The sequence below is a fragment of the Pseudoalteromonas luteoviolacea H33-S genome (assembly GCF_001625695.1).
Taxonomy (GTDB): domain Bacteria; phylum Pseudomonadota; class Gammaproteobacteria; order Enterobacterales; family Alteromonadaceae; genus Pseudoalteromonas; species Pseudoalteromonas luteoviolacea_B.
Window position 1 is genome coordinate 1 of the sequence record NZ_AUXY01000069.1, and the last position, 115,343, is coordinate 115,343.

At 42.8% G+C, this 115,343-nt stretch carries 113 protein-coding genes and 6 tRNA genes (1 of these 119 running past the window's edge); 89 read left to right on the top strand and 30 right to left on the bottom strand.

The genetic code is table 11. The annotated features are described in order from the left end of the window. The 7 genes from N477_RS09925 to purF form a co-directional block, all read left to right on the top strand. Window positions 1-1,496 (top strand): FimV/HubP family polar landmark protein (locus N477_RS09925; RefSeq protein ID WP_331245843.1); only part of this gene is annotated, 1,496 nt, incomplete at its 5' end. Between the two features lie 107 nt (window positions 1,497-1,603). Further along, window positions 1,604-2,404, top strand: a complete 801-nt coding sequence (gene truA / locus N477_RS09930) for a tRNA pseudouridine(38-40) synthase TruA (protein ID WP_063360423.1) — start codon at window positions 1,604-1,606, stop codon at window positions 2,402-2,404. A gap of 219 nt (window positions 2,405-2,623) precedes the next feature. Beyond that, the gene (gene accD / locus N477_RS09935) at window positions 2,624-3,499 is read left to right on the top strand and encodes an acetyl-CoA carboxylase, carboxyltransferase subunit beta (RefSeq protein WP_046357907.1); all 876 of its coding nucleotides are present in this window, start codon (window positions 2,624-2,626) and stop codon (window positions 3,497-3,499) included. A gap of 22 nt (window positions 3,500-3,521) precedes the next feature. Continuing rightward, window positions 3,522-4,784, top strand: coding sequence for a bifunctional tetrahydrofolate synthase/dihydrofolate synthase (gene folC, locus N477_RS09940; RefSeq protein WP_063360422.1), 1,263 nt, complete (start codon window positions 3,522-3,524; stop codon window positions 4,782-4,784). Between the two features lie 10 nt (window positions 4,785-4,794). Further along, window positions 4,795-5,520 (top strand): SPOR domain-containing protein, encoded by a 726-nt coding sequence (locus N477_RS09945; protein WP_063360421.1) that lies wholly within the window; start codon window positions 4,795-4,797, stop codon window positions 5,518-5,520. Between the two features lie 61 nt (window positions 5,521-5,581). Continuing rightward, window positions 5,582-6,076 (top strand): CvpA family protein, encoded by a 495-nt coding sequence (locus N477_RS09950; protein ID WP_039608475.1) that lies wholly within the window; start codon window positions 5,582-5,584, stop codon window positions 6,074-6,076. Window positions 6,077-6,094: 18 nt separating this feature from the next. Beyond that, window positions 6,095-7,621: an amidophosphoribosyltransferase gene (purF, locus tag N477_RS09955; protein ID WP_039608476.1), complete on the top strand. Its 1,527-nt coding sequence runs from the start codon at window positions 6,095-6,097 to the stop codon at window positions 7,619-7,621. Window positions 7,622-7,733: 112 nt separating this feature from the next. On the opposite strand, the gene N477_RS09960 is transcribed toward purF, so the two are convergent. Further along, on the bottom strand, window positions 7,734-8,333 hold the full coding sequence (locus N477_RS09960) for a Yip1 family protein (protein ID WP_063360420.1): 600 nt from the start codon (window positions 8,331-8,333) through the stop codon (window positions 7,734-7,736). A gap of 209 nt (window positions 8,334-8,542) precedes the next feature. Here N477_RS09960 and miaE point away from each other — a divergent pair, with 209 nt between their 5' ends. Continuing rightward, a complete protein-coding gene (miaE, locus tag N477_RS09965; protein WP_063360430.1) occupies window positions 8,543-9,331 on the top strand; it encodes a tRNA isopentenyl-2-thiomethyl-A-37 hydroxylase MiaE in 789 nt (262 codons plus the stop codon). Between the two features lie 8 nt (window positions 9,332-9,339). On the opposite strand, the gene N477_RS09970 is transcribed toward miaE, so the two are convergent. From N477_RS09970 to N477_RS10005, 8 genes are all read right to left on the bottom strand, one after another. Further along, window positions 9,340-10,674, bottom strand: coding sequence for an O-antigen ligase family protein (locus N477_RS09970; RefSeq protein ID WP_063360419.1), 1,335 nt, complete (start codon window positions 10,672-10,674; stop codon window positions 9,340-9,342). A 3-nt stretch (window positions 10,675-10,677) separates the two neighbouring features. Then, window positions 10,678-12,078, bottom strand: coding sequence for a GumC family protein (locus tag N477_RS09975; protein ID WP_063360418.1), 1,401 nt, complete (start codon window positions 12,076-12,078; stop codon window positions 10,678-10,680). A 10-nt stretch (window positions 12,079-12,088) separates the two neighbouring features. Continuing rightward, window positions 12,089-13,360, bottom strand: coding sequence for a polysaccharide biosynthesis/export family protein (locus N477_RS09980; protein WP_063360417.1), 1,272 nt, complete (start codon window positions 13,358-13,360; stop codon window positions 12,089-12,091). Window positions 13,361-13,566: 206 nt separating this feature from the next. Beyond that, window positions 13,567-14,574 (bottom strand): glycosyltransferase family 2 protein, encoded by a 1,008-nt coding sequence (locus tag N477_RS09985; protein WP_063360416.1) that lies wholly within the window; start codon window positions 14,572-14,574, stop codon window positions 13,567-13,569. A 10-nt stretch (window positions 14,575-14,584) separates the two neighbouring features. Further along, the gene (locus N477_RS09990; protein ID WP_063360415.1) at window positions 14,585-15,826 is read right to left on the bottom strand and encodes an oligosaccharide flippase family protein; all 1,242 of its coding nucleotides are present in this window, start codon (window positions 15,824-15,826) and stop codon (window positions 14,585-14,587) included. Between the two features lie 175 nt (window positions 15,827-16,001). Then, window positions 16,002-17,450 (bottom strand): sigma-54-dependent transcriptional regulator, encoded by a 1,449-nt coding sequence (locus tag N477_RS09995; protein ID WP_063360414.1) that lies wholly within the window; start codon window positions 17,448-17,450, stop codon window positions 16,002-16,004. Between the two features lie 258 nt (window positions 17,451-17,708). Beyond that, the gene (locus N477_RS10000; RefSeq protein ID WP_063360413.1) at window positions 17,709-18,317 is read right to left on the bottom strand and encodes a hypothetical protein; all 609 of its coding nucleotides are present in this window, start codon (window positions 18,315-18,317) and stop codon (window positions 17,709-17,711) included. A gap of 13 nt (window positions 18,318-18,330) precedes the next feature. Next, window positions 18,331-19,959, bottom strand: a complete 1,629-nt coding sequence (locus N477_RS10005) for an LruC domain-containing protein (RefSeq protein ID WP_063360412.1) — start codon at window positions 19,957-19,959, stop codon at window positions 18,331-18,333. Window positions 19,960-20,197: 238 nt separating this feature from the next. On the opposite strand from N477_RS10005, the gene N477_RS10010 reads away from it, so the two are divergent. The 5 genes from N477_RS10010 (at window position 20,198) to N477_RS10030 (ending at window position 25,337) form a co-directional block, all read left to right on the top strand. Continuing rightward, window positions 20,198-20,941 carry a putative nucleotide-diphospho-sugar transferase gene (locus N477_RS10010; RefSeq protein ID WP_063360411.1) on the top strand — a complete coding sequence of 248 codons (744 nt, stop codon included), beginning with the start codon at window positions 20,198-20,200 and terminating at the stop codon, window positions 20,939-20,941. 202 nt (window positions 20,942-21,143) lie between these two features. After that, window positions 21,144-22,400 (top strand): WecB/TagA/CpsF family glycosyltransferase, encoded by a 1,257-nt coding sequence (locus tag N477_RS10015; protein WP_063360410.1) that lies wholly within the window; start codon window positions 21,144-21,146, stop codon window positions 22,398-22,400. Window positions 22,401-22,402: 2 nt separating this feature from the next. Next, window positions 22,403-23,092: a sugar transferase gene (locus N477_RS10020; protein ID WP_063360409.1), complete on the top strand. Its 690-nt coding sequence runs from the start codon at window positions 22,403-22,405 to the stop codon at window positions 23,090-23,092. Window positions 23,093-23,317: 225 nt separating this feature from the next. Then, complete coding sequence (locus tag N477_RS10025) at window positions 23,318-24,457, top strand: polysaccharide pyruvyl transferase family protein (RefSeq protein WP_063360408.1); 1,140 nt, start codon at window positions 23,318-23,320, stop codon at window positions 24,455-24,457. Next, the gene (locus tag N477_RS10030; RefSeq protein WP_063360407.1) at window positions 24,414-25,337 is read left to right on the top strand and encodes a glycosyltransferase family 2 protein; all 924 of its coding nucleotides are present in this window, start codon (window positions 24,414-24,416) and stop codon (window positions 25,335-25,337) included. Before N477_RS10025 ends, N477_RS10030 begins: the two co-directional genes overlap by 44 nt. Before the next feature lie 47 nt (window positions 25,338-25,384). On the opposite strand, the gene N477_RS10035 is transcribed toward N477_RS10030, so the two are convergent. Continuing rightward, a complete protein-coding gene (locus N477_RS10035) occupies window positions 25,385-26,104 on the bottom strand; it encodes a UDP-2,3-diacylglucosamine diphosphatase (RefSeq protein WP_063360429.1) in 720 nt (239 codons plus the stop codon). 53 nt (window positions 26,105-26,157) lie between these two features. Next, window positions 26,158-26,652: a peptidylprolyl isomerase gene (locus tag N477_RS10040; protein ID WP_063360406.1), complete on the bottom strand. Its 495-nt coding sequence runs from the start codon at window positions 26,650-26,652 to the stop codon at window positions 26,158-26,160. A gap of 207 nt (window positions 26,653-26,859) precedes the next feature. Between N477_RS10040 and cysS the strand changes: the two genes are divergently transcribed. The 4 genes from cysS (at window position 26,860) to N477_RS10060 (ending at window position 29,996) form a co-directional block, all read left to right on the top strand. After that, entirely contained in the window at window positions 26,860-28,239 is a 1,380-nt protein-coding gene (cysS, locus tag N477_RS10045) for a cysteine--tRNA ligase (protein ID WP_063360405.1), read from the top strand. Between the two features lie 364 nt (window positions 28,240-28,603). Beyond that, the gene (locus tag N477_RS10050; protein ID WP_063360404.1) at window positions 28,604-29,062 is read left to right on the top strand and encodes a RidA family protein; all 459 of its coding nucleotides are present in this window, start codon (window positions 28,604-28,606) and stop codon (window positions 29,060-29,062) included. A gap of 120 nt (window positions 29,063-29,182) precedes the next feature. Continuing rightward, window positions 29,183-29,464, top strand: coding sequence for a hypothetical protein (locus N477_RS10055; RefSeq protein ID WP_063360403.1), 282 nt, complete (start codon window positions 29,183-29,185; stop codon window positions 29,462-29,464). Between the two features lie 118 nt (window positions 29,465-29,582). Continuing rightward, on the top strand, window positions 29,583-29,996 hold the full coding sequence (locus N477_RS10060) for a hypothetical protein (protein ID WP_063360402.1): 414 nt from the start codon (window positions 29,583-29,585) through the stop codon (window positions 29,994-29,996). A gap of 19 nt (window positions 29,997-30,015) precedes the next feature. Here the strand turns inward: N477_RS10060 and folD are convergent, their stop codons facing one another. Next, on the bottom strand, window positions 30,016-30,870 hold the full coding sequence (gene folD / locus N477_RS10065; RefSeq protein ID WP_063360401.1) for a bifunctional methylenetetrahydrofolate dehydrogenase/methenyltetrahydrofolate cyclohydrolase FolD: 855 nt from the start codon (window positions 30,868-30,870) through the stop codon (window positions 30,016-30,018). A 391-nt stretch (window positions 30,871-31,261) separates the two neighbouring features. On the opposite strand from folD, the gene N477_RS10070 reads away from it, so the two are divergent. The 11 genes from N477_RS10070 to N477_RS10120 all read left to right on the top strand — a co-directional run bounded on the left by N477_RS10070 (window position 31,262) and on the right by N477_RS10120 (window position 40,709). Beyond that, window positions 31,262-31,338: transfer RNA gene (locus tag N477_RS10070), tRNA-Pro, on the top strand. 49 nt (window positions 31,339-31,387) lie between these two features. Continuing rightward, window positions 31,388-31,464, top strand: a tRNA-Arg gene (locus N477_RS10075). Between the two features lie 28 nt (window positions 31,465-31,492). Then, a tRNA-His gene (locus tag N477_RS10080) sits at window positions 31,493-31,568 on the top strand. A gap of 21 nt (window positions 31,569-31,589) precedes the next feature. Beyond that, a tRNA-Pro gene (locus N477_RS10085) sits at window positions 31,590-31,666 on the top strand. Between the two features lie 23 nt (window positions 31,667-31,689). Beyond that, window positions 31,690-31,766: transfer RNA gene (locus tag N477_RS10090), tRNA-Pro, on the top strand. A gap of 275 nt (window positions 31,767-32,041) precedes the next feature. After that, window positions 32,042-33,349 (top strand): trigger factor, encoded by a 1,308-nt coding sequence (gene tig / locus N477_RS10095; RefSeq protein ID WP_063360400.1) that lies wholly within the window; start codon window positions 32,042-32,044, stop codon window positions 33,347-33,349. 189 nt (window positions 33,350-33,538) lie between these two features. Further along, window positions 33,539-34,147 carry an ATP-dependent Clp endopeptidase proteolytic subunit ClpP gene (gene clpP, locus N477_RS10100; protein WP_063360399.1) on the top strand — a complete coding sequence of 203 codons (609 nt, stop codon included), beginning with the start codon at window positions 33,539-33,541 and terminating at the stop codon, window positions 34,145-34,147. Window positions 34,148-34,378: 231 nt separating this feature from the next. Next, window positions 34,379-35,662, top strand: coding sequence for an ATP-dependent protease ATP-binding subunit ClpX (gene clpX, locus N477_RS10105; protein WP_063360398.1), 1,284 nt, complete (start codon window positions 34,379-34,381; stop codon window positions 35,660-35,662). 122 nt (window positions 35,663-35,784) lie between these two features. Continuing rightward, window positions 35,785-38,154 (top strand): endopeptidase La, encoded by a 2,370-nt coding sequence (gene lon / locus N477_RS10110; RefSeq protein ID WP_063360397.1) that lies wholly within the window; start codon window positions 35,785-35,787, stop codon window positions 38,152-38,154. Between the two features lie 209 nt (window positions 38,155-38,363). After that, the gene (hupB, locus tag N477_RS10115) at window positions 38,364-38,636 is read left to right on the top strand and encodes a nucleoid-associated protein HU-beta (protein ID WP_039608493.1); all 273 of its coding nucleotides are present in this window, start codon (window positions 38,364-38,366) and stop codon (window positions 38,634-38,636) included. 159 nt (window positions 38,637-38,795) lie between these two features. Next, window positions 38,796-40,709, top strand: coding sequence for a SurA N-terminal domain-containing protein (locus N477_RS10120; RefSeq protein WP_063360396.1), 1,914 nt, complete (start codon window positions 38,796-38,798; stop codon window positions 40,707-40,709). Window positions 40,710-40,779: 70 nt separating this feature from the next. Here N477_RS10120 and N477_RS10125 read toward each other — a convergent pair whose 3' ends face one another. From N477_RS10125 to pspF, 6 genes are all read right to left on the bottom strand, one after another. Continuing rightward, window positions 40,780-41,541, bottom strand: a complete 762-nt coding sequence (locus N477_RS10125) for an ATP-binding cassette domain-containing protein (RefSeq protein WP_063360395.1) — start codon at window positions 41,539-41,541, stop codon at window positions 40,780-40,782. Further along, entirely contained in the window at window positions 41,526-42,533 is a 1,008-nt protein-coding gene (locus tag N477_RS10130; RefSeq protein WP_063360394.1) for an oligopeptide/dipeptide ABC transporter ATP-binding protein, read from the bottom strand. The genes N477_RS10125 and N477_RS10130 overlap by 16 nt, the downstream gene beginning before the upstream one ends. After that, window positions 42,533-43,426: an ABC transporter permease subunit gene (locus tag N477_RS10135; RefSeq protein ID WP_063360393.1), complete on the bottom strand. Its 894-nt coding sequence runs from the start codon at window positions 43,424-43,426 to the stop codon at window positions 42,533-42,535. Before N477_RS10135 ends, N477_RS10130 begins: the two co-directional genes overlap by 1 nt. Beyond that, the gene (locus N477_RS10140) at window positions 43,413-44,447 is read right to left on the bottom strand and encodes an ABC transporter permease (protein ID WP_063360392.1); all 1,035 of its coding nucleotides are present in this window, start codon (window positions 44,445-44,447) and stop codon (window positions 43,413-43,415) included. The genes N477_RS10135 and N477_RS10140 overlap by 14 nt, the downstream gene beginning before the upstream one ends. After that, window positions 44,444-46,024, bottom strand: coding sequence for an ABC transporter substrate-binding protein (locus N477_RS10145; RefSeq protein WP_063360428.1), 1,581 nt, complete (start codon window positions 46,022-46,024; stop codon window positions 44,444-44,446). The genes N477_RS10140 and N477_RS10145 overlap by 4 nt, the downstream gene beginning before the upstream one ends. Window positions 46,025-46,101: 77 nt before the next feature. Further along, complete coding sequence (pspF, locus tag N477_RS10150; RefSeq protein WP_063360391.1) at window positions 46,102-47,187, bottom strand: phage shock protein operon transcriptional activator; 1,086 nt, start codon at window positions 47,185-47,187, stop codon at window positions 46,102-46,104. 183 nt (window positions 47,188-47,370) lie between these two features. Between pspF and pspA the strand changes: the two genes are divergently transcribed. The 8 genes from pspA (at window position 47,371) to N477_RS10190 (ending at window position 53,931) form a co-directional block, all read left to right on the top strand. After that, window positions 47,371-48,030: a phage shock protein PspA gene (gene pspA / locus N477_RS10155; protein WP_063360390.1), complete on the top strand. Its 660-nt coding sequence runs from the start codon at window positions 47,371-47,373 to the stop codon at window positions 48,028-48,030. Between the two features lie 75 nt (window positions 48,031-48,105). Continuing rightward, the gene (gene pspB / locus N477_RS10160; protein WP_063360389.1) at window positions 48,106-48,339 is read left to right on the top strand and encodes an envelope stress response membrane protein PspB; all 234 of its coding nucleotides are present in this window, start codon (window positions 48,106-48,108) and stop codon (window positions 48,337-48,339) included. Then, window positions 48,336-48,737 (top strand): envelope stress response membrane protein PspC, encoded by a 402-nt coding sequence (gene pspC, locus N477_RS10165; RefSeq protein ID WP_063360388.1) that lies wholly within the window; start codon window positions 48,336-48,338, stop codon window positions 48,735-48,737. Before pspB ends, pspC begins: the two co-directional genes overlap by 4 nt. Window positions 48,738-48,790: 53 nt before the next feature. Beyond that, window positions 48,791-50,197 (top strand): YcjX family protein, encoded by a 1,407-nt coding sequence (locus tag N477_RS10170; protein WP_063360387.1) that lies wholly within the window; start codon window positions 48,791-48,793, stop codon window positions 50,195-50,197. Further along, window positions 50,194-51,210 carry a TIGR01620 family protein gene (locus N477_RS10175; RefSeq protein WP_063360386.1) on the top strand — a complete coding sequence of 339 codons (1,017 nt, stop codon included), beginning with the start codon at window positions 50,194-50,196 and terminating at the stop codon, window positions 51,208-51,210. Before N477_RS10170 ends, N477_RS10175 begins: the two co-directional genes overlap by 4 nt. 176 nt (window positions 51,211-51,386) lie before the next feature. Continuing rightward, window positions 51,387-52,565 carry a trans-sulfuration enzyme family protein gene (locus tag N477_RS10180; RefSeq protein WP_063360385.1) on the top strand — a complete coding sequence of 393 codons (1,179 nt, stop codon included), beginning with the start codon at window positions 51,387-51,389 and terminating at the stop codon, window positions 52,563-52,565. 213 nt (window positions 52,566-52,778) lie between these two features. Next, a complete protein-coding gene (gene phhA, locus N477_RS10185; protein WP_063360384.1) occupies window positions 52,779-53,576 on the top strand; it encodes a phenylalanine 4-monooxygenase in 798 nt (265 codons plus the stop codon). A gap of 10 nt (window positions 53,577-53,586) precedes the next feature. Beyond that, window positions 53,587-53,931 (top strand): 4a-hydroxytetrahydrobiopterin dehydratase, encoded by a 345-nt coding sequence (locus tag N477_RS10190; RefSeq protein WP_063360383.1) that lies wholly within the window; start codon window positions 53,587-53,589, stop codon window positions 53,929-53,931. An 85-nt stretch (window positions 53,932-54,016) separates the two neighbouring features. Here N477_RS10190 and barA read toward each other — a convergent pair whose 3' ends face one another. Then, window positions 54,017-56,785 carry a two-component sensor histidine kinase BarA gene (barA, locus tag N477_RS10195; RefSeq protein WP_063360382.1) on the bottom strand — a complete coding sequence of 923 codons (2,769 nt, stop codon included), beginning with the start codon at window positions 56,783-56,785 and terminating at the stop codon, window positions 54,017-54,019. Window positions 56,786-56,867: 82 nt separating this feature from the next. Here barA and rlmD point away from each other — a divergent pair, with 82 nt between their 5' ends. The 5 genes from rlmD to eno all read left to right on the top strand — a co-directional run bounded on the left by rlmD (window position 56,868) and on the right by eno (window position 64,321). Beyond that, complete coding sequence (gene rlmD / locus N477_RS10200; RefSeq protein ID WP_063360381.1) at window positions 56,868-58,181, top strand: 23S rRNA (uracil(1939)-C(5))-methyltransferase RlmD; 1,314 nt, start codon at window positions 56,868-56,870, stop codon at window positions 58,179-58,181. A 6-nt stretch (window positions 58,182-58,187) separates the two neighbouring features. Then, window positions 58,188-60,344, top strand: coding sequence for a GTP diphosphokinase (gene relA, locus N477_RS10205; protein WP_063360380.1), 2,157 nt, complete (start codon window positions 58,188-58,190; stop codon window positions 60,342-60,344). A 9-nt stretch (window positions 60,345-60,353) separates the two neighbouring features. Next, window positions 60,354-61,133 (top strand): nucleoside triphosphate pyrophosphohydrolase, encoded by a 780-nt coding sequence (gene mazG, locus N477_RS10210; RefSeq protein ID WP_063360379.1) that lies wholly within the window; start codon window positions 60,354-60,356, stop codon window positions 61,131-61,133. A 114-nt stretch (window positions 61,134-61,247) separates the two neighbouring features. Then, window positions 61,248-62,882 (top strand): CTP synthase, encoded by a 1,635-nt coding sequence (locus tag N477_RS10215; protein ID WP_063360378.1) that lies wholly within the window; start codon window positions 61,248-61,250, stop codon window positions 62,880-62,882. Between the two features lie 146 nt (window positions 62,883-63,028). Then, window positions 63,029-64,321, top strand: a complete 1,293-nt coding sequence (gene eno / locus N477_RS10220; RefSeq protein ID WP_039608512.1) for a phosphopyruvate hydratase — start codon at window positions 63,029-63,031, stop codon at window positions 64,319-64,321. Window positions 64,322-64,391: 70 nt separating this feature from the next. Here eno and mutH read toward each other — a convergent pair whose 3' ends face one another. Next, window positions 64,392-65,066 (bottom strand): DNA mismatch repair endonuclease MutH, encoded by a 675-nt coding sequence (mutH, locus tag N477_RS10225; protein WP_063360377.1) that lies wholly within the window; start codon window positions 65,064-65,066, stop codon window positions 64,392-64,394. Between the two features lie 426 nt (window positions 65,067-65,492). Here mutH and rppH point away from each other — a divergent pair, with 426 nt between their 5' ends. The 7 genes from rppH to N477_RS10260 all read left to right on the top strand — a co-directional run bounded on the left by rppH (window position 65,493) and on the right by N477_RS10260 (window position 75,722). Further along, window positions 65,493-66,011 carry an RNA pyrophosphohydrolase gene (gene rppH, locus N477_RS10230; protein ID WP_063360376.1) on the top strand — a complete coding sequence of 173 codons (519 nt, stop codon included), beginning with the start codon at window positions 65,493-65,495 and terminating at the stop codon, window positions 66,009-66,011. Between the two features lie 13 nt (window positions 66,012-66,024). Beyond that, window positions 66,025-68,310, top strand: a complete 2,286-nt coding sequence (gene ptsP / locus N477_RS10235; protein WP_063360375.1) for a phosphoenolpyruvate--protein phosphotransferase — start codon at window positions 66,025-66,027, stop codon at window positions 68,308-68,310. A 471-nt stretch (window positions 68,311-68,781) separates the two neighbouring features. Then, complete coding sequence (gene lgt / locus N477_RS10240) at window positions 68,782-69,576, top strand: prolipoprotein diacylglyceryl transferase (RefSeq protein WP_063360374.1); 795 nt, start codon at window positions 68,782-68,784, stop codon at window positions 69,574-69,576. A gap of 96 nt (window positions 69,577-69,672) precedes the next feature. After that, window positions 69,673-70,101, top strand: coding sequence for a hypothetical protein (locus tag N477_RS10245; RefSeq protein ID WP_063360373.1), 429 nt, complete (start codon window positions 69,673-69,675; stop codon window positions 70,099-70,101). A gap of 127 nt (window positions 70,102-70,228) precedes the next feature. Beyond that, window positions 70,229-70,729 (top strand): DUF411 domain-containing protein, encoded by a 501-nt coding sequence (locus tag N477_RS10250; protein ID WP_419555239.1) that lies wholly within the window; start codon window positions 70,229-70,231, stop codon window positions 70,727-70,729. Window positions 70,730-70,823: 94 nt separating this feature from the next. After that, window positions 70,824-72,548, top strand: a complete 1,725-nt coding sequence (locus N477_RS10255; RefSeq protein WP_063360427.1) for an efflux RND transporter periplasmic adaptor subunit — start codon at window positions 70,824-70,826, stop codon at window positions 72,546-72,548. Window positions 72,549-72,560: 12 nt separating this feature from the next. After that, the gene (locus N477_RS10260; protein WP_063360371.1) at window positions 72,561-75,722 is read left to right on the top strand and encodes an efflux RND transporter permease subunit; all 3,162 of its coding nucleotides are present in this window, start codon (window positions 72,561-72,563) and stop codon (window positions 75,720-75,722) included. Between the two features lie 83 nt (window positions 75,723-75,805). On the opposite strand, the gene N477_RS26005 is transcribed toward N477_RS10260, so the two are convergent. Beyond that, window positions 75,806-75,949, bottom strand: a complete 144-nt coding sequence (locus N477_RS26005; RefSeq protein ID WP_155731859.1) for a hypothetical protein — start codon at window positions 75,947-75,949, stop codon at window positions 75,806-75,808. A gap of 237 nt (window positions 75,950-76,186) precedes the next feature. Here N477_RS26005 and N477_RS10265 point away from each other — a divergent pair, with 237 nt between their 5' ends. The 10 genes from N477_RS10265 to N477_RS10310 all read left to right on the top strand — a co-directional run bounded on the left by N477_RS10265 (window position 76,187) and on the right by N477_RS10310 (window position 85,167). After that, window positions 76,187-77,038, top strand: a complete 852-nt coding sequence (locus N477_RS10265) for a thymidylate synthase (protein WP_063360370.1) — start codon at window positions 76,187-76,189, stop codon at window positions 77,036-77,038. 297 nt (window positions 77,039-77,335) lie between these two features. Next, window positions 77,336-77,902: a hypothetical protein gene (locus tag N477_RS10270; RefSeq protein WP_155731860.1), complete on the top strand. Its 567-nt coding sequence runs from the start codon at window positions 77,336-77,338 to the stop codon at window positions 77,900-77,902. 146 nt (window positions 77,903-78,048) lie between these two features. Further along, window positions 78,049-78,645: a DUF4402 domain-containing protein gene (locus N477_RS10275; protein WP_063360368.1), complete on the top strand. Its 597-nt coding sequence runs from the start codon at window positions 78,049-78,051 to the stop codon at window positions 78,643-78,645. Window positions 78,646-78,721: 76 nt separating this feature from the next. Continuing rightward, window positions 78,722-79,147, top strand: coding sequence for a DUF4402 domain-containing protein (locus N477_RS10280; protein ID WP_063360367.1), 426 nt, complete (start codon window positions 78,722-78,724; stop codon window positions 79,145-79,147). A gap of 9 nt (window positions 79,148-79,156) precedes the next feature. Then, window positions 79,157-79,966, top strand: a complete 810-nt coding sequence (locus N477_RS10285; RefSeq protein ID WP_081216329.1) for a molecular chaperone — start codon at window positions 79,157-79,159, stop codon at window positions 79,964-79,966. Window positions 79,967-79,970: 4 nt separating this feature from the next. Further along, on the top strand, window positions 79,971-82,883 hold the full coding sequence (locus N477_RS10290; protein ID WP_063360366.1) for a SpaA isopeptide-forming pilin-related protein: 2,913 nt from the start codon (window positions 79,971-79,973) through the stop codon (window positions 82,881-82,883). A 128-nt stretch (window positions 82,884-83,011) separates the two neighbouring features. After that, window positions 83,012-83,602: a FlgO family outer membrane protein gene (locus N477_RS10295; RefSeq protein ID WP_063360365.1), complete on the top strand. Its 591-nt coding sequence runs from the start codon at window positions 83,012-83,014 to the stop codon at window positions 83,600-83,602. 11 nt (window positions 83,603-83,613) lie between these two features. Then, window positions 83,614-84,270, top strand: a complete 657-nt coding sequence (locus N477_RS10300) for a FlgO family outer membrane protein (protein WP_063360364.1) — start codon at window positions 83,614-83,616, stop codon at window positions 84,268-84,270. A gap of 5 nt (window positions 84,271-84,275) precedes the next feature. Continuing rightward, window positions 84,276-84,917: a FlgO family outer membrane protein gene (locus tag N477_RS10305; protein ID WP_063360363.1), complete on the top strand. Its 642-nt coding sequence runs from the start codon at window positions 84,276-84,278 to the stop codon at window positions 84,915-84,917. Between the two features lie 175 nt (window positions 84,918-85,092). Next, window positions 85,093-85,167: transfer RNA gene (locus tag N477_RS10310), tRNA-Arg, on the top strand. A 32-nt stretch (window positions 85,168-85,199) separates the two neighbouring features. On the opposite strand, the gene N477_RS10315 is transcribed toward N477_RS10310, so the two are convergent. Beyond that, window positions 85,200-86,390, bottom strand: a complete 1,191-nt coding sequence (locus N477_RS10315) for a flagellar assembly protein T N-terminal domain-containing protein (protein ID WP_063360362.1) — start codon at window positions 86,388-86,390, stop codon at window positions 85,200-85,202. 131 nt (window positions 86,391-86,521) lie between these two features. Here N477_RS10315 and N477_RS10320 point away from each other — a divergent pair, with 131 nt between their 5' ends. Beyond that, window positions 86,522-86,992, top strand: a complete 471-nt coding sequence (locus N477_RS10320; RefSeq protein ID WP_063360361.1) for an LPP20 family lipoprotein — start codon at window positions 86,522-86,524, stop codon at window positions 86,990-86,992. Window positions 86,993-87,045: 53 nt separating this feature from the next. Here the strand turns inward: N477_RS10320 and flgN are convergent, their stop codons facing one another. From flgN to flgA, 3 genes are all read right to left on the bottom strand, one after another. After that, window positions 87,046-87,474, bottom strand: coding sequence for a flagellar export chaperone FlgN (flgN, locus tag N477_RS10325; RefSeq protein ID WP_063360360.1), 429 nt, complete (start codon window positions 87,472-87,474; stop codon window positions 87,046-87,048). Further along, complete coding sequence (flgM, locus tag N477_RS10330; protein WP_063360359.1) at window positions 87,467-87,790, bottom strand: flagellar biosynthesis anti-sigma factor FlgM; 324 nt, start codon at window positions 87,788-87,790, stop codon at window positions 87,467-87,469. Before flgM ends, flgN begins: the two co-directional genes overlap by 8 nt. Window positions 87,791-87,861: 71 nt before the next feature. Continuing rightward, window positions 87,862-88,569: a flagellar basal body P-ring formation chaperone FlgA gene (flgA, locus tag N477_RS10335; protein WP_063360358.1), complete on the bottom strand. Its 708-nt coding sequence runs from the start codon at window positions 88,567-88,569 to the stop codon at window positions 87,862-87,864. A gap of 140 nt (window positions 88,570-88,709) precedes the next feature. Between flgA and N477_RS10340 the strand changes: the two genes are divergently transcribed. Both N477_RS10340 and N477_RS10345 read left to right on the top strand, forming a co-directional pair. Then, on the top strand, window positions 88,710-89,642 hold the full coding sequence (locus tag N477_RS10340) for a chemotaxis protein CheV (RefSeq protein ID WP_039608536.1): 933 nt from the start codon (window positions 88,710-88,712) through the stop codon (window positions 89,640-89,642). A gap of 16 nt (window positions 89,643-89,658) precedes the next feature. Further along, the gene (locus tag N477_RS10345; RefSeq protein WP_063360357.1) at window positions 89,659-90,492 is read left to right on the top strand and encodes a CheR family methyltransferase; all 834 of its coding nucleotides are present in this window, start codon (window positions 89,659-89,661) and stop codon (window positions 90,490-90,492) included. A 29-nt stretch (window positions 90,493-90,521) separates the two neighbouring features. Here the strand turns inward: N477_RS10345 and N477_RS10350 are convergent, their stop codons facing one another. From N477_RS10350 to ettA, 5 genes are all read right to left on the bottom strand, one after another. Then, window positions 90,522-91,691, bottom strand: coding sequence for a glutathionylspermidine synthase family protein (locus N477_RS10350; RefSeq protein ID WP_063360356.1), 1,170 nt, complete (start codon window positions 91,689-91,691; stop codon window positions 90,522-90,524). 28 nt (window positions 91,692-91,719) lie between these two features. Continuing rightward, window positions 91,720-92,313 (bottom strand): DUF1190 domain-containing protein, encoded by a 594-nt coding sequence (locus N477_RS10355; protein ID WP_063360355.1) that lies wholly within the window; start codon window positions 92,311-92,313, stop codon window positions 91,720-91,722. A gap of 9 nt (window positions 92,314-92,322) precedes the next feature. Continuing rightward, window positions 92,323-92,727 carry a DUF350 domain-containing protein gene (locus tag N477_RS10360; RefSeq protein ID WP_063360354.1) on the bottom strand — a complete coding sequence of 135 codons (405 nt, stop codon included), beginning with the start codon at window positions 92,725-92,727 and terminating at the stop codon, window positions 92,323-92,325. 23 nt (window positions 92,728-92,750) lie between these two features. Beyond that, window positions 92,751-93,113, bottom strand: coding sequence for a PilZ domain-containing protein (locus N477_RS10365; protein ID WP_063360353.1), 363 nt, complete (start codon window positions 93,111-93,113; stop codon window positions 92,751-92,753). Window positions 93,114-93,224: 111 nt separating this feature from the next. Beyond that, the gene (gene ettA / locus N477_RS10370) at window positions 93,225-94,889 is read right to left on the bottom strand and encodes an energy-dependent translational throttle protein EttA (RefSeq protein ID WP_063360352.1); all 1,665 of its coding nucleotides are present in this window, start codon (window positions 94,887-94,889) and stop codon (window positions 93,225-93,227) included. Window positions 94,890-95,473: 584 nt separating this feature from the next. Between ettA and N477_RS10375 the strand changes: the two genes are divergently transcribed. The 28 genes from N477_RS10375 to N477_RS10510 all read left to right on the top strand — a co-directional run. Beyond that, window positions 95,474-95,749 carry a helix-turn-helix domain-containing protein gene (locus tag N477_RS10375; RefSeq protein WP_063360351.1) on the top strand — a complete coding sequence of 92 codons (276 nt, stop codon included), beginning with the start codon at window positions 95,474-95,476 and terminating at the stop codon, window positions 95,747-95,749. After that, complete coding sequence (locus N477_RS10380; RefSeq protein ID WP_063360350.1) at window positions 95,724-96,083, top strand: hypothetical protein; 360 nt, start codon at window positions 95,724-95,726, stop codon at window positions 96,081-96,083. Before N477_RS10375 ends, N477_RS10380 begins: the two co-directional genes overlap by 26 nt. Before the next feature lie 15 nt (window positions 96,084-96,098). Next, window positions 96,099-96,518, top strand: a complete 420-nt coding sequence (locus tag N477_RS10385) for a glycoside hydrolase family protein (RefSeq protein WP_063360349.1) — start codon at window positions 96,099-96,101, stop codon at window positions 96,516-96,518. Continuing rightward, window positions 96,515-96,913: a 3TM-type holin gene (locus N477_RS10390; protein WP_063360348.1), complete on the top strand. Its 399-nt coding sequence runs from the start codon at window positions 96,515-96,517 to the stop codon at window positions 96,911-96,913. Before N477_RS10385 ends, N477_RS10390 begins: the two co-directional genes overlap by 4 nt. Further along, complete coding sequence (locus tag N477_RS10395; protein ID WP_155731861.1) at window positions 96,910-97,158, top strand: hypothetical protein; 249 nt, start codon at window positions 96,910-96,912, stop codon at window positions 97,156-97,158. The genes N477_RS10390 and N477_RS10395 overlap by 4 nt, the downstream gene beginning before the upstream one ends. Window positions 97,159-97,277: 119 nt before the next feature. Next, window positions 97,278-98,114, top strand: coding sequence for a baseplate assembly protein (locus N477_RS10400; protein ID WP_063360347.1), 837 nt, complete (start codon window positions 97,278-97,280; stop codon window positions 98,112-98,114). Window positions 98,115-98,116: 2 nt separating this feature from the next. Next, window positions 98,117-99,127: a phage tail protein I gene (locus N477_RS10405; RefSeq protein ID WP_063360346.1), complete on the top strand. Its 1,011-nt coding sequence runs from the start codon at window positions 98,117-98,119 to the stop codon at window positions 99,125-99,127. 25 nt (window positions 99,128-99,152) lie between these two features. Next, a complete protein-coding gene (locus N477_RS10410) occupies window positions 99,153-99,707 on the top strand; it encodes a phage tail protein (protein ID WP_063360345.1) in 555 nt (184 codons plus the stop codon). Window positions 99,708-99,716: 9 nt separating this feature from the next. Continuing rightward, window positions 99,717-99,986, top strand: a complete 270-nt coding sequence (locus N477_RS10415) for a hypothetical protein (protein ID WP_063360344.1) — start codon at window positions 99,717-99,719, stop codon at window positions 99,984-99,986. 61 nt (window positions 99,987-100,047) lie between these two features. Beyond that, window positions 100,048-100,824: a hypothetical protein gene (locus N477_RS10420; RefSeq protein ID WP_063360343.1), complete on the top strand. Its 777-nt coding sequence runs from the start codon at window positions 100,048-100,050 to the stop codon at window positions 100,822-100,824. Window positions 100,825-100,836: 12 nt separating this feature from the next. After that, window positions 100,837-101,298, top strand: a complete 462-nt coding sequence (locus tag N477_RS10425) for a hypothetical protein (RefSeq protein WP_063360342.1) — start codon at window positions 100,837-100,839, stop codon at window positions 101,296-101,298. 107 nt (window positions 101,299-101,405) lie between these two features. Then, the gene (locus N477_RS10430; protein ID WP_063360341.1) at window positions 101,406-102,020 is read left to right on the top strand and encodes a hypothetical protein; all 615 of its coding nucleotides are present in this window, start codon (window positions 101,406-101,408) and stop codon (window positions 102,018-102,020) included. An 8-nt stretch (window positions 102,021-102,028) separates the two neighbouring features. Continuing rightward, window positions 102,029-102,400 (top strand): hypothetical protein, encoded by a 372-nt coding sequence (locus N477_RS10435; RefSeq protein WP_155731862.1) that lies wholly within the window; start codon window positions 102,029-102,031, stop codon window positions 102,398-102,400. Window positions 102,401-102,493: 93 nt separating this feature from the next. Then, complete coding sequence (locus N477_RS10440; RefSeq protein ID WP_063360340.1) at window positions 102,494-103,393, top strand: hypothetical protein; 900 nt, start codon at window positions 102,494-102,496, stop codon at window positions 103,391-103,393. Window positions 103,394-103,405: 12 nt separating this feature from the next. Beyond that, on the top strand, window positions 103,406-103,708 hold the full coding sequence (locus tag N477_RS10445; protein WP_063360339.1) for a hypothetical protein: 303 nt from the start codon (window positions 103,406-103,408) through the stop codon (window positions 103,706-103,708). 86 nt (window positions 103,709-103,794) lie between these two features. Beyond that, window positions 103,795-104,826 (top strand): baseplate assembly protein, encoded by a 1,032-nt coding sequence (locus tag N477_RS10450; protein WP_063360338.1) that lies wholly within the window; start codon window positions 103,795-103,797, stop codon window positions 104,824-104,826. Beyond that, the gene (locus tag N477_RS10455; RefSeq protein ID WP_063360337.1) at window positions 104,819-105,796 is read left to right on the top strand and encodes a phage tail protein I; all 978 of its coding nucleotides are present in this window, start codon (window positions 104,819-104,821) and stop codon (window positions 105,794-105,796) included. The genes N477_RS10450 and N477_RS10455 overlap by 8 nt, the downstream gene beginning before the upstream one ends. 14 nt (window positions 105,797-105,810) lie before the next feature. Continuing rightward, window positions 105,811-106,365: a phage tail protein gene (locus tag N477_RS10460; protein ID WP_063360336.1), complete on the top strand. Its 555-nt coding sequence runs from the start codon at window positions 105,811-105,813 to the stop codon at window positions 106,363-106,365. 4 nt (window positions 106,366-106,369) lie between these two features. Continuing rightward, window positions 106,370-107,284, top strand: a complete 915-nt coding sequence (locus tag N477_RS10465; RefSeq protein ID WP_063360335.1) for a hypothetical protein — start codon at window positions 106,370-106,372, stop codon at window positions 107,282-107,284. Between the two features lie 62 nt (window positions 107,285-107,346). Then, window positions 107,347-108,135, top strand: a complete 789-nt coding sequence (locus N477_RS10470; RefSeq protein WP_063360334.1) for a hypothetical protein — start codon at window positions 107,347-107,349, stop codon at window positions 108,133-108,135. A 7-nt stretch (window positions 108,136-108,142) separates the two neighbouring features. Then, on the top strand, window positions 108,143-108,496 hold the full coding sequence (locus N477_RS10475; RefSeq protein WP_063360333.1) for a hypothetical protein: 354 nt from the start codon (window positions 108,143-108,145) through the stop codon (window positions 108,494-108,496). A gap of 32 nt (window positions 108,497-108,528) precedes the next feature. Beyond that, complete coding sequence (locus tag N477_RS10480; protein WP_063360332.1) at window positions 108,529-109,368, top strand: baseplate assembly protein; 840 nt, start codon at window positions 108,529-108,531, stop codon at window positions 109,366-109,368. Further along, entirely contained in the window at window positions 109,353-110,210 is an 858-nt protein-coding gene (locus N477_RS10485) for a phage tail protein (protein WP_063360331.1), read from the top strand. The genes N477_RS10480 and N477_RS10485 overlap by 16 nt, the downstream gene beginning before the upstream one ends. A gap of 157 nt (window positions 110,211-110,367) precedes the next feature. Beyond that, window positions 110,368-110,847, top strand: coding sequence for a hypothetical protein (locus tag N477_RS10490; RefSeq protein WP_081216325.1), 480 nt, complete (start codon window positions 110,368-110,370; stop codon window positions 110,845-110,847). Window positions 110,848-110,855: 8 nt separating this feature from the next. Beyond that, the gene (locus tag N477_RS10495) at window positions 110,856-112,838 is read left to right on the top strand and encodes a DUF4815 domain-containing protein (RefSeq protein ID WP_063360329.1); all 1,983 of its coding nucleotides are present in this window, start codon (window positions 110,856-110,858) and stop codon (window positions 112,836-112,838) included. Next, complete coding sequence (locus N477_RS10500) at window positions 112,838-114,028, top strand: hypothetical protein (RefSeq protein ID WP_039608564.1); 1,191 nt, start codon at window positions 112,838-112,840, stop codon at window positions 114,026-114,028. The genes N477_RS10495 and N477_RS10500 overlap by 1 nt, the downstream gene beginning before the upstream one ends. Window positions 114,029-114,036: 8 nt before the next feature. Beyond that, on the top strand, window positions 114,037-114,255 hold the full coding sequence (locus N477_RS10505) for a hypothetical protein (RefSeq protein WP_063360328.1): 219 nt from the start codon (window positions 114,037-114,039) through the stop codon (window positions 114,253-114,255). A 9-nt stretch (window positions 114,256-114,264) separates the two neighbouring features. Next, on the top strand, window positions 114,265-115,343 hold the 5' portion of the coding sequence (locus tag N477_RS10510; RefSeq protein ID WP_063360327.1) for a hypothetical protein. Its footprint extends 403 nt past the window's final position; only the first 1,079 of its 1,482 coding nucleotides appear in the window; the start codon lies at window positions 114,265-114,267; its stop codon lies off the right edge, out of view.

Sequence of the window (115,343 nt, forward strand, 5' to 3'; positions counted from 1 at the left end):
TAGAAGCAGAGCCTGAACTAGAAGCAGAGCCTGAACTAGAAGCAGAGCCTGAACTAGAAGCAGAACCTGAGCTGGACCTAGAAGCCGGATCAGATCTACAAAGCTTGATGTCTGATATAGATGGTATTGAGCCTCAGAATGTTGATGACATGCTAGAGGAGCTTGAAGCTGAAGCCGAATTAGCGTCTTTAGATGAAGCATTATTGGCAGAAGATGGAGAGATAGACTTAGGGGACGATCCGTTAGGTGATGAAGTTGATTTGCTAGCAGATGAGCCTTTACCTGAGCCGGATTTAGTGACACCCAGTGCTCAACTAGAAAGTTACCCAGAACTTGAACTTGAAGAAATTGAAGAGCAAGAAATCTCTCTGGCTGAGGAGTCATTCACGGAAGAAATGAGTGAAACGGAGCGCCAGCTTGCACAGAGCCTTGAAAGCCAACGTGATTTAAATGCAGATATTGAAGGCGACCTTGAAGCGCCCTTTGAAGATGACTTAGACGATTTATTTGGTGATTTAGATGATGAGACTCAAGTAAGCGAATCGTCTAATTTAGAAACAGACACCTTATCTGAATTATCCAATGCGCAAGACTTAGCACTTGACGATGCACTAGAAGACGAGCTGGACGACCTAGGTATTGATTTAGATACCCCATTTGATGAAGATGCCGCGCTGGCTGCGATGGATGAAGAGGTACCTAGCGAACCTACCCAAAGCGTTCCTGAGCAAATCCAAGCGCCACAAGATCTCGAAATTGATTTAGACACACCTTTTGACGAATCTGCTGCGTTAGCGTCACTGGAAGCTGAAGCGCCATTAACAGATGAACCTGAGGAGCTTAGTAGCGCTGAACTTGATCAAGATACGGGGATATCTGACTCTGAACTGGATCTAGATGTAAGCGCAGATCCAGATGCATTTTTAGCGGAACTTGATGAGGCGGCTGAAGCGGATAGCGAAGTTGAGCCGCCTGTTGATATTGATGAAAATGCCATTGAAGATGCCTTTATGGCCGATCTTGAAGGCACTGACTTTAATGCCTTACTGGATGAGTTTGCTGAACCTGAAGCGCTTGATAGGGAGCAAGAACCAGAACTTGAGGTCGACTTCGATGCATTACTAAGTGAGGACTTAGATGATAAGTTCGAAATTGAGGAGGATACGCAGCAAGTTGAACTTTCCTCAATGCCTGAAGATTTTCTAGAGATTGATGACTTACTCGCAGAAAGTGATGATGCCGTGACGAATGAAGAGCCGTATCAAGAGCCAAATATGGATGTGGGGTTAGATGATTTTGATGAGCTACTTGCAGGCGATAATCCAACGGATGTGGATTTAGAAGAAGGCGGGTTCTCGGCGAAATTAGACTTAGCGAGAGCATATCTTGAAATAGAAGATTTTGACTCGGCAGTGTCCGCGTTAGACGATGTGATGGAGAATGGCCCTGAGTCTGTTCAAGAAGAAGCTAGGTTACTTAAAGAGCAGATAAAATAACAATGATGACATGATAAAGGGGGGCGATATCGCCCCCCTTTGCTTTTATTCCCAGCGCCAATAGCATAAAATGCCCGGCTATAATTTAGTGAAGAGTTTGCAAGTGTATGCGTGTAGTACTAGGTATCGAGTATAACGGTGGCAATTATTCAGGCTGGCAACGTCAAAGTCATGTGAGTAGTGTCCAAGAAGAAATTGAAACAGCGCTTTCGCGGATCTGTAATCATCCTGTTGAAATCGTATGTGCAGGTCGCACAGATGCAGGAGTGCATGCGACGGGGCAGTTAGTTCATTTTGATACTGATGCTGATCGTGAAATGAGTGCATTTACACTTGGTATGAACTCTCAATTACCTGACGATATTGCTGTGCGTTTTGCACAGCAAGTTGATGATGAATTCCATGCACGCTTTAGTGCAACAGCAAGGCGATATCGCTATGTGATTTATAACCATACATATCGTCCGGGCATATTAAGAAATGGCGTGACGCATTTCCATCACCTTTTAGATGAAAAAAGAATGCAGGCGGCCTGTCACCATATGCTAGGTGAGCAAGACTTTACCTCTTTCAGAGCGGTACACTGCCAATCGAATACGCCGTTTAGAAATATTCACCACCTACAGGTTGATAGATTTGGTGATTATGTTGTTATTGATGTCAAAGCCAATGCATTTTTACACCATATGGTGAGAAATATCACGGGGTGTTTACTAGACATAGGTATTGGTGAGCAATCGCCTGATTGGATGGCAGAACTGTTGGCTTTAAAAGACAGAACACAGGCGAGTGCAACGGCTAAACCAAATGGCTTGTACTTAGTGGATGTTGATTACCCTGAAAAATGGGGTATTCCTAAAATGTCAGTGGGTCCACTGTTTTTGCCGGAAGTTGAGATTAAAAAATAATTATTACTTAGGCGTGGATGAAACTGCATAAGTTATTTAATTATAAGCGATAACATTCCTTATACTGTGCATTAAAATCTCAGTTCCTCACGCGTCTATTACTTGTTAAGACTACTAAGACCAGTTTTTTATACCGCTGTTGCCTTAAACATGTTTTAATTGGGAAAATCTGTCTGTGTGCACAGACTAATATACAGAATAAAGACAAGAGAGTTGCCAATGAGTTGGTTAGAAAAAATCTTGCCTAAAGCTGCTAAATCGGCAGGTAAGAAAGAGGTTCCGGAAGGAGTATGGGCAAAATGTACAGCCTGTGATTCCATCTTATACAAAGCTGAGTTAGAGAAGTCGCTTTATGTATGTCCTAAGTGTGACAATCATATGCGTATTTCAGCGCGTGAGCGCTTAGAGCGTTTCCTAGATGACGGTGAGCTTGTGGAATTAGGCACTGAGTTTGAGCCACAAGATGTATTGAAGTTTAAAGACTCCAAAAAGTACTCTGACCGTATTACTGCTGCACAAAAAGTCAGTGGTGAAAAAGATGCGCTGATCGCGATGAAAGGTCGCTTGAAAGGCATGCCAGTTGCGGCAGTTGCATTTGAATTCTCATTCATGGGTGGTTCAATGGCGTCTGTTGTAGGTGCGCGATTTGTTGCTGCTGTGAATGAGTGTCTTGAGCACAATATGCCGCTAATCTGTTTCTCGGCATCAGGCGGTGCACGAATGCAAGAAGCTTTATTTTCATTAATGCAAATGGCTAAAACCAGTGCTGCACTTGCAAAAATGAGTGAGCAAGGTTTACCGTTTATCTCTGTATTAACGAACCCAACCATGGGTGGTGTATCAGCGTCATTAGCAATGCTTGGTGATATCAACGTGGGTGAGCCAAAAGCACTGATTGGTTTTGCTGGTCCTCGTGTAATCGAGCAAACAGTACGTGAAACCTTACCTGAAGGTTTCCAGCGCAGTGAGTTCTTATTAGAGCACGGTGCGATTGATGTGATTATTGACCGCCGTGAAATGCGTGACTCTCTAGCACGTATGATTTCTAAGTTTATGGACTTGCCTTCTACAGAACAAGAGCATAGAGTAGCGTAAATTTTTCGAAATTGAGCTAGCTATGTCACACATCAAACCTAGCCAATCATCGAGCTTAGATGATTGGCTTTGTTATTTAGAGCAACTGCACCCTGCAAATATCGAAATGGGGTTAGAGCGTGTTGCCCAAGTCGCAAACAATATCCACTTACTTGATACCCCCAGTAAAATCATATTGATCGGTGGCACTAACGGTAAAGGCACAACAGCTCGCTGTATGGAAGCGATGTTACTTTCACAAGGCTATTCAGTTGGTACCTACGCTTCCCCGCATCTTATCCGCTACAACGAGCGCGTGCGTATTAATGGCCAAGAATTGGCAGACCAAGATCATGTGGATGCGTTTTATCAATTGGAGCAAGGCCGTGGCGAAACGCAGTTGACCTATTTTGAATATGGGACGCTCGGCGCGCTGGCTCTATTCAAACGCTATGAAGTGAATTATGTGCTGCTTGAAGTGGGGTTAGGTGGTAGGTACGATGCAACAAACATTGTCACACCTTACGCTAGTATTATTACTACAATCGATCTCGACCATAAAGAGTATCTAGGTGATACACGTGAGCTTGTAGGGTATGACAAAGCGGGTATTTTTAGAACAAACACCCCTGCGATCGTGGGCGATCTGAATATCCCTCATACGGTCACGGATTACGGTGATGAAATTAACGCAGATATGATTTTATCAAAGCGTGATTTTGTCTTCACACCACTTGATAATGGTTTGTGCTGGCAGTATCAAGAGTATGATATGACGCTCACACAGCCTAGCATTCCTGCACAGAATGTAGCAACCGCGTTGACGGCGTTAGCACGACTAGACCTGCTACCTGAGCAGGAAAAAATACCTGAGTTATTAGATAACTTACAGGTAGAAGGGCGCTTTCAAAAGCTCAGTGACTCTCCTTTAGTGTACACAGATGTTGCCCATAACCCAGAATCAGCACGTTATTTACGTACAAAGTTGCTCGACTTAAAAAATCAGGGCTTTAAAATTAATGTCTTAGTCGCTATGCTTGCTGATAAAGACAAAGCTGCGGTCATTAATGAGTTGAGTGATGTTGTAGAACATTGGACATGTGCTTCCCTTAGTGGACCAAGAGCGGAAAGTGCCGACAATATGCGTGCAGTGTTAGGGCAGGTGCAGCAACATGATGTTGCAGCATATGAGTCTGTGCACCTAGCACTTGATGCATTGTTACCTGCACAAGAAGCCAACTCAGCACTTATTATTTTTGGCTCGTTCTTTACGGTTGCAGATGCCATACAGTATTGGAAAAAATAGAGAGTAAGACGTGAACTCAGGATTTGTAAATCGCCTCGTAGGTACCAGCATCATAGTGATTGCTGCCATCGTATTTATTCCAAATATTTTGGATGGCGAAAAAGTGCACTATAAAGAGGGGTTCCAACAAATTCCTGAGCGACCAGAGTTTTCATCTATTGATCTTCAAGAGACGGTAGAGGCGCGCGCAGAATTAGCTGTGCAGCCAAAACCTGAAGTGGTAGAGGATATTCAAGCAGATGATATCCCTGCTGATATAAACCTAGATGATACATCGGTCGTCTCAAATGATGCAGAGGCGAGTACACCAGCAGAAACGCAGGCTATGTCATCTGAAGCAGAGGCACAGAAAGTCGCTGACGTACCAGTAGAGCAAGCTGAGTCTCAACTTAAGCAACCTATAGAAGAACAAGTGGCAGAGCCAAAGAAAGTTGCGACTGTTGAGGTAAAAGCGCCTGAGCTTGAGCGCCCTGAGGATTCTAACTTTTCAAAAATGGCGTATGTAATTCAACTGGGTAGCTTTTCTCACAAAGCCAATGTTGATGCGTTAACCGCAAAACTTAAGCTCAATGGCTTTAAAACCTTTACTCGTCCCGTTAAAACACCCAACGGTACTTTAACGAAAGTATTTGTTGGACCAGATTTAAATAAGCAAAAACTTGAAGCTAAGTTACCAGAATTAAAGAAGTTAACTAAACTTAATGGCCGCCTTACGCAATTTAAGGTTGCAAAATGATCTGGCAATTCTAGGACGTGTCTTATAAAATGCGCCCAAAATTAACGACTTGTTGGTTATTATGATTTGGGTTGATTACGCCATATTTACAGTTGTCGGTATTTCTACCTTTTTTGGCCTGATACGCGGCTTTGTAAAAGAAGCTATGTCCCTTGTAGTTTGGGTTGGCGCATTCTTTATATCCAGTCTATTTTATCAATACCTATCCACTTTCCTTACCTTTGTTTCAGAACCCCTATTAAGAAACGCAGCAGCAATAGCCATACTATTTGTCGCAACGCTGGTATTAGGTGGATTAGTTAATTTTATATTGGGTGAACTTGTACAGCGTACAGGATTATCTGGCACAGACCGTGTTGTTGGCATCTTATTTGGTGCTATGCGCGGTGTATTAGTGGTCAGCGCCCTGTTGTTCTTTCTCGATGCTTTCACCAAAGCCCCAGATACAGATTGGTGGAAGGCGTCGGTAGTAATCCCTGAATTTGGATTTGTTATTGAGTGGTTTTTCTCTTATTTGGAGAACAATTCGAGCTTTTTAAATTCAGCAAACCGTTAATCGGCGAGGAATTTTTTAATGTGTGGTATCGTTGGGATAGTCGGAACATCTCCTGTTAATCAGGCTTTGTATGACGGCTTAACTGTTTTGCAACACCGCGGTCAAGATGCAGCGGGCATCATTACCATTGACAACAATACGTTTAGCCTTCGCAAGGCAAACGGCTTGGTAAAAGACGTGTTTCACACACGTCACATGAAACGACTACAGGGCAACATTGGTATTGGCCATGTGCGTTACCCTACAGCGGGCTCTTCAAGCTCTGCTGAAGCGCAGCCTTTTTATGTAAACTCTCCATTTGGTATCTCATTAGCGCATAATGGAAATTTGACCAATGCTGCGGAGTTAAAAGAGCGTCTGTTTACCAAGGCTAGACGTCATGTAAACACAACATCAGACTCTGAGATCCTGCTAAACATCCTAGCTTATGAGCTAGGTTGCAGTGACAAAATGAAGCTGGATGCAGATGACATGTTTACCGCAATTGCCGCAGTGAATGCGCAGTGTTCAGGTGGTTATGCAAGTATCGCAATGATCATTGGTCACGGCATGTTAGCGTTCCGTGACCCGCATGGTATTCGCCCATTAGTATTTGGTAAACGTGACACAGACAATGGTACTGAGTACATGTTTGCTTCTGAAAGCGTAGCATTGGCGACAGATGGCTTTGACTTCGTGCGTGATGTTGCCCCAGGTGAAGCGATTTACGTGACTGAAGATGGCCAGTTCTTCTCAAAAATGTGCGCAGATAAAACTATGTTAGCGCCATGTATTTTTGAGTTTGTTTATTTTGCTCGTCCAGACTCAACCATCGACAACATGTCTGTTTATGCATCACGCGTAAATATGGGTACCAAGCTAGGTGAAAAAATACAACGTGAGTGGGCGGATAAAGACATTGATGTGGTTATTCCAATCCCTGAGACCTCATGTGATATCGCCCTTGAAATTGCTTCTGTACTCAACCTGCCATATCGTCAAGGCTTTGTGAAAAATCGCTATATTGGCCGTACTTTCATCATGCCAGGGCAAGAGCAGCGCAAGAAGTCAGTACGTCGCAAGCTTAATGCCATCGACAGAGAGTTTGTCGGCAAAAATGTGTTATTAGTGGATGATTCAATCGTACGTGGTACGACCTCGGCGCAAATCGTTGAAATGGCAAGAGAAGCAGGTGCTAAAAATGTTTACTTTGCATCAGCTGCCCCTGAAGTACGCTTCCCGAACGTATACGGCATCGATATGCCATCGGCTGCTGAGCTGATCGCGCATGGTCGTGAGCTTGAGGACATCAATGCGAGCATCGGATCTGACGGTCTGATTTATCAGTCACTTGAAGATTTAATTGCAGCAGTTCGCATTGAAAACCCTGAGATCAGCCAGTTTGAAACATCGGTATTTGACGGTCAGTACATCACAGGTGATGTTGATCAGGACTACCTAAACCGTATCGATGCACTGAGAAATGACTCAGCGAAATCAACGCGTGAGCAAGCGATGTCAGCGAGCTTAGAGCTACATAATCAAGAAACAGGCGAAGGCGAATAAGCAACGCATGAACTTGAATATGTAAAAAAGGGCGATGGTGAATACCATCGCCCTTTTAGTTTGATTTCGTTTTTAGGATAAAAGCAAAGGCAGCGCGAATCACCACGCTACCCTAAGTAAATGTAGGGCTAATTATGCCATTCGTCCATAAAATAGCCGTTGCAGCAAGAATGATCACCAATAAAATAAGTCCACAGGTGACCATTGAACTGGCGTAGATAAAGCCTCTCTCTTCGGGAATATGCATGAGAATAGGCACACCCGTGTAGAGTAGGTAGACAGAATAGGCGACAGAGGCGATGCCAACACTGACCACAAACCAAAGCTCTGGATAAATGGCGGCAATGGCTGACATAAAGAGTGGCGTTGAAGTGTAAGCTGCCAGCTCAAGGGTTTGCGTAAAAGTTGGTGCGGCGCCAAAGGTGACTGCCATCCAATGCGCTAAATAGGCAAGTGCAAATACGCCAATGATCAGTGCAAAGTACATAGCAATTGCGATGAGCAGGGCACTTTCATGAGTAAGGTACACAGCATCACCCGCGCCAATTTTCCAACCTAAATGAACAGAAGAAATGTATCCCATAATACTTGGGATCAGGGCTATTACTATCATATGGGATAGGCTAAAGCTGGCATTTTCATGATGGTTGTCAATCGTCTGCCACTCCTCAATTGGGTGAGCATAGAGCCCCCATAAGTGGTTTAAAATCATACAAAGCCTCTCTTGTTTTTTGGGTGTTTTTTACACAACCTCAATTAACATATGAAATATTGGTTAAATTTTGTCAAGCAACTCGGGTTAAACGACGGGTGTACTTGATCCTAAATAATCAAGCCATGTTATTTCCGCTACGCCAAGATAGAGTGGCATGGTGAGTGTGTGATAGAATTGCGCCATTAGTTCGAAATATTTTGATGATGATGCTAGATAAATACGCAGATTTGCTTGCACCGATATACGAGTTCTTGGGTACGTGTACACCCGACAGTTGGATTGAAGAGGCTAAAAAGCCTGAAAATTTGCAACGACTTCTTGTTGACCACATGCATTGTGAATTAAAAGCGGCGCAAAGCGCAGCATTTTTAATTCGTAAATATGCCGTGGATAATGAGTCAGCAAAAACGTTATTGGGCTGGGTAAAGCCTTATGAGGATTTTGTATATCGTAAAATAGGTGATGGCACGTTTGCAGCGAGCAAAAACGAGTTAATTGGCAGCTTAACTGCAAAGCCAGAATATGCCTACAACCAAGATATATTAGACAAAATGGTGCGTCTTATTAAAGAAGAGCTGCATCACTTTGAACAAGTGCTTGAGATCATTCAGCAAAGAGGTCTATGTGTACAAAGCCTAAACGCATCTCGCTATGCTGCGGGTATGATCAAGCATGTGCGCACGTTTGAGCCTGCTGCGTTAATTGATAAGCTCATTATTGGTGCATTTATCGAAGCGAGATCGTGTGAGCGCTTTGCTAAACTTGCGCCGTTTTTAGATGATGAACTGGCGCGCTTTTATGTATCACTGCTGCGCTCTGAAGCACGTCACTACCAGGATTATATTGAGCTTGCTGAGCAAGTCGCACAGGCAACAGATCCGAAACGCTTTGATGTGGCTGCGCGCATAGCCGAGTTTAAAGCCATTGAAAATGCGTTAATTGATACACCAGATGAAGACTTTAAATTCCACAGTGGTGTGCCTGTAGCGGCATAAAAACTTAATTAACGCCCCGCGCGTCTGCTTGGAAAGTGCTCTATTTGCCTGTGTTTTCTAGTTGATGCGCGATATGCCTTCTCGCCTTTGAATACGATGCCAAACCATAGCAATGCCGGCCAGTACAAAAACGACAAAATCTCCAAGTTTTCAAAAAAGCTATAACAGATAAATACCGTCATTAAACACAAGGCAGTTTGAGCTGTTTTAGAGTCTTGTGATTTCCATAAAAAGTAAATAAAGGTAAGTGCCATGGGCACAGCAAGGGCGATGGCGCCAACTATACCTTTTACAAAAAGTAGTCCATACCAGCTATGGTGAGAGCCAATTGGCATACGCTCAACGAGTTTTGGCCCGCGCTCAACAATACCGTGACCCCAAATAGGCGCTTCTGCTTCCCAGCGCTGTACGGCTATATTGGCTAATGCTTGTCGTACTCGCGTTGAGCCTGGCCGTTGTTGTTTGACGGCTTCGTAAGAGTCCATTACCCATTGATACACAGGCTCACCGAGTAACAGTATTACGGGCACTAAAAAGCCGAGTAAAAATAAAAACCATGGCTCTTTGAATTTATCACTGAACATCACCATAGGAAAAAGCATAATAAAAATGGCAATGCCGGCACGAGATTGAGAGAGCAACAGCATGGCCCAGCACCCAGCGATGGCCCAGCGGCGAATGCGGGCGTTTTGCTCTTGCAGGCAAAATACCAGATAGATACACGCCATAAACCCGGCTGCGGGAGCCCATGGTGTGAAGAAGCGCCATCTACCAGCACCGGTTTCTGGGTTTATGCCGTAAAAACTCACCATGAAAAAGCTTTCCCCGGGCCCGCCGATGACTTTTAACGGCGAGAGGAAAATATCGCCGGGTAAGCGGCCTAAATAAAAAATAAAAGAAACCACAGCAAAGATCAGGGTTTGAATACCGATGATGCACACAGCACGGATCAAGACTTCTTTACGAATTTGAATTAAATTCCCTATCAATGGAAATAGCGCTAAAAGTGCCCACCCTTTCATCCAACCAATGGACGATTTTATGGTTTTTCCTATGCCTAATGACCAATTGAAGTGTGCAATAATGAGCGCCACTAGCATCACCATCATGGCGATGATCCATAACCAAACCATAGGGTTAACGCGGCTATGCTTTTTATCGACTTCAACGTAGAGGCGGGTGATCACCATGGCAAATAAGATCCAGCCAATCACTGAGCCGAGAACGTATAGTGTGCCTGTTAAAAAGGAAGGGTAGGTCAGCACTAAGCCAGCCCAGACGACGAATTCTTCTGAGCTGACAAATTCTTTCTTCTCTCCTGGCAATGCTGACAGTAGTAGCATCCATTATCCTTTTGCTTTTGGCTTCTCAACAACAAGTGCAACGATCTCTCTGCGCTTATTAACCATTAATATAGCAAGTGATGTGAAGATCATCGCAAAAAGTGCTGCAGCAATGGCCAAGGCTTTTTTAGGACTGACTGCTTTGAAAGCCATTGAAGGTGGCGTCATAAGTTGTACAATCGGATAGGAAGCGAAGACATCGGCTTTACTTGCTTCTAAGCGCGCTGCTGCTGAGGTGAATACCGCTTCTGCTAGGTCAAACTCTCGTTGAAGGCGTTCAAGCTCTGCAGCCTCACGTGCATATATTTTAATTTTTTCGTTTAACAAAGTTTGGGCTTGGTCTAGCTGAACTAATTTTGCTTCTTTGCCTTTTTTAACAGCGTAAGCGTTAATAAGATCTGCAAAAAGTTGCGCACGTTTTGGGTTGTTTTTTAAATCTAGTGAAGTGAATATGTGCGCTGCGTTTGGACCCACCAAACCTTGCGAGCGGTTGCGAAGCGACTGTTTTGAGTATTCAAAGCGAGCAAATTCTGCTTTGACTTTCGGGTGACCTTCACCCCAACGTGAACGATATTCGCTTAACTGAGATGCACTAGAAGTGAGCTCTGAAAGATAGCCACGAAACTCACTGTCAGACTGAAGTACAAATGCTTGACCTGCCATAGCAGGTGACACACCTAAGTCTACGCTCAACTGGCTGACATAGTCTTCGCCTTGGCCGATCTCAGCTTGGATCATCACCATTTTTTCTCTAATTGAAGACAAAGTAGCTGTTTCTCTTTGCAATTGCTCAGCAGACACAATGAGTGAGCGCTGTTGAAAATCAATAATATTATTACGCGTTAGGTTTAGACGCTCACGATATTGGTCTAAAACAGCTTTGATGCTTTCATCGCGGCGTTTAACCTCATCTGCACGCAAATGGTCAAGCTGTGCTTGTAGTGCGTCGTAGATAGCCCATGCTTTGTTTTGAGCAATTTGTGGTGAGCCGCCGGTTGTTTCTACATTCAAAATAGAGGTTTGCTCGGTTAAGCGTACTTTTGGATTGCCAAACTCGCGACCTGTTAGATTCATTGTTTTAGCTGCGCTATCTAGCAGGTTACGACTCATGATCATCTCTTTGTAGTTAACGCGCGGGTTATATCCTTTACCGAATGGCGCACTGGTCGACGAGACAACTTGACCTACTTCGTCGATATTAACTTGGCTGTTTGCACCTGTACCCGGTAGCACAATGTCAAAATCACTTTTGAATGTGGGGGCTTTTTGCAAATAGGCAATCACCAATAATGTAATGACAACATAGCTAATCGCACATGCAGCTAAGTATGGTCTGCGCAGCCAACGATAAATCGTTGCTCTAAAGCGGCTGTATGGCGTTGTGACTTGAAGTGCTGTACCCATGATACACCTCCTAAAACACCTTGAATGGTGCGACTAAGTCTAAAACTGTTTGCGCCACGTCTCTTAAATTTGTGATATCGGAGTCGTAACAGGCGATGGCGTCATTTGGCATTACGTATGGATTGATTTTATCTCTATAAGGCATACGTATAAGTTGCTCGATTGAACGCTCTATAACTTGTGTTTGTTTCGTAATTGGGTGGGTGCTGACTAACACCACGCGACGAGGCGCGTTAGTATATGACTTGCCACCCACACAGTTGGCAGAGACTGCGGCTTGTAATAAACGCGTACCATAAGGTAAATTGTTTGAAAAGCGACCGATTGCGGCGTTTGAATTGCTCTCTGCAGAATCTATCAAGTTAGACATAAACACTCGAAAGCCCTTTGGCGTGATCTGAGAGGGTCTAACCAAGTGAGGTTGAAAACACCCAGTGCTTGGCACGATGACTTGGTCGCCAGCGATTAGCGCATAATCGGTTACCGGCTCGCCTGTTAAAATTCCTGTGAGGTCTACTTCTACCTGCCAACCTGAACGAATTAAAATCACTTGGTCGAGCTTTGCATCAGGGCGAATACCAGATGCGGTTCTGACCGCTTCAGACAATAAACGCTTTTTACTTTGGTCACCAGAAGCTGCAAGACGCTCTTGCTGTACTTGCGACGGGATCGTTGCATTAATTGTCACACGACCTGGCTCAAACACAGCGCCAGATACAGGCACTTCTATGGAAGCTAAGTTCAGTACTTTGATATTTACATCAAGCGTATGCGCTTTGAATATATTCGCTCTGATCAATGCCAGTTCAATGCGCTCACTTAAATGTTTGGTGGTCAAACCCGCTGCAAAGATAGGTTCAATCACAGGCATTTCCAATAGGCCAGAGCTATCTAGTATATAGCGGCCATTGAAACCTTCACCAAACTCCATATTAATGTCGATCAAGTCGCCCGGGCTCAGTGGTAAAGAATTTGCATCTCTTCCACCAAGTACTGGTACTGGCGCTTGGTTGTTTGGGTGCGTAACAATTGCTTTGTCAACGCGATACTGTTTTGAAATGGCAAATTCGTTCGCGCCAGAGCAATCTAAACCAGCTGCGAATACTGTGCCGGGCTCTGCTGGATTAATCACTGTGCCTTGTGCATCAGGGTGGCCATAAAAACGGTCGTCGTTGTCTTCTAACTCTACTGTTCCGTCAATATGTGCACAGCCAGCAGTCAGCGCGATATTGCACACAAGTGCTAATATACTGAGCTTTGTTGTGATGCTGGTGACTGTCATAGTCTATTCCTTAATGAAAGATACTGTCTTAAATAAAGCATTAATTAGGCCAGTTGTCTAAATCATTAAAAAACATAGGGTTACATTGTTATTTTGCGGTTCTTATATTGGCTTTTTGCAATTTGCATTGAGTGGTGTTTGCAAAATAGAAAAACCAGCCTTTGCTGGTTTTTTTATTTAGGGGTATTTGATGTGATAAGTAATCATTAATGCGACTTTTGAATGTATGAAACACCGCGCATCGCCGCGTTCTCTATGGTGTTATAAATGCAAGCAGGTAATGTACTCAAATACGTACAAGCCCATGTTGCTAGGGTGCGTTTTGGCTCTTCTTTCAAAATACGCCAGTTAGTTTTAAGTGCTTGGTGCATCAACTTAATTGCCTGAGAGCTATTTCTTGACTGAATCGCACGGCGGCATAAATAACGTAGCTGATAAGCTTTTGCCAGTGAGGCATATTGATTGAAGAAGGCTTCATGGCCGATACGGTTTTGGTCAACTGCATACTGCCAGCTGGTAAATTGCTTATGCAAGTTAGATGATAAGCCTGATGCGTTGACGCGATAATAAGTCAGTGGCTGCGCAATCCCTTCAAATTCAAAATCAGTATCTAGTGCCATTCTTAACCACATTTCGATGTCTTCAGATTGGCGCAGTTCTTCATCAAAGTATTGTGTCCATGCACGCATACCATCTTGAAATGCCACTGCATCAAATACCGTTTTTCTGATAACTGGCGCAGATCCATTACCAACCGGGTTGCGGCAAAAAATTTGTTTTGTGGTGATGTCTTTTAAAGCAGGAAATTGGCCAATGCCAAGAGGCGCACCGTCTTCATCTACAAACAGAGATGGACAGTAGCTCACCCCGACTTTTGGGTTGCTGTCTAAGTGTGCAACATGCAACTCTAATTTTTTTGCTGACCAGAAATCGTCGGCGTCCAGTAGGGCAATGTATTTACCTTTCGCTGCTCGAATTCCAGTGTTTCTAGCTCCCGATAGGCCGCGATTAAGTTGTTGAATGACTTGAATACGTGAGTCATCAAATTGTGCGACTTTAGCCAGAGTATCGTCACTACAGCCATCATCAACACATAAAATTTCAAAGTCTTGATAAGTTTGCTTCAATACCGAACCGATGCTTTGCTCAATATATTTACCTACATTGTACATAGGAATAACGACGCTAACTGTTGGGTTGATTAAAGTAGTCATAGCAAGCTCCTTAGGCGGCTTTGATGGCGCTGAATTTGACAAGAAGTACATTGATGGCAGGAAATACTAGCCACAATATGCTGCTCAAAAGTAAAACTAGGGCAAATGTGTCTGGCTGCTGTGGTGCGACAGCCAATACACCGATGATGGATACGATAAGGCAGAATGCACATTGTTGTGTTTCTAACTTAAATAGGCCTTTACTGCGTAGCATGGCACTGTAGGTGTCTGACCATACTGTTGTGATTGCAATAAGGCACAATAAACTGGTTGTTGTAAAACTTGCCTGCCAATCTGCTGAGAAAAGAAACGGTACATAGACTGGCACCAAAATAGATTGGCATACAAAAATGGCAGATACCGCAGCAGTAACCAACATGATTTTTTGATTTAAATTGCCCGTTTGCGCATTTTTTTGTTGCTGGCAAACATATGGGTATAGTGCGGTGATATAAGCTTGGCTGATTGACATGGCAAGGCCAATGCCCGCACTTTTAGCAAAGCTATAAAGGCCAAACAGTTCGGGTGAGAGTAATCTTGCACCAATGAAGATGTCCATGTTCATACGCAGTGAGCGCAGACCTTCAGCAGCAGCGAGTTGCGTAGAAGAACCAAGTAAATAAAAAAAGGTATCGCGCTTGAAGCCTATTTTATGGGGCAGAGTGTCAACCAGTGAAAAAGCACCAAGCCATAGCAGCGCAAATGCCCATTTTGCGTAAACAATCGATAACAAGCCCGCATCAAAATATAGCGCAACGGCAATGGTGATGTTCTCTAAGATGATGCAACAACTGCTGATCATGCTAAACAGTGCCATACGGTTGTCGCGTTGTACTAAAAACGCACGGGTGCTGACTATTGGAAATACTAAATAAGTAAATGCCATTAACGCCACTAAGGTGGTGATGTCATGTTCCGGAAAAAGCCATTGGGTTGCATAAGCTGCAAACAGTTGCACGATGAAAAGCGTAATGCACAGTAACCACTGTATGCATAAACCATTTGATAGATAATCAGGTAATTCATTTTCTTTGGCGCGAATGATTTGCGCGCCGGTGCCAGAGCGTAACAGTAAACGAATGACCTCATGAATGCTCAGAGCCAACATGGCTGCGCCATACTCTACTGGGACCAAAAATGCTGCCATTGCCATGATGCTCAGTAAGCGTGTAGCTTTAGCTACGACTTCTGCGCCCACCAGCCAAGAGGTGTTACGCAGTAGGAGCTTCAGTGAATGTTTGTTTGATTGCATCCGGTTTACTCGGTTTTAAGTGATACCTGTATCAATCAATAATTAAGCCAACTCTGATTTTATTTTTAACTTTATGTTATATCTATTTATTTTGTAATTTTACGCTTTATCAAATGACGCTGTACTCGCAATTTGCAATGCAGATATTTTTTAATTTGCAAAGTGCCTATTACTGCTAAGGCTCCCATTTTTGTATTTTGCGATACAAGGTAGATGGGCTAACTTCTAATAATCCCGCGGCTTTGACTACATTGTCTTCACAGACCAATAAAGCTTGCTCAATGGCGAAGCGCTCAACCTCTGACAGTGGCACAATATTGCTGGCATCGGGCGTTGCTGTGCTCACTGATGGTGTTGCACCATTGGTAGGCATGGCATTGGCGGGTGATTTGTCTTTAGGTTTGAAAAGCTCTTCACTGGGTTTTAAATGTAATTGTTGCATAAGTGTCTCTTCACTTACCATGGGCCCGTCGGACATCACCACGGCACTGTGAATGAGGTTTTCTAGCTGCCTGACGTTACCTGGCCAGGCATAATTCAAAATGAGCTGTTCTGCGCGCTTTGAAAAGCCGACAAAAAGCTTATTTTCCATTTCGCTAAATTTGTTGAGATAGAAGAGTGCAATTTGCAAAGGGTCTTCATCACGATCAGACAAGGCTGGCATATCTATCGCGATGACATTCAGTCGATAAAATAGGTCTTCACGCAGTAGTTGCTGCTCAATGGCTTCAAGTGGGTTGCGGTTAGTCGCACAGACAAAACGCACGTCGACTTTTTCGACCTTGCCGCTACCGACGCGTTGAAAAGTGCCCGTTTGAATGAAGCGAAGAATTTTAGCTTGAAGTGCCATATCCATTTCGCCAATTTCATCCAAAAATAGCGTGCCGCCATCTGCAAGCGTCGCAGCGCCATCGCGGTTATTGGTCGCGCCAGAGAACGCGCCTTTAATATGGCCAAAGATTTCGGACTCCATCAATTCAGATGGGATCGCGGCACAGTTAATACAGACAAGCTCATTGTTGTGACGAGGACTTAGGTTGTGAATGGCCTCGGCGGCCAGTTCTTTACCCGTTCCACTGGGACCGGTGATAAACACATTAGCACGGCTCGGTGCAGCCTTGTCGATGCATTTATACACAACTTGCATTGCTAAAGAGCTGCCAATAAAGCGTTGGAACTGAGATCTATGTTCTCTTTTATAGCGTTTTAGGCTGGCGCGCAGCATGTTGCGCTCAGCAATGAGCATTTTAGTCTGTAGTGCCTGCTCAATGGTTATCCTGAGATTATCGTTATCCCATGGTTTTTGCATATAGCCCCAAACTTTCCCTTGGTTTATCGCGTCAATGAGCGCAGCTTGCTCGGTAAAAGCAGTGAGCATAATGCGAATGGTGTCTGGGTATTGTTCAGCGATAATGGCGAGTAGTTCATTGCCAGTCATCTCAGGCATATTTTTATCAGTGACGACCACATCGATGGATTCATTCGCCAAAATTTCAAGTGCGGCAGGTCCGCCTTCAGCGGTATGAATATGATATTGATCGGAGCGTAATGCTCGGCTGAGTGAGCGCAAAATATGTGGCTCGTCATCAACTAGCAAAATATTAAGTCCTGTTATTTTATCCATTCAAGCGCTCCTTTATTAATTTTTGTTCTCTATTAAGATATAGCAGTGTAACTCTCAGAGTTCCAAAGACTTTTGTCAGAAAGTAGCGGATATTTAATATTTATCACGATGCGATAAATATAACCGCAACAAGCATAGACAAAGATTCTGACTAACGTATAAAGATCCGACAATTTTGTTGTGACAGGGTAAGGGGGGTGTGAAGAGGTGGAATAAAGTGCGCTCCACATAAGCAGAGCACACTTTGGCTTGGAGAGCTTACTTAAATGTGTGGACTATTGTCTCGTCAGAATCGAGCGGAAACAGCACTTGGTTTGTCTCTAACATACTATCTACGCGTACCAGCATCGTTTTAGCTGTCTGTGGTAACGTAAGGGTGTGCTGTAGCTGTCCAGATGGATTAAATCTTAAAGTGGCAACAAGCGCTTTATTGCCCATCAACTCATCTTCAACAGAGGGAACCTCAACATCAAACGAATAAATTTTGATGGTTCTTCCTGCTAGAGATTCACCAAACACGTTTTCGCCACTGAACTCCATTGTGACTTCATCGTTGGTTCTAAATTTAAAATCAGGCATAACATAAAGGTCTGTCGAGTCTGTCGCTGTAGACTCTTTAAGCTCAGTCTGTGGCATGAAGTCTTCCATTGTCGCTGCCGGTTCTTGCACTGGTGTTTGTGCTGGCTCTGTTTGTTGAGGTTCATTCACTGCAGTGCTTGTATTTGCTGTTGCAGCAGGTTGCGTACTGGATTGTGTCGCAGTGGGTGCTGGCGAGCTCGATTCAGAGCCGCCGCCTCCACAGCCTGTCATCAGAGTAGCAAGCAGGGTGATGCTGAACATTGCGGTTAAGTTAGTTACTGTTTTCATGGTACGCTCCTAATTACTCTGATTCTGGCATGTAGTAGTGGGTGTCTCTGTCACTGGTTTTGTACCAATCCTGTGCTTGTGCACCGCTTGATTCAACCCAGGTCTCGTAGTTAGGGTATGCCCATAGCACATCAATATATTCACGAGGGTAGTTAAACTCTTCACTCACTGTCAGTGCCCAAGGCAAGTTATCAGCCGTTCTGAAATAACGGTTTAGGCTTGGATCTGATGAGTCATCCACCTTACCAAAGCGCGTTTGGTCGAATAAGTCTGTTGGCGGATAGTCAGCCATGTGAACTTCAATGGTGCGATCCGCTGTTCTGAAGATAAAGAAGTCTAAGTCCGCGATGCTGAGTGAAGGTTGAGATGCTTCAAATGTCACATCGAGTGTAAACGGTATTGGCTCGAAATAACTGCATTCTTTCACTGTGTTAAAGTGCGTACACTTGCCTGATTCACCGGTTTGAGTAAATAGCTGTGTATTGCTCCAAAGTTGTAACACGGCATTTGTTTGATACTCTTCAACATTCTTTTCAAACACCTGACCGTCAATGGTGACAGTGGCCTTTTCAATCAGAGCTGGTGCTGAGTCTAATATGCGAAGTGCATAGCCATTTTCATGTGCCGCACCACGTGCAGTGATCCAGCCGTGTAAAATAAATCCGCTGACTTCGTTATTGGCGTTAAATGTCGTCTGAATACGTTGTTTTACGACTAAATCATTTAGATCATAGTCGCCGCGCTGTGGCCAATTATCTTCATAAGCGAGTGTAGAAACCCCTGTTTGTGACGGGAAATACTGACTGTGCGAACGTGTAAAATCATTTGGAAATTCATCTTGCTCATCAGGTATACCATCAGCATCGCTGTCGTTGGCCTCAGGCATGACAACAAGATTGCTCGATTGAATTGCGGTGCCGGGGCTACTTTGCACACTAAAAACAGCATCGTTAAAATCGTTGTCACCCCAGGTACGTGGTAAGTCTTCGAAACCAATAACCACTTCTTGTTCTTGCTCATCGTATAAAAGCACGCAGTGCTGTCTTAATTCTTCAGTCGGTTCAGGGTTAAGTGATGAAATTGAGTAGTAGTAAGGGATTTGCCAGTTTTTAACCCCTGTGTAATACCAAAAACCATTTGCAGCGACGAAAAATCCGATACTGGTGCCCGCAGGGTGTGTGCCGATGCTGACACGGTGACCGTTGGTCAAATGTGGGTAGCTTAAGTTAGGAAAGACGATGGTCTCTTGTATTTGATCTGCTGAAGTGGGCGGATTTTCTGGGTCAAAAGTGAAATAGCCAAACGAATTTTTATATCCAGCGCCTTCGTGAATAAAAGTGATAAATACTTCGGCTTCTTCAACTAAGTGTATTGTAGAGCCGCTGTCACCCGTTATGAAAGCTTCATTTACTTTTGCTTCGGGTAATGCGTTGCTAATACGTTGAAAAAAATCACGATTGTATTCGTCGCGCGCATAAATCATGCTGTCGGGCTTACCTGTATTTTGGTTATATCCACCTGGCCAAGCTTGCCCAGATTGGAATTGCCATACGTAGTTGCCATCGACTTGTTGTACTGCAACTGCGCTTGATGCCATAGTGCAAAGTGCAGCAGAAACGCACATCTTTGTGAAATAGCTCATAACGTGTAGACCTTGTTTTCGATTAAGTTGATATGACATGAGCAGCAACTGTGCCAGAAAATAAAGTTGTTAAATTACAGTTGCTTGTGTGTTTTTTGGGAGTTTTTAAGGGAGCGGTTTTTGCAAATTAATACGCATATTTTTTAAATTTCTTAAAATGAAAAAATATTTCTTGTGCAAACTTATGTTGAGTTTGCTTTATTTAAAAAAGACACAAAGTCAGATTAAGGAGCGGTAAATGACAAATAATAAAAATGGCACACTGGTATTTAGCGTGGCTTTAAATGGTTACCAATGGCGTTATAGCCACTGTATAAAAAGTCAAAAGCGATATGCAAAAAAAATGGGGTATGACTACGTAGTTATTACTCGGCCTCTATTTACCTCGTTAGGGGTAGAGTGCTGCTGGCTTAAACTGTTACTTTTAAAAGCTGCGTTACAGGCGGGCTATATTAATGTGTTGTTTGTTGATGCTGATGCATTCATACAAGATGACTGCCCACAGATTGAATCGCTACTTGTTGCTGATAAGTTCATTTATATGGCCCACGGTTTTAGTGGCGAAATCAATTCAGGCGTGATGTTAGTGCACAATACTTCAGCTGCAATCGCGTGGTTTGAGCAAGTGCTTGACGCTATTGAAACCCCTGTGGCGGAGTCGAAGGGGATTGGCTGGGGGGAAAATGGACATGTTGCGCATTTTGCTAAAAGCACCGATGGATTTCAGTTAATTTCGGATAAATGGAACAACACGCACTCTAAAGACATGGCGGATTATATTCGTCACTTTAATTATGGCCCTTTGAAAAATAGCTTTTTTGATAAAATGGTCCATAAAATCATTTTTAAAGTGAGTAAGCTATTGCTTAAGTGCGACCTTAATGATGCCCAGCAACAAGGTAAAAAGCTCACCGTTGTTAACAGTAAACTGCCAGCGCTATTTAACAGAGTTCGTCGTATTTATCCGCAATTTAGTAAGTAGTAGGGAAGTATAATAAATCGTAGCTCCCATATTTTTTAAATTAAAAAACACTTTTCGTTGTGCTTTGCAAATTAAGAAACTCTATTCACTCTAAAATTGAAAATTTGAATTAAATTAAGTTAATTCAAAGTTTTAAATTTTTTATTTCATTTGGCACAGTCCTCGCAACTACCTCTACAACAAAGATTACGGAGGTGGTGACATGGCTGCTCAAACTAACAAACATAAGATTGCATCTACAGAAAAAACCAGTGCAACACGCAATGTAATCAGATTTACGTTTGCAATCGTTTTGATGGTCGCTTTGCTTCCTTTATACATCTTAAACGTTCTACTTAGCATGCTAGTTATAAAGGCTCCAATCAAAAGTGAAAACTGGATTGATGTCGGCGGTGACGTGGTTGAGCTATATAGCTGGCAAACAGGCCTATTCAAGTCAAGTGCTAACGTAATTAACGTTGCATTGGGTCAAGTTCACTTTGTGGGCACACCCATTATTCGCGGCACAACGTCAATCCCAAATGTAAAGCGGTTCAAATCACCGTGTGAAAAAGCGGGTTTGTATGATTGCTTACAGCTACATCGGGCTACAGGTTTAGTTGCAAGTGATGAGCTATCACTGCTCGAAGCACAAGCGAAGCAAAACTGTATTCAAGACGCGATGATGGTGTTTAAGTTAGTTGTGTGTAAGGCGCTGTATAAAAAGGGTGGCAGTACACAAGATGACAGCCAAATGTTTGGTATACCGTTCGCGAATACCAAAATGCACGATGCAATCAATTGGGTATGTCACAGTGAGCAAGTACAAACAAACTGCCGCGTCGGTTACTTCCTGAATGTGAACTCAATTAACTTGGCTGCGAGCAACAAAGCGTTACACAGTACGCTGTGTGGTAGCGATAAGAACTTTGCTGACGGTTCTGGCATGCGCATAGCGGCACAGCATTCAGGTATCGATTTAGCAGACAATGTTAACGGTACTGACATGTTACCACTGCTGTGTGAGCAGGCTGTACAAACCGAACAATCATTCTTTTTGCTAGGGGCAAAAGAAGGCGTCGCGAAACAAGCAGGCGAAGCTCTACAAGCTAAATACACAGGCTTAGACATTCGTGGCACGCATCACGGTTATTTCAACAGCGATGACGACATCATCGAGCAAATTAATCAAAGCGGAGCGACCATTTTGCTGGTGGCTCTAGGGTCACCTCGCCAGGAACTATGGCTTGCTAAAAACAAACATCGTTTAAATTGCCAGTGTGCATTGGCAGTAGGTGGTTTATTTGACTTCTTTTCTGGGGCAATTCCAAGAGCACCGCTCTGGATGCGTGAAATGGGCTTAGAGTGGGTATGGCGTTTAATGCAAGAGCCAAAAACCAAGTTCAATCGCTATGTTATTGGCAACCCAGTGTTCTTATTCCGAGTTTTCATTTTAAAACAATCTATCAGAGGGCTTTAATCATGGATATCACAACTAAAATTGCGACAAACGTGACAGCTGCATCAACTCAAACAGCAAAGAAAGTAACAAAACACCATATTGACGGTGTCCACCATGGCATTCCAGTGTGGTTCCAAAGAGCGGTTGCAGCGCTAGGCTTATTAGCTATTAGCCCTCTATTATTACTATTAATGTTAGCGATTAAGCTAGAAAGCAAAGGGCCAGTGGTATTTCGTCAAACTAGAGTAGGTAAATTTGGTCGTCGTTTCACTATGTACAAGTTCCGTTCAATGTATATGCAGGACGACCCGCGCTTCCAAGCGCCTGACCAGAAAGACAGTTCTAGAGAGGGCGTATGTCAGAAGTATATCCATGACCCTCGCATCACTTGTATTGGTCGTTTCATTCGTAAATATTCGATTGATGAGTTACCGCAGTTATTGAATGTTGTAAGAGGTGACATGATGTTAATCGGTCCAAGACCAGCACTAGAGATGGAAGTTGCACAATACAAACCAGCACAGCTATCACGTTTAAATTCAGAACAGGGTTTAACAGGTCTTTGGCAAGTAACAGGCCGTGCTGATACGACATTTGAGCAGCAAGTGCAATTGGACGAGCAGTATATTATTGAGCAGAGCATCATGAGCGACGTTAAGATTTTACTAAAAACCGTACCATGTGTAGTAGGTGCAAAAGGTGCATATTAAAATTCAATCTCTTCACTTTATCCAGCCAGTAACTTATTTACTGGCTTTTTTATTTTAAAAATCCCCGCATTTTGCATTTTCGTTCTGCAAATTCTCATAGTGAAAATACCCACCATTTATTTTGATGTTAGTTTAAGTTATTGATAATAAAAAATTTAAAGTTAAATTTTATTTTGGCACAGCCCCTGCAATATCTAGGTATAGACACAGAGTTGAGGACTACACATGCAAAGCAAACACGACATATATGTTGTTGGTTACTACGGCATGCGCAACAGCGGAGACGATGCGCTGATGTTAGCAAGTATAGAAGGTGCAAAAAGCACATTCGGTAGTAACAACATCGCTGTTAATGCCAGCAATCAATATGGCTTAGTGAGACAGCTAGAGGTACAAGGTCAAGCGCCGATGTTGTTTAGAGGCCACCAAAGAGTAACGCATTACAAACGTGCGTTTAATGCAAAGAAAATTGTTTTTGGTGGGGGCTCGGTATTGCACTCCAGCAGAGATATTGCACAAAAGTGCCATATGGTCACTCTGTGTGGCAAGCAGTCTAGCTATGCCGTTGGTGTTGGGATTGAGGATTTCAAAACAACAGCAGACGAAAAGCAGTGTGCGAAGTTTTTAAACAAATGTCACTTCACTGGTGTAAGAGATGCGAAAAGCTTTGAAATTGCGAAAGCGATTGCACCGAATGCCAATATAGCGCAGACATTTGATTTGGCACCTTCGCTGTTACATTACTTCGGCAATTCAATTCAAGCAATTGAGCGCAGAGGTGTCGCATTTAATTTCTGTCAGCAAGCGATTAACGCTTTTGGTGAAGCAGATCAGTTAAGTGAACGTGCCAGAATCAGAAAAGCGGTGAAGTTGATGACCGCTATTTGGGAAATGACACGTGAAGATATTTACCTTGTAGACTTTAACGATCACAGCACATTAGGTGATAACAATGTGCATGAGCAAATTCTTCGCAAAATGCCAAGTTATGTACCAGTTAAACGTATTCGTTACACGGTGAATCCACTGCGCTTATTACAAAGCATGGCGATGTTCAAAGCAGTGATTGGCATGAGATTACATGCAGCAGTTTATGCCTACATGGTGAATACGCCGTTTATTAATTTGCAGTATCACAGCAAGTGTAAGCAATGGTCAAAGCAAATTGGTATGGCAGACATGTATCAATTTGATGCCAATGACTATGACCCACTAGAGGTCATTAATATTACAAACCAGGTTGTATCGGGTCACTGTGTAGCACCAACACTACTAGTAGAGCAAGCGGTCGCATTATCAATGAATAATTGGAGCAATGAATATGAACAGCATCAAATTCTCAGTTGTCATCCCTCTGTACAATAAGCGCGATTGCATTGAGCGTGCAATTAACAGTGTGGTTGCTCAAAGCTATGAAGCAGATGAAATCATTATCATTGATGATGGTTCTACAGATGACAGTGCAGATATCGTCAGTACTTTAAATATCAGTAACGTAAAATTAGTGAAGCAGGCAAACCAAGGTGTATCCGAAGCGCGTAATGCAGGTGCTAATATTGCCAAGAATGAATTTATTGCTTTTTTAGATGCCGATGATACATGGTCGCCATTTTTCTTGAATAGCATTGCAGATTTAATCAATCAATACCCAAACATGGGCTTATATGCAACGCGTTACCAGAAAGTATACGGTGATAATGATTATAAAGACGCAAAAATTGCGTTGACTCAATGGGATGCTAACGGCTACGAAATGGATAACTATTTTGCGGTCGCAGCCAGTGGTGACCTACCATTTACCATGTCGAGTATCGTTGTAAGAAAGTCGACATTTGATGAGTTAGGTGGCTTCCCGCGCGGTGAGTGGATGGGAGAAGATCAGAGCTTTTATGTTAACTTTGCTTTATACTCGCGTATTGCCTACTCTCCGTTAATTGAAAGTTTTTACTTTCAAGGCACTCAAAATAGCGCGTGTGACAAGGCACCGCCAAAAGAGTTATGTCCATTTGCAGAGCGTTTGCTGGATGATGTGAAAGCAGGGCGTATCTCACCCAAGTTAGAGCAGATGGTATTAAAGTATGTTGGCGCACATATTTGCGACTTGGCTAAACGCCATATTAAACATGGCTCTTATGATTATGCAGCACAGTTACTGTCAAACCCAGTATCTCGCACTAAACCGGTTCATTGGAGTTTTTACAAGCTGGTATCTACGCCAATGTCTATTTTCTCTAAAGCAGCATAGACTATGACAATATGTTTAATATTGAGCGAGTAAAGTACTTAGGTACTTTATTCGCTAAAAGCGTGTTGCTCTAAAGATTGAGTCTGTTCTGTCACAAGTAAATATGAGCTTTGACTATACCAATCTCCTAACACTGTTCTAGTGAACTTATCTTTATGTACTTTTGGCCTGTGTGTATGGCCGTGGATCATGTGTTGTACATTGTATTTTTCAAACATCTCAGCGACAGCGTCGTCTGTCACATCCAAAATACTGGGCGCTTTACCTTGTTGATTAAGCTTGCTTTTTGCTCTGGCATTTTTGGCCACTCTGCGTCTGTACCAAAGCGGCATTGCGAGCATTAATTTTGGCCACCACCAGCCGCGACTCTTTTTTCGAAACTTTTGATATTCGACATCTTGAGTACACATTTCATCACCGTGCAAAATCAGCGTAGGCGTGCCGTATAAGTCGATTACTGCTTGCTCAGGTAATAAAGTCATGCCACATAATTTGGCATACTGTTCGCCAATTAAAAAATCACGGTTGCCGTGAATAAAGTACACATTTGTACCTGTTAGGCTAATAGATTTGAGTCGTTTAGCGACTTCAATTGCAAGTGGGTCGCCTTCATCATCGCCAATCCACACTTCAAAAAAGTCACCCAATATGTATAACGCATCCACGCTGTTATCAATATACGCATCTAAGAAGTTATAAAAGGCGTTAGTAATGTCTGGTCTGTGTTCGGTTAAATGAAGGTCAGAAATAAAATAGGTCTTGCGCATGATGTCTCTTGTTATAAATAAGAGCGCCTGAGCGCTCATATTTTTAGTCAGTGTTATTCAGTGATGGTTGCACTTTCGATGATTACATCGTCCAGTGGCACATCCTGATGGAAACCTGATGAACCTGTTGCAACACCTTTGATCTTGTTCACAACATCCATGCCTTCAACAACTTCAGCAAATACGCAATAACCCCAACCTTGAGACGTTTCGCTTGAGAAGTTTAAGAAGTCATTGTCATTTACGTTAATGAAAAACTGAGCTGTTGCAGAGTGAGGATCTGGCGTACGTGCCATTGCAAGAGTACCAACCTTATTAGCAAGACCATTGTTTGCTTCATTTTGGATAGGCGCGTCAACTTCTTTCTGATTCATACCAGGCTCAAAACCACCGCCTTGGATCATGAAGCCATCAATCACACGGTGAAAGATAGTGCCAGTGTAAAAGCCGCTTTCAACATATTTTTTGAAGTTTGCAACTGTAGCAGGTGCTTCTTTTTCAAATAGTGCGATTTTGATTTCGCCGAAGTTTGTTTGTAAAACAACCATAATGGGTCCTTGAATTACAATGATAAGATTAAAACGCTATTTTATAGTACATCTGCTGAACTACAAAGTGTTGAAATAACTTTGACAGTTTTGCTGTTTAAATTTTGTTACCTAGATAGGGTAAAATTCGCCTTTTTACAGTGGTGACGAGCTTTTTCAAGTGATATGATGCAAAGGTTTCAAACTCGAATTTAGGAAAATCACTACATGTTGCAGATATACGACACACTGACACGTCAAAAGTCACAATTTAAACCGCTTGTTGAAGGCAAAGTCGGCATGTATGTGTGTGGTATTACAATCTATGATTTCTGTCATGTAGGTCATGCACGCACATATGTATCTTTCGATGTCATCAACCGCTATTTTCGCTATTTAGGTTACGACGTCACGTATGTTCGTAATATCACGGATGTAGACGATAAAATTATCAAGCGTGCTGCAGAGAATAAAGAAGAGATCAACGATCTGACTGTGCGTATGACCAAAGCTATGCACAATGATTTTGAAGCATTAAATATCTTACCTGCTGACATTGAGCCAACAGTAACGGGTCATATGGATGAAATCATCGAGATGATCGAGCGTTTAATTGCTAAAAAGCACGCTTATGTTGGAAAAAGCGGCGATGTATTGTTTGATGTTTCAACGTTCAAAGATTACGGTCAGCTATCTCAGCAAGACCTAGATATGCTTCAAGCCGGTGCGCGTGTTGAAGTGGCTGAAGGCAAAGATGATCCACTTGATTTTGTACTTTGGAAAAAAGCCAAGCCGGGCGAGCCTTCTTGGACATCTCCTTGGGGCGAAGGTCGACCTGGTTGGCATATTGAATGTAGTGCAATGAGCTCTAAGCACTTAGGCGATTTATTTGATATTCATGGTGGCGGTTCAGATTTGCAGTTCCCACACCATGAAAATGAAATTGCGCAGTCTTGCTGCGCAAACAATGGCTGTTACGTAAATACTTGGATCCATACTGGCATGGTGCAGGTTAACAAAGAAAAAATGTCTAAATCCTTAGGCAACTTCTTTACTGTACGTGAAGTATTAAAAGCCTATGACCGCGAGACGGTACGTTATTTCTTAATTAATGGTCACTATCGTAGCCAGTTAAACTATTCACAAGAAAACTTAGACCAAGCTCGTTCATCTTTAGAGCGTATCTACACGGCTCTACGCGGTGTAGAGCTGGTGGAAGTTGAGCTAAAGGGCAATGCTTACGCAGAACGTTTTGAAGCTGCAATGAATGATGACTTCAATACGCCAGAAGCTTTACCTGTTATTTTTGAGCTGGCCAAAGAAGTAAACTTATTGAAAGATACTGACGTGAGAGCCGCAGGTGAGCACGCATATATCTTGGTTAAATTGGCTGAAGTATTGGGTATCGCTCAACAGGCGCCGGAGAGTTTCTTACAAGGTGATCAAGATAAAGATGAAGTGGCGAAAATTGAAGCCTTGATCGAGCAGCGCAACACTGCACGTGCCAATAAAGATTGGGCTGCTGCTGATGAGGCGAGAGATGCTTTAACTGCGCTGGGTGTCGTACTTGAAGACAGTGCTGGAAAAACGACTTGGCGTAAAGCATAAGCACATCTTAATGAATTACTTGAAAAGGAGCACTGCTGAGTGCTCCTTTTTTGTTTGTAGCAATACGTATGGCCAAGGTGGTTGGCGTTGTATGTTCCGTGATGCTCTATCCTGTTTTAGTACGATAACTAGCTGTATTATTTCGGTGTTTGAGCATGAGCGCGCGCGATGTTCTAGTGACTTAAGTTCTTATCTTTATATTGATATTTATAACGTATTCCTTTGTTAAGCCCCTCTTCGTTCTTAAGCGATTCTAATTTTCTATCGGAGTGAGTTAATCGCTGTATTTGCTCAGAAATATTTGCTTGGTTTTTTTATGAACAGTGGTATTTTTGAGGTATTGTGTTTTAGACGGAAGAGTGTGATGAAGGAAAAAATAATTGCTTTAACTTTTTTGGCCGCAGCTGGCTACGGCATCGCTAAACCTAACAAGCAGGTTGAGCACTTAAACTCTTACGCTGTTTTACCAGCAGGCCATAATTTGCCATTTTCCGAAGCTGTTCGGGTAAATGATATGGTGTACTTATCTGGTCAAATTGGTATTCAACCCGGGACAACGCAGCTGGTGAAAGGTGGTATTACCGGTGAAAGTAAGCAAACCATGGAAAACATTCAAGCAAGCTTAGAAGCTCATGGTTTATCGATGCAAAATATTGTGAAGTGTACGATTATGCTTGCTGATATTAGTGAGTGGCCTAAATTCAATACGGTATATACAAAGTACTTTTCCAAACCTTATCCAGCGCGAAGTGCTTTCGCAACCAGTGGGTTAGCATTAGATGCTCGAGTAGAAGTCGAGTGTATGGCGGCAATACCAAGATAATAACGGTAAGTTATAACATGTTCGGCTTGTTCCTCATTTAGTTTATCTGTTTAACGCTTTGTTAATCTTAGAGTGCATGTTATTTTTGCGCTCCAAGCAATAAATAAGGAGTTGAAGATAATGAAATTTGCTTTTGGTATTGGTTTATTTGCACTGCTTTTAACTGGATGTAAGGTTAATGAAGGTGAGTCTTTTGATAAAGATGCAGCCCCAGAAGAGCGCACAGAATACCAAGGTGTTGATGGGGTTGTGCAGTCGCAAAAAGATAAAGTTTATCTCATGAATAAAGAGTTAACAGAAAAGTGTAAAAATGCCAAAGTTGATCATGCTGTTGCTATTACAAATAACGATATAAAGGCACAAGAAGCACAGCTAGAAATTATTAAGTCTACGTGTAGATAAGTTAGATTTTAGGCGCTAAATGTGACAGGCCAAGTTGTTTACTACCCTCAACTTGGCGCGTTGCTTGCTTTGAATTTGTAGTAGAGGAGTATATTTGCCACAATTTAAGGAGAAGACAATGTTATTACATAAAAGCGCCTCAATTACTCCCACCGAATTCGCGCAAGCAAAAGGGCCCAAATCAAAAGAGCGCGAGCCTCAAGAGTTTGCTAAAGAAATGAGCAGCCACAGTACAGGCTCGGAATTATCTCAATCATTAAGACAAAAAGATCTTTCAGTCTCTCGATTAAATGACAGCTTCTTAGCAAAAGCTCGTCAATCAATGATGTTTAATCGCATCGGGGTGAATGAAGATAAGATCAAAGAAATAGAGTCAAAAATGCAAGAGTTGATGGCAAGGCTTGAGTCCGGTGAAATTGATCAAAAAGAATTTGAAAAGCAAATGTCCGCTTTGCAAGAGATGCTAGCGAAAGAGTATAGACGTGGTGGGGGTGAAGAAGATGAAGAAGGAGTGAAAGTGGAGCACCCTTAAGTGCGAGTGCCCCAATACATTAGCTGTGATAGTTTTCGCACGCTTCCAATGTATTTTCAATCAGGCTCGCCACAGTCATTGGACCGACACCGCCTGGTACAGGTGTAATAAAGCTGGCTTTTTGCTCTGCAACATCGTATTGCACGTCACCAACAAGTTTTCCTGATTCTAAGCGGTTAATACCTACATCAATAACAATTGCACCTTCTTTTACCCACTCACCAGGAATGAACTCAGGTTTACCTACCGCAACAACGAGTAGATCGGCGCGGCGAACATGTGACTCAAGATCTTGTGTAAACTTATGACAAACTGTTGTAGTACAGCCTGCAAGCAGTAGCTCTAAAGACATAGGTCTACCAACAATATTTGAGGCACCAACAACAACGGCATGCATGCCTTTGTAACGAACACCGGTTGAGTCTAGTAAAGTTATAATGCCTTTTGGCGTACAAGGTCTCAGTGCAGGCATTCTTTGTGCAAGTCTTCCCACATTATATGGATGAAAGCCATCGACATCTTTATGCGGATGAATACGTTCAAGGATTTTTTCTGCATCAAGTCCTTCAGGTAAAGGAAGTTGCACTAAAATACCATCAACTTCAGGGTCTGCATTAAGATTATCTACTAAATCAAGTAACTGTGTTTCACTTGCGTCACTTGGCAAGTCGTATGATTTAGAAACAAAGCCGACTTCTTCACATGCCTTGCGCTTTGAGCCAACATATACTTGGCTAGCAGGGTCTTGTCCGACAAGTACTACTGCTAATCCTGGGGCTCTGAGTCCTTGTGATACGCGCTGTTCAACACGTGTTGCGACTGTGCTGCGAACCTGTTTCGCAATTGCTTTGCCATCAATGATGTTTGCCGTCATGGGTGACCTTTATATATAGGGGTTATTAACTTGAACGATTATAGAGCCTAAATGGGGTTACTCTAGTAATAATATGCACAGTGGCTGCTGTAGTTAGCAACGATAACGTGGCTTTTATTTGGCTGGCCTACTGTATTGTCTATATTTTCGCAAACTTGAGCTAATTAGCCAAGCAAGATTGCGTGAATATATGCGTGCATTAATATAAGTCATGGTCAGTGTTGAGTGTTTTTTGTCTTTTTTAGCTGCTTTTTAGTCCTTTTGTGTCAAAAATAGGCAGTTGAACGAATTTATAAAAAAAATGTTTGACCTCAACAACTCAAAACCCTATTATGCACCCCGTTGCCAACGAGGGGTGTTAAACAAAACACTTTAAGTTAAGTAACAAAATCGGCGATTAGCGCAGCTTGGTAGCGCACTTGGTTTGGGTCCAAGGGGTCGCAGGTTCAAATCCTGCATCGCCGACCACTTTCTCCTTGAGAGAGTGGGTGGATAGCACACAAGTGTTGTTTGTGTTGCGCCCGTAGCTCAGCTGGATAGAGCAACGGCCTTCTAAGCCGTGGGTCGAAGGTTCGAATCCTTCCGGGTGCGCCATTTAAACAAAATCCACAAGTATGTAGTGGCGGCTGTAGCTCAGTTGGTAGAGCCCTGGATTGTGATTCCGGTTGTCGTGGGTTCGAGCCCCATCAGTCGCCCCATCTACTACTCATAAAATACATCGGCGATTAGCGCAGCTTGGTAGCGCACTTGGTTTGGGTCCAAGGGGTCGCAGGTTCAAATCCTGCATCGCCGACCACTTTTCTGAAAAAAATATATTATCGGCGATTAGCGCAGCTTGGTAGCGCACTTGGTTTGGGTCCAAGGGGTCGCAGGTTCAAATCCTGCATCGCCGACCATCTCCCCTTCTAATTTATCTTATTTTTTTACCTAACTTATCCACTGTTCGTTTTCCTATTATTTATTTGTTCTGATTGCTCGACTCTCCCGTTTTATAGGTTATAATGCCGCGTCTAATGTTTAACATAGTGCCCTGATGGGGCAGGCAGCAAGATCGATATGTAATTGGTTTTCAGTAAATGCAGCATATGCATTACTTCCGATTGCACGTTAATATCGACTTTGTTTGTGAAGGAAGGCGCGTTGCCGCCAAAAATGAAAATTGAGGTATATCATGCAAGTTTCTGTTGAGACGACTCAAGGCCTTGAGCGCCGTCTGACTATCACCGTTCCTGCAGAGAACGTTGAGACTGAAGTAAAAAAACGCTTACAACAACTGTCTAAAACACAGCGTATTGACGGTTTCCGTCCTGGTAAAGTACCAGTTTCTGTGATCAACAAGCGCTACGGTGCGGCAGTACGTCAAGAAGTTGCTGGCGACCTTATGCAGCGTAACTACATTGAAGCAATCGTTTCTGAAAAAATTAACCCAGCAGGTGCACCGAGCTTTGCTCCAAAATCACTTGAAGCTGGTAAAGATCTAGAGTTTGAAGCAACTTTTGAAGTTTACCCAGAAGTAGAAATTAAAGACCTAGATAAAGTAGCTGTTGAAAAGCCAGTTGTTGAAGTAACTGAAGATGATCTAGCTAACATGCTTGAGACACTTCGTAAGCAGCACGCAACTTGGACTGAAGTAGATGCAGCAGCAGGCGAAAATGATCGCGTAACTGTTGACTTCCTAGGTACTGTTGACGGTGAAGAGTTTGAAGGCGGTAAAGCTGAAGACTTCCCTCTAGAACTTGGTCAAGGTCGTATGATCCCAGGTTTTGAAGATGGCATCGTAGGTAAAAAAGCAGGCGAAGAAGTAGTTGCTGATGTAACTTTCCCTGAAGAATACCACGCTGAAAACCTAAAAGGTAAGCCTGCTCAATTCACTATCACTGTGAAGAAAGTTGAAGCTCAAGAGCTGCCAGAGCTTAGCGATGAGTTCGCAACTAAGTTTGGTGTTGCTGAAGGTGGCGTTGACGCACTTAAAGAAGAAGTTAAGAAGAACATGACTCGTGAACTTGACCAAGCTGTTAAAGCTAAGGTTAAAGAGCAAGCGATCAAAGGTCTTCTAGACACAAACGAAGTTGAAGTGCCAAAAGCACTTATCGATCAAGAAATCGATGCACTTCGTCAGCAAGCTGCACAGCGTTTTGGCGGCGACGCTAAAAACATGCCTGAGCTTCCAGCTGAGCTTTTCCACGAGCAAGCTGTAACACGTGTTAAGACTGGTCTTCTTCTTGGTGAAGTGATCAAGGCAAATGACATCAAAGTTGATGATGCAAAAGTTGAGTCTCTAATTGAAACTGTTGCTTCTGCATACGAAGATCCTTCAGAAGTAGTTAACTACTACAAAGAAAATGATCAATTAATGCAGCAAATGCGTAATGTTGCAATGGAAGAGCAAGCTGTTGAAGCTGTACTTTCAAGCGCAACGGTTACTGATGTTGAAAAATCTTTCGACGACATCATGAACCCACAGCAAGCTGCAGAGTAAGTTTCTTACCTCGTCTTTGAGGAAAGCATTGACTTACAGCTAAGCTAACGCTTAAATGGCTCGTAATGCTCTGTTAAATGCAGCGCTGCGAGCCTTTTTCGTTATTAGCGATAATAATTTAAGGCCCGTTCAAGTAGTGATGCTTGAATATCGCGGCAAGCCTGCCTCGCATATAAAGGAACCAATAATATGAATGACGGTATGATAGATCCTCTAAACGCCTTAGTGCCTATGGTTGTTGAACAAACAGCGAAAGGTGAACGCTCCTACGATATTTACTCGCGCCTGTTAAAAGAAAGAATTATTTTCTTAACTGGTCAAGTTGAAGACCATATGGCCAATTTAATTGTGGCGCAGATGCTGTTTTTAGAATCAGAAAGTCCTGATAAAGATATTTTCTTATACATTAACTCACCAGGTGGTTCTGTAACCGCGGGTATGTCAATTTACGACACGATGAACTTCATCAAACCAGACGTGAGTACTGTCTGTGTAGGACAAGCTGCCAGTATGGGCGCATTTTTGCTGTCTGGCGGTGCAAAAGGCAAACGATACTGCCTACCAAACTCGCGTGTGATGATCCACCAACCGCTAGGTGGCTTCCAAGGTCAGGCATCTGACTTTGAAATTCATGCCAAAGAAATTCTAACAATTAAAGAAAAATTAAATAGGTTAATGGCTGAGCACACAGGGCAACCATACGAGGTGCTTGCCAATGATACCGACCGTGATAACTTTATGAATGCCCAAGAAGCAGTCGATTACGGTTTGGTTGATGCGGTTCATACGAGCCGATAAAAATTAAAAGCTAAAGAAAGGTGAATAATTACACCTTGAAATAATGAAACTTGGATCTATATCTTAAGGATGTCCAAGAGACTTACTTTAGGTGTAATTTCGCTGCTTTTGACCGAACAGCGACACTTTGCTTCAGCTTAGTTATGCCAACGGAAAGTTTATTTGGTATAGTTAAAGCATGTATTGTGTTATCAAATCAGAGATAACTCACCAAATTTAAGAGGTAGTTGAATGTCAGACACTCCTACAGACGGCGACAAGAATAGCAAACTCTTGTACTGCTCATTTTGTGGTAAGAGTCAGCACGAAGTACGTAAATTAATAGCTGGTCCATCAGTATATATTTGCGATGAATGCGTCGAACTGTGTAACGACATCATTAGAGAAGAGATCAAGGATATCGCGCCGCAGCATGATGCGTCTGATAAACTGCCGGTGCCTAAAGAGATCCGTAATCACTTAGATGACTATGTTATCGGTCAAGAACATGCAAAGAAAGTATTGTCTGTTGCAGTTTATAACCATTATAAACGTTTAAAGAATCAAGGTATCAAAGCCGATGTAGAGCTTGGTAAAAGTAATATCTTGTTAATCGGCCCAACTGGTAGTGGTAAAACATTACTTGCGGAAACACTCGCTAGATTGCTTGATGTGCCGTTTACTATGGCTGATGCAACGACGTTAACTGAAGCTGGTTATGTAGGCGAAGATGTTGAAAACATCATTCAGAAGCTCTTGCAAAAGTGTGATTACGACGTCGAAAAAGCACAACGCGGTATCGTTTATATAGATGAAATTGATAAAATTTCACGTAAGTCTGATAACCCATCTATTACCAGAGATGTTTCAGGTGAAGGTGTTCAGCAAGCGTTACTTAAGCTGATTGAAGGTACTGTGGCATCAGTGCCACCGCAAGGTGGTCGTAAGCACCCACAGCAAGAATTTTTGCAAGTAGATACATCTAAAATCTTATTTATCTGTGGCGGTGCATTTGCGGGTCTTGATAAAGTTATTGAGCAGCGCAGCCATACTAACACTGGTATTGGTTTTGGTGCAGAAGTGAAAAGCTCTGACAGTGAGCGTACACTAAGCGAAACATTTAAAGACGTTGAACCTGAGGATTTAGTGAAATATGGCTTAATTCCTGAGTTTATAGGACGTCTACCAGTTGTTGCTACTTTAACTGAACTTGACGAAGACGCGTTGATACAGATTTTAAATGAGCCGAAGAATGCGTTGACAAAACAATACGGTGCCTTATTTAAAATGGAAGGCGTTGAACTAGAGTTCCGTGAAGATGCCTTAAAAGCCATTGCACATAAAGCAATGGAACGTAAAACAGGTGCTCGTGGACTACGCTCAATTGTAGAAGCTGTGCTTTTAGAAACCATGTACGAGCTACCGTCAGTTGAAGATGTTAGCAAGGTTGTTATTGACGAAACCGTTATTAAAGGGGAGTCAGATCCCATTTTAATTTACGAAAATAGTAGTCAAGATAAAGCTGCATCTGAATGATATGTCAGTAAGTTAGAAAAGGAGCCTAGTGCTCCTTTTTTTGTCCAAGAGTTGAACTTTATAGAGGGCATCCCCATATACCTCTGTAATCTTAAAAATAAATGAAGTGCAAAGAGAACATAATGACGCTTGAGAGAACGGATCGAGTCGAAATTCCAGTGTTAGCACTGCGTGATGTAGTGGTTTACCCTCATATGGTGATCCCGCTATTCGTTGGCAGAGAGAAATCTATTAGATGTCTTGAAGCTGCAATGGAAAATGACAAGCAAATTTTTTTAGTGGCTCAAAAAGAAGCCTCCATCGATGATCCAAGTACAGACGATATTTATGATGTTGGTACCGTTGCTACAGTTTTACAACTACTGAAGCTGCCAGATGGCACTGTAAAGGTGCTTGTTGAAGGCACGCAAAGAGCAAGAATCGATGAGTTTTTAGTGACTGATGAATATTTCTTAGCGAATGCGCAGTTTATCGCATCTGAGAATATTGCTGAGCAAGAACAAGACATTTTTATTCGCAGTGCAGTGAGTCAGTTTGAAGGGTATGTAAAACTCAATAAAAAAATCCCACCTGAAGTACTGACCTCTGTATCTGGTATAGATGAAACGGCACGCTTGGCTGATACGATGGCTGCGCATATGCCGATAAAAGTACCTGAAAAACAAAAAGTGCTTGAGCTATACAATGTCACTGAACGTCTTGAATACTTAATGGCGTTGATGGAAGGTGAAATAGATTTACTTCAAGTTGAGAAGAAAATTCGCTCCCGTGTGAAAAAGCAAATGGAAAAGTCACAGCGTGAGTACTATCTCAACGAGCAGATGAAAGCCATTCAAAAAGAGCTTGGCGAACTAGATGATGTACCTGATGAGTTTGAGACACTCAAAAAGCGCATCAGCGAAGCTCAGATGCCAAAAGAAGCAGAAGAAAAAGCCACTTCAGAGTTAAATAAACTCAAGATGATGTCGCCAATGTCGGCTGAAGCCACAGTGGTCCGCTCTTATATTGATACGCTCATCAATGTGCCTTGGAAAAAGCGCTCTAAAGTGAAAAAAGACTTAGCGAATGCACAAAAGATTTTAGACTCGGATCATTATGGTTTAGACAAAGTCAAAGAGCGCATCATTGAGTATTTGGCTGTGCAGCAACGTACCAATAAACTTAAAGGTCCTATTTTGTGTTTAGTTGGCCCTCCAGGTGTTGGTAAAACGAGCCTTGGTCAGTCTATTGCGCGCTCTACTGGTCGTAAGTATGTGCGTATGGCCTTGGGTGGCGTACGCGATGAAGCTGAAATTCGCGGTCACCGTCGTACTTACATTGGCTCTATGCCGGGTAAATTGATCCAGAGCATGAGTAAGGTGGGCGTTAAAAATCCATTATTCTTACTCGATGAAATCGACAAAATGTCTTCGGATATGCGTGGCGATCCAGCTTCTGCTTTATTAGAAGTATTAGACCCTGAACAAAACAGTAGTTTTGCCGATCATTACCTTGAAGTTGAATACGACTTATCTGACGTGATGTTCGTTGCAACATCCAATAGCTTTAACATCCCAGGTCCACTATTAGACCGTATGGAAGTTATTCGCCTGTCTGGTTATACCGAAGATGAAAAGCTGAATATTTCTAAGCAGCACTTAATTCCTAAGCAAATTAAGCGCAATGGCTTAAAAGCGGGTGAAATTGAAATAGAAGACAGCGCTATTATTAATACCATTCGATACTACACACGAGAAGCAGGTGTACGTAATCTAGAGCGTGAAATGTCTAAGTTGTGTCGTAAAGCGGTGAAAACCATTCTGTTAGACAAAGACCAAAAACAGGTTGTGATCAACGCAGATAATTTGGAAAGCTTCCTTGGTGTGCAGCGTTTTGATTACGGTAAGGCAGAAGATGGCGATCGTGTTGGTCAAGTGACTGGCTTAGCATGGACAGAAGTGGGCGGTGACCTACTGACAATTGAAAGTGCGGCTGTGCCTGGTAAAGGCAAGTTATCTTACACGGGATCACTCGGTGATGTGATGCAAGAGTCTATCCAGGCAGCAATGACCGTAGTGAGAAACCGTGCAGATAAGCTACGCATTAACGATGATTTCTACGAAAAGCGTGATATCCATGTACACGTGCCTGAGGGCGCGACACCTAAAGACGGTCCTAGTGCAGGTATTGCGATGGTTACAGGTTTAGTTTCAAGTCTAACTGGCAACCCAGTAAGAAGTGATGTAGCCATGACGGGTGAGATCACTTTACGCGGTGAAGTATTGCCAATTGGTGGTTTGAAAGAAAAACTATTGGCTGCGCATCGTGGTGGTATTAAGACTGTGGTCATTCCTAAAAAGAATGAACGCGACCTAAAAGAAATCCCTGATAATGTTTTAGAAGGGCTCGAAATCCACCCAGTTACTTGGATTGAAGACGTTTTATCAATTGCACTTGCTCAACCAGTGGACAGTTTTTCTGTTGAAACGCAAAAAACTGCTGTGAAAGCTTAAAAAAGTCGATAAAAAGGGTTTTCAAATCCCGTTGGTGTGCTAAGTTAAGCACTGGATTTAGGCCTAGGGCACGGGAAGCCCCGTAGTTTCTAGGCTGTAATACATTTAAGCAATAGAGAATCGAAAGATTTCTCGTAGTTAACAACAAAAGTGATGTTAGTTTTAAAACACCATCGCTCTTGATAATAACAATGTAAGAGGATGATATTGTGAATAAATCTCAATTAATCGATCAAATCGCAGCTGATGCTGATATTTCTAAGGCCGCTGCTGGTCGTGCACTGGATTCATTCATTGAGTCAGTAACCGCTGCGCTAAAAGAAGGCGACTCAGTTGCTCTTGTAGGCTTTGGTACTTTTTCTGTTCGTGAACGCGCTGCACGCACAGGCCGCAACCCTCAAACGGGTGCTGCAATTGATATTGCTGCTGCTAACATCCCTGCTTTTAAAGCTGGTAAAGCTCTAAAAGACGCGGTTAACTAAGATAGAGCTTATATTTTACACTTACACTATTGTTAAGTAGATGTAATTGGACGCATAAGCTTCAGAATAAAAAGCGTATCTGGTAAGATACGCTTTTTTTACATGAGCTAACTGATGCAAAGTACCTTGGTGCTTTGACTTAGATAAGAGATAGAACAAATGCTTGAAAAGATTAGAGAGGGCTCTCAGGGCCTTGCTGCCAAGATCGTTCTTGGTGCAGTTATCTTGTCTTTTGCGCTGGCAGGGATCGGTGGTTACCTAGGTCAAACCACAGAGCAACCAGTTGCAGAAGTCAATGGTGTTAAAATTTCGCAATTAGACTTTGCGAGAGCGTTCGAAAATGAGCGTGGTAGATTAGAGCAACAGTTTGGAGAATACTTCGAACAAATCGCTTCTGATCCAACTTATATGGCGCAGATCCGCCAAGGCGTGGTTGATCGCTTAGTACAGCAAGAATTACAAAATCAGCTTGCAATTGAACTCGGGCTTCGTGTTAGTGATGCACAAATCAAGCAAGCGATATTCGATATGCCTTATTTCCAGATTGGTGGTCAATTTAGTAACGACCGTTACTTACAGCTGATCAGACAGATGAATTTCCAACCAGATGATTTCCGTGAGTACCTTCGTGAAGAAATGACGCGTGATCAGCTCGTTTCAGCGATTGCCGGATCTGACTTTGCCCTTGATAGCGAAGTAAAGCAAACCTTGGTTCTGCAGCAGCAGACAAGAGACGTAGATTATATCGTCTTAGACAAAGAGAAACTTAAGTCACAAGTTACTGTAACAGAGTCAGAGATCAAAGATTACTACGACTTAAACCAAGATCAGTTCATGTCACCTGAACAGGTTGCGCTAAATTATATCGAGTTAAAAGCATCAGATATGGAGCTGGTTGACCCAGTGACAGATGAGCAAGTGCGAGCTTACTACGATGAAAACCAAGCTCAGTATTTAGAAGAGGAAAGACGTCGTGTTTCTCATATTCTAGTTGAAGGCATCGAAGATGCAGAGGCTGCAAAAGCAAAAGCGCAAGATTTATACTCGCAGCTACAGAGCGGTGCTGATTTTGCAGAACTTGCTCAAGCGCACTCAGATGACGTAGCCAGTGGTGAATTAGGTGGTGACTTAGATTGGATCGAACGCGACATGATGGACCCTGAGTTTGAAGCTGCTGCATTTGCACTGGCAAATGTCGGTGATTACTCAGACGTTGTTGAGTCTGAATTCGGTTTTCATATTATCCAACTAACAGATCTTCAAGCACAAGAAGTAACGGCATTTGAAGAAATGGCTGCAGAGCTTCGTGCTGAACTTGAGCAAAATGCAAAAATAGATGCATTCTATGGCAAGCAAGAGGAAGTTCGTGAGTTGGCATTTGAAGTGGCAGATACGCTTGATGATGCAGCGGTAGCAGCAAATCTTGAAGTTAAAACTACAGAGTTGGTTGCACGTAATTTACTACCAGCACCTCTGAATCAGCCAGCTGTGTCTCGTGTTATTTTTACCCCAGAGCTGCTTGAAGACGGTGTAAATTCAGAAGTCATAGAAGTTGCACCTGAGCACGTTGTTGTTGTTCGCGTGGTTGAACATAAGCCAGCTGCTGTTAAGTCACTTGAAGAAGTAACAGAGCAAATTACAGCGCGTTTAGAAAATGAGAAAGCATCTGAGCTAGCGAAAGACAAAGCACATACCTTGTTTGCACAGTTAGAAGAAGGTCAATCACTTTCTGATATTGCTGCGGCAGAGTCGCTTGAAGTGAAGTCAGAAGCAGCCCTTGCGCGTCAAACTTATGCTGTTTCCCCAGCGCTTGTGAGTAAAGCGTTTAAAATGCCTCACCCAGCTGAAGGCGCTTCATCCAAAGCAATGGTTGAGCTGAATAACGGTGATGCTGCATTACTAGTTGTTAAAGCGGTTAATCTTGCAGAAGTGACTGATGAGCTTGAGCCTCAGCAAAAGCAAAGCGTGACGCGTGCGCAGGTGAATAAAAACTATCTTGCGTTACTAAACGCGTTAGAAGGTACTGCTGAAATTGTAAAGCCAAGTTCTTTTGAAGTAACAGAAGAAAACTAAGGTTTTACTTTATGATATAAAAAACCACCTTTTGGTGGTTTTTTTATATCTATTGTGAAGCGTGTTTTATTTATACCGCAAGTAGCTTTTTCATCACCTTAGACTGTGGGCGGTGAAAGATGGTATCACAACAGCCATACTCCACGACCTCACCATTATTAAGCACGAGTAACTTATCACTCATATGTTTAACCAAGCTTAGGTGGTGCGTAATTAGTACATAGGTCAGATCCGTCTCTTCTTGTAGTTTTAATAGTAGGTTTACGATTTGTGCTCTGACAGAAGGGTCTAGTGATGATAATGCTTCATCTAATACAACCACTTTTGGGTCTAAAATGAGGGCTCTGGCAAGCGCCACACGTTGTAGCTGACCACCGCTAAACATATGTGGGTAGTATTCATAGTGCTCTGAAAGTAGCCCTACACGCGATAAAGTGAGTTCAATCTTTTTGTCTCGTTGCGTCTGGGTGAGCTTGGTATTAAAACGCAAGCAATCATCCAGCATTTCACCAATAGTGAGACCTGGGTTGAGAGAACGAGTCGGGTCTTGGAAAATAAGTCGGATATGGTGGCATTCTCGTTTTGATGCGCCATCGTCTACTATCATGTCCCCGTTTAATAGGATTTGCCCAGAGTCAGCTTCTTCAGCGCCCGCCAATACCTTAGCAAGGGTACTTTTACCTGAGCCTGTTTCACCAATGACAGCCAATGTTTGTCCAGGCAATACCGCAAATGAAATATTCTTTAAGACTTTTACTTTATCTCGTTTAAATATACCTGAACGCGTTTTAAACGTTTTGCTAAGTGCTTGTACTTTTAGCACGGGTTGCATTTTTTCTTCTCTCTATTGAGTGGAAAGTGACATGCATATGAATGCCCATGTGATTTCACCAATACGGGCGTTGCCACACACTCTCTTTGTGCTTGCGGACAACGAGGTCCTAACCTGCAGCCTATAGGTAGATGTTGCAGAGGAGGAATTGTGCCTTTTAGCGCATAAAAGGGGGCTTTATGACCTAGTCCATGGGCATAGTCAGGGAGTGATTTTACCAGCGCCTGTGTATATGGATGATAGGGATCGGTAAATACCTTTTTTGTCGGCCCAGCTTCCACCATTTGCCCACAGTACAGAACATGAATAGCATGAGACCATTGTGTGATTTCTTCCAATTCGTGGGAGATCATTAATATAGACATGTTTTTAAGCTGGTTTAGACTTTTTAGCAGTCTAAATACTTGTGCGCGCGTGGTACTTTCAAGTGCAGTAGTTGGTTCATCTGCGATGAGCAATTGAGGGTTTCTAGCAATGGCCATGGCTATCATGACTTTTTGACAAACACCTTCTGATAATTCATGAGGGTAACTACTCGATATTCTTTCATCATCCCGAATACCAACTTTGTGTAATAAAGCTTTAACTTTAACTTTGCGCTCTTTTTTACGACCAAAAAAACCTGCTTTGAAACACTCGTCGGGTAGCGACTCGGCGACCTGTTCAAAGATTTTAGCTGTCGGATCTAGACTTCTTCTCGGCTCTTGATAAATCATTGCCATATCACGGCCAACAATTTTGCGTCGCTTTTCAGGGCTTAAGCGCATTAAATCAACGCCACGCCAGTGCATTCGATCAGCAGTGATCCGCCAACGTTCGTTGAGGACACCGACAATGGCTTTAGCAATTAAGCTTTTCCCTGAACCCGACTCTCCAACAAGTGCATGCACCTCACCTTCTTTGAGGCTCAGGTTCACCTTATCTACAGCACGAATAACCCCACCTTCAGTAGGCAGCTCTATAGTGAGGTTTTTAATATCAAGTAGTTGCATTAGGTTGCCTTTCTTGCTTTGAGTGCTTTTCTTAGCCCATCACCTACAAGATTAGTGGCTAATACTGATAAAAACAATAGCGCACCGGGCAGGCCAACAGTCCATGGCGCGAGGTAAATAAGCCCTAAATTTTCAGCCAGCATGGCGCCCCATTCAGTTGTTGGCGGTTGGGCACCGAGTTTCAAAAAGCCCAATGCTGCGATATCCAAAATTGCAGTTGATAATGCCAAAGTGAAAATCACCACGATATGTTCGTAAATATTTGGAAATACACCACGAAATAAAATTTGTCCTCGACTGGCACCATCGAGTCTATATGCGCCAATATAATCTTTGTTGAGCTCTTCAACGACGAGATTTCTGATGGAGTGAATATGTTGTGGCAGTAGTGCTAAAATAATCGCCCATACTGTATTGAGTAAGCCTGGTCCCAAGATTGCGATGATGATGATCGCGAGTAGGAGTGACGGAATGGCAAGCGTAATATCAAGTAAGTGGTTTAAGATACTTGACTTAAATCCCTTATTTATCCCTGCTAGTGTGCCCAAAATCACACCGAAAATTGTCGTAACGAGCGCCGCGACAATGGATAATCCAAACGTGTAGGTTGCGCCATTCATTAGTCTCGAGAGTACATCTCGGCCAAGATCATCTGTGCCTAAAATAAAGTGCACGTCCCCATCATCGTGCCATGACGGTGGCAGTAGCAGTGCGTCACCATGTTGCTGATCGATACCGTAAGGTGCTAGTAAAGGAGCTGTCATTGCCAATAACGTTAAGCCTATAAACATCCATAGCCCAACGAGCGCAAGGTGATTCGCTTTAAAATTTCGCCATAGCCTTGATAGTGGCGAGCGGTTTGACTCTTCACTGTATAAGCTAAACTTTGGCATGGGATTGGTTCCTAGATACAGGGTCGAGTAAGGAATGAGTTAAATCAGCGAGCATATTGGCAAAAATAACGAACATGGAGACCGCGAGTAAGCCGCCCTGAATTGCGGGGTAATCGCGCTGATAAATACTGTCTATCAACCAGCGTCCAATACCGGGCCAAGAAAAAATGACTTCGGTGACCATGGCGAGCGTAATTAGTGTACTAAATTGCAAACCAATCTGCTTAATAACAGGTAAAAGCGCATTACGCAGAGCATGATCTAATATGATTTGCCTGCGGTTCAGTCCTTTTGCTCTGGCTGTTTTTATGTAATTTTGTTCTAGCACATTGAGCATCGAATCCCTGGTAAACCTGGTAAGTACAGTTGTTGGGTACATAGCTAGCACTATTGTCGGTAATGTGAGGTGATGCAGAGCGTCAAGAAAAGCTTGCCCACCGTAGGGAAAGCCAAGTATCCAGATATCTAATAAAATAAAATTAGTGACGGCTGGTATTTCGTATAGTAAGCCAATGCGACCTGACATTGGGAACCAGCCAAAACCAAGACAAAATACCATAATAAGTAATAGCGCCAGCCAAAAAACAGGGATAGAAAAGCCAAGTAGCGTAAGTGTACTAATGACCTTGTCGGGCCATTTTTTATGATATGCGCTGGTAATGATCCCTGCAGGAATGCCAAGTAAAATGGCGACAACCAAAGCATAAAAGCATAATTCTAGCGTCGCCGGTAGAAGTAGAGCGACATGTGAAGCTACTGTTTGTCCTGAGGAGAGTGATATTCCCCAGTCACCATGAAATAATCGACTAACAAACGCGCTGTACTGTACGAGAGCATTATCATCAATGTGATACTTCTCCTCTAGCATTTGCGATTGACTAAAGCTGGTATTGACTTGACCACTAAAATTGGTGAGTAAATCACCTGGAAACAAATAATTTAAGCTAAATGTGAATGCAGTGAGTGCAAATAGCATAAAGACTAATAAGCTTAAGCGTCTGAAAAGGTAATCTAGCATTATTGCGCTTCCTTTCTGACGTTAGCCAGTGAAACACCGCCAAACGGTCTTAACTCAGCCCCTGCAATTTCAGCACTGCGGGCCTGAAATCTTACACCATGGGCAATTGGGACTAACGGGAGTTCTTTCACTAACATCTTTTGCGCTTGCTGATAGTAAATTTTACGCATTTTAATGTCGTTGGTATCTAACGCTTGAGTTAATAAAAGGTCGAATTCTGGGTTACACCAATTTGCTGGATTCTTACCAGTAAAAGTGGCTGTGCAGCTTAACAGTGGGCTAAAAAAGTTATCTGGATCTGGCGTATCAGCAGCCCATCCTAATAAAACACTATCATGCTCATGCTGCCCAATTCGTTCAATAAAGGTATTCCATTCATACTCGACAATGCGTGTTCTGATCCCGATTTGACGTAGATCGCTTTGAATGAGTTCGGCCATTTTGCGTGCATTAGGGTTATATATACGTGATACAGGCATGGCCCAGAGCGTCATTTCGAATCCATCCGGGTAACCCGCCTGCGATAAGTACTGTTTAGCTATATTTGGGTCATAATAAGGCATCGCTTGTTCGGTAAACGCCCATGAGGAGGGGGGGAGAATGGATTGTGCAGCAATACCATTACCATAGAATACAGCCTGCATTATTTTGTCAAAGTCAATACTATGTGCAAGCGCTTTTCTAACCAGCACATTATCAAAAGGCGGCTTTTCAGTATTAAAGGCCCAGTAACCCACATTTAAGTTAACGGCTTTGTCCACGACGATATCTTGCCTCTGAGAGAGCGCCTCTAGTTGTGTTGCACTCGGGTGCGAAGTAATATCACATTCCTTGGTGAGCATTTTGGCAATACGTGTTGTATTGTTTGTGGTGATGTCATAAACCAGCTGATCGACGGCATAATCGTGTTTCCAATAGCCGTTATGCTTATGGAAGCGTACTAAATTATCTCTTAGAAAGTGCTTATATTTATAAGGGCCTGTCCCAATAGGTAAGGAATCAAATAAATGCTTTTTGTCTTGAGATGCTCGCAACATTGCATACTCTTCAGATAAGATCACGGCAAAATCAGTGGCAATATTCGATAACAAGCTACTTTCTGCACTAAATAACTCAAAGCGAACAGTATAATCGTCGACCTTGACAATTTTTCTGATTAATTGGTCCATACCCACACTCTGAAAGTAAGGATAATTGGCATCTTGGACAAAGTGATAAGGGTTGTAGACGTCAAAGAGGCGACTGAAAGAGAAGATCACATCATCCGCATTCATTGTACGGGTGGGAGTAAAATACTCTGTGCTGTGAAAGTGCACCCCTTTTCTAAGTTTAAAAGTAATTTTTTTGCCGTCACCGCTGATCAACCACTCTGTTGCCAATTCTGGCTTAAACTCTGCCGTGACAGGGTCGATACTGATTAAAGAGTTATATAGCTGGTTGGCGATGATATCTATGGTTGAGCCAGTTGTTGTGACCTGTGGGTTAAAGGAGACTGGATTTGCTTCAGCGCAATAGACGATGCCTTGGGTTTTGTTGGTCTGTTTCGCATCCGGCACTTCTCCACACGCAGATACAAACATGGTTGTAGCTGCGGCAAAAACGGCCTCTTTATATTTTTGACAGATGTGTAAAAGGTCAGTCATTTTGGCGACCACAGTTAAGCCTCTTGTTGTGAGTCTAACAAATTGTATTTTTTCAAATATCCCCTTAGCTGATGATACGTCAATCCAAGGTTTTGTGCAGTTTTCTTTTGGTTAAATTGACTAAACTCTAATGCTTTTTTTAGTAACTCGATTTCGTAGTCACTTGAGAGTGTTTTTAAGTCACATGGAAAGTTTTGTGACGCCATTGGTAAAGATTGGACTTCTGCAACCTCAATTATGTCATTTGTATCGCTCTTTGACTGAGTTACCGGAACTATCGGCTCTGATTTTTGCGCTTTTATCCTTTGCTGAGGTCGATAAGGGCTTTCAAAAGGGTCAAAAGTAATGTGATGAACTGGAAGGTGCTCATTACCATGTCGGTATAAACTTCGTTCTATGACGTTTTTCAATTCACGAATATTACCCGGCCAATCATATGTAAGCAGGGCTTCGGTTGCTTTTCGAGTAAAGCCGCTAAACAGTGACCATCCTAGATCTCTGGCCATATTTATGGCGAAGTGCTCTGCGAGTAGTAAAATATCTTCTTGTCGAGCGCGTAATGGCGGGAGTGTAATCACGTCAAATGCGAGTCTATCGAGTAAGTCATGCCTAAACTCACCATTTTCGGCAAGACTGGGTAAATCTTCATTGGTTGCACACACTAATCGCGTATCTACTTTGACCGTTTGCTTGCCACCTACACGTTCAAATTCCCCATATTCGATCACGCGTAGCAACTTTTCTTGCACCATGGCTGAAGTGTTGGCGAGTTCATCTAAAAATAAAGTCCCGCCATTGGCACGTTCAAAGCGTCCCTCATGTCGCTTACTGGCGCCAGTAAATGCCCCTGACTCGTGACCGAATAATTCACTCTCAAGTAAGTTTTCATTGAGTGCTGCACAGTTGAGTTTTACGTAGTTTTGATCCCAGCGCTCGGATAAAAAGTGTAATCGAGCAGCAATGAGCTCTTTACCTGTACCGCGTTCCCCGATAATAAGCACGGGTTTTTCCAGTGGAGCAAGTTGAGAGACCTGATCTAATACAGCTAAAAAGCTATCAGACTGGCCGAGTAAGTTATCCTGTTGACGGAATTGACTCATATTTGACTAACTCTTAGTTTTTTTGACTAACATCTAGTTTATTTGAAAAAAAACGGGATGGATAGTTTTTTATTATAATTATAAGTTATTGAAATTTATTGTTTATTTTTCTTTTTAAAGTTGGCAAGCTTATTGATACATACTTATCAGCAATATAAATCACAACCAATGAGGTAAAAGATTATGGGAATTTTTTCACGTTTTGCTGACATCGTAAATTCTAATATTAATGCAATCTTGGATAAAGCGGAAGATCCAGAAAAAATGGTCAAGTTGATCATCCAAGAAATGGAAGACACACTTGTAGAGGTGCGCTCTACGTCTGCGAAAACACTGGCAGAGAAGAAAGAATTAGAAAGACGTGTTGAGCAGTTAAATGGTCAAGCTAATGATTGGCAAGAAAAAGCGGAATTGGCTTTAACTAAAGAACGCGAAGATCTTGCAAGAGCGGCGCTACTTGAAAAGCAAAAAGCGTCTGATGCGGCACAAAGTGTTGAGCAAGAGCTAAGCCATGTAGAGTCTCATATCGAGAAGCTGCAACAAGAAGTGACTACATTACAAGAAAAACTAGCCGATGCGAAAGCACGACAACAAGCGATTGTGCTACGTCAACGCTCAGCAGAGTCGCGCTTAGATGTGAAAAAGGCATTAGACGGCACTAAAGTTGAAGATGCATTGAATCGTTTTGAGCGCTACGAGAATAAAATTGATGGTTTAGAAGCTCAAGTTGAGTCATATGATTTGGGTAAAAAATCGTTAGCGGATGAAATAGCAGATCTGCAAAAAAATGAAAAAGTAGATGATGAGCTTGAAGCTTTAAAAAAGAAGCTTGCAAATAAATGAACATAATGGCACCTACTGTTACAGTAGGTGCAATACACAAATACGCTGCCAAGACTAAATAAACAGGAGAAGATTATGTTTGACGCAGAGATACTAGTAGCCCCAATTATGGTTTTTATGATCGTGGTGGCTCCGCTGTGGCTCATTCTTCATTACAAAAGTAAAAAACAGGTGAGTCAGGGCTTAAGCGAACACGAACATCGTCAGCTAATTGAGCTGGCAAATAAAGCAGAAAAAATGGCTGAGCGCGTTGAAACATTGGAGGCGCTGTTAGATCAAGAATCACCGGACTGGAGGCGCAAAGTATGAGTCATAAGCGCAGAGAGTTATACCGAGACCCAAAACGCGGTAAGTTAGCTGGAGTATGTGCAGGCTTAAGTGATTATTTTAACATGGAGCTTTGGCTGGTTCGCATTCTATTTATGACGGCTGTTTTACTATCGGGCGGCCCATTATTTGTGGTTATTTATATCGCCTGCTGGTTTATCTTAGACCGTAAAACAATTGAACACGATCAGGCATCCAGTAGCCATGATATAGATCCTGTCTCAGTGAAGTTTAAAGTATGGCAAAAAGGCGAGCCGCCACGCCAAGCTTTATTTGACTTAAAAGACCGTTTGGGCAAGTTAGATAACCGCATTCAGTCTATGGAACGCTATGTTACTTCTCCTGAATTCACAGTAAAAAGGGAAATTAACAAATTATAATGGTACGTGGCGAGCCTTCGCCACGCCACTTCTAATAGGGATTTACAATCAGCATGAGTGTGAAACGGGTTACTCACAAAGCCCTTGAAAAACTACAAAGCAAAGCGCAAAAAACACTGCAGCGCTCCTTAGATCAACATGTCAAATTAGCGGTGACAGGGTTTAGTGGTAGTGGTAAAACTGCATTCATAACGGCCCTCGTCAAGCATTTAACAACCCAAGCAAACAGTCAAAACCTGCCGTTTTTTGATGTGGTGAGAGAGCAGCGCTTAATTGCTTGTAAGCAAGTGCCACAACAAGCGCTCGATATTCCAACTTTCGACTACGCGTCTGCATCAGCCCACTTATTAGACAATCCACCTCGTTGGCCGCCTTCTACCGAGCGCATAAATACACTGACCCTTGCTTTAAAGTTTCGCAGTCATAGCGGGCTACGTCAGCATGTGGCAAGCGATCATACTTTGTATTTGGAGTTAATTGATTATCCCGGTGAGTGGTTGATGGACTTACCGCTATTAAATATGACGTATGAGCAGTGGTGCAAAACGCAGTTAGCTGTATTATCGACACCGGCATATAGTGAGCATTGTGCTGCTTTTCTATCTGAATTAAACCACTTTGATGCCACGGCGCCAGTCGACATGTCCACGCTAAATAAGCTCGCTGAGCTTTATCAAGCAACATTAATGAAGTTAAAAAAACATACTAAGTTGTCGCAACTGCAGCCTGGCAGGGTGCTGATCCCAGGTGATTTAGCGGGTGCACCGATAATCCAGTTTTTTCCTTTATTAACGCATGGGCAGCAGCATCAAAACAGTCAATATGCACAACTAGAAAGCCGTTTTGAAGCCTATAAAAAGCAGGTTATCACACCTTTTTATAAAGATTACTTTTGTGCGTTTGATAGGCAACTTGTGCTGGTTGATATTTTAGGTGCGTTAAATGATGGCCCCGATACGCTCGCACAAACCAAACTGGCCTTAAAAGAGACCGTGAATATGTTTGAGCATGGCAAAAGTGGTCTGTTACAGCGTTTATTTAAACCCAAAATAGACAAGGTATTGTTTGCGGCTAATAAGTGCGATGCAGTTGCTTTATCTGAGCAAGATAGCCTGACACGCCTATTACATGCGCTTTTATGTGAACAAGAAAATGAATTGAAGTTTTCAGGCGTGACCGTCGATACCATGACGATTTCTTCGGTAAAGAGCTGTCAACCTAAGCAAGTTAATGAATCTGGAAATCTATTGCACTGTGTTTATGGTCGCCCTTTGACTGAGTCTGAATATATTACTTACCTTCCCCCAGAGCCGCCGGACCATGTTCTTTCGGATGCTCAATGGCCAGAAGATGGGTTTAATTTCCTGTCTTTTTACCCATATCCAGCTTATCAGGGGCAGTTGGAGCATATCCGCTTAGATCATACTTTACAGTTTTTAATTGGAGATAAGCTCACGTGACAGATCCACAAAAAAGATACGCAGGTAGGCGTATAGAAACGCCAGAGAAAAACGAGGACGCTATATTTTCTGAGCCCAGAATGGGAGAGCGTATAGAGTGTGATTTGGTACCTGCCAGCACTGAGCAAACGTTTGAGCCTTTCTCTGATGATGAGTCTGTTGATCAGGGCTTACAGCCGAGCAAATCAAAGTTTGGTTGGCGCCATTGTTTACTCATTAGTCTGGCGGTATTGATCCCCGTTGAGTTGGTACTGACAATTTACAGTGCTTTTCAACAAAGTTTCATTCTTGCAAGTGTGTACTTACTTTTGTTGGTTTCTATTGTTGGCTGGTGCGGAAAGTTTTTAATAAGCGAAGCAAGGGCGCTGCGAACACTTAAGCAATTAGAGCAGCGCCGAGAGCAAGCTCAAAGGCTACTAAATAGTAATCAAATTGGTGAGGCACAAGCTTGGTTGGCGCCAGTATTAGCAAAGCAGCCTGAGGAGGCAGTGGAAAAATTTCAGCAAAGCTTGAAAAGCCATTACACAGATCAAGAAGTACTGCAGTTATATGAAGTGACGGTGTTGCAAACGCAAGACGAGCAGGCCAGAAAAATGATCACGGATTATGCGACAACCTCTGCGCTAATGGTCGCGCTCAGCCCGATGGCGATTACAGACATGCTTGCAGTATTATGGCGCGGTGTGAGTTTGATTGAAAAGTTAAGTACGCATTATGGGATCACATTAGGCTACCGTAGTCGTATCAAATTATATAAATTGCTCGCTCAGCAAATTGTTTTTGTGGGGGCATCTGAATTGATCAGCGATCTTGCGGCGACGAGCTTAGGTGCAGAGCTGCTTGGTAAGCTATCTGCCCGTTCGGCTCAAGGGCTCAGTGCAGGTGTCTTTACTGCGAGACTTGGTTATAAAGCAATGGCATTGTGTCGGCCAATTCCACGATTGGAAAATAAAACCAGCTTCTTATCTGAATTTGCAAAAAAACTAACAAGTCAGCTAATTAAACAAAACTAAACTCCATGGTACACATATGAAGTTGCATTTTAAGTGACAACATATGTGTACAGTCTAAGCTTATTAATGTTTCTCTCTTAGACTTCTGAACTTCCAGCATGCTTGTACATTTATCCATCATGGAATATCTAATTACATAAGATATAAACATTTTGAATAATAACAACAGGCAAGCAATGAATAAGTTACATGATCATACCAACTGTATACACGGTCCTAATCACGCAAATGATCCACATGGTGCCTTAACCGCACCTCTGTACCAAACCTCGACATTTAAATTTGAGAATGCAGCGCAGGGTGCAGCAAGGTTTGCAGGAGAGGAAGCGGGTTACATTTATACGCGCCTTGGTAATCCAACAACACGAGAGCTTGAAGAAAAGGTCGCTCAGTTAGAAGAAATGGAAGATGCGGCGGCAACCGCTACGGGGATGGGGGCCGTGTCTGCATCGGTACTAAGCTTTTTACAGCAAGGTGACCACTTAATCGCCTCTAGTGCGTTATACGGCTGTAGCTTTGCTTTATTTGCTCATATGCTTCCTAAATTTGGCATTGAGGTCAGTTTTGTCGATATGACGGATGAAGCTGCACTGAAAAATGCCATTCAGCCAAATAGTAAAATGTTATTTGCAGAAACACCGATCAATCCAAATATGACAGTATTGGATTTATCTATGCTGGGCCAGTTTGCTAAAAGGCATAATTTAATAAGCGTAGTTGATAATACTTTTATGACGCCACTGCTGCAAAAGCCAAAGCGTTATGGCATTGATATTGTGATCCACAGTGCCACTAAATACTTAAATGGCCATGGTGATGTGGTGGCAGGGATAGTATGTGGCAGTAAAGAACATATTGAAACCATCAAGCTGACCGTATTGAAGGACATTGGTGCGACGATCAGCCCGCATGATGCTTGGCTGATCAATCGCGGTTTAAAAACGCTGCATGTTCGCATTGAACGTCACTGTCAAAGTGCCCAAAAAGTCGCTGAATTTTTAGAGGACCATGCAAAAGTAGAAAAGGTGTATTATCCGGGACTAGCATCTCATCCTGGTCATAAATACCTAGGCGAGCAAATGCAAGGTGCAGGTGGTGTCATTGCTTTTGAAATCAAGGGCACTTTGGCGGATGGCGAAGCCTTTATCAATGCTACTTCGCTGTGTACCTTAGCGGTTAGTTTGGGCGACCCTGAAACTTTAATACAGCACCCTGCATCGATGACGCATTCACCTTATACACAAGAAGAGCGCTTATCCGCTGGGATCTCTGACGGGCTTATTCGTATTTCTGTCGGTCTCGAAGCGGTGGAAGATATCATCTTGGACCTAAAAAGTGCGTTTGAGTGTATTTAATTGTTTACATTAAAATGTCCTGTATGGCTATATAAATAAGGTGTGTATTATTTTGTGTTCAAAAGTGTAATTATATGTTTACGATTTTTGGGTTCTTCAGGTAGGCCATTTTAGGTCTACCTATTAATATTTTGCTCACTTTTACATAGTATCGAGATAACAGGTTTGAACGCTCCACCACCAGAAGTGGAGATCAAGATAAAGAAGGTTACTATGGCTAAATCTAGTAAATACACTTCCAAGCAGCCTAATGAGCAAGGCATCATTGAGTGGAGTGAAGAAGAAAATAAAATTTGGTCTGAGCTGGTTGCAAGACAGCTTAAATGTATCGAAGGCAAGGCATGTGATGAATACATGGAAGGTCTGAAGAAGATCAACCTACCTCACGATCGAATCCCTCAACTGCACGAAATTAACGCTGTACTTGAAAGAGAGACTGGATGGCAAGTTGCACCAGTACCTGCATTAATCGATTTTGATGAATTTTTTAGATTACTTGCCAACAAGCAATTCCCAGTTGCCACGTTTATTCGATCTCGTGAAGAATTTGACTACCTTCAAGAGCCTGATATTTTCCATGAAATATTTGGCCACTGTGCCATGTTAACAAACCCAGCGTTTGCTGAGTTTACACATAAATATGGTCAACTAGGTTACGCAGCAGAGAAAAAAGACCGTGTATATCTTGCGCGTTTATACTGGTTTACAGTTGAGTTTGGCCTAATGCAAACTGATAACGGTTTGCGTATTTACGGCGGCGGTGTTTTATCTAGCCCAGGTGAAACTCAATACGTGTATTCAGATACACCAGAGATTAACAAACTTGAAGCTTTAGATGTACTGCGTACACCATATCGTATTGATATCATGCAGCCTTTGTACTACACCATTAATTCGATAGATGATCTGTTTGATATTTCTCAAATGGATATCATGGCATTAGTAGAAAAGGCAAAAGAATTAGGGCTGTTTGAGCCAAAATTTCCACCTAAAAACAAATTAGCAAGTTAAGGAACCACCGATGTCTGATTTAAGTGCACAAAAATGTGAAGCGTGTCGTGCGGATGCGCCAAAAGTGTCAGATGAAGAGTTAGCAGTATTAATTAAGCAGATCCCTGATTGGGTACCTGAAGTGCGTGACGGTATCATGCAATTAGAAAGAGTTTATAAGTTCAAAAACTTTAAACAAGCACTTGAGTTTACAAATAAAGTGGGTGATATGGCTGAAGATGAAGGTCACCATCCAGGTTTGTTAACTGAGTGGGGTAAAGTGACTGTGACTTGGTGGAGCCATTCAATTAAAGGTCTTCACAAAAATGACTTTATCTGTGCATCAAAAACCGACGAAGTTTTCGCAGCACTATAAGAGTTTATTTCGGAATGTTAAGGGCGCCATGTGCGCCTTTTTTATTGCCCAAAGGAAACAGAAGGCAATCTGTTTCCTTTATTGTTTATAAGCTTGAAGAAGCGGTTATTTCAGCGTCACGGTTTAGATTCGAGAGTTCATCGATAAGATCCAGTACCTCTGGTTCGACAAAGTCAAACCCTTTGTCTTGTTTCAATGCAGTTTCAATGGTCTCAGCCAGCATTTTGAGTTTAGGTACTCCTGTATAGCAACAGGCACCATGGAACTTGTGCACAATTTTTAATAGCTGTTCAGGGTCTTCTTGTTCACTGGCTTCGTTTAAATGGTCGATGGTCTCAGGCACGCTTTGCAGTAACATATTCAGCATTTCAAGTGCTAAATGGGGTTTGTTACCAGAGCGCTGTAGAGCGAGATTCCAATCAAGCAAGTGACTCTCAAAAGGGGCCACACTGCTGACCATTTGTTCTTCCTTTTGCTCTCGCTCTAGGGGGGAAGTTGCGCTGTGGTCACAAATGATCTGTTTCAACATATCTTCATCGATGGGTTTTGTCATATAGCCGCTAAACCCATCTTTGACTAGCTGCTCTTTCTCTCCTGCGAGTGCATGGGCTGTTACTGCTATGATGGGCGTATCATCATTCATGGATGACTCTTTGATGCTTTTACACGCAGTTATGCCATCCATAATTGGCATTTGAATATCCATGAATATCAAATCATATTTATGGGTTTTGCACAGCCCAACAGCCTGCGCACCATTGTGTGCTGTTTCAATGGTTTCAACTTGCTCTTCTAAAAGGGTATATAGCAACTTTAAGTTGGCATCATTGTCATCTGCAATGAGCACTTTTAGCGGCAAGTGAGTTGCGTTACTCGTCTCTATAGACAGATCCGGGTGGTCTAAGCGATAAGGGGCTGCCAGCATTTCACATAACTTTCTGTGATGCAGTGGTTTACTGATGCAGGCGTCAGCGCCACTGCCAATCAAAGATTCACGCATGTTGTGAGAAATGGTATTGACCATCAGATATAAATAATCTGCTTTTTCTCGAGCTCGATTGATATAGTTTTTAACGGTTTGCATATCGTCGACGGTAGCCATATTACCAACGAGACAAATATCATAGCTAAACTCTTGCTCCAAAGCTGTAAAGAAAGCTTCATCGCTATCACACACTGTCACTTGCATATGCCAGCTTTCAATTTGCGCGATGACAGCATTTCGCGTGTGTTCTTGCGGTTCAAAATACAAAACACGTTTGTTTTCTAAAGGTCGACATGGCAAATCATCATTAAATAAACGGCTTGGCAAATTAAAAATAGCATTAAATGTGAAGCATGAGCCGTTACCTAAGGCTGAGTTTAGCGTGATCCTGCCTTGCATGACCTCAACGATATGCTTAGTAATAATTAGGCCAAGGCCCGTACCACCAAACTTACGAGTGATACTGGTGTCTGCTTGTGCGAAAGGCGTAAATAGGGTGTCTTGCTTTTCTTGCGCGATACCGAGGCCAGTATCACTGACTGAAACGAGTAAAGAGGTTTGTGAGTCTCCCTTTAAGCGGTGGCTGATATCAACTTTAACTGAGCCCTTTTCAGTAAACTTAATTGCATTACTGATTAAATTAATAAGTACCTGTTTAAAGCGAGTGGGATCACCGACTAGGTTGTCAGGTACTTGGCGATTGACAGCAATTGATAACTCTAATTGTTTCTCATAAGCGCTTGGTGCAAGCAATGTCATCACTTCATTAACTGCATCGCGCAGTTGGAATTGGATGTTTTCCAGCTCCATCGCACCGGCTTCAAGTTTAGAGAAGTCCAGAATATCACTGATGATAGTAAGTAGACTGTTTGCAGAGAGCTCGATGGTATCCAAGTAGTCTTTTTGATGTTTGTTAAGCGGTGTTTTATAAAGCTGCCTTGTAAAACCAATTACGCCGTTCAGCGGGGTTCTGAGTTCATGACTCATTTTTGCTAAAAAGTCTGACTTAACGCGGTTAGCAACTTGTGCTTCTTTTTTTGCAATATTGAGCTGAATATTTTGCGTTTCATACTGTTCTAAGGTTTCTCGGTAGTCACTAGTGGCTTGATCAATATGCTTTTGCATTTCATCTCTTTGTCCGACCATTTTCTCACTGATGGTGACAAGACCTTGTCGCATCATGTCAAACTCGCCTTGCATTTGCTCACTGACCCCGATATCCGTTTTACCTTCAATGAGCTTGTCTGTTGCAAGCTGTAATTGGGAGAGCGGGGTGGAGAACATGCGACTTAAGCGAGTGGACAGGAATACACTTAAAAATAAGGCGCCAAGAATTATCGTGCCACTGAGTAATAATGCTTTTTGTTGTCCGATAATGGCTTGATCTTGGCTGATTTCAACCATTAATACCGCGATTGTTTTTGCATGGGCATCTTGCCAAGTTTCACCGGTGCCATAGTACTTAACTGGTGCAAAAATCACATAGTTGTTACGTAATTTTTGGGCTTCCGTGGCATGCAGTGCAGCAACATTTCCTCGATAGTGCAAATCATTAAATTCACTATGGTAGTTACTGGTCATGATGAGCTGATTATGCAAGTCAAATACCGCAATGCTGTTAACGAGCGATGCGTGTTGATTGTGTGCTTTGGTAATGATGCTATGGAGTTTGGCTTTATCTTTAGAGTCTAAGGGCTGTTCTACTGTCATCGCCAGTGAATTGGCAATACTGGTGCCTTGCTGTTTAAGGATTTGTTCAAGCTCTACGTAGCGATTTATAGTAAAATAGCCCCCAAGTATTAAACCGATTAACACCGTCGGGATCAGGGTAAGCAATAAAACGCTATCGCGTAAGCTTAATTTAGACATATTGAGCGATATAAAACTTTGATAATTATGAACTCTAGAGTAGCGAGTTCATAGGTGTTTAGCAATGTATAAGGGGCGGTACATGGCACAAATTTTCCGTGCTAAAAAAACATCTGGTAAAGGTGAGGTGATGGAAGTGGGTATTGACTCACTCGATCATCAAGGGCGAGGTGTAGCAAAATACAAAGGTAAAGTTGGTTTTATTGAAGGCGCTTTGCCTGGTGAGCGAGTTAAAATCAGGGTATCTCAACAAAAAGCGAAACTCTTTGAAGGTGTGGTTGAAAAAGTGATCACCGCAAGTGAGCAGCGCGTTGATGCATTTTGCCCTCACTATCAGCAATGTGGCGGCTGTTCATTGCAGCATTTAGACAAATCAGCGCAGCTAGGGCACAAGCAATTAGCAGTAGAAAAGTTGTTTTCCAAGTTTTCAGGTACTGATGTACTGCCATGGGCTAACCCAATTGAAAGCGACGGCAGGCATTATCGTCGAGCTGCCCGCATCGCGACGTATTTTGATAAAAAAGAAAAAGTACTCAAGCTTGGCTTTCGAGCAGCAAAATCAAAGAAGTTGGTCGATGTGGTTGACTGTGGCGTATTAACTCAGGTGTACCAATCCGTTTTTGTTGACCTCAGAGAGATATTGAATAGCCATTCACAGCTAAGAAGTGTCAGCCATATTCAATTATGTGAAGCTGACAACGCCCCGTACGTCCTTTTGCGTCATACCAAAGCAATTGACGATGAAGTTAAGCAAGGCGTATATACTCAGTTTGAGCAAAAAGGGTGGCGAGTCGTTTGGGATGATGGCAATGAAGAGCCATATTATTCAGCCTTACCTGAGTATCAAGTTGGTGGCACGGAATTTCAGTTTAGACTGAATAACTTTATTCAAGTGAATGCTGCTGTTAACTCAGCCATGCTAGATCAAGCGCTGAATTGGCTAGAGTTAACAGGGCAGGAAAAGGTCCTTGATCTGTTTTGTGGCATTGGTAATTTTTCGTTATTGTTCGCAAAACAAGCTAAGCAAGTAATTGGTGTCGAGGGAGTGGCTTCTTCGGTTGCAATGGCGACGCAAAATGCGCACACTAACAACATCGACAATGCACAGTTTTTCCAGTTTGATTTGACGCAAGAAATGGCTTCTGCACAGTGGTTTAGTCAAGAGCTAGACACTTTGGTATTAGACCCTTCTCGTACAGGCGCATACGATGTATTAAAGCAATTGCCATTGGGGCAATTTAATCAAGTGCTCTATGTGTCATGCGATCCCGTTACTTTGGCTCGAGATAGCGCGTTAATTTTGCAGGCTGGATTTACTGCAAGCAAGGTTGCACTGATGGATATGTTCCCACACACCGGACATATTGAAACAATGGCGTTGTTCCAAAGGAGGTAGTCAATAATGGTAGCGACTCGCCAATCTCACCATACCACTTTGCCAGCAGATTTTGACGCGCGATTAGCGTTGTTAAAGCTGTCAGAGGATAAAACCGATCGACTCAGTGAGGCATATGCTTTGTGCCCCGCAGAAACCAATGAAGATCTGTTAGAAAAAGCCATTGAGATGGTTGAGATCTTGGCTGAGCTGAATTTTGACTCAGAATCCCTCGCGGGGGCATTTTTAACCCCTTATTTTATTGCTCAGCAACTTGATATTGAAGCGGTTGAAAAAGCGCTTGGTGAAAACATTGCCCTGTTGCTCAAAGGCGTTGAGCAAATGGCGTCAATCAGCACCTTGGCTCATCAGAGCAAAGGGAATGTCCAAATTGATAAAATTCGTCGCATGCTATTGGCGATGGTAGAAGATGTGCGCGCGGTGGTGATCAAGCTTGCGGAGCAGATCTGCTACCTCCGAAGTGTGAAAGACGCGTCTGAAGAAGAGCGTGTGGTTGCAGCAAAAACAACCGCCAATATTTTTGCCCCACTGGCCAATCGTCTGGGTATTGGCCAACTAAAGTGGGAACTTGAAGATCTCTCGTTTCGTTATTTACATCCTGGCAGCTATAAAACCATTGCTAAAAAGCTGGCTGATAAACGCCTTGCACGAGAAGCGTATATGAGCGACATGGTCTCAGCTGTGCAGCAAAAGCTGGCTGACGCTAATGTAAAAGCAGAGGTGTATGGTCGTCCAAAGCACATCTTTAGTATTTATAAAAAGATGTCGCAAAAAAATTATGAGTTCGAGCAGTTATTTGATATCCGCGCTATGCGTATCGTGGTTGACCAATTGCAGGATTGTTACGCTGCTCTTGGTATTGTGCATACAAACTGGCGCCATCTGAATAAAGAGTTCGATGATTATGTCGCAACGCCTAAGCCAAATGGCTATCAGTCTATTCACACTGTTGTGTTTGGACCTGAAGGCAAGACAGTCGAAATCCAGATCCGTACTCATGATATGCATAAAGATGCTGAGATGGGGGTCGCGGCACATTGGATGTATAAAGAAGGTGCACTGCCTGGACGCGGCTCGGGTTATGAGCAAAAAATTAGTTGGCTAAGAAAGCTACTGCAATGGCAAGAAGAAGTGGTTGATGGTAGTGAGTTTGCCGAGGAACTTAAAAATCAAGTCGTGGAAGATCGCGTGTATGTATTTACGCCACGCGGAGATATTTTTGATTTGCCACTGGGCTCAACACCGCTGGATTTTGCTTATTATATTCACTCAAATGTCGGACATCGCTGCATTGGTGCTAAGGTTTTTGGCAAAATTGTCCCGTTTACGTATAAGCTGTCTACTGGTGATCAAATAGAGATATTAACGCAGAAAAACCCATCTCCAAGTCGTGATTGGCTTAATCCATCTTTGGGTTATATATACTCTTCTCGGGCACGCAGCAAAATTCACCACTGGTTTAAACAGCAAGACAGAGATAAAAATCTGCAAGCGGGTAAGGAGATTCTAGATAGTCACTTACAAAAGTTGGATATCGGTTACAAAGAATTAGAGCCAGCCATTGAGCGCTTTAACTTTAGAGAGCTAGATGACTTGATGGTGGCGATTGGTGCGGGCGATGTGCGTATCAATCAGTTCTTGAACTTTATACAGGATAAACCTGAGGTTGAGCCTAAATTAAAGCTCAGCACACGTAAAAAACATAAAGGCGATAAAAACGGGATTGTGGTTGAAGGTGTGGGCAGCTTGCTGAGCCATGTTGCTAAATGTTGTCAGCCTGTACCGGGTGATGAGATAGTGGGCTACATTACGCAAGGCCGAGGTATCGCGGTACACCGTGCTGATTGTGACTCATTTGCACATATTACGCAGCAGCATCCTGAGCGAGAAATTGCCGTGAGTTGGTCTGAAGATGTGCAATCATTTTATGAGATAACCATTCGCATCGAAGCCAATGACAGGCAGGGCCTTATTCGTGATATCAGTGCCATTTTAGCGAATGAAAAAGTCAATGTGCTCAACATGAATGTGCAAACACAGCATGAAAAAGGGGTTGCCATTTTCACAATGAAAATTGAAGTGGGTGATTTATCTGCGACGAATCGCTTACTGACTAAATTGCTGCAAACCGAAGGCGTGTTTGAAGCGAAGCGACAACATTGAGAGTAAACAATGAGTGAAAATATACATCGATTGCTAGAGATCATGGCCACGCTGCGCGACCCACAGAAAGGGTGTGATTGGGATAAGCAGCAAGATTTTAGCTCTATTGTGCCTCATACCCTTGAAGAGGCGCATGAGGTGGCTGATGCCATTGAGCAGCAAGATTATGTAGCGCTTAAAGATGAACTGGGAGATCTGCTATTTCAAGTGATCTTTTATGCTCAGCTTGGTAAAGAAGCAGGGCTATTTGATTTTGAGTCTATTATCGCTGGACTCAATGACAAACTGGTTAGGCGTCATCCCCATGTCTTCGATAAAAAAGCGTCATTGACTGAGCAGGAGCTGGATGCACAGTGGGAAGCGATTAAACAATCAGAGCGTAAAGAAAAGCCCGAATTTGGTGCTGATGTGCTGCAAGGTCTGCCTGCACTTACTCGTGCTAAAAAAATTCAAAAGCGTGCGGCGTCATTAGGGTTTGATTGGCCAGACTATCAAGGTGCGTTAGACAAGGTTGAAGAAGAGGTCGATGAAGTAAAAGAAGCCTTAGCGCATGATCCCTATTCTGAGCACAGTGCAGAAGAGCTAGGTGATTTATTGTTTGCCACGGTGAATGTTATTCGTCATACGAAACGCGACCCTGAACAACTGTTACGCCAAGCAACACGAAAATTTAGCAATCGCTTTGTGCAAATTGAAGGGGTTTTGGCTAAGCAAAACTTAACCTTAGAAGAGGCAAGCCTTGCACAAATGGATGAGGCTTGGGAGCTGATAAAAAAGCGTGCAAAGTAAATCCGCTGCTTGAGTAGACAATTTTTGCTGGATTGCTAATCACGTTTTTGCTATACTATCGCCCCGTCTTGATTCTTATTTAAATTCCATTTTCCTTGATATTCTAGGGTTCGCATGAGTACAAAATTTATCTTCGTAACGGGCGGAGTTGTTTCCTCCTTGGGTAAAGGTATTGCAGCTGCATCATTAGCTGCGATCTTAGAGGCACGTGGCCTTAACGTGACTATTCTTAAGCTGGATCCTTATATCAATGTTGACCCGGGCACAATGAGCCCAATTCAGCATGGTGAAGTTTTCGTAACCGAAGACGGGGCGGAAACTGACCTAGACCTTGGTCACTATGAGCGTTTCATTCGCACCAAAATGACAAGCCGTAATAACTTTACGCAAGGTCGTGTATTTGAAGACGTGTTACGTCGTGAGCGTAAAGGTGAATACCTAGGCGCAACAATCCAAGTTATTCCTCATATCACCAATGACATTAAGCGTCGCGTTATTGAAGGCGCTGAAGGCTACGATATTGCAATCGTAGAGATCGGTGGTACGGTTGGTGATATTGAATCACAGCCATTCCTTGAAGCTATTCGTCAGTTAGGCACAGAGCTTGGTCGTGAGCACGCTTTGTTTATGCACCTAACATTAGTACCTTTCCTTGGTGCCGCAGGTGAAGTGAAAACTAAACCGACTCAGCATTCAGTTAAAGAATTACGTTCAATCGGTATCCAGCCTGATATCCTTGTTTGTCGTTCAAACTGTAAGCTGCCTGCAAATGAAAGAGCAAAAATTGCACTTTTCACTAACGTAGAAGAAAAAGCGGTTATCTCTCTTCAAGATGTAGATAGCATCTATAAGATCCCTGCATTATTAAAATCACAAGAGCTAGATAACTTAGTTTGTCGCCGTTTCTACCTAGAGTGCCCTGAAGCAGATTTATCTGAGTGGGAGCAGGTACTGTATCAAGAGTCTAACCCTACGGGTGAAGTAACGATTGGTATGGTTGGTAAGTATATTGAACTGCCAGATGCATACAAATCAGTCAACGAAGCGTTAAAGCATGCAGGTTTGAAAAACCGTGTAACGGTAAATATCGAATACGTTGATTCTCAAGATATTGAAAGCAAGGGTACTGAGCTTCTTGATCACCTAGATGCGATCCTAGTCCCTGGTGGATTTGGTAACCGTGGTGTTGAAGGTAAGATCCTAGCTGCTAAATATGCGCGTGAAAACAAAGTACCATATTTAGGCATTTGCTTGGGTATGCAAGTTGCGCTTATCGAGTATGCACGTAATGTTGCAGGTCTTGAAAACGCAAACTCAACAGAGTTTGATGCAAATACACCTAACCCAGTTGTTGGTTTGATCACTGAGTGGCTTGATGCTGACGGTAATGTTGAAACACGTACCGAGCAGTCTGATTTAGGCGGCACAATGCGCCTTGGTGCTCAACTTTGTCACTTAGCTGAAGGTTCAAAGGTTCGCGAAGTATACGGCAATGCAGAAATTACTGAGCGTCACCGTCACCGCTACGAAGTGAACAACAACTTTGTTGAGAAACTAGAGCAAGCAGGATTGGCATTCACAGGCTTATCTGAAGATAAAAAGCTGGTGGAGATCATTGAGAACAAGGATCACCCTTGGTTTATTGCGGCTCAGTTCCACCCTGAGTTTACCTCTACCCCGCGTGATGGACACCCATTATTTGAAGGGTTTGTTGGTGCAGCATTCAGCTACCAAAAAGAAAACTCATAAAGGAAAAGCCGTGCACGAGTGCACGGCTTTTTTGTTTTAATACCTATGGTATTGCTATGTGACTGAAACACACTAATACGGTTGCATAGCAATGCGAATTAAGCAGAAATAAAAACACTCACCACTTTGGGAAAAGAGGAATCAAGATGTCAAAAATCGTAAAAGTGATTGGCCGTGAAGTTATGGACTCACGTGGTAACCCAACCGTTGAAGCCGATGTTCATTTAGACTCGGGTGCTTGGGGCCGCGCATGTGCACCGTCAGGTGCGTCAACAGGAACTCGCGAAGCACTTGAATTACGTGATGGTGATAAGTCTCGTTACTTGGGTAAAGGTGTACTAACCGCAGTAAACTTCGTAAATAAAGAAATTGCACAAGCGCTAGAGGGCCAAAATGCACTAGAGCAACGTGCAGTTGACCAAATTATGCTTGACCTAGATGGTACAGAAAATAAAGAAAAGCTAGGTGCAAACGCAATTTTAGCAGTATCGCTTGCAACAGCTAAAGCGGCTGCGCAAGAGAAAGGCGTTGCTTTATATGAGCACATTGCAGACATTAACGGTACTGCAGGTCAATTCTCTATGCCAGTACCTATGATGAACATCATCAATGGTGGTGAGCATGCTGACAACAATGTTGATATTCAAGAGTTCATGGTTCAGCCAGTGGGCGCATCAAGCTTCCGTGAAGCGCTACGTATGGGTGCAGAGATTTTCCACAGCTTGAAAAAAGTACTGAGCGCACGTGGCTTAAACACTGCCGTAGGTGATGAAGGTGGTTTCGCACCGGATCTTAAGTCAAATGAAGAAGCACTAGAAGTTATCGTAGAAGCGGTTGCAGCAGCGGGCTACGAAATGAACAAAGACGTAACACTTGCTTTAGACTGTGCATCTTCAGAGTTCTATAAAGATGGCAAATATGACCTAAGTGGTGAAGGTAAAGCGTTCGATTCAGAAGGCTTTGCAGACTTCCTAGCAGATCTAGCTGCACGCTACCCTATCGTATCTATCGAAGACGGTTTAGATGAAAGCGATTGGGATGGTTGGAAAATCCTAACAGATAAGATCGGCGACAAAGTACAGCTAGTAGGCGACGATTTATTCGTAACTAACACCAAGATCTTAAAGCGTGGTATCGATGAGCAAATCGGTAACTCTATTTTGATCAAGTTTAACCAAATCGGTTCTCTTTCAGAGACGCTTGATGCCATTAAGATGGCACAAGACGCTGGTTTCACAGCTGTTATCTCTCACCGTTCAGGTGAAACTGAAGATGCAACAATTGCAGATCTTGCTGTAGGTACTGCTGCTGGTCAAATCAAAACAGGTTCACTATGCCGTTCAGATCGTGTAGCTAAGTACAACCAGCTACTACGTATTGAAGAAGCGCTAGGTGATAAGGCTGTTTACAAAGGTCGTTCAGAGATTAAAGGTCAATAATCGACTTTTATTTGAATTTAAAAAGCCATGCAATTGCATGGCTTTTTTTATGCTTGTTTAATGACACAAATTAATGACTAAAATACTGTGCCAGTATGTTTTGGGTAAATTGCGTTTTTAAATAAAACCCTCTGGGCAGTGTTTTGATTAATCCGCCTTGTGGACCAATAGCATCAGTCAACACTTTACTATTGGCAGCTTTTGGTCGGATCTGCATAACCTCTCCAAGATGACCTGATATTTCATCTACCCGACCGAGTGCAATTAATTCAATTTGTTCTTCCCAATCACGTTGCAGCTGGGCTTCCTGTACTGCATTTGGTTGCCACAAAAAACCGCTGCCCACCGTTCTATCTATGGGAGCAATATCACGTTCGGCTAATATTGGTAACCATAACACGTGGTTAAGCTTTTTTTTCACACTGGAGTTTTGCCAAGTCAGCCCGGTTAGATTCGTCAGCGGCACAACTGATACATAGGTGGTTTCTAATGGTTTACCAGCATAACTGAGAGGGAGCGTTTTGAGCTCTACACCTATATGTTCAAAGTCCGGCACTGGCTTTGAGCCAGCACTGGCACCTAACACATATTCAATCAGCTGACCTGGCCAGCCCTTTTCTCTGAGCAAATCATCTGGGCTTTTAAAATGGTACTGGGCTGCGAGCTCGCCCAGTGTTAACCCTGCGATAGCCTCAACGCGAAGCAGTAATTCAGCAATGCTTGTTGGGGGAGAGGGTCGAAGCATAATTAGGATCTTATAGTGATTTTGATGTTGAGATTTTACCAGAATTTACAGAAACTGTGGATTAACTTGGGTTGAGCGTTTTTTGTACTGATGCGTGTTGCTGCTATTTTACCCAACAAAAAAAGTACTGTGAATACTTTAATGCATTGATATATATATGTTTTATGTGTTTTTACATGGTTTAAAGTATCACCTTTTTGGTAATAAATTGGATAAATACAGATATATAAACAATATTATCCACAGTTTCTGTGGAGAAGTTGGCTTTTTGGTACTAGATTTGTGGATTTGTTTGTAAAATCGACTTGTTTACACTGACTTATGCACAAGCTGTGAGTAACTTGAGTAAAAGCAGGAATAATATTTGCTGATGCCATCGAGATATGGAACAATCAAATAAAATAGACATAAGAATGAGGCGCTAAGGTGATTGATGCCGAAGGATTTCGTGCCAATGTGGGAATTGTCATATGTAACAACCAAGGGCAAGTTTTTTGGGCAAGGCGCTACGGTCAGCACTCATGGCAGTTTCCCCAAGGGGGCGTGGACGAAGGTGAAACCCCTGAACAAACCATGTATAGAGAGCTTCATGAAGAAGTAGGGCTTAGGCCTGAGGACGTCGAAATTGTCGCGAGCTCAAAACATTGGTTGAGGTATAAGCTACCTAAGAGGTTGATCCGCAAAGACTCAAGTCCAGTTTGCATTGGGCAAAAGCAGAAGTGGTTTCTACTCAAGTTAAGGTGCAAAGATGAAGAGGTAGATCTACTCAGAACGCATCATCCAGAGTTTGATGATTGGCGTTGGGTGAGTTATTGGTACCCAGTACGTCAAGTTGTTTCGTTTAAAAGAGATGTTTATCGCCGAGTGATGAAGGAGTTTGCACCTTTTGCTATGCCTTTTAACCGAAAAGAACATAATCATAAAGATCATTGGCGAAGACGGTAAATAGGGTATCAAAGTGCTAGCAACGTTAAGGTCAATAGCTCAATCGGTCTCTCAGCAAGACAACTTAAGTGACGCGTTAAACCTTTTCGTTGCAATGGTCAAAAACGCAATGCAAACAGACTGTTGCTCGGTTTATTTTGCAGATTACAGTCAAGATAATTTTGTTTTAATGGCCAGCGATGGCCTTAATCCAGATGCGGTGGGAAAATTTCGTATTGGTTTTACTGAAGGCTTAGTTGGCCTTGTAGCTCAGCGCGAAGAAACGATTAACATTGCCCAAGCGCAAATTCACCCTCGCTTTAAGCATTCACCAGAGGTGAAAGAAGAAGGGTACAATGCCTTTTTGTCAGTGCCAATGGTCCACCAGCGAAAGGTTTTAGGGGTCATTGTTGTTCAACAAAAAAAGACCCGAGAATTCAGTAACGACGAAGAGTCTTTTCTGATTACTTTATCAGCGCAGCTCGCTTCACAACTCGCTCACGTTGAACTACAAACGTTACTTAAACAAGATGCCAGCAATCATAAAACATCTGTATTAAAAGGCGTTGCAAGTACGCCTGGTATTGCATTGGGCAAAGCTTATATAGTGCTTCCCAAACTTGATTTCTCAAGTATTGAATCTACTCAAAGTGACAATCTATCTGAGCAAAAAAAGCTGTTTAAGCAGGCTGTTGAGGCGACGCGTCATGAATTTCATGTTTTAGCTAACCGACTCTCTTTAACGTTACCTAAAGAGGCGTTAGCGGTATTTGAAGTATATCAACAGCTATTAGATGCACGCAGCTTAGGCCAGCAAGTAACAAAGGAAATGGAACTTGGGTGGGATGCTAAGTCGGCACTGAAACATGTGATAGAAGATTTAGTCACACAGTTTGAAGCAATGCAGGATCCTTATATCAAAGAGCGTGCTGTAGATGTAAAAGATCTAGGGCTACGGGTACTTCATCATCTTGTCAGTACTGAATCAGTCTCTAAGTCCTACCATGAGCAAACTATCTTAGTGGCTGAAACTCTGACACCAACAATGCTAGCGCAAGTTCCTAAAGAAAACTTAGTGGGTGTGGTCAGTGTGCACGGCTCAGCGAACTCCCATGCTTCGATTTTGACTCGCGCAATGGGGATCCCTGCGATTTGGGGTATCGAAAATCTACCGCTCTTACAATTTGAAGATAAACACATCATTTTGGATGCCTATGCTGGCAAGGTATATATCTCCCCCTCTAAAGTCTTGAAAAAAGAGTATGAGGCGCTTCGGCAAAAAGAGAGTCAGTTACATGATAAGTTTGATGCTGAACATGACTTACCTCCCGTTACTCTCGACGGTGAGCGGATCAGCTTATTGCTAAATGCTGGTCTTGATCTATCTACAGAGCACGTCAGCGCTAAATTTAGCGATGGTGTGGGTCTATATCGTACAGAGTCTTGGTTTATGCGCCGCGGACAGTTCCCATCTCAAGCTGAGCAGGAGCAATGTTATAGAGAGGTATTGTCATCATATCACCCTGAACCTGTTGTGATGAGAACACTGGATATTGGGGGTGATAAAGTCTTAGATTACTTTGATATTGAAGAAGAGAATCCATTTTTAGGTTGGCGTGGTGTTCGCATTACTTTAGACCACCCTGAGCTTTTTCTTGATCAATTAAAAGCCATGATCAAGGCAAATGCTGGTTTAGGTAACTTACGGATCATGTTGCCAATGATCAGCCACACAGAAGAGGTTGATGACGCATTAGCGCTGTTGGAGCAAGCTTACTTTGAACTGCAAGAAGAGTGGGCAGATCAGTTTTATCAAATTGACAAACCTGAAGTCGGAGTCATGATTGAGGTCCCCTCCAGTATATTTTTGTTACCTGAGTGGGCCAATAAAGTCGATTTTTGCTCTGTCGGAAGCAATGACCTGACTCAATACTTACTTGCAGTAGATCGAGCGAATTCACGGGTGGCTAAATTATTTGAGCCTTATCACCCCAGCGTTTTGAGGGCGTTAAATAGCATTGCAAAAGAGTGCCAGGCATTGGAGTTACCGTTTAGCTTGTGCGGCGAACTGGGTTCTGAACCTGAGGGGGCTATTTTGCTCGTCGCAATGGGGTATCGCAAGTTAAGTATGAATATATCTTCATTAAACAAAGTTAAATGGGTTCTGAGAAGGTTGAAGGTAAAGGATATGGAGGCATTGCTTGAGCAATGCTTGCGAGCATCCAGTGCAATCCAAGTACATCGCTATTTGAGAGACTTTATTGTTGAGCAAGGCCTAAGTGAAATTATTTATACCCAAAGCGGAGCTGATAATCTCTAACTTGTCACGATAGTTATTCACGCTCAGACTATAACTTATCATGTTATATTCGTTTATTTATTGCCAATCACTGCCTATCGGTAAGCTCAACTCAATACCCTTTGGAAAGGATGTGATATTTGATGAAAGTAATCACTTACATATTTTTTACCAGCGACCGCTTTGAAAGTAGATATGGCATGCACTATTACTAACCCCAGCGATATTGATATTCTAAAAGATTTAATTTAAAGGCGAGGTGTGTGGCTTACTGTTGTCAAAATGTCCCGTAGTGAAAAGTTAACTTTTAATAAGAGGCTCTTAAGGTATGTTTACTTAACTGATTTATTTGGTATGGTACTGACTTCTGGGCTTTGAACATGACGGAGTGTGAAAGCCACACATAATTGACCAGTAGAAACAATTAAAAAGGTGTTTGTGTTCATCTTGCGTATGTATACAAGCAAAACGTTATTTTAATGAGGGAAAGCGATGGCTTTGCAGTTTCCGGAAATCGATCCGATTATTTTTTCAGTCGGGCCTTTAAGTGTCCGTTGGTACGGCCTTATGTACTTAATAGGCTTTGCATTTGCAATGTGGTGGGCAAATAAAGAAGCGGAAAAGCCCAATTCGGGATGGACCAAAGACCAAGTCAGTGATCTGCTTTTTTACGGTATGCTGGGAGTTATCTTAGGCGGCCGCGTTGGTTATGTGTTGTTTTATAATTTCTCTGCCTTTTTATCCGATCCGCTTATGCTATTTAAAGTATGGGAAGGAGGGATGTCTTTCCATGGTGGCGCATTAGGTGTAATAACTGCAATTTTCATTTTTGCATGGCGCACCAATAAATCCCCTTTGACAGTGGGAGACTTTGTTGTGCCTATGGTACCTGTCGGGCTGTTAGCCGGTCGAATTGGAAACTTTATAAATGGCGAGCTTTGGGGCCGTCAAACGGATGTGCCATGGGCGTTTATATTCCCGTCAGGTGGTAATGTACCAAGACATCCGTCTCAATTGTATGAAGCCTTATTTGAAGGGCTGGTCTTATTTTTGATTTTAGTTTGGTATCGTAAGCAGCCTCGTCCAGCTGGCAGCATCGCAGGCCTGTTCTTGTTGGGTTATGGTACATTTAGGTTTGCGATTGAATACTTCCGTGAACCAGATTCGCATATTGGCTTGTATGCAGGTGTGATTTCTCAAGGCCAAATCTTATCACTACCTATGATCATAGGTGGTCTCGGTTTGATGGTGTGGGCACACCGACGTGAAGCGACAAAAACAGCATAGCTTAATTGGGTGTTTAGCGAAGCAGCTTCTTCGCTAAACACAAACAGCAATTTATTAATGGTCAATTTAGCGTTATAGTAATAGTAATTACGCTAAATGAAGTTGAAACACTTGAATTACTCATCCGCATCAAAAAAAACATACAGTGCCTTGCAGCTTTTGCTCGTTGCTATTGTGTTTGTGATGTCTGTGTTTCAGCCGGTTGCGCAAGCAGAGATGATCTGTGATCACGATATGCCAGGGGCAAAAGCTGCGATGTCTATGCATTTGCCTAGCCATGATGCCTCTGATAACCACCATCAGTACAGTACTATGAATCATTCTATGCCATCTCACCACGAGATGGATTGCTGTGAAACCGAGTGTGCATGTCCAACAAGCTTATGTGCGCCATTTTCTCTTTTTATGAGTGAGTCTTCCGTATTTACCACGTTTAAACAGGTAACAGAAAAGCCTTTATCTGCCTATTCTGGTTCACCTAACCAGTTAATAAATACTGTCTACAAGCCCCCCATTCTGGCCTAACTCTAGGGTTATTGTGCCCAAAAAATAGTTTTTTAATATTCAGCCATCCAGCTGTATCGCGTTTTATGGTGCAAAAAGTATTTTCAATTACTTTTGAAACATCAGAGATGGCATTTTTCAAATAAAAATGAGTTCCAGAATGTTTAAATTTAAGTTTGTCACGTATGTGTTATTCATCGTTGCTATATGTAACTTTCATAATTTAGCTCAAGCACAACAAGTTGTTGAGCAGCCAAAGCTCAAGGTATACAAAACACCAACATGTGGGTGTTGTGTTAAATGGTTAAGTCACTTATCTCAACAAGGTATCACCCATCAAGTATATGATTTGCAGGATTTAGGTAATGTGAAAAGTCAATTAAACATTAAGCCGCGTTATCAGTCTTGCCATACTGGTGTGAGTGACGGTGGTTATGTGTTTGAGGGCCATGTGCCTGCGAAATTCATCAAGCAATTTTTAGCTACACCGGTGAAAGGGGCGATCGGTTTATCTGTGCCAGCTATGCCACTTGGCTCCCCAGGCATGGAAGTCGGTCAGCGTTTTCACCCATATCAAGTATTGGTGTTGATGGCTGACGGCAGCAGCCAAGTATTTGCTGAAATTAGTAAATATGAGGAGCAATTTTAATGCGGATTTTAATTGTTCAATTAATGACTGCTGGTGTATTCAATAATTTTCAGCCAGATGAAGTAATGCCTATGATGGATTGGGGGAAAATATGATGAGTGCGCCAGTTGTAAAAATAGTAATCGCTATGACAGTGGGTATGGTGATTGGCGCAGGTGTTGTCACATTGCTCGATAGTCAGCATACGATGGTCGATACCCAAAAAAGCGCTGCTGATGAAAAAAAGCCGCTTTACTGGGTTGCGCCAATGGATGCGAATTATCGACGTGACCAGCCAGGCAAATCGCCAATGGGTATGGATCTTGTTCCCGTTTATGAAGAGTCTCAAGGCGAGGACAAGTTTGGCCCTGGGGTGGTAAAAATCTCTCCCCATGTGGTCAATAATCTTGGGGTTAGAACGGCCAAAGTGACATTAGGCGCATTGCAACAAGACATTAATACTGTGGGTTATGTGCAGTATGATGAACATAGATTAGTTCACATTCACCCTCGTGTAGATGGTTGGGTAGACAACCTATATGTGAAGGCTGTAGGTGATGAGGTTGAACAAGGGCAGGCCCTTTATGATTTGTACTCACCTGAGTTAGTTAATGCACAAAAAGAGATGTTGGTCGCGTTGAATCAGGCTGATCAACAATTGATTGAGGCAGCCACGAAGCGGTTACGCGCGTTAAAAATGTCGACCGATTTTATTGAACAGTTGATAAAAACCAAGCAAGTCCGCCAAACAGTCACCTTTTATACACCACAATCTGGTGTCGTTAAAAACCTGAAGATCCGTGAAGGTTATTATGTTCAGCCTGGTACGACGATGATGAGCATAGGTCAGCTTGATCATGTTTGGGTGGAGGTTGAAGTATTTGGACGCGAAGCAAGTCTTATCAAAGTCGGGCTGCCCGTTGAAATGACGTTAGATTATTTACCGAATAGGTCGTGGCAAGGGCTGGTCGATTATGTATACCCTAGTTTGGAGGCGTCAAATCGTACCTTGCGTGTGCGGCTCAAATTTACGAATACTGATAAAGCCCTCAAACCCAATATGTTTGCTCGAGTAAAGATTAAGTCAGAAAGCACTCAAAATACACTGTTGGTACCAAAAGAATCCGTTATTAGAACCGGCGCTCAAAATCGAGTGGTATTAGCATTGGGAGAGGGACAATTTAAGTCGGTTGCAGTTGAAATTGGTCGCATTGATGAAACGCATATTGAAATTATATCAGGGCTAAATGAAGACGAGACGGTGGTGACGTCTGCCCAGTTTTTGATTGATTCAGAGTCGAGTAAAAGCTCTGATTTTAAGCGTATGACGTTCGATGACAAACCAAAATCAGTGTGGATGCAAGGAGAAGTGCATAGCGTAACAGAGCAAAGCAGACAGATAAATGTGACACATGGACCTGTTGATGCATGGAATTGGCCAGAGATGACGATGGATTTTGATGTTGGGCAAGAGGTTGATCTCGATGCATTAAAAGCGGGTCAAACACTGCACTTTGAGGTGACACAGCTTGGATCTGGCAGTTATCAGGTGACAGGCATACACATTATGGCTGAGCCGCACATTCCTATGGCGACTGTCAAAGGCGTAATTAATCATGTTTCTCACCAAGATCGCACGGTAAACATCAGTCGCGAGGCGATTGAGAAGTGGAACAGAGCTGCTGCAACTATGGACTTTGTGGTGGACGAGTCACTGCCTCTTGCAGATTTTAAAGTTGCTCAGGAAATTACGTTTACTTTTGAAGTCAGAGACGATTTAGTCATCGTGGACATAAAAGACGTTAACAGCGGTGAGCATAATGCTCATGCAGGCCATTGATAGGAGTTCGATGTGATTGAATCAATTATCAAGTGGTCGGTGAGCAATCGGTTTTTGGTACTGTTACTGACGATTATTTTAACTTTTGGCGGCTTGTATTCATTGAAGCAAACGCCAGTGGATGCCATTCCCGATTTATCAGATGTACAGGTGATTATAAAAACAAGTTATCCGGGACAAGCGCCACAAGTGGTGCAAGATCAAGTCACTTTTCCCTTGAGTACCGCTATGCTGTCAGTGCCTGGCGCAAAAACGGTGCGCGGTTTTTCGTTTTTTGGAGACTCTTATGTCTACATTATTTTTGAGGATGATACAGATATGTACTGGGCACGCAGCCGCGTGCTTGAGTATTTGAATCAGGCTGCCAGTGACTTACCTAGTTCTGCAAAGCCGCAGCTTGGACCGGACGCTACTGGCGTAGGTTGGATTTATATCTATGCATTGACAGATAAAACGGGTCGCCATGACCTGAGTCAGCTACGAAGCCTTCAAGATTGGTTTTTAAAGTATGAATTACAGACGGTATCCGGCGTGTCAGAAGTGGCTACCGTCGGGGGCATGGTTAAGCAGTATCAAGTAGAAGTTGATCCTGACAAACTCAGAGCTTATGGCATTCCTTTAAGCTTGATTGAAATTGCTTTGCAGCAAGGCAATCAAGAAATGGGCGCCTCAGTAATTGAAATGGCTGAAGCTGAATATATGGTAACGGCAACAGGTTACATAAATAAGCTTTCTGATATTGCCCAGATCCCGCTTGGGGTGAGTGAAAATGGTGTGCCTTTGACCATTGCAAACGTGGCTGATGTGCGTTTGGGACCGCAAATGCGCCGTGGTATCGCTGAACTTAATGGCGAAGGGGAAGTGGTTGGCGGTATTGTGGTGATGCGTTCCGGTGAAAATGCGCAGGCGACTATTGAAGGGGTAAAGGAAAAGCTTGCTTCTTTGAAGGGATCTTTACCTGAAGGCGTTGAGGTTGTGCCTGTATATGACCGCGCTCAGTTAATCGAAGCTGCAGTGGATAACTTATGGCAAAAGCTAGCAGAAGAACTGTTCGTCGTGGCTGTGATCTGTGTTGTGTTTTTATTTCACTTAAGGTCTTCGGTGGTCGCCGTAGTTTCATTACCACTTGGCATTTTAGCCTCATTCATCATCATGCACTTGCAAGGTATTAACGCCAATATCATGTCGTTAGGCGGTATTGCAATAGCCATTGGCGCGATGACAGATGGGGCGATTGTGATGATTGAAAATATGCATAAGCATATGGAAAAAACGCCGCTGACGGATGAAAATCGCTGGGAAATTGTGACTAAAGCCGCTTGTGAAGTCGGGCCTGCATTATTTTTTAGCCTCCTTATCATCACTGTATCATTTTTACCTGTGTTTATTCTAGAAGCGCAAGAAGGCAGGATGTTTGAACCTCTTGCTTACACTAAAACTTATGCCATGGCAGCATCCGCCGGTTTAGCCATTACTTTGGTGCCTGTATTGATGGGGTACTTTATTCGTGGCAAGGTGATATCCGAGAAGAAAAACCCGTTAAACAGAGTTTTAACGGTAGTGTATATGCCTGTATTAAAGCAAGTAATGCGTTTTCCTAAAAGCACGATTATATTGGCTGTACTCATTACAGTTGCTGGGTTTTATCCGGTCAATAAGATTGGTAGTGAATTTATGCCGCCACTGGATGAAGGCGACTTGATGTACATGCCTACTACGTATCCCGGTATTTCTATTGCCAAAGCCCGCGAGCTCTTACAGCAAACTGATAAGTTAATCCGTACTGTGCCTGAGGTTAACAATGTATTTGGCAAGGTGGGGCGTGCAGAAACGGCAACCGATCCAGCGCCATTGACTATGATTGAGACCTTCATTCAATTAAAACCAAAATCTCAATGGCGAGAGGGGGTTACAACAGAAAGCTTAAAGGCAGAATTGAATAGTTTGGTTAAATTCCCCGGCTTAACGAATGCTTGGGTCATGCCGATAAAAACACGTATAGATATGTTAGCAACGGGGATCAAAACGCCTGTGGGTATTAAGGTGGCAGGTCCTGATTTGGGCGTTATTCAAGAGATCGGCCAGCAAATTGAGGCAATTTTACCTGCACTTGAGGGAACCGCTTCCGTTTACTCTGAGCGCGTTGCTGGGGGTCGTTATATTAAAGTCGACATTTCTCGCATACAGGCCAGTCGCTTTGGGCTCAATATTTCTGATATTCAGCAGGTCGTGGCTAGCGCCATAGGTGGAGCAACTGTTACCCAAACTATAGAAGGTCAAGAGCGATATCCAGTGAATATTCGCTACCCTCAATACCATAGAGACTCACCAGAGTCATTGGCCAAGTTGCCTATGGTGACACCATCAGGCGCTCAAATCACCCTGGGAGATGTTGCTAGTATTTATATTGATACGGGACCGGCTAGCATCAAAAGTGAAAATGCGCGGCTCAATGGTTGGACTTATATTGATATCGAGGGTGTTGATATCGGTTCTTATGTGAACAATGCGCGCGCTTTCTTAGAGCAAGAGTTAGACTTACCAACCGGGTATTCCCTTTCTTGGGCTGGTCAATATGAATATATGCAAAGAGCGCAAGAGAAATTATCTTATGTGTTGCCTTTAACGTTGGCAATCATTGTCATATTGCTATATCTGAATTTCAGAGCCATGACTGAAGTTTTGATGATTATGGTGACACTGCCAATGGCTATGATTGGTGGGATCTGGTTGATGTACTTTGAAGGCTTTAACTTTTCTGTGGCTGTTGGCGTTGGGTTTATAGCGTTAGCAGGTGTCGCGGTGGAGATTGGGGTGATTATGCTGGTGTATTTAAACCAAGCTCTCCAGTCTCTTAAAGAGCGCGCTTCGCAGACAGGCGCTTCAATTTCGCTAGAAGAGTATCAAAATGCGCTGTTACATGGCGCTGGCCTTAGAGTGAGGCCCGTTATGATGACAGTGACGACCATTATTGTCGGGTTACTACCCATTTTATACGGTGCCGGTGCTGGCTCTGAAGTGATGAGCCGAATTGCAGCGCCTTTGGTTGGTGGCATGACGAGTGCTGTGGTGTTAACTTTAATCGTTTTGCCTGCTCTGTATTCCTTAATAAAGCGCAAAGAGGTGACGAGGTTAAATAAGGAGATTGAAATGGATGTGCCTAGCCGAGGCTAATCTAAACAAGAAGTAATGCTTAGCAAGCATTACTTCTTTTTAATAATTTACAAACTATAGGTTAAGTTTATAAATGGTGTTGTTTAGTATTGCTGGAAACACGCATTTAGACCATTTGTAGGGCACAGTTCAGGTTCACCACCAGCGACCAAGTGTGTCTGCTTTGGTTGTAGTACTTTGCTGTTAGATAATTTTTTGAGTGAGTTCTTTTTGATAGTGAGTTTCATGATTTTCCTTATTTATTATTTTTTCAACTAAATCATCACTAATCTAACAATACATGAAGGGGAAAGTAAATGGTCAATGATGGATACTCATGAAATTCATTGTGGTTGATATAATTGAGTCATCAGAACCTACTGTTTAAATACCAATTTATTATCACCACTGCAATGATGGTTTAGCTTCAATATGCAGTGTATGATAGGGGACAGTTGAAATTTGTAGAGTGATAGGGTTGGGTAATGAGCCAATATTTAGACTTATGTCAGCGCATTGTTGATGAGGGAAAATGGGTTGAGAACAAAAGAACAGGAAAAAGGTGCCTTACGATAATCAATGCTGATTTAACCTATCATGTCGATAAAAATGAATTTCCTCTTGATACAACAAGAAAAAGTTTCTGGAAAGCTGCAATTGCTGAACTGCTTGGGTATTTGCGAGGATATGACAGTGCGGCCCAATTTAGAGAAATTGGCTGTAATACTTGGAATGCAAACGCAAATGAAAACCAAGACTGGTTAAATAATCCAAATCGTAAAGGTGAAGACGATATGGGGTTTGTTTATGGTGCAGTAGCCAGAAATTTCCCAAAACCAGATGGTGGCAGTGTTGATTTAATTAAGCAGGTGATTAATGACTTATCAAAGGGCATTGATAACCGAGGCGAAATTATCACTTTTTATCACCCTGGATCGTTTCATTTGGGCTGCTTGCGCCCATGTATGTTCCAGCATCAATTTTCAATTCTTGATGGCGTATTGTATTTGAATAGCTACCAGCGAAGCCAAGATGTGCCTCTGGGCGGTAATTTTAACGCGATACAAGTCTTTACTTTATTAAAGCTAGTGGCACAGATCACAGGACTTGAAGCAGGCAAAGCGTTTCATAAAATTGTTAATGCACATATCTATGAAGATCAACTAGAGTTGATGCGTGATGTGCAGTTAAAGCGTACGCCTTTTGAGTCACCTCAGCTTCATATCAACCCTGAGATTAAAACGTTTGAAGATTTAGAAACTTGGGTGACTTTGGGTGATTTCGAAGTGACCAATTATCAACATCATGAAGCGATTCAATATCCATTCTCTGTTTAGTTAATTATCGGTTTTGTGAGGTGGTGCTGCAGCCACCTCGTTTAGCTTTTAAGATAAATAACCGATATTTTTACTCGCTTATTTACTTTACATTTGCCTGCTTTTTGAGCTAAAACTCATCTTTTTATCCGTTTTATTGGACAAATCAGTCTTTTTTAGTCAGTCTAATGCATTAGCTTTTTAGTGTGTTACGTTTGTAGCTGTCGTTTAGGTGGAATGAGTTGTATGCCTCTCAAGTTCGTAGTACTAACTTGTGCTTCAATCTTTATCATGTTGCATTTAACTGGGTGCTCGCGTTTGGAATTATCGCTGGACGAAAAGGTTGCCCAGCAAGAAGCGATATATGCGCAAAAGGCGATGCTAGCTTCATATGAAAAGAATAAAGCCAGTATTGAGAGGTTGGCTAATTTAGAAGAGGACTTAACGCAATTGCTTGATTTGCTCTCTGCACAAACTGAAGTGCGTGACGTTCACAGCTCATTACAGCCTGCTCAAACGGTTGTAAAACACTCAAATGATTTTAATAAGAAGACGAATGCGTCTAGCGCTATCGCCGCCGATGCAGTTATGCACTCAAGTGTGATTAATGAGCTGAGTATGGAAATACCAGACGTTGTATTGGGTATTCATTTGAGGCAGGAGAATGCGACGTCTCAAATACAAGTTATACGAGATCGAATTGATATAATTCGGCAAAGCTACCCTCTTGTATTTAATCGTATTACCGCGAGTATTTCTGAGCCTGATCCAAACAGAAACTTATTTTATGTAACTGCTAATGGCTTTACTTCCTTAGAAGAGGCAAAGGTCTTTTGTAAAGTAATGTTCAGTGTTACAAGGCGTTGCTCTGAGTTGAAAAATTAGATATAACGTACCTTTATTGGGTGCGATTTCAAGCGTCAAACAACATTGTTTTTGTATTTTTTTAGAGTAATAACTCTTTTAATGCGTTGGCAATAAATATAAAGCGCCACTGCTTGTTTTTGGTAGGGCCTTTAAAGGATAAGAGTATGAAAAAGAGTTTAAATCAACTGGGCATATTTGCCATTATTGTTGGATTGCCACTTTATTCTGTGGCCGCTCAAAAAGCGACTTTTGATGCAAAGGTTACGGTAAAAAATGCATTTGAGTTGGTTAAAAATCAAGATTTAGATTTTGGTACAATTCGAGCTGTAGCTGATATTACAGGTACAGATACTGCGACTTTAACTATTCCTGCTGATGCGACTCAGTCACCTGTTGTTGCTTCTACTAATATCAGTAATGCTGAAATTGCAATTTTGTCTGCTGGTAGCCCTGCACAATTTAAAATATCAGGTGTCGTGCCGTTTGCGAGTCTATCTATCACAGATCCTGTTGAGACGGATGTCTCTTTGTCTGTCGGAAGTGGCACCGGTGCAGCAGGCTTTACTCTCGGTTCATTTACTTATTATATAGAAACAGGGGCGTCGAGCTCTACACCTGTCGTTGGTAAGCAAATTCAAGTAGATGCAAATGGTGAGGCTGTTTTTAATGTCGGTGCAACTTTATCTACAACGACAGGCAACGCTGCTAATTATTTAGACGGCGCTTATGTTGGTACTTTTACGCTGGAATTGAGCTACTAGTGTTTTGATGCTGAACACTCACTTGAAGAGAGCGTGCCAAATACGATATTTAGGGACATTATTATATTGCTCACTCATGATTGTGAGTAATATGGTTAGTGCGCGTATCGAAGTTATTACGCCTTTGGATTTTGGGACTATTCTTATTTCTGATCATAGTGACACCAGCCGTGTTCAAATTGGTGTCAATGGGCGAAATATGACAAGTGGTTCAGTACACTTGGTATCTGGTGGCCAAGCTGCTGAGTTAGTAATTTCTTCTTTACCAGCGCTGCACAACATCTCTGTGTCAACCAGCATAATAACGCCACACCTTTCTCACAGTAACCTAGCTGTACAAGGGATAAATTTAGTTAAATTGGAGCATGTAGATCGCGTTTTTAGTGACGCGCAAGGTAATGCACTATTAAAAGTAGGGGGGACATTAGAAGTAAATGCTCAACCTACTCAATACCCTGACGGTACATACCGAGTATGGGTTAATATTGAAGTAAATTACTAAGTAAGTTTTATGAAAAAGTATTTTTTAATGATAGGTTCTTTGGCCATCTTGCTTTTTTGCCAGATTGCTCAGGCTTCTTTAATGATATCGCCTACACGAGTTGTATTTGATGATCGCCAACGTACTGCAAAAGTATTCTTAATCAACAACAGTAACGAAGCAAAAACGTATCGTTTAGGATGGAAAGAAAAGCAAGCTTTGCCTGCTGGTGGATACCGAGATCTTCTTCCCGAACAAGTGGGGCCATGGAAACTCAGCCATTTAATGAGAGTGACACCAAGGCAAGTTCACCTCGAGGCTGGAGAGCGCCAAGTAGTAAAGTTAGCCTTGCGCCGCAAACAAGGTATGAGTAGCGGTGAATATCGCTCTCACTTGTTATTTCAAGCTCTGCCGACAGAAAAGCAAAGTCAGTCTGAGGTTATAGGGGTAAGCTTGAATATGATTTTAAGCTATAGTATCCCTGTGGTTTATCGCAAAGGTACATTGCCGCCTGAAGTAGAAATAACTTCAGCCAAGCGCGCGACAGATGTGACTGGCAAGCCAGTAATTTTGATTGGCATGTATAGACAAGGCAATGCTAGTTCATTAGGTAAACTGCAAGCAGATTGGAAGCCTGAAGGTACTAAGCAGTGGCATAACATAGCAACTGCTAACAATTATGCCATTTACCCAGAAGTAAAGAATGCGCATGTTGAGCTTAATATTATTACAGGAAAAGTTTTTACTGGTAATGGGCAGCTTAGGGTAACTTATACTGGGCAGGCTGAATTTCACGATCATGCTTTTTCGCAGCGTACATTTGATATCACCGCTCAGTAATTAAGTGTTTGTTAGAGGTTATATTACTGCTCTATTAGGGCTCTGTTTTGTCGCTCCTACTATCTGCTTCGCTAACCTAGTTGGCGATCGAGCGAAAACGGAGCTTGTTAGCAGCTATGGTGATGGTCGCATCCAAAGTGGGGAAGAACTCTTCTTCTCGTTGTATATTAAAGACCATTATATTTCTGAAGTATTTGCAGTGAAGAGTGAGCAAGGTGTCTTACTTGAATTGCAAAGCTTGTTTTCCGCTTTAGACTTTGCAATTGCGATAGATGATAGTGGGCAGAGATATACGGGATGGTACATTAATGAAGCGCAGCGTTTCGAGCTAGATATAACACAGCGTAAGGTTTCTGTATCTGAGAAAGTAGCCAATCTTACTTTACGTGATTTTTCTGAACGTCATGATGAGCTTTATGTTGAAGCGGTCTTACTTGCTGATTGGTTTGGATTAAAACTCAATATAGATTATCAAGATCTGAAAATTCTGATTCACAGTGAGCAACCGCTACCAGTTGAAATGCGTATTGCGAGACAAAACCGTCATTTTGTTACTGATTCATCCCCCCAAACGCCTGTTTTACCTTGGAAAGAAACACCTTATCAAGCATGGAGTCCACCTTTGGTTGATATTCAATCCTCTTTGGTTACAACTAACAACAAAGAAAACTATGCATCGATTTCTTTACTGGGAAGTCAAGATGTTGCGTTTTGGAATGCAAATTATTTCCTCAGTGGTCGTTCAGGAGAACTTCTTGGTGAAAGTCGTTTAAATTTGACTCGCGAAGAGGAAGAGGGGGTTTATGTAGGTTCGATTAAAGCAACACAGCTGGAGGTAGGCGATGTATTAGAAACTCGTATAGGTGGGAACTATCGAGCCTTATATTCGCGAGGAGTCAGGGTGAGTGATCGACCGCTTTATAAGCAGATAGATACACAAACGGTTAGGATCAGTGGTGCGATACAAGTCGGTTGGGATGTGGAGCTGTATCATAATGGTATCATGATTGACCAAAGACTGAGTGTACAATCAGGGTTGTATATTTTTGAGCCTATTGAGCTTTACTTTGGAAGTAATGAATTTGAATTGGTGATGTATGGGCCACAAGGTCAAGTACAGCAAGATAGTCGGTCTTATTATGTGGCAGGAGGACATCTTTCAAAAGGTGAAGGCTACTTTGATTCATCAATTGTTGAATCCGGCAAAACAGTATTAGATGAATCTACCAGTATCTCGGGTGTATCAGGATGGAATATACTGAGTCGATACGATTATGGAGTTAGTGATGATATATCGATATATTCAGGTATACGTTTAGGGTTGGAAGGACAAGATAATGTTTATCAGCTCAGTGCAGGTTTAGGGTTTGATATATGGAATAAAGGCATATTAAACTTTGATTTTAATCGCGATGAGCAAGGAGCACAGCAGCTATTACTACAAGGTAGGACACAGCTTAATCAGCATGCCTTGAGTGCTGTTGTGACAGACAGTAAAACCGGTGAGGATGCTAACGGCTTGTACCAACAGCATATTCAAGAGCTTGTCTTGCGCGCAACGGGAAACATATATAACCATAATCATTTTCGGCTAAATTATCAAAATTCAATGAATTGGCGAAGAGATTCTGAAGATACAGACTTTTTGGCTTCGAATGTATTATCTATGGCAACTCAGCTTGGTACTTTGAGTCATCAACTAGATTATATTCAGTCTGGAGGGCAACAGGGCCATGATATAAATGGAGTTGCTCGATGGCAAGGTCGGTTCTATGGTACTTATAGCCGTATAGGGCTTGGATATCAGGTGCATCCTATGAGTAGGCTTACTGATTACCAAATACAGTTGAGCAGGGTGATTGATGAACAGTTTGATATGGAATTTAGCTACACGAAATCCCTTATAAATGATGGCTATGAAGTTGGTGCGAACCTTAATTGGCATAATGATAAATTTAGGTTAACTGGGCAATTTAGCTACTTCCAAAATGATGACTTTCAAATTGGTTTAACGAGTCAATTTAGTTTGGGTTATGAAGGCTACAGTGATGAGTTTTTTATTACTGATAGGCGTCTTGCGAGTTCAGGAACTGTATTGATAAAGGTATTTTTAGATCAAAATAATAATGCGATATTCGACGGTAATGACATTGTTTTAAAAGGCGTAAAAATTAAATCCGTACAAGGCTTTGCGCAAGCTTTTACAGATGATAATGGCGCTGCTTTATTGGGGAATATGCCATTAAATCGTCAGACAGATATTGTCCTTGATGAAGATTCACTTCCTGATCCTTTTTACATCGCAGCCCATGATGGCCGCTCGATTACGCCTCGAAAAGGTTTTATCGCTTATTTAGAGTACCCGGTTGTTCATGCTGGTGAATTGGAAGGTATCGCTTTCCAAAAAGAATTAGGCGGTCATGAAACACCGCTAGCGTATGCTGAAATTGAGCTTGTAGATAAAAACCAGAGGGTTATAGCAACTGTGAAATCTGCATATGATGGATATTATGTATTTAGTGATATACGTCCGGGCAATTATCAAGCAAGGGTAAAACAACACTCAGAAAATAATTTTATTCAACCCGAAAAGGTCGAAGTAGTCCTCTCTAGCCAAGGAGATGTATTACTTGAAGTCGATTTAGTCGTAGAGGCAGTTGAGCCCTTAAATGGATATGTTGCTGTGGGGGGAGAGTTTAGTTCGTTAAAGGTATTGAGAGCATATGTTTCCATTTTAACACGAAAGTCTCCTCAATTGTTTTCAACTGAGCCGTTTTTTGTAAAGGATAAAAAGCGAAAAAAGTATTTACTTGGCTATGATTATTCAGAAGATGCCCAAGCAGCGGCAAGTACTTGCCTTAAATTTACCGGCAGCGGAATAAAGTGTTATACCGCGCCAATGCCAAAACCTCATTAAGCATCGCAACTTTAGAAAAGCTGTTTTAAATACAGTTTACTGCAATACACAGTATATATCTTAGCTTTTTATTGTTGTCTGGTTCGATTTTTGCATATTGAAAAAGACTAATTCAGAGGTATGAAAATATGCGATTTCTAATCTTGGTGTTTATGTTCTTGTTAGCTGGCTGCAGTTCGAGCGCTTGGCTACAACCAGAATCAGAAAAGGTTGAAAAACAAGCCCCCCCAGCGCGCAGTGTCCACAGCTATGTGGGAGAGATGGCTACGCAGCTTAGTCAGTATAGTCGACCTCTAAAGCCAGGTGCTTCAGTCGCAGTCACAAGCTTTTTTAAAGATAATGAATTAGGCGCCGATACCTTAAGTAATCAAGGCGCGGGTCTAAGCAATCAGGTGCAAGAAAGTTTTATCACCTATCTGACACAAATGGGGTTGCAGGTGGTTGAATTTCGGATGCAAAAGTCGATTAATTTATCAGAAGAAGCTGACAGTATTTTGAGTCGCGATATTGATAAACTTAAAGAGCGACATAAGTTTGACCTCATCCTCACAGGCAGCGTAAGTGAAAGCATTAATTCCTTTACGATACATGCAAGATTAATAGATATGGTCAGTAGCAAAACCGTATCTGCAGCTTCTATAAACCTACCCAAAGAAACCCTTTGGGGAGAAGAGCAAGTGCAAATGCGTGATGGCTTGCTGCACCGCAGCCAATATTAACGGAGAAAGATATGAAAAAGTATGCGTTATCACTTTTATTGCCTATGTTATTTGGCTGTATGAATACGGACAGTGAGCCATATGCGGGTAATGCGGATATGGTGGATAAAAACGCGTTTGGCAGCTCTGAGAGTCAGTTTCAAGTTCATCCTGGCGGTATGCATGGGATGACCGTTTCACAGCAAATGGCGAGCCGCAATGTGACCCATTATGTACAAAACTTAATGCAAGATATGATAGGGAATCTGCGTTATGTGAACGATAGAACGCCAATTGCGGTTGCGACCTTTGTTTTTCTCGATGAAGATTATAACTATGGCTCTTTACTCGGGAATCAGTTGTCTGAGAGCTTTGTTCATGAATTACATAATTTTGGGGTCCCTGTTGTTGACTTTAAAACCACAGATTTTATGCGTGTGACTAAACAGGGGGATTTCATTTTTAGTCGAGACTTTTTAGAGCTCTCAGATGAGCATACTTTCAATTATGTGCTAGCTGGTACATTGGCAAATCATCAAGGTGGTGTGTTGGTTAATGCACGTATCGTGGGGGTAAAAAGCAAGGCTGTTGTTGGAACTGCACAAGGTTTTTTACCGCAATCTGTCGTCAATGCGCTTCGTGATGGGATTGGTCACGATGGCATTCGCTTGGAAAGAGCAAGTAGGTAGTGGTGATGAGAACGAGTATATTGATACTGAGCTGCTTAGCGCTTATAGCTGGGTGCGAAAGCTCTCGGCACGCACAAATTGTTCCCCAAGGTCAGCAATCAGTAAAAGATCAGCAAGCGCAGCAGTTGGCAGCTTTGGCTAATGAGTTAGATTCACAGCCGGATGCTGTCTATTCAGATCCTGGGTTTGTTACCTACGAGCATAATAAACAGCTAGCTAATTATGCGGGTCAAATCGCATTAGAGTTGACAGATTCCATGACAGGGATTTCTCCCAGAGCCGTGGCGATAACGAGTTTTGTAAGCTTTGATAGAAGCCTCAGAAGGAGTAATCAGCTCGGTAATCAACTGGCTGAGTCCATGATCCATCAATTTCAGAAAATGGGCTATCCAGCGCTAGATTTTAAGTCTCATCGTGGGATTGCGGTGACAGTCAATGGCGACTTCGTTTTATCGCGTGATGCAAAAAGGCTACCAAAAAGCCCCTCACCGAGTCATGTGTTAACGGGAACAATGATCTACCGCGATCGAGGTGTTGAGGTGAATACTCGGCTACTTGATTTTGACAATAGGTTAGTGGTTGCTAGTAGCAATGTCACTATTCCCTATTTTATTCTTCACCCAAGTGCGACAGTTACTTACAAATGACAACGATGGCTACAGCCGTGGTCATCAGTTAGGCTGTTTTTCACTTTAGAGTGATTAGAGTAAATAGCTAAACGCTATTACATCTATTTTCTCAAATGACTTGTCATTGATACCATAGCACTGTTATAAATGTAATTCATAAACATATGCTTATGGTGTTTTGACACAAGTGTGTGTCCCCGTAGTTTAATGGATAAAACGGGGCCCTCCTAAGGCTTTGATGTAGGTTCGATTCCTACCGGGGACGCCATAATGCTTCTTCAATACGAAATAACAGGCCTGCTATAAAGCGTAATCCTCTGCAGGTGTGATGATTAGTTCCACAATGTCATTAATCTGAATGTTATTCATTGGCCTATTTTGAATATTCGTAGCAATCGCATTTTGTGCGTTAACCTGTGTGACTTTGACACGATTGATGGTTTGAATACTGCGAGTAAAGAATTGATTTCTTTCGCCTGCGACATCGCTACGATGTGCAATACTCAGTACTTGGCCTACCTTGAGCCCATGTGCGCGTCCTAGGTTGATGACCAACTGATCTTGGTCTTTATGAAGTATGCGTCCTCGTGTAGGTAAACACGCAAATGCTTGATTTAAATCTTGAGCGAGGCTATTGAAAACGCCTTGAATACGTTTTCCATAATCAGTATGCCAAAAAGTATCACTATATACGTCGACTATTTTGGTTTTCTCATAAGGCCAAATGCCCGTTACGCTATAGTGTTGCTGCCATACTTTGTCTTTACTGATTGCATCAAAGGCAGCAAAATCAATCTTAAAGCTTCTCACGTATTCATCATCTTGCCAAAAAGCATATTCACTATTTAACTTTTGTGTATTGGCCAAGTCTGTGATTTGGCTGAGCAAAACATATTGGCTATTGCTGGTAGCCGTCAAGCTTTCGATAAGCTTATCATCGTAATCGAAGTTTTGTGAGAAGAAAGCACGTACATTGATACTTTTATCAATAAAGGGGATAGGTTTGACCGTCATGTTACGCTGCATCAAGGTTTGATACATACGTTCACTGGCTGATTTATGTATGTCAAAAATTTGACCAAGTCTTGCTTGATGCGGTTGCATAAGCTGGCTTTGCGTAATGGTTATCTGTTTGTTGAAGGACTCTTCTGGACATTGCTGCTGTTTAGGAAAAATGTCTAGGTGAAGAGTGACACTCATCACACCGTCTTTGGTATTTTCAGATACCAGGTTGATTTCTTGTATTTCGCCATGGCTTTTTATTTTGATATGATCTTGAGCAAGTACACCATCAGCCAGAGTTTGCACACTAGAAACAGTCGCACCAGAGAAAATCAGCGCTTGTGTTATTGCATCTTGCACAGCTTCTTGTCGTGCAGCTGCTCGGTCAGCGGTATAAGCATTTGCGTACCCGGTTACTTCAAACCATTCAGCTTTGGCACCAAAGCTTAACAAACAGGCAGTGATGGCTGTAATACTCGCTCTTTTCATCGTTTAATACCGTTTCAAAACTTAGTCTATCTTATATCTATCTCAGCAAGTCCCATGCCAATCGTATTGGCTTAATTTGTGCATGTGATCAAGCACAGAAGCAAACTTATGTAATTAGGAGTCGGTAACGTATGCGTAGGTTACTTAAAGTTAGCAAAGTTTTAGCCATCAGTGTAGTTGTTGGTCTCGCAGGCTGTAGTTCAATTATCGACAAACATGTGGAATATAGTCACGTGCAACCTGATAATTACCCTGTATTAAAAGCGATTGGTTATGCACCTTTAGATGCGCAACCAGGGACAACAGACAGTGAGAAAATGTTGATGGCAATTAAGGTTTCTAAGTTGGAAGCTTACCGTGAACTTGCAGAGCAAGTGTATGGTCATCAACTGAATGCAACAACGACAGTGCGTGGTGTTGTCGCTCAAAATGACGGTCTACGAAGTCAGGTCCAAGGCGTAATAAGAGGTGCGCGTGTACTTAAATCGTATGCCGTTGGTGACATTTACACAACTGAGCTAGAATTGGACATGAAGACTGTGTATGACTTGTATATCGGTCAAGTTAAGCCTAAAAAGATTCAAAGAGTTACTTATTATTAGTTCAAGACAAAAAAGCACGGCTTCAGCCGTGCTTTTTTTACAAACCCAACAGTTTAAGCTTTCAAGTTTTTAACGAGCTCACCAACATTTTCTACTACACTGCCATCTTCTGTGTATGTAGTGGAGGTGGGTCTACCGATGAGGATCTCTTTTAACTCTCGCACTGTCATATGTGCCAAGTGTGCTGCTTTTGCATTTACTTCATTTTGATTTTTGCATTTAATAAGAAGTAAATCTATTTGCTCTGTCAAAGGGGCGACATCAGGGTTTTGAAACAACTCTTTTGGATAACTAGATAATTCCTTATCTGTTTTTTGAATGTTATTCAAAAAGGTAATTTTTTGCCGTGCAATGTCCTTGAGTCCGTCTCCATTTCTGGTGCTTAACGCAGTCAGTTCTTCATCGAGAAGCAGGGTCAAGGCTTCCAACGAGGATATTTGTGTTGTTAACTGCTGAACACACAGCTCAAGTGTTTTATCCATACAAATCAAATTCAAATGCGGCTATGTTTTTTGCGAGTTTTTCAGCATCAACTTGGTACTTTCCTTCTGCAATCGCTTTTTTAAGCTCTTCGACTTTTTTGCTATCGAATGCTGGTGCTTGTTGCGCCTTGTCTTGCAGCCCTTTCAATTGCTGCGCTTGTGGTGTCAAACTGACAGAGTCGGCTGCTGATTTTTGCTGAGCGGCAGGTTTTGCTGCTGCATTATTTGCATCATTTCTTTGCAATTCAGCACGTTGTTGCTTAATATTATTAGCAACATTGTTCGGCTGATTTTGACCGTTAATGTTATTAACCATAATAGTGACCCGTATAAATAGTTGTTTCAGTCTTTTTATCGACCATTCCACTACTAACTTTAGCAAAAATTTTAAATATTGACTGCAACGGAATCAACATCTTTTACTCTTGCCCTGATAGTTTTTCCAGATTTTACGTTTTTAACCCTAATTTGCTCTCCCAAGTTACCATCCTGTAAGGCGATTCCTTGGGTTTTAATCGCAAAATTCTTGTTCCCTGCCAAAATAATGACAGAGTCACCCTTACATACCATACATATTTGACGAAGGTTAATCGCTTTTTCTGCTTGTATGCGGCGTTTCGTTTTGCTCCCAACTAACATATCAATACTTTCTATATTGGATGCGCGAACAAAATGCTTGGGGCGCATAGCGACCTTTAAATCTTCAGCTTGTAACACCGTCCCTTTGTCAAGTTGTTGCGTTGTTACAATAACGGGATACAAGGTTTCGATTTTTACATGCACAAACTGTACCCATGTTCTTTTGTCGGTGCACCTTACTTGTACCGTGACTTGGCGATTAAAAGGTGGGCTTGCCTTACTGGATATCGCTAAAGGGGATTGGCATGGACGACTCGGGATCCTCGCATCAAGCGGTAGCGCGGATATATTAAGTACCCCTTTGGGGTCTTCAGTGCTGTGTTCTTCGACATACTTTATTGCGAGTTCCTGAATTTTTTTTGGCTCATAGGTCTGAGCGTATACAGGCTGCTTGGCTAAAAAGTAAGCCAGAATGAGAAAGAATTGAACTGCAATTGTATTTTTTAACAAACTCATGATGTTTCGACTATGCTTATGGGGTGAAACAAGGTATAAAGATTTTGCGTGAATTGCTTCACCGCTTCAAGGGCAACTTTGAATGCTATATAACAAGCAAACATTGTTCCGATAAGCTGTATTTTGAGTAGGAGAATGAAATGGCAGGTATTTTAGACTCAGTTAACCAACGAACTCAGTTGGTGGGTCAAAACCGACTTGAACTATTACTCTTTCGTTTGAAGGGGCGGCAACGCTTCGGTATCAATGTTTTTAAAGTAAGGGAAGTTCTTCAGTGTCCACCTCTTACTGCTATGCCAAAATCAAATTCATATGTGCGCGGTGTCGCGCATATTCGTGGGCAAACTATTTCTGTTATCGACATGTCTCTTGCCGTGGGCGGTCCTCCAATTGAAGACATTAAGAACTGTTTTGTGATCATTGCGGAGTACAACCGCTCCGTACAAGGGTTCTTAGTGGGTGCTGTAGAAAGAATTGTCAACATGAATTGGGAGCGAATTATGCCACCGCCATCAGGTGCGGGCAGGTATTCTTATGTGACGGCTGTGACAGAAATCGAAGAAGAGCTTGTTGAGATTCTGGATGTTGAAAAAATCTTGAATGAAATTTGCCCCATCAATACCGAGGTCAGTGAAGAGATCGTCGCTGACGGTGAAATGCAGAAAGATCTTGGTGAGCGAATCGTATTTATCGCTGATGACTCAGCGGTTGCGCGAAATCAGGTCAAACGAGCGCTTGAACCGTTGGGCGTGCAAACAGAGTTGGCTAAAAACGGTAAAGAAGCGCTAATTCGATTGAAAGAGATTGCTGAAGTTGATTGCCAAAATGACATCACAGAGCGTGTTGGCTTGCTTATCTCTGATGTTGAAATGCCTGAAATGGATGGTTATACGTTAACCGCAGAGATCAAGGCAGATCCAAAACTTGCACCTTTGCATGTCATCTTACACACATCGCTTAGTGGTGTATTCAATCAGGCTATGATTGAAAAAGTAGGTGCAGATGACTTTATTGCTAAATTTAACCCTGATGAACTGGCTTCGGCAGTGAAAAAGTGGGTCCATTGTGATTAATAACTGGTGGTAAACATTGGAAAATAAACATTTAGAGCAGAGCGAGTACGATCAGTTTCGCACCTTTTTAGAGCAGCAGTGTGGCATAGTACTTGGTGACAATAAGCTTTATTTGGTGAAAAGCCGCCTCGCGCCTTTGATGTCTCGATTTAATGTCGACTCGTTATCATCGCTAGTGACAAAAACCCTGAGCCCGCATGAAAGGCAATTGCGTGCTGCAGTTGTCGATGCAATGACGACAAACGAGACGCTGTGGTTTAGAGACCAGTATCCGTTTGAGTTACTAAAAAAGAAAATTTATCCAGAATTTAAAGATTTACGTAGACCTGTTAAAATCTGGTCAGCGGCCAGCTCGTCAGGGCAGGAGCCGTATTCAATCGCCATGTCAACGAGTGAATATCAATCCCAGAACCCTGGCGCTATGAAAATGGGGGCGCAGGTGGTGGGTACAGATATCTCTAATACTATGTTGGATATGTGTAAAAATGCAGAGTATGACGCATTGGCATTGGCCCGTGGTTTGTCGCCAGAGAGACGCAAAAAGTTCTTTATTGATAGTGGCAATGGCATGGCCAGGGTCGTTGATCCGATCCGAAAAATGGTAAATTTCCGTCATTTGAATTTGTTGGACTCCTATGCCTTACTGGGCAAGTTTGATGTGATATTCTGCCGAAATGTGCTTATTTACTTCTCGCCTGAGGTAAAAGCAAAAATTATTTCTCAGTTTGCACAAGCATTAAACCCAAATGGTTACTTATTTTTAGGCGCTTCGGAGTCAATGGCAGGGTTAAGTGATGATTTTGAAATGCTCAGGTGTAATCCTGGGATCATTTATCAGAAAAAGTCTTAAATTGAAAAGCAGCCGATAGGCTGCTTTTTTTAAGCCAAAATAATGTGTGGCACAAAGCGGCTGAGGTCTTGCGTGATAAGGCTAGGATCTGCACGTAATCCCATACCGGCAGGACTATTACCGACCACCCAGCTTCCTAACACAACATGTTCATTGGCAAATTTAGGCAGTGCTTTAAATGCTTGGTAGATAAAGCCCTCTTCACCATACTCTCCATTCGATTTGGCGAGTAGTTTACCTTCTTTGATGATTTCTATACTTGCCCCCTCACGAGAGAAAATAGGCTTTTTTACTATACCTGTGCTTGTATCGAGCAAGTGTTTTTGATCGTCAAAATATGCGGGCAACAAATTGGGGTGATTTGGAAAGTATTGCCACAGTAGCGCTAAGATGGCTTTGTTTGAGAGCAGTGACTTCCATGCTGGTTCTAACCATTGTGTAGACATGTTGTTGAGCGACTGGCCGTACTCGTCATCAAACATAAACTCCCACGGGTAGAGCTTAAAGCACCAGTCTATTTGCTTGTCATTCAAGTCAACAAATTGCTGCAAAGTATTGATGCCAATATCTTCGATAAAGGTAAATTGACAGGGAATGCCAGCTTCTAGCGCACAGCTTCTTAGATAGTCGACGGTGCCTTTATCTTCCTCTGTCTCTTTACAGCAACTAAAGTGCAGTGTTTTAGTGCGGTTAAATTTGTGAATATGTAAAAACCGCGCAATCAACTGCTCTTGAATACTATTAAATTGGTCGCTGTGCGGTGGAAGTACGCCAGTATTTACCTGCTGTTCTAACCACATCCATTGCCAGTATGCTGATTCAAATAGAGAAGTAGGCGTATCATAGTTTGCTTCTAAGAGTTTAGCTGCTGAAACGCCATCATAACAAAAGTCGAAACGTCCATATAGGTGGGGATCTTTGCGCAGCCATGAACGTCTTATCATCTGCCAGTAGGGCTCAGGGATAGCAAATCGCCGCATTAATTCGTCATCATCACATATCTTGCCTACAAGGTATAACAGCATGTCATGCAACTCTTGCGTTGGTTGTTCGATATCTCGTTCAATTTGTGAGAGGGTGAATTGGTAATACGCGCTTTCGTCCCAATAAGGAGCGCCGTGCATGGTATGAAATTTAAAACCAAGGGCATTGGCTTGGGCTTGCCAGTCAGCTCTTGGCTTAATAGGAACTCTAATCATGGTAATTTATGATGTTGTAAAGGGGGCTTTAACCGCCCCAACTTTTTGAACTGGCACTGCGACCAAATCCACCGCGACTTTTGGTGCGTGTGATTGTTTTGCTCGGTTTTGGCTTATAGTTAACTATTTTGCTTTTGACTGTGGTGGTACCCGCAGAGTTAACACTGGCGACGACACTGTTTTGCGCATTACGATACTTAAAAAAGTCATCTTTACTGCGATAGAGAGGTTTCGCACCTGAATAGTATTTGCCACTTAAAAAAGCGGCTTTCCTTTTCTTGCGCTTTTTCATCGCGTCGAGGCCTTCATCAACCGCTTCAGCGAGCAGTGCAACCATAAAACCTGCCATGACTGGTCGCCATAAGCCGCCATTATTTTCACAGCGCTCATAGCCAAAATCGCTCTCGCACAGCTGCTCAGTGGCATAACGAGGTGCTTCAGATAAATGCTGATCTTGTGCTTGTTCGTAATGAAATAGACACGATGCAGTTTCTACACCAAACGAAGTACACTCATCTACATCTTTAAAAAGCAATGCTGACTCTTCAGAATCTGAGCACCCGATCAAACCAGCCGAAGTGCCCATCATTAGGGTGAGTTTGATTTGCTTACTGCGTTTCATACTCACTCCTTAGTAGGTCATGCAGGCTGCATTGAGAATGCCCGTAGCCAATGATGCTCCACCTAAGAACAGGCCTGCGCTAATATGATTATTTTCTATTTTCTCCGACAACTTCGGCATATAAAGTCGTACTAAAAAGAAAGTAAGCAACTGCATCACACCGGCAATAATGCCCCAAATCGCAAAATCTACCAGTGACACAGCATTGACTGCAGCGCTGGCGATTGGCAATGTAAATCCAATAAGTGTACCACCGAAAGCTGCGGCAGCTGAGGGGTTGTCCTCTTTAACTAGTTTCCATTCGCAATGAGGCGTGATTTTCGTATAAACGTATAAAAAGGATAGTATTAGCAAATAGCCAATTAAAAAATATAAAATAAATGGAATAAATCCCTGTAAAGATTCCAAAATCATTATTGTATTAACCTATTATTTTATTATTCGTGAAGTAGTAAATGTTCTAGTTCTCTGTGGAGAATATCATCGTCTCCAATGTTTAATTCTATCAAACGTTTGAGATGGGTTACACTGTCGATATCTATCTGAGCACAATGCAGCCCTAAATGTGCTTCTTCAATGTGGCGAATTTCGACTTCCATGTTTATCTCTATCTCACTGCCGGGTAAATTAAATTTTAAGCTCGCTGGCTGTCCCTTCAGTGGCGAAAGCCCGGTTGGTAATGTAATAAGAGCGCCATTTAAGGACAAATCTATAATCTCGCACTGATAATCGCCTGTTGTCGTCATTAAAAAGGCGGTATTAGAAAATAAGATTCTGGAAAACTTTCTGCGTTCTGTCATAAGTCGATCTCGTCATATTGATAGTTCAAGTTTAGTCATTTTTTGGCTGACTAACCAGCTATAAAAAAGCCCTGAAATTTTTCAGGGCTTTTAAATTAATTGTGTATAGACTTAACCAATTTTTTTGTATTTGATGCGTTTAGGCTCAGCAGCCTCTGCACCAAATGTTTTCTTTAACCACTCTTCGTATTCTGTGTAGTTACCATCGAAGAAATTAATCTTCCCTTCGTCACGGTAATCTAGGATATGCGTCGCGATGCGGTCAAGGAACCAACGGTCGTGCGAGATACACATGACACAGCCTGGGAACTCTAAAATTGCATTTTCTAGTGCACGAAGCGTTTCTACGTCAAGGTCATTGGTTGGCTCATCCAGTAGGATAACGTTACCACCCGCTTTAAGTAGCTTGGCTAAATGTAAGCGGTTGCGCTCACCACCAGAAAGGTCTTTGACGAATTTTTGCTGGTCATTGCCTTTGAAGTTAAAGCGGCCCACATAGGCGCGGCTTGGGATTTCGAAATTGCCGATCTTTAAAATATCTTGGCCATTGGAAATCTCTTGGAAAACGGTATTGCCATCATCCATATTGTCACGGAACTGCTCAACAGTAGCCAGCTCAACCGTGTCACCGAGTTTGATCTCACCGCTATCTGGTTGCTCTTCACCACTTAACATTCTAAATAGTGTTGATTTACCCGCACCATTGGCACCGATAATACCGACAATCGCACCTTTTGGCATTGCGAAGCTTAAATCATCGATTAAGACACGATCGCCAAAGCCTTTTTTCAGGTTATTGACTTCGATAACTTGATCGCCCAAGCGAGGACCAGGTGGAATAAATAGCTCGTTGGTCTCATTACGTTTTTGGTAATCAGACTGCTGTAGCTCAGTAAACTGTGCCATACGCGCTTTTGATTTTGCCTGACGACCTTTAGGGTTTGAGCGCACCCACTCAAGCTCTTTCTCGATTGATTTTTGACGTGCCTTTTCAGATTTTTCTTCTTGTTTAAGACGTGCATCTTTTTGTTCAAGCCAAGACGTATAGTTACCTTCCCATGGAATACCATGGCCACGGTCTAGTTCCAAGATCCAGCCAGCAACGTTATCTAGGAAGTAACGGTCGTGGGTGATTGCAACTACTGTTCCTTCGTAATCATGTAGGAAGCGTTCAAGCCAAGCCACAGACTCAGCATCAAGGTGGTTGGTCGGTTCGTCCAGTAGCAGCATATCTGGCTTTTCAAGTAATAGACGACAAATTGCAACTCGGCGTCTTTCACCACCAGAGAGGTGTTCTATCTTGGCGTCCCACTCAGGTAAACGCAGTGCGTCAGCTGCACGCTCAAGTGCGTTGTCTAGGTTATGACCATCATGTGCTTGGATAATGGCTTCTAATTCGCCTTGCTCTTTTGCAAGTGCGTCAAAATCAGCACCGTCCATCGCGTACTCCGCATAGACTTCGTCTAAACGAGTGAGTGCATTTTTTACTTCACTTACTGCTTCTTCAATGGTTTCACGTACGGTTTTGCTTTCATCTAACACAGGCTCCTGTGGTAGGTAGCCAATTTTTGTGCCAGGTTGTGGGCGTGCCTCACCTTCAAACTCTGTATCAACGCCTGCCATAATGCGCAGTAACGTTGACTTACCCGCGCCGTTTAGACCAAGTACACCAATTTTTGCACCTGGGAAAAAACACAAAGAGATATCTTTAAGAATAGTACGCTTTGGTGGCACAACTTTGCTCACCCGCGACATTGTATAAATATATTGAGCCATGAATATAGTCCGACTTATTTTTTATTTCCGCTATTGTAGTTACAACTTACGGCGCATTCAACGTAAGTGATCAGATTCACTAAATAAGCTTTGATTTAGTTACGCCGAATAATTGATTGTTTTTTGCTCTCAACTCAGTTGCGGTATATAAAACCACCAGTTACTCGCGTTTTTTAGCAATAGATTTTCTATTTAACTTCGTTTACATATGAAAATAAAATGAAACCCAGAGCATCATCTTTTTTTGTATGAAAATACACATTTTTTTTAAGTCTTTATTGTTAGGGCATTTTTGACCTGTTGGAGCGCCTAAAAAAAGGTATTATTTACCTATGCTCAGCAAAGCTATGAAGGAAAGCTGTTAACTTCCTTAATACTATTCAGAGCAACAAAGAAACACTCATCGCCTGTATGAGTATGAATACCGCCTTTAAAAAGGGGGAGACTGAAAAAGGTGATTTACCTAATCACTTCACAATCTAGTCATAGATAACTTCACAGCTTATGGCTCCGATCACTCACTGTAAGCTGAACATAACTCCATATCACCACGAAGCTTAACTGCACAATCAGTAAGGATCGCAATGACACAGTCAAGTTACTCATCAAACAGAATTTTTAAAGATAAACGAACACCGCTTGGCGCGGAAATTCTCCGTTTTGCAAGGCGTATGCGTGGTTTCACTCAAGCGGAGTCAGCCGCCAATTATGGCATTGAAGAGCGAACGCTGAGGCGATGGGAAAATAGGGAATATAGCCCAAAGTGGAACGATGTGGTGGGTCTAGTGGAAGACGTTTACTCACTCGATATTATAGAAGTAATAGGAAAGCTCAATGATTGCGACACAAATAACCATTAAACAAATTCGCAGTGCCTTGAGGCGCTGGGGCAAATATTGGCGACAGCGAGAGCAGGGTAAGGGCTTCAGTCGCCAAGCAATAACAGAGCAAACTGGAGGAGGCCATAGTAATTACTTTTCCAGTGACATGATGAATGTACCGGAAGAAATTGAATTACTGGGGCAGTTAATCAGCAAACTGCGACCAGAATGCATCCGAGCAATACGCGCAAAGTATTTGTTGGATGTTGAACTAAGCCAAGCGGCAAAAATGCTTGGTTTTGATACAAAGCGCTCCGCAGAGTTTTGGTTAGTTAAGGCCGAAAAAACACTCATGTTGGAGCTGAGCTACTAACGAGTAGGAAAATAGATGTCGATCATGAATACGGTTGAGCAAATCAAGAAACATGAGGGCTATCGACGCTTTCCGTATTACTGTACGGGAGGCAAATTAACGATAGGTTATGGCAGAAATATAGACAGTAAAGGAGTGGATAAAGAAGAAGCGGAGTATTTACTTGCACAAGATATTAAAAATGCATTAGCTGGGGTAAAGCGTCGCATTGATATATCTCATTGTAATGAAGCGCGCGTAGCCGTATTGACAAATATGGCATTCAATATTGGCTTGCAAGGACTGATGGGGTTCAAAAGGATGCTTGAACACGTTCAACAAGGAGAGTTTGAAAGTGCCGCAGTTGAAATGCTTGATAGTCGTTGGGCAAACCAAGTGCCAAGCCGAGCACAGGAATTGGCGCAGCAAATGTTAAGTGGGGAGTGGCAATCATGAACTGGCTTACAAATTTGTTCACTGGCAGTGTGAGAGAGCCACTGCAGGTAGTCGGTGAAATTATAGATGAGTTGTATACGAGTGAAGAAGAAGTGCTCGAACAGCATGTTATAAAAGCAAGGCTACTGAATAAGCAAAGTGAAATACAAGCACATATAAATTCAGTACAGGCAAGTCACCGAAGTCGATTTGTTGCTGGCGCTCGACCATTTTTGATGTGGGTATGTGGGCTGGGATTTTTGTTTGCTTTTGTGATCAACCCAATATTACAGTGGTTGTTTCCAGAGCAAGGGGTACCCGTTTTGCCACTTGAAGTGATGTTGGAATTGACTTTAGGTATGTTGGGGTTAGCAGGCCTTCGCACCATTGAAAAGTTGAAAGGAGTGGCAAAGTGAGACAACCTGAAAACTGGCAAATGAAAAAGGAATTGAGTTTAGCCCACATTCTTACAACGATTGCCTTGGTTGTATCAAGCATCTTGTATCTAAGCGATTTAGATAAACGCATTACGACTAACTCTCAAGAGTTAGCCCACTTAAAACAGATCCGCAAAGAAGATCAAAAGCGGATTGAAAAGCGCCTAGATTCAATTGATAAAAAATTGGACGCGCTATTAAGCGCAAAGCGCTCTAACCCATAAGGCCTTATCTGGCCACTGTTTAAAAATCCCTTTTTTGTAATTAATCACTTAAATCCATGTGCACAAGCTATGAGATTGCATGTGCGTTCGTGCGCAAACGTATTATCAGGAGACGAATTGTGAGTACAGCCATCGAATTAGCTAAATTGCCACCACCTCAGGTCATTGAAGCGCTTAGTTATGATGAGATTTATAAGCAAATGGAGCAGGCTCTGCTCGACAAGTTGCCGGATCATGCTTTATTGGCCTCTGATCCAGCGATTAAATTAATTGAAGTTGCGTCGTATCGCGAACTTTTACTCAGACAAAGGATTAATGACGCGGCAAAATCTGTGATGCTGGCGTTTTCGCAAGGCAACGACTTAGATAATTTAGGTGCTTTGTTTGGTATTGGACGCGCTGAAAATGAAGGTGATGAACGCTATCGCCAAAGAATCCCTCTATCGTTAGAAAGCTATAGCATGGCTGGTACTAAGGGAGCATATGAATATCACACCTTCTCTGCCAACGATAAAATTAGAGATGTTTATGTAGACTCGGATAGTCCCGGCTATGTAAATATATACGCGTTGATAGATACCATGACACAATCGCAAGCCAACGAAATTAAAGCCGATATTGATGACAGGCTTAATGACGAAGATATTAGACCCATTACAGACAAAGTTGTCACCCAGTGGGTAATGCCAACAATTGAGACGCTTAGTGCACAAATTTATTTAAATATAGGCGCTAATAAGCAACAAGTTGAACTGGCGATTATGCAGGCACTCGACGCCTTTATTGCCGAGCATTGTAAGTTAGGCTCAGAGATCCCTCACTCGGGTATCATTGATGCATTGCATCAGCCAGGAGTGCGAAAAGTGAAGTTACTGACGCCCACGGAAGACTTACAGCCTGCGGTTAATCAAGCATATAGCTTGGATATTAATTTACAATTTCCAGATGAGGCTTAACTATGAGCGAAAAGTCACTCTTGCCTCGCAATACGACTCAATTAGAAAAAACAATTGAGCAGCAGTTATCACATACTCGTGAGCAATTTAATATTACCACTGTGATCCCGGATTATATTGGCTCGCAGTGGGACCCGTTGACTTGCCCTGAAGCTTTGTTGCCATGGTTGGCATGGGCGCTATCGGTTGATGAATGGAAAGAAGATTGGCCTGTAGAAACCAAGCGGGCAATGATAGCTAACTCTGTATCTGTGCATAAGCACAAAGGGACGGTGGGCGCGGTTAAACGCGCGCTGGCATCGCTCGGTCTCGAAATAGAATTTTTTGAATGGTTTGAAGATATCGATGATGTCTATATAGCGCCACATCACAGTGGCGAGCCACATACGTTTACGTTTATTGCGTGGGCAAACGCAGTGCCTTATACCAGTCGCGCGGTGGTGCTTGACCAAAAGCTGTATGATGCAATAAATCGTGTGACTAACCAAACCAAGCCTCAACGAGCACATTTTGATTTTTTAGTTGGCATGAAGATGTCGTCGCAAATTGCTGCGGCCACCAGTGGTCACGGCTTTGCCTCAAGTCGACTTTATGCCAAGGTTATGCCGCACACTAAAGAACGTGCGGGCAGCAATACACTTTCACTCGCTGGTGCTATTTCTGGGCATCGCACAGCCTCTTCTCGCTATTACGCAGCCTCTTCTTCTGAGCGCAAGATCACATCATCAGTTCAACCAGGCTGCGCCCTTGTTATTAGAAAAAAGGTGCCTTTGGTTAGTCGCCAGCGCATCAACACTGCCAGTGAGCGAAAGTTAAGAGCGGGTGCCAAACTCGGGTTTGGCGCGGCACTTTCTACTGGGTCAGGCCAAGTTGTCAGGACCTATATACGCAGTGATCAAACCATGCCTTCGCGTTTGATTGAATTTAGCAGCCGTCTTACGGGCGCTATGTCAAACAGCGCAAAGCAAACGACAGTCTGTCGTTTGTACTTCAATGCAGTGTCTGCATCGTAAATTTTGATAAACAAGGAGTGCAATAGTGAGCACGATTTTACAACCGGTGATCACGTCAGCGGGACTGGCTGCTGTGTTCAGAGCACAGCAAAATGGCTTTAAAGCCAAAATCACCAAAATTGGGATTGGCTCAGGTGTGCATCAAGTGGATGAAAACACCACCAATCTGAAAGCAGAGCGATATCGTCTGGATATTGACTGCGCAGAATATGATGAAGCAAATAAACAGCTTCACTTAACTGTACGCGACGACTCTAAAGTGGCGGATGACGGATTTTTTGTCAACGAGGTCGGTTTTTATACCGAAGAAGAAGTTAACGGACAAATACGTCATGTGTTGTTTGCTGTGTATTCAGCAACGGATCCGATTGCGTATAAATCAAATGATATTGATCTGTTATTGGCGTTTGACCTGACACTGACAGGTGTGCCGGGCGATGCTATCACCATTATTGATAAAGGGGTCGACTTCAATATATTGATAGCCCCTGAGCTTGCCAAAATGGCGCGTTCACAGATCATGAATATGTATCGTCATTTAAAACAAAAGTTTGCATTAATTGACAAAGGTATTTTGTAAGGAAATTTCATGAAAAAAGTAGATAACCAGCGTGCACAAACGTTAGCAGAAGAGGCACTTAAGTTGATGCAAGAAGCAAAAGTATTGCAGCAACAAGCGCAATGTCAGGCAGCTCGCATTTTGGGTTACCAACAACAGAGTGATGGCTTGGCCTTTAAATATTTAGCGGCGACAGCCGAGCATGGTGAACATAGCCAGCAAGCATGTGATGCTAAACAGGCTTGGCTCCATTCTAGAAAGTCTGTGCAGGCGCGTTATCCAAAATTTCATGGAAAATAATTCAAAACAGATTTTAAAAAGCCCGCTTTTAGCGGGCTTTTTACATAAATGGAGAACGTAAATGTCTTTAGAACAAGATATCACACGCGTTGTTGAGGCCACTGAAGGGTTGACGGCAACCGTTGATAATCAGATCAGTGAAATCACGAGCAAATTAAACACCGCGGTGGCTGAGACGAAAACCAAGGTGGATGCCCATCTAGCCAGCGCTGATGCTTTACTGAACTCATATGAAGAGCGTCAGTCACACTTTCGCGTGACAAAAAACCAAGCCTTGGTGGCAAACCAAGCGGGCACCTTCCCAGAAGCTTGGACTGGCGGTTATGTAACAAAAGCGACTTTGCTAGAAAAAGTTGAGTCTGGTGTTGAGCAAGATCAGCGCAGTGCACTCGCAAGAGAGTTCTTACAGGCTATCGATTCAGACCGTAAGTTTTTTGCACAAAACTTCAATATTTGGGAGCTGGAATATGCACCGAATAGAGGCGGTGAAAACAGTCATGTAGACGCGTATATGATGTATCAATATTGTCGAAGGCCAACGCACGTGACTGTAGCTGCAATTGTGAAGCACATTAGAGGAATTGTCCCTACCGGTTTCTGGTGTAGTGGACTACAGGCTAATGAGCCAGCGAAAGTGTGCGGCGCTCATTATGGTGCTGGTGGTCGAAATCATTACATGCACTGTCACCCCTATGTAGCTGGAAAAAATCTACCAGCGGATCAAACTGGGGTGATTCAAGTTGCACTGCCAGCTGTTGTGACAGGTCACGTACCACTAGATAGATCTTGGAGTCAGTTTGCTTACATCGGTGACGGTGCATACGACGTGATTGCATAAGGAGAAAATTAAATGGCGAAATTAATCGTAAATGGGCAGGTGGTCGAGCAGTTTTTTGATGCCGGGATGCAGCAGTACGCGGTTGCCCAGTTGGTTGAAGAAAACTTTGGTAAAGGCAGCACGTTCTCAGTCGAATTATCAGTTGAAGAAGCACAGCAAAAGAGCCGTGATGATGTACGTTTATCTATCGAGCAACAAGTAGCTGATACCGAGTCTTTGCTGGGTACAACGTCAGACACAGTACATATGCTACTTAATGAGCTAAGTGGCTTTGTGAATAAATTAAGCGATGCATCCACTTTAGCTGAGATGCGCACTTCAACGACATCACTTAAAGCGGCAATTGGCGATATTGAAACAAAAGTTTCAGCAGGTGAGCTGAGCTTTCCTTATCAGACCAAAGGCCAAGATGCGGTGATGACAGATATTATGATGCGTGCAAACGGCGTTGATACTGTTATTAAAGCAAAGTAAGTCAGGCATAACACGGTTCTGAGCACGCCGTGTTGATGCTGAGTTAAAAACTCAAGCGTGAAGCCCACCATTTGGTGGGCTTTTTTATTTTAAATTGGAGGTAAATTATGTCTTTAGAGCAAGACATTGCAAATGTAGTCAGTGCAGCAGAGCAGCTAACTGGCATCGTAGATACAAAAATTGAAGATATTAACACGACAGTAAATAACAAAGTTGCTGAGATGAACTCGCAAGTTGCTGTAAAAAAGAATGAAATTGATACGACAATTTCTCAGCAAGTGCAGCGCGTTGATACTGCCTTAGAGAATAAACAAATACTAGGTAATGGTGGTATAGGAACTAGAAGTATTGATATTGCGAAATTTTTTACTGCTGAGCTTGGCGCTACTTATATTCATCTAAAGCTACCCTATAAGTTAGATCGAGACAATAGAATGTACCACATCAAGGTAAGTGGGTATGAGTTCCATAAAGCTAAGATCATAGATACAACGTTTGTTGGGTATTGTTACAATCAAGGCAACAGACTGGGATATAAGCAAGAGCTTGGGACGCATGAGCCATTTTCATATGTTGGCAGTGATAGTCACGTCTATTTGCGTCTGACTATCGAAGATAAATATTATTTAAATCTCAGTGTAGATTCTATGTATGTGGGCAATGGCATGATTCTAAAGCCCGGCGATATTTCTGTGATTGAGAGTACTGAGTTAGAACTATAAGGAAAATAATGATGGATAAAATGATAGCAGACCAATTATCGACTGATCGCGAGAGACGTATTATTACTAGAAACGAAAGGGTGTCGAGAAGGCAAAAAATTACAAGCCGAGTGGCAGACGAGGGTAGTTTGTTAGGCTCCACATCAGATATTTCTCACATCCTCCTCCATGAACTGAGCATATTTGTCAATAAGATATCTACTGCTAACTCCCTAGCAGAAATGCGCACCTCTACAGAATCTTTGAAAAACGCCATTGGTGCAATTGAAGGGAAAGTGGCAAGTGGTGAGGTTGAGTTACCTTATCAAGTAAAAGGTCAGGAAGCCGCTTTAGAAGAAGCGCTTGTACGTGCCCACGGCGTCAGCAGTCTATTGAAATAAATTGGTTTAGTTTGCTAAGTAGCAAACAGAACGATCAATAAACCCAGCCCACCTATTCGGTGGGCTTTTTTATTTTTAAACGGAGGTTAAACCATGTCTTTAGAGCAAGACATTACACGCGTCGTTGAAGCGGCGGAAAAGTTAAGTGATATCGTCGATACCAAAATTGAAGATATCGATGCTCGTGTGGCACAAAAGGCCAGCGAGATTGATCAAAAAAATGCGGCGGTTGAGAGTCGTTTGACTGCCAAAGAGCAGGCGGTGGATGCCAAAATTCAGGCGTTTCAAAGGGCGTTACCACTGGCACCTAACTTGTTGATCGACAGTAAATATTTTAATGGCATTGGCACAGACAATGTCGCTGTGGATATGGTTAGCTCACATAGAAAGCCGTGGCGATGTTGGGTTGACAGTGGCGTTGAAGCGTCGGGTACTGTCACGAGATTGACGCTTGATAAGCTGGTGGATAATGATTTAACGCCATCAGGTGACTTTTTACAAAAAGCACTTGGCGATAAGCGCTCTGAAACCGATTTTTATGGTAGTAACTACAAAGTATTATTATTTGATGTCGAAATTGTCAAAGGGAGAGACAACAGCCCAGATATGGGCCACGTTTTCGTGATGAACCAAGGTAGAGACTCTTATGTTGGTTGGGGTCGTGGCGAGTTTTTAACTCAATCTAGTTGTTGGATAAATGTACTGGAATGCTCTGATGGCATAAGCTTTTACCCTGCTGCAAATCGTGTGGCCAATATCGAAGTAAATAAAGACGACTTAGGCAAGGGGTGGATTTATAAGCACTCTAGCAAACTCGGTTGGGGTGGAAATCACCAGCCACTTTTTGCAGGCCGAGGTCGAATGAAAGTCGCTATCTGCTTACCTTATGCGGGTACTGGCGATCATGGAGATAACATGATTTGGGCCAATGATGTTGGCCATCCTTATTCACACACTGATTTCGCTGAATTTCAAAGAAACAACCTCAGCTAAAGGAGCATAGCAATGGCATTATTAAAACAAATTTCAACGGGTAAAGTGGTTGCCAGTGGTATTCACAATTTAGAATCGGCAAAGGAAGTCGCAGCACTCGCAGGCTATGTAGAGGGAGATTATGAGATTGTTTACTCTGCAGAAGAAGTGGCTCAAGCGAGGCTGAGTGATTATCAGGCTAAAAGCGACCACTTGTTCATCGACTATATGGCGAATTTAACGGAGTTTGGTGACAGTGCACAGGCTACGTTAGATGCCAAGCAATCGTGGCTGGCTGCGAGGGCTGAAATAAAAGCTAGCTATCCAAAGTCTTAAGCTTATTCTCAGTTTAAGCCTAATTCATACTCTGCCTGAGTTGCCTTGTTCAGGTACTTCTCAATAATCAATTTAAGAGCTTAGTTATGTCTTTGACAAACTTTAGCGCCATAGATCTCAGCCGTTTGCCGGCGCCAAACCTCATTGAGTCACTAAGCTTTGAAAAGATTAGGGCTGAGATTTTAGATGACTTTAAAACGCGCTTCCCCGACGCTGAGCTTAACCTAATCAGTGATCCCGTGGTTAAGTTAGTGGAGTCATTTGCTTACAGAGAGCTTTTGTTGCGTCAGCGTATTAATGACAGTGCACATGCGGTATTACTTGCACATGCTACAAGCAGTGAGCTTGATTATTTGGGCAATCGCTTTGAAGTTTCGCGTGCAATATTGGAGCCTGCTGACAATACACAGATACCACCTAAAGCAGCTATTTATGAAAGTGATGAGCGGTATCGTGAACGTATTGCACTTGCGCTGGAAGGATTCAGTACCGCGGGCCCTGCAGGCGCATATGCATTTCATGCACTAAAGGGCTCGCAATATGTCAAGGATGTGTTTGTAGATGCCCCAGAGTTTGCTTACGTCGATCTGCCGGAGCAAGTATCGAGTTTACTACCACCAAGTGCACGTCTTTTGGTGTGTACATATGACGCAGGTTTAACGCCAGAAGTATTGTCAGGCGCTGAACCGTCAGAGCCTGCACCTGGGGATGTGGTGGTGACGCTGCTTACAAGCCAAGGAAATGGTCATGCAACGACAGACGTAATCGAGCAAGTCAGAACACAGTTAAACAAGGAAAATGTCAGACCACTGACTGACAGAGTGCATATTAAATCGGCAGATATCATTGAGTTTGAACTAGATGCGGTATTGCATATTTACCCTGGCATGGATGGACCTGCACTGGTTGAAGAAGCCAAAGCAAGTTTAGCGGCGTGGTTGGCTGAGCATCATAAATTAGGCCATGATATTTCTCTGTCAGGCTTATATGCGGTATTACATCGAGAGGGGGTGCAGCGAGTTGAGCTGCAGGCGCCGCAGTGGGATATTGCCGTGCAAGCGAATCAGGCCGCGTTTTGCTCTCGGGCGACCATCTCTGTAGGAGACGAGCATGTCTAACTTCACGTTGCAGGGAAAGACTTCTGATTTGGAGTTAGCGCTTGAACACTGCAGTGACCGTATACTGAATATCCCAGTATCCCACAAGCAGTTATGGGACCCTTGGAGGTGTCCTGCACAATTTTTACCTTGGCTTGCAGATGCATTGAGTGTGGATGTTTGGGATAGTGCATGGCCTGAGCATGTACAGCGTAAAGTCATAGCAGATAGTGTGCCAAGGCACAGATATAAAGGGACCATCAGTGCCGTAAACAATGCATTGAAAGTGCTCAATGCCAAGGTTGAGCTGCAAGAATGGTGGCAGTATGGTGGGGTGCCACACAGTGCAAAGCTGCTGGCCATTGCCAATGAGAATTTAGACAGTAATGGTAGTACATTCTTAAGTCCTAAACTGCAGGGGCAAATGTGGCAATCTGTGGTGGCGACTAAACCAATGCGCACCAATATTGATTTTAATATAGGGGTTAACTTAAATACGGGCACTCAAGTGTTCGGTGGCGGACAAAGCGCATCGGTGCAGGTCGCTTCACATCGTGACGAGCCGATCTTTAATTTTTCACCAGTCGTGGTCGGTCATTTTACAGCAGCTCAAACCGGCAGTGTGCATGCATCAAAATTAGCAGATAACCCGAGTTTTGATTTTAACTTGAGTTCAATACATGCAATTTCGATGAGCGCTTCTAACCATGTTGGAATGCAATCTCTTCAAGATAACCCAAGTTTTGATTTTAACTTATGTTCAATACATGCGACTTCGATGAGTACATCTAGCCATGTTGGAACACAGTCGTTTGAAGATAAAGCAACGGCGCATTTTAGTACAGGTACTTGTGTAGCATCCACTGCAGTTACTTCATCACTATCTAATGCTTTTTTAAAAGATGCCCCAAACCCTCACCATACGTCAAAGAGTTCATTAACAAGCGGTGCTTACACCGTTTCAATTCAAAATATCACGCTTAATTTATAATCTGAGGTACCTATATGAATGTATATACACCTGTTGTGACACAGCAGGGAATAAACGCAGCGGTCAGTGCCCTTGAGCAAGGGGTTAAAATTCAAATTGGCCACATTGCTGTGGGCGACTCGGGCTATACACCCGATAGAAACCAAACGGCTTTAAAAAGCCCAAAAAATACAGCGCCTGTATCGGGTGCGGAAGTAGTGGGTAATGGCCAATTTCACGTGACTGCCGAGTTTACTGATGATAAGCAATACGCGGTTAAAGAAGTCGGCTTTTACCTTAATGATCACGAAGACGAAAGCCAACGAACCTTGTTTGCTGTTTGGTCTCATCCAGAAAATGTGCTTTTTTTTCAGACACCAATTGCAAAGATTGTACAAGGGTTCGATTTGCTTTTAACGGCGGTTCCGCCTGACAGCTTAGACTTTAATGTATCGGGTGATTTAAGTTTATATTATGCCGATGAATTTGCTGCACTGACGATTGCACAAACTAAAGCGCTCACAGCGCAAATTCAGTCTAATTTGAGGCAAATTTACTTTAATGATCGTCTCTTGAACTTGGAGGGCTAGGATAATGTCTAGTTTATCTAAGAGCGTTGCGGAACTTGCCAATAGCAATGCGAATTTAACCCAGCAATGCAGTGAGCTGACGGATGATATTAATCAGCTACTACTCAATGTGGATAATAAGGTTGATACGGCGTTTTCCAAAGTGCGTGGCGAAATTAAAAACACATTTGAGCAGGTCTTGTATGTGAATGCTGATCAAGCGCTTGGCAGCGACAGTAACGATGGTCTCAGCCTACAAACGCCACTAAAGACGATAAAAGCTGCTGTGGCTAAGCTGGTACCTGGCTGCTTTGCTCGCATCATGCTTGCTGCGAACGATGTAGAGCATGTTTGTGCTACCGTTACAGTCCCTGATTGCTCCGTTATTTTTAGTGCCTATACAGAAGATGATTGGCAGGCTATTGGTTTAAAAATGCGTTTTTCCGGCTCGATAGCATTTAATACAAGAGGCGACAACGCATCAATCTCACTTGAGTTGTTTGGAGAATTTCAAAAAACCATTTTGATGGCAGGTAATCGCTTATTTGAAAATTTAGGCAAGGCTGCTTTTTCGTTAGCCAGTGACAGTGCCAGCTTTCCTGTGGTGGTGTTTCATCGCAACACGACAGGGCAATTTTTTCCTTATTTTGTTGCAGCAAATTATGCCAAGTTTAGCAAAATCGGCTTACTGACGATGAGTAATGTCACGTTTGCCTCGCATATCTCAAATATTGCCGGTGAGACAGTTTATGAGCCTATGCCACATATCCGCTTGGATACACCGCCGGTTGGGGGCGCTGTATTGGCAGTATTTAATAACGTTGATATGCATTGTGAGCAATTGTCTAACCCCGGTGTGGAATTGGCTACAGGGTGCTACTTGATCTCCAAAGTGACAGGATTAAATCATATTGCTCCGCCAGTTGCTGCAAGTAGTTAACCTTACGACTTTCCCTTCTTTTTACTTATTTATATTTCAAATTTAAATTGAGGACAATATTTATGTCTACACAAGCTAAAACGCTTGAGCAGCTCATCACAGAGCTACATACAACTAATGGTGAATTAATCATCGCGAATAATGATTTAACCAATACAGTAGTAAATAAAACAGGTGAAATTGATGCGGCAGTAACAAAAGCGCAAGCAGATGTGAGTGCCGCAATTGCTGCTGGAGACAGCCGTATTCAAAAAGCCATTAATGATTTTGCTCAAAGTCACGCGGATATGCGCATTAACTACTATGACCGAAAGTTACATAGTAAACGTACACTTATTGAAGACAATGGATTAGTCGCAGATCCAAATGATGAGACTCGCTCTAATTGGATCAGAGTGCCAAACGGAGGTGCATGGACTGGGTACAATACATATCCAGCTGCGAAAAAATTAACTAAGGTTCATACCGTATCTGGTTATTCATACGAGCCAGGTTATTATGAGTCGCCTGAACAGTATACTGCTGACTGGAGTTGCACATTTATGCAATTTATATTAACCAATGAAAGTGCGACCAGCGAGCAGATAAATGACAACATTGCGTCTCAAGGTGCTAATGTGGATCAATCTAAAATGGGTGGTTGGTGGAATGGCTCTTTAGTGACAGGTATTCCATGTATGAATATTGCGGGCTTACATCCATACAGTTGCTTATTTGTAAGATTAGTAAATGTAGTAGCTAATGGCGCATCGGATCGACCAGGACTGCTGCCACAAAATGTTTTGCAGTTTGGTGGTAATTGTAACTTCTCAATTGACCGTGTTGTTAATTACCCTAACATTTCAGAGTAGGTGATGTATGTCCGAGATAAATTTTTTTGATTACAAAGATACTAGTTTAAATCATGTTAAAGCTGAGCAGCGCTCTCGCATTCATTATGAAGTTGCAGATACAGACTCACTTATAGGTACGACCTCTGATACGGTCCACATGCTCTTGGTTGAATTTGCTAAATTAGCACAGGCCATTTCTACCGCAGCCTCTCTTGATGAAGTCAAATCGGCAGCGTTACAATCAGCAAGCTTGTTTTCACCGATAATAGATAAGCAAAATGCTGATCAATTGACTTTCCCGTATCAGCATAAAGGAACTGAAGCCGTGCTTGCTGAGATTGAAGCCCGCGCGCAAGGTGTCGCTGATATTATCAAGTAATAATTGAACATTTCCTCCCCTAGAGATCCCCTATGAACTCCCAGTACTTTGATTTTTCTGCGCTTCCAGCGCCAGATATCATTGAGCCACTGGACTATGAACATATTTACCAAGCCCGCAAAGAAAGGTTTAAATCCATTGCGCCGCAATATGCTGATGCATTAGAGCTTGAAAGTGACCCACTGACAGTCTGCCTGCAAGTGGAAAGCTATCGAGAGCTGCTATTGCGCCAGCGTATCAACGAAGCGGCGTATGCTAATTTGTTAGCGACAGCGCAAGGCGGCGATTTAGATCAGCTTGGTGTATTTTATGGTCTTGGGCGTGCCGAGGGTGAAGAAGACGGTAATTACCGTCTTCGCATTCGGCAGAAAACTCTGGCTTCCAGTACCGCTGGTAGCAAAGATCATTACCGTAATGCAGCGCTCACCGCTGCCCCCAATGCTATTCGTGATGTAGAAGTGGATAGCCCTGCCTCCGGACGTGTTCGCGTGTCGATATTATTTCAAGATACAGACTCTGCCGATGCGCTTTTACAGCAAGTACGAGAATACGTACTGAGCGATCAAGTTAAGGTTTTAACGGATCAGGTAGAAGTCAATCATGCAGAAGAAGTGCCTGTTGATGTGAAAGCGGATATTTATCTGCAACACAATGTACCTAATTGGGTATTTACACAGTTAGAAGAAAAGCTCCGCGCTGCTTGGCAAGACGCCATGGCCCTTGGTGTTGCGATGACCCCCAGTTGGCTGAGTGCTCAACTGCATGTCGAAGGGGTAAAACATGTTGAAATACATACACCAGATAGCTTGATCAATATCGAGTCCAATCAATATGCTCAGTTAGGGCAAATTCAATTATGTCTGATCACCTAGATAAAAAAAGCGACGCATTACTGCCTTACAACCACAGTGAACTGCAAGCTGCTGTTGTTAAGCACGGGCAGTTAGAGTTGATGCTGGGTGAGGGCATATCGCTATTACGTGGCTTTAAATCTCACCCTAAACAATCTTTGTTACCTTGGCTCATTTGGGAATATGGTTTAGGTGCTTTGGTGCCTTACTTAGATGACCTTGACCAAGTACTGCAACAAGGCCTGACTTGGCAGCGGATCCGAGGGACGCGAAAAAGTCTTGAAATGGCGTATGGATGGCTTGGCTTTTCACTAAAAGATGTTGAAGAGTCAACATCCTATCGTCACTTTTACCGCTACCAATGTCACCTTGAGCAATTGCCCAACTTAAATGATGTTGAACGCATGTCTCAACTGGCCGAGCTCAGTGCGCCCGCAAGAAGTGAGCTGACCCGTGTCACCTATCAATTTGATATCCGAGAACTGACTTTATCAGCAAAACCTTTTGGCTCACTGTTAAGTGATCACTCCGGATTTAGGCATCACCTCAAAAATGGCAAGCTACTGCGAATAAGCACTAAGCGTACGCACCCAGAACACCATAGCTTTAGCAGTGATACGCACAGTAGTGGTTTAACTCGCAAACATAATAGCGCTTGGCAGAGTTACTCCTCTGAAATTTTAGGCGTTTTACGTCTTAGTGAGCCGCTTATAAACCAATTTGGTGCGACTTCAGTGCATAGTCGCCAGTCTAGTCGTGCTTATACTCTTGACCAAGCGCAGTGGTTTGGTCATTGGCAAGCGAGCAGTTGGTCTGCAGTTCAATCACCTCAAGTGACTATTGCACACCATCAAAATCGCTAACGTTTTCAACTTTTAATAAATCTTGAGCTTGGTTTTATGCAACTCTCCATGAGTGTTGGCAAGGATAGTGATGTCATGCCTAGGAAGGCGCGTTGAGACACTTGGTAAATGAGTTAAAGCAGTACATGGACCGAGTGAAGGACGATAAGGAAATATTTTGGCTATTCTTACCCGTGCAGGGCGAACTATGCTCGCTCAAACAATTGCACAAACTCCCATTTATTTGGCTTGGGGACGCGGTGCGTCTCAGTGGCAAACGCCACCTGCTGAACCTATTGCAGCGACAAGTCTTGCTGATCCTATAGGTTATCGTAAAGCGAAAAAAGTCGGATTTTGTTATCCCGACAATCAAGGTGACATCTTTATTCAAGGTGGTCGCTTTAGCTTATCCTCAGAGCCAACACAGCATATTTATTGCGAATTTACCTTTGACTTTACCGATGGCGCAGGTGAAACCGTGCGCGAACTAGGCTTAATGTCAGGCTTGCAAGCAGATACTCAGCTTCCCGATGGCTTGGTGTATTTGACGCCTGAACAGGTCGCCAATTCTGGCACTTTATTGCTTCTTGAACATCGTGCTCCGCTTATTCGTGAGCAGGGCGTGCGAGAAAGCTTCGAATTTGTTGTCAGCTTTTAGAGGTGTTTATGCTTGACGATTATTATGAAAAATTTCATGCGGACTCGGGTTATGAACGTTTACTGTTCAGGGCTGGCAAGGGACTGCAAAGCAGAGAGCTCAATGATTTACAGTCACAGGTCAATCATCAAATAAAGGGTGTTGCTGATGTGCTCTTAAAAGATGGCGACTTAGTCAAAGGTGGCGAAGTGATCATTGATGCAAAATTGGCCACTGCTTTAGTAACAGACGGTGAAGTGTACATTGCCGGGCAAGTAAGGCCGGTATCAAGCAGCGCTGTACCTATCGATATGGCTGGCAGTGTCGATGTTGGTGTGTGGCTCACGCATAATGTGGTGACTGAGGAGCAAGATCCAAGCCTACGAGACCCAGCTGTTGATGCAATTAACTTTGATGAACCTGGCGCAGCACGTTTGCAACAAGTTTGCCAATGGGGGCTACTCAGTGATGCAATTGGCCCTGATGATGCATTTTACCCTGTGCATAAAATAGAGCAGGGCACGTTAATCATAAAACAACCGCCACCGCAGCTTGATGCGGTTACACAAGCGCTTGCACGTTATGACAGAGAGTCAAACGGCGGAAGCTATGTGGTTGAAGGGATGTCTTTAAGTTATCGAGGTGCAGATCAAACCGTTCAGAGCTTTAGTCTAGAAGAGGGTAAAGCCCATATCGAAGGCTATGAAGTGGCGTTTTCAACCTCGAGAACGGCTGAATTTGATTATGATCCTGATGTAGGTGAGGTCAAAGAAGAACCTAAGACTTTCCAATCCGATGGTCAAGGTGTCATGCGTATTGATACGGACTTTTTCCCTGTTAAACAGATAGAAGAAGTCAATGTGACTGTCGAAAAAACGACTCAGCTTACCCGGGGTCAACTGGCTGGTGGTGAAGATCTACTACCGGATGATTCTGTTTTAGAAATCTTAAGCATCACGCAAGGAGATACAAACTCTCAAGAGAGTACGACGTATATTCAAGGAACGGATTTTATCTTTTTGCGAAACCACATCAGTTGGCAGCTCAGTGGTGAAGAACCCGCTGGTGGCAGTCAATATGAAGTAACGTACCGTTATAGAAAGCAGCTGATGCTCGACTTTGATGAATACGGTTTTAATCTTGATAGGCAGTTGGTTGATGGTGGTGTAATTGTCGATAACACCTTAGTGACCATTGACTACCAGTGGCACCGTCCACGCATTGATTTAATTGTGCTTGATCGCTTTGGCCAAATAAAGCGGATTAAAGGGCAGGCAGCACATCAATTTCCTATTGCGCCTAAAGCGCCTGCGCATCACTTAGCTTTGGCGCAAGTTACTCAATCTTGGTTAAGTGGGCAAGCGCCTGCGATTGAAAACTTAGCAGTACGCGCGGTTTCTATGTCACAACTTGAGCAAATGCAAAATCAAATTGGTGATCTTTACCAATTGCTGGCAATTGAGCGTCTTCGCAATGATGCCAATAGCCAAGATCCAGCCAGTAAATATGGCGTGTTTGTAGATCCGTTTATCGATGACGATATGCGTGATGCGGGCATTGCACAAACGGCTGCCATTGTTGATGGCGAGTTAGTATTACCTCTCAGTGCGGATATTACCGATTTGCCAGTACCAAACGGTGGGTTGCTGACCTTACCCTATGAGTTAGAAAATGTGCTCGAGCAGCCCAAGCAAACGGGCAGTATGAAAATAAACCCTTATCAAGCCGTTGAGCCTATCCCTGCCACGATTACCTTGACACCGAGTCTTGACCACTGGACGCAAACGCAGCGCAGTTGGACGAGCCCGATTACGCAACGGTTTACTCGTGGTGGAGGATGGCGCACTCGTACCACACAATCAACGCAAACACAGGTGATTGGCCGCACAACGCGAAGTGCTGAACTATTACGCCGCCGTTGGGTGAATTTCTCCTTGTCTGGTTTTGGCGAAGGTGAAGTACTGAAACGGGTAATTTTTGATGGCATTGTGGTGACACCAGAGGAGACATAATGATTAACGCAGATCCAAACGGCCGCTTAAGCGGCCGTTTTTACATTCCCGCAAACATTCCTGTTGGCAGTAAAACAGTGAGGTTTGAGGGAGAAAAAGGCTCATTCGGTGAGGCAACTTACACTGGTAGTGGCACCATCGTGAGTGAAACAGCACGCCGTATTACCACAATTACAACGGTACGCTTTGACCCTTTAGCACAAACATTTACGTTGCCACAAAGGCGCTTTATTGCGGGTGTTGAGCTGTGGTTTAAAAAAATAGGAGGTGATAAACCCGTTCGCGTTCAGATTAGAGAAACCGAAGTGGGTATTCCCAATCAGACCGTTTTGGCGGAAGCATCACTTGAGCGCTCTATGTTTAAAGTGAATGGTGAGCCAACCTTATTTGAGTTTGATCCGGTCTCGCTTAATGCGGGGCAAGAATATGCCATTGTGGTGTTAACGGACGACCCTGATCACGAAGTGGCGATTGCTGAACTCGGCAAGTTTGATAGTGAAAGTGGCTGGGTGACCACACAGCCATATCAAGTTGGCGTATTACTTTCATCAAGTAACGCGTCTACCTGGACACCACATCAAAATCGAGATTTAACCTTTAGGTTAAAAGCGGCTCGTTTTACACAAACAACGCAGACAGTCCCCCTTGGTCAAGTTGAGCTGGATGAACACAGCGATATTTTAGCAATGGCAGTGATTGAGCGTCCTAGCAGTGAAACCCAACTGCATTTTGAATTCAGTGGTGCGCAATTAGGTCAATTTAATCTGCAAGAGTGGCAAGCACTGCGTTTGGCTAACAAGGTGAAAGAGCCTTTGCAGGTGAGCGCGAGATTAACTGGAACCGAAACGCAAACGCCGGTGTTATTCGATAGTGTGCAAACTGCATTAGGTAAAGTGAGTAATGAAGCTGATTATGTAACCCGTGCAATTCCATGCCAAATCGGTGGCAGTTTGAAAGTGAGTTTTGAAGGGCAGCTGCCTGGTACGGCTAAAGTAGATGTGTTTATTCAGCAACAAGGTCAGTGGGTAAACATACCGCAGAAAACAACTCAGCCACAGGGAGATGGCTGGTTATTGTGCAATTACGAGTTTTCTAACCTGAGTGAGTCACAAGCACGTGTGAAGCTGGTGTTATCTGGCACACACATAGACAGGCCTCGCGTGCGTTCTCTCAGAACCTTCTCAATTTAGGAGGGGGTATGATAGACGATAAAACCCTTTCTTATGCATTACCTCTCCCACACCCAGACAATTTATTACAGCAAGATGTAGAGCGAATTCGACAAGCAATTATCGACATTGACCAGTTGCTCTATATGCAAACCAATCTTGATCAGCAGCAAGATACGCTGCTGAACGAGAAACTTAGACGAGTCAAGCTTAACCAGCTACTTGGCGAATCACTATTAACTTTATAAGAGGATATTATGGCGAGTATTCAAAATGCCGTGCAAGTCATGGTAGATAAGCTAGTTGCCGATATGGAGGGCAATCAGCCGCTTACAGCCGAAGAACAAGCATTAGTGAGTAATGCTATTACCAAACTGACCGATAATGCAAAGCTTGAGCAAGCAGTTGTCGCAGTTGCAGAGTCACATATTAATGATGCCACGTCGACACTTCAGCAAGTTTCGCAATCTACTGGTGCAGCATTACAGACGGCAACGGACTCACTGACGCAAACCAGTACAACACTCGATACAAAGTCTAGTAAATTAGATTTGTTAGATTCGATGGCGCCAAACTTAAACCGCGTAGAGTCTTTGCAGGCTACTAATAATGCATTACAAGTTCGACCTATATTTCCAATGACACCGATTGATACGCCAAGCTCTAACGCAACGCACAGAAGAGCGACTGGCGTATTCGCCGTGTATGATAATAGTGGCGAGACTTATTTAGTTAGAACAGGTTTTACTCATAATGCAGATACCGAGCAGTGTCGACTAGAGTATTTAAAACTCAATGCCAATGGTGCTGAAAAAACGACGACGCATACGAGCTTTATTTACTCTAATGCTTTTGAGCAAAACCCCGCCAGTAAGATTTATTACTATGGTACAAGTGCTTATTTGCCGCTTGCGAGTAAAAATAACGCAGCTGATATTCAATATGAAATTGTTTATAGCACGCAAGATTCTCAAACGACGGCAGTGGCAAACTATGGTGGCGTGTTCTGTAAATCATCAGGTTTTACCTCTATTACTAAGCCGAAGCAAAATCTAGATGCAACAGATCAATATGGCATAAGCACATCTACATCTCATAACTATAATGAGGTCGGTGTTTTATACGATAATAATAAGCATTGCTTGGTTATGGTGGATGAGGGAACTTCAGTATTAGTAGAGAAGTATCGTGATGGTAATATCGTCACGAATACCGCTATTGCAAATGCAGAAGAGTTACAAGCCTATGTAGATGCAGGCGACTTTACAGTTGTTAAGTTTATTTATCACAATATTCAGCATACCCATGGTTACCATAATTATAACCAATCAGAGTC

Bases quoted from the DNA above. Each gene is read 5' to 3' on its own strand.
- truA (WP_063360423.1), top strand. From the start codon at position 1,604: ATGCGTGTAGTACTAGGTATCGAGTATAACGGTGGCAATTATTCAGGC.
- accD (WP_046357907.1), top strand. From the start codon at position 2,624: ATGAGTTGGTTAGAAAAAATCTTGCCTAAAGCTGCTAAATCGGCAGGT.
- folC (WP_063360422.1), top strand. From the start codon at position 3,522: ATGTCACACATCAAACCTAGCCAATCATCGAGCTTAGATGATTGGCTT.
- N477_RS09950 (WP_039608475.1), top strand. From the start codon at position 5,582: ATGATTTGGGTTGATTACGCCATATTTACAGTTGTCGGTATTTCTACC.
- purF (WP_039608476.1), top strand. From the start codon at position 6,095: ATGTGTGGTATCGTTGGGATAGTCGGAACATCTCCTGTTAATCAGGCT.
- N477_RS09960 (WP_063360420.1), bottom strand. From the start codon at position 8,333: ATGATTTTAAACCACTTATGGGGGCTCTATGCTCACCCAATTGAGGAG.
- miaE (WP_063360430.1), top strand. From the start codon at position 8,543: ATGCTAGATAAATACGCAGATTTGCTTGCACCGATATACGAGTTCTTG.
- N477_RS09970 (WP_063360419.1), bottom strand. From the start codon at position 10,674: ATGCTACTACTGTCAGCATTGCCAGGAGAGAAGAAAGAATTTGTCAGC.
- N477_RS09975 (WP_063360418.1), bottom strand. From the start codon at position 12,078: ATGGGTACAGCACTTCAAGTCACAACGCCATACAGCCGCTTTAGAGCA.
- N477_RS09980 (WP_063360417.1), bottom strand. From the start codon at position 13,360: ATGACAGTCACCAGCATCACAACAAAGCTCAGTATATTAGCACTTGTG.
- N477_RS09985 (WP_063360416.1), bottom strand. From the start codon at position 14,574: ATGACTACTTTAATCAACCCAACAGTTAGCGTCGTTATTCCTATGTAC.
- N477_RS09990 (WP_063360415.1), bottom strand. From the start codon at position 15,826: ATGCAATCAAACAAACATTCACTGAAGCTCCTACTGCGTAACACCTCT.
- N477_RS09995 (WP_063360414.1), bottom strand. From the start codon at position 17,450: ATGGATAAAATAACAGGACTTAATATTTTGCTAGTTGATGACGAGCCA.
- N477_RS10000 (WP_063360413.1), bottom strand. From the start codon at position 18,317: ATGAAAACAGTAACTAACTTAACCGCAATGTTCAGCATCACCCTGCTT.
- N477_RS10005 (WP_063360412.1), bottom strand. From the start codon at position 19,959: ATGAGCTATTTCACAAAGATGTGCGTTTCTGCTGCACTTTGCACTATG.
- N477_RS10010 (WP_063360411.1), top strand. From the start codon at position 20,198: ATGACAAATAATAAAAATGGCACACTGGTATTTAGCGTGGCTTTAAAT.
- N477_RS10015 (WP_063360410.1), top strand. From the start codon at position 21,144: ATGGCTGCTCAAACTAACAAACATAAGATTGCATCTACAGAAAAAACC.
- N477_RS10020 (WP_063360409.1), top strand. From the start codon at position 22,403: ATGGATATCACAACTAAAATTGCGACAAACGTGACAGCTGCATCAACT.
- N477_RS10025 (WP_063360408.1), top strand. From the start codon at position 23,318: ATGCAAAGCAAACACGACATATATGTTGTTGGTTACTACGGCATGCGC.
- N477_RS10030 (WP_063360407.1), top strand. From the start codon at position 24,414: ATGAACAGCATCAAATTCTCAGTTGTCATCCCTCTGTACAATAAGCGC.
- N477_RS10035 (WP_063360429.1), bottom strand. From the start codon at position 26,104: ATGCGCAAGACCTATTTTATTTCTGACCTTCATTTAACCGAACACAGA.
- N477_RS10040 (WP_063360406.1), bottom strand. From the start codon at position 26,652: ATGGTTGTTTTACAAACAAACTTCGGCGAAATCAAAATCGCACTATTT.
- cysS (WP_063360405.1), top strand. From the start codon at position 26,860: ATGTTGCAGATATACGACACACTGACACGTCAAAAGTCACAATTTAAA.
- N477_RS10050 (WP_063360404.1), top strand. From the start codon at position 28,604: ATGAAGGAAAAAATAATTGCTTTAACTTTTTTGGCCGCAGCTGGCTAC.
- N477_RS10055 (WP_063360403.1), top strand. From the start codon at position 29,183: ATGAAATTTGCTTTTGGTATTGGTTTATTTGCACTGCTTTTAACTGGA.
- N477_RS10060 (WP_063360402.1), top strand. From the start codon at position 29,583: ATGTTATTACATAAAAGCGCCTCAATTACTCCCACCGAATTCGCGCAA.
- folD (WP_063360401.1), bottom strand. From the start codon at position 30,870: ATGACGGCAAACATCATTGATGGCAAAGCAATTGCGAAACAGGTTCGC.
- tig (WP_063360400.1), top strand. From the start codon at position 32,042: ATGCAAGTTTCTGTTGAGACGACTCAAGGCCTTGAGCGCCGTCTGACT.
- clpP (WP_063360399.1), top strand. From the start codon at position 33,539: ATGAATGACGGTATGATAGATCCTCTAAACGCCTTAGTGCCTATGGTT.
- clpX (WP_063360398.1), top strand. From the start codon at position 34,379: ATGTCAGACACTCCTACAGACGGCGACAAGAATAGCAAACTCTTGTAC.
- lon (WP_063360397.1), top strand. From the start codon at position 35,785: ATGACGCTTGAGAGAACGGATCGAGTCGAAATTCCAGTGTTAGCACTG.
- N477_RS10120 (WP_063360396.1), top strand. From the start codon at position 38,796: ATGCTTGAAAAGATTAGAGAGGGCTCTCAGGGCCTTGCTGCCAAGATC.
- N477_RS10125 (WP_063360395.1), bottom strand. From the start codon at position 41,541: ATGCAACCCGTGCTAAAAGTACAAGCACTTAGCAAAACGTTTAAAACG.
- N477_RS10130 (WP_063360394.1), bottom strand. From the start codon at position 42,533: ATGCAACTACTTGATATTAAAAACCTCACTATAGAGCTGCCTACTGAA.
- N477_RS10135 (WP_063360393.1), bottom strand. From the start codon at position 43,426: ATGCCAAAGTTTAGCTTATACAGTGAAGAGTCAAACCGCTCGCCACTA.
- N477_RS10145 (WP_063360428.1), bottom strand. From the start codon at position 46,024: ATGTTTGTATCTGCGTGTGGAGAAGTGCCGGATGCGAAACAGACCAAC.
- pspF (WP_063360391.1), bottom strand. From the start codon at position 47,187: ATGAGTCAATTCCGTCAACAGGATAACTTACTCGGCCAGTCTGATAGC.
- pspA (WP_063360390.1), top strand. From the start codon at position 47,371: ATGGGAATTTTTTCACGTTTTGCTGACATCGTAAATTCTAATATTAAT.
- pspB (WP_063360389.1), top strand. From the start codon at position 48,106: ATGTTTGACGCAGAGATACTAGTAGCCCCAATTATGGTTTTTATGATC.
- pspC (WP_063360388.1), top strand. From the start codon at position 48,336: ATGAGTCATAAGCGCAGAGAGTTATACCGAGACCCAAAACGCGGTAAG.
- N477_RS10170 (WP_063360387.1), top strand. From the start codon at position 48,791: ATGAGTGTGAAACGGGTTACTCACAAAGCCCTTGAAAAACTACAAAGC.
- N477_RS10180 (WP_063360385.1), top strand. From the start codon at position 51,387: ATGAATAAGTTACATGATCATACCAACTGTATACACGGTCCTAATCAC.
- phhA (WP_063360384.1), top strand. From the start codon at position 52,779: ATGGCTAAATCTAGTAAATACACTTCCAAGCAGCCTAATGAGCAAGGC.
- N477_RS10190 (WP_063360383.1), top strand. From the start codon at position 53,587: ATGTCTGATTTAAGTGCACAAAAATGTGAAGCGTGTCGTGCGGATGCG.
- barA (WP_063360382.1), bottom strand. From the start codon at position 56,785: ATGTCTAAATTAAGCTTACGCGATAGCGTTTTATTGCTTACCCTGATC.
- rlmD (WP_063360381.1), top strand. From the start codon at position 56,868: ATGGCACAAATTTTCCGTGCTAAAAAAACATCTGGTAAAGGTGAGGTG.
- relA (WP_063360380.1), top strand. From the start codon at position 58,188: ATGGTAGCGACTCGCCAATCTCACCATACCACTTTGCCAGCAGATTTT.
- mazG (WP_063360379.1), top strand. From the start codon at position 60,354: ATGAGTGAAAATATACATCGATTGCTAGAGATCATGGCCACGCTGCGC.
- N477_RS10215 (WP_063360378.1), top strand. From the start codon at position 61,248: ATGAGTACAAAATTTATCTTCGTAACGGGCGGAGTTGTTTCCTCCTTG.
- eno (WP_039608512.1), top strand. From the start codon at position 63,029: ATGTCAAAAATCGTAAAAGTGATTGGCCGTGAAGTTATGGACTCACGT.
- mutH (WP_063360377.1), bottom strand. From the start codon at position 65,066: ATGCTTCGACCCTCTCCCCCAACAAGCATTGCTGAATTACTGCTTCGC.
- lgt (WP_063360374.1), top strand. From the start codon at position 68,782: ATGGCTTTGCAGTTTCCGGAAATCGATCCGATTATTTTTTCAGTCGGG.
- N477_RS10245 (WP_063360373.1), top strand. From the start codon at position 69,673: ATGAAGTTGAAACACTTGAATTACTCATCCGCATCAAAAAAAACATAC.
- N477_RS10250 (WP_419555239.1), top strand. From the start codon at position 70,229: ATGAGTTCCAGAATGTTTAAATTTAAGTTTGTCACGTATGTGTTATTC.
- N477_RS10255 (WP_063360427.1), top strand. From the start codon at position 70,824: ATGAGTGCGCCAGTTGTAAAAATAGTAATCGCTATGACAGTGGGTATG.
- N477_RS26005 (WP_155731859.1), bottom strand. From the start codon at position 75,949: ATGAAACTCACTATCAAAAAGAACTCACTCAAAAAATTATCTAACAGC.
- N477_RS10265 (WP_063360370.1), top strand. From the start codon at position 76,187: ATGAGCCAATATTTAGACTTATGTCAGCGCATTGTTGATGAGGGAAAA.
- N477_RS10275 (WP_063360368.1), top strand. From the start codon at position 78,049: ATGAAAAAGAGTTTAAATCAACTGGGCATATTTGCCATTATTGTTGGA.
- N477_RS10280 (WP_063360367.1), top strand. From the start codon at position 78,722: ATGATTGTGAGTAATATGGTTAGTGCGCGTATCGAAGTTATTACGCCT.
- N477_RS10285 (WP_081216329.1), top strand. From the start codon at position 79,157: ATGAAAAAGTATTTTTTAATGATAGGTTCTTTGGCCATCTTGCTTTTT.
- N477_RS10295 (WP_063360365.1), top strand. From the start codon at position 83,012: ATGCGATTTCTAATCTTGGTGTTTATGTTCTTGTTAGCTGGCTGCAGT.
- N477_RS10300 (WP_063360364.1), top strand. From the start codon at position 83,614: ATGAAAAAGTATGCGTTATCACTTTTATTGCCTATGTTATTTGGCTGT.
- N477_RS10305 (WP_063360363.1), top strand. From the start codon at position 84,276: ATGAGAACGAGTATATTGATACTGAGCTGCTTAGCGCTTATAGCTGGG.
- N477_RS10315 (WP_063360362.1), bottom strand. From the start codon at position 86,390: ATGAAAAGAGCGAGTATTACAGCCATCACTGCCTGTTTGTTAAGCTTT.
- N477_RS10320 (WP_063360361.1), top strand. From the start codon at position 86,522: ATGCGTAGGTTACTTAAAGTTAGCAAAGTTTTAGCCATCAGTGTAGTT.
- flgN (WP_063360360.1), bottom strand. From the start codon at position 87,474: ATGGATAAAACACTTGAGCTGTGTGTTCAGCAGTTAACAACACAAATA.
- flgM (WP_063360359.1), bottom strand. From the start codon at position 87,790: ATGGTTAATAACATTAACGGTCAAAATCAGCCGAACAATGTTGCTAAT.
- flgA (WP_063360358.1), bottom strand. From the start codon at position 88,569: ATGAGTTTGTTAAAAAATACAATTGCAGTTCAATTCTTTCTCATTCTG.
- N477_RS10340 (WP_039608536.1), top strand. From the start codon at position 88,710: ATGGCAGGTATTTTAGACTCAGTTAACCAACGAACTCAGTTGGTGGGT.
- N477_RS10350 (WP_063360356.1), bottom strand. From the start codon at position 91,691: ATGATTAGAGTTCCTATTAAGCCAAGAGCTGACTGGCAAGCCCAAGCC.
- N477_RS10355 (WP_063360355.1), bottom strand. From the start codon at position 92,313: ATGAAACGCAGTAAGCAAATCAAACTCACCCTAATGATGGGCACTTCG.
- N477_RS10360 (WP_063360354.1), bottom strand. From the start codon at position 92,727: ATGATTTTGGAATCTTTACAGGGATTTATTCCATTTATTTTATATTTT.
- N477_RS10365 (WP_063360353.1), bottom strand. From the start codon at position 93,113: ATGACAGAACGCAGAAAGTTTTCCAGAATCTTATTTTCTAATACCGCC.
- ettA (WP_063360352.1), bottom strand. From the start codon at position 94,889: ATGGCTCAATATATTTATACAATGTCGCGGGTGAGCAAAGTTGTGCCA.
- N477_RS10375 (WP_063360351.1), top strand. From the start codon at position 95,474: ATGACACAGTCAAGTTACTCATCAAACAGAATTTTTAAAGATAAACGA.
- N477_RS10380 (WP_063360350.1), top strand. From the start codon at position 95,724: ATGATTGCGACACAAATAACCATTAAACAAATTCGCAGTGCCTTGAGG.
- N477_RS10385 (WP_063360349.1), top strand. From the start codon at position 96,099: ATGTCGATCATGAATACGGTTGAGCAAATCAAGAAACATGAGGGCTAT.
- N477_RS10390 (WP_063360348.1), top strand. From the start codon at position 96,515: ATGAACTGGCTTACAAATTTGTTCACTGGCAGTGTGAGAGAGCCACTG.
- N477_RS10405 (WP_063360346.1), top strand. From the start codon at position 98,117: ATGAGCGAAAAGTCACTCTTGCCTCGCAATACGACTCAATTAGAAAAA.
- N477_RS10415 (WP_063360344.1), top strand. From the start codon at position 99,717: ATGAAAAAAGTAGATAACCAGCGTGCACAAACGTTAGCAGAAGAGGCA.
- N477_RS10420 (WP_063360343.1), top strand. From the start codon at position 100,048: ATGTCTTTAGAACAAGATATCACACGCGTTGTTGAGGCCACTGAAGGG.
- N477_RS10425 (WP_063360342.1), top strand. From the start codon at position 100,837: ATGGCGAAATTAATCGTAAATGGGCAGGTGGTCGAGCAGTTTTTTGAT.
- N477_RS10430 (WP_063360341.1), top strand. From the start codon at position 101,406: ATGTCTTTAGAGCAAGACATTGCAAATGTAGTCAGTGCAGCAGAGCAG.
- N477_RS10435 (WP_155731862.1), top strand. From the start codon at position 102,029: ATGATGGATAAAATGATAGCAGACCAATTATCGACTGATCGCGAGAGA.
- N477_RS10440 (WP_063360340.1), top strand. From the start codon at position 102,494: ATGTCTTTAGAGCAAGACATTACACGCGTCGTTGAAGCGGCGGAAAAG.
- N477_RS10445 (WP_063360339.1), top strand. From the start codon at position 103,406: ATGGCATTATTAAAACAAATTTCAACGGGTAAAGTGGTTGCCAGTGGT.
- N477_RS10450 (WP_063360338.1), top strand. From the start codon at position 103,795: ATGTCTTTGACAAACTTTAGCGCCATAGATCTCAGCCGTTTGCCGGCG.
- N477_RS10455 (WP_063360337.1), top strand. From the start codon at position 104,819: ATGTCTAACTTCACGTTGCAGGGAAAGACTTCTGATTTGGAGTTAGCG.
- N477_RS10460 (WP_063360336.1), top strand. From the start codon at position 105,811: ATGAATGTATATACACCTGTTGTGACACAGCAGGGAATAAACGCAGCG.
- N477_RS10465 (WP_063360335.1), top strand. From the start codon at position 106,370: ATGTCTAGTTTATCTAAGAGCGTTGCGGAACTTGCCAATAGCAATGCG.
- N477_RS10470 (WP_063360334.1), top strand. From the start codon at position 107,347: ATGTCTACACAAGCTAAAACGCTTGAGCAGCTCATCACAGAGCTACAT.
- N477_RS10475 (WP_063360333.1), top strand. From the start codon at position 108,143: ATGTCCGAGATAAATTTTTTTGATTACAAAGATACTAGTTTAAATCAT.
- N477_RS10480 (WP_063360332.1), top strand. From the start codon at position 108,529: ATGAACTCCCAGTACTTTGATTTTTCTGCGCTTCCAGCGCCAGATATC.
- N477_RS10485 (WP_063360331.1), top strand. From the start codon at position 109,353: ATGTCTGATCACCTAGATAAAAAAAGCGACGCATTACTGCCTTACAAC.
- N477_RS10495 (WP_063360329.1), top strand. From the start codon at position 110,856: ATGCTTGACGATTATTATGAAAAATTTCATGCGGACTCGGGTTATGAA.
- N477_RS10500 (WP_039608564.1), top strand. From the start codon at position 112,838: ATGATTAACGCAGATCCAAACGGCCGCTTAAGCGGCCGTTTTTACATT.
- N477_RS10505 (WP_063360328.1), top strand. From the start codon at position 114,037: ATGATAGACGATAAAACCCTTTCTTATGCATTACCTCTCCCACACCCA.